This window comes from Rhizobium sp. 21-4511-3d (genome assembly GCF_053522545.1).
In genome coordinates this window covers 928,515-1,039,549 of sequence record NZ_JBNWCF010000001.1, presented here as the reverse complement: position 1 = coordinate 1,039,549, position 111,035 = coordinate 928,515, and the positions used below count along the sequence as shown (strand labels likewise).

The 111,035-nt window shown below is 61.3% G+C and carries 114 protein-coding genes and 2 tRNA genes (2 of these 116 cut by a window edge); 29 read left to right on the top strand and 87 right to left on the bottom strand.

Annotated elements, in window-relative coordinates; translation table 11 throughout:
* From yjfF to pcsA, 10 genes are all read right to left on the bottom strand, one after another.
* Positions 1-219, bottom strand: partial view of a galactofuranose ABC transporter, permease protein YjfF gene (gene yjfF / locus ACQZ5H_RS05660; RefSeq protein ID WP_449096972.1) — the start only. 750 nt of this gene lie to the left of the window's left edge; only the first 219 of its 969 coding nucleotides appear in the window; the start codon lies at positions 217-219; the stop codon falls past the left edge of the window.
* Positions 216-1,244, bottom strand: coding sequence for an ABC transporter permease (locus ACQZ5H_RS05655; protein ID WP_449096971.1), 1,029 nt, complete (start codon positions 1,242-1,244; stop codon positions 216-218). The genes yjfF and ACQZ5H_RS05655 overlap by 4 nt, the downstream gene beginning before the upstream one ends.
* Positions 1,241-2,764 carry a galactofuranose ABC transporter, ATP-binding protein YtfR gene (gene ytfR / locus ACQZ5H_RS05650; protein ID WP_449096970.1) on the bottom strand — a complete coding sequence of 508 codons (1,524 nt, stop codon included), beginning with the start codon at positions 2,762-2,764 and terminating at the stop codon, positions 1,241-1,243. Before ytfR ends, ACQZ5H_RS05655 begins: the two co-directional genes overlap by 4 nt.
* A gap of 120 nt (positions 2,765-2,884) precedes the next feature.
* Positions 2,885-3,847 (bottom strand): galactofuranose ABC transporter, galactofuranose-binding protein YtfQ, encoded by a 963-nt coding sequence (ytfQ, locus tag ACQZ5H_RS05645; protein WP_112711845.1) that lies wholly within the window; start codon positions 3,845-3,847, stop codon positions 2,885-2,887.
* 153 nt (positions 3,848-4,000) lie between these two features.
* Positions 4,001-5,071: a BMP family ABC transporter substrate-binding protein gene (locus ACQZ5H_RS05640; RefSeq protein ID WP_449096969.1), complete on the bottom strand. Its 1,071-nt coding sequence runs from the start codon at positions 5,069-5,071 to the stop codon at positions 4,001-4,003.
* A 55-nt stretch (positions 5,072-5,126) separates the two neighbouring features.
* A complete protein-coding gene (locus ACQZ5H_RS05635) occupies positions 5,127-6,047 on the bottom strand; it encodes an ABC transporter permease (RefSeq protein ID WP_112711841.1) in 921 nt (306 codons plus the stop codon).
* A complete protein-coding gene (locus tag ACQZ5H_RS05630; RefSeq protein WP_203428908.1) occupies positions 6,044-7,129 on the bottom strand; it encodes an ABC transporter permease in 1,086 nt (361 codons plus the stop codon). Before ACQZ5H_RS05630 ends, ACQZ5H_RS05635 begins: the two co-directional genes overlap by 4 nt.
* Positions 7,119-8,693: an ABC transporter ATP-binding protein gene (locus ACQZ5H_RS05625; protein WP_449096968.1), complete on the bottom strand. Its 1,575-nt coding sequence runs from the start codon at positions 8,691-8,693 to the stop codon at positions 7,119-7,121. The genes ACQZ5H_RS05630 and ACQZ5H_RS05625 overlap by 11 nt, the downstream gene beginning before the upstream one ends.
* 46 nt (positions 8,694-8,739) lie before the next feature.
* Positions 8,740-9,720, bottom strand: a complete 981-nt coding sequence (locus ACQZ5H_RS05620) for a quinone oxidoreductase family protein (RefSeq protein WP_449096967.1) — start codon at positions 9,718-9,720, stop codon at positions 8,740-8,742.
* A 10-nt stretch (positions 9,721-9,730) separates the two neighbouring features.
* Positions 9,731-10,459, bottom strand: coding sequence for a phosphatidylcholine synthase (gene pcsA, locus ACQZ5H_RS05615; RefSeq protein WP_112711833.1), 729 nt, complete (start codon positions 10,457-10,459; stop codon positions 9,731-9,733).
* 246 nt (positions 10,460-10,705) lie between these two features.
* Here pcsA and ACQZ5H_RS05610 point away from each other — a divergent pair, with 246 nt between their 5' ends.
* Entirely contained in the window at positions 10,706-11,518 is an 813-nt protein-coding gene (locus tag ACQZ5H_RS05610) for a ferredoxin--NADP reductase (RefSeq protein ID WP_203429983.1), read from the top strand.
* A gap of 48 nt (positions 11,519-11,566) precedes the next feature.
* Here ACQZ5H_RS05610 and ACQZ5H_RS05605 read toward each other — a convergent pair whose 3' ends face one another.
* From ACQZ5H_RS05605 to ACQZ5H_RS05580, 6 genes are all read right to left on the bottom strand, one after another.
* Positions 11,567-12,181 carry a GntR family transcriptional regulator gene (locus ACQZ5H_RS05605; protein WP_112711831.1) on the bottom strand — a complete coding sequence of 205 codons (615 nt, stop codon included), beginning with the start codon at positions 12,179-12,181 and terminating at the stop codon, positions 11,567-11,569.
* Positions 12,182-12,285: 104 nt separating this feature from the next.
* Positions 12,286-13,494: an ABC transporter permease gene (locus tag ACQZ5H_RS05600; protein ID WP_449096966.1), complete on the bottom strand. Its 1,209-nt coding sequence runs from the start codon at positions 13,492-13,494 to the stop codon at positions 12,286-12,288.
* Positions 13,484-14,200 (bottom strand): ABC transporter ATP-binding protein, encoded by a 717-nt coding sequence (locus ACQZ5H_RS05595; protein ID WP_449097021.1) that lies wholly within the window; start codon positions 14,198-14,200, stop codon positions 13,484-13,486. The genes ACQZ5H_RS05600 and ACQZ5H_RS05595 overlap by 11 nt, the downstream gene beginning before the upstream one ends.
* Before the next feature lie 11 nt (positions 14,201-14,211).
* Positions 14,212-15,519, bottom strand: coding sequence for an efflux RND transporter periplasmic adaptor subunit (locus ACQZ5H_RS05590; RefSeq protein WP_449096965.1), 1,308 nt, complete (start codon positions 15,517-15,519; stop codon positions 14,212-14,214).
* 147 nt (positions 15,520-15,666) lie between these two features.
* A complete protein-coding gene (locus ACQZ5H_RS05585; protein WP_449096964.1) occupies positions 15,667-16,044 on the bottom strand; it encodes a GFA family protein in 378 nt (125 codons plus the stop codon).
* Positions 16,041-16,253 carry a hypothetical protein gene (locus ACQZ5H_RS05580; protein WP_130278357.1) on the bottom strand — a complete coding sequence of 71 codons (213 nt, stop codon included), beginning with the start codon at positions 16,251-16,253 and terminating at the stop codon, positions 16,041-16,043. The genes ACQZ5H_RS05585 and ACQZ5H_RS05580 overlap by 4 nt, the downstream gene beginning before the upstream one ends.
* A 205-nt stretch (positions 16,254-16,458) precedes the next feature.
* Here ACQZ5H_RS05580 and ACQZ5H_RS05575 point away from each other — a divergent pair, with 205 nt between their 5' ends.
* A complete protein-coding gene (locus ACQZ5H_RS05575) occupies positions 16,459-16,896 on the top strand; it encodes a hypothetical protein (RefSeq protein ID WP_449096963.1) in 438 nt (145 codons plus the stop codon).
* A gap of 361 nt (positions 16,897-17,257) precedes the next feature.
* Here ACQZ5H_RS05575 and ACQZ5H_RS05570 read toward each other — a convergent pair whose 3' ends face one another.
* The 3 genes from ACQZ5H_RS05570 to ACQZ5H_RS05560 all read right to left on the bottom strand — a co-directional run bounded on the left by ACQZ5H_RS05570 (position 17,258) and on the right by ACQZ5H_RS05560 (position 18,283).
* Positions 17,258-17,569, bottom strand: a complete 312-nt coding sequence (locus tag ACQZ5H_RS05570) for a hypothetical protein (protein WP_449096962.1) — start codon at positions 17,567-17,569, stop codon at positions 17,258-17,260.
* A 151-nt stretch (positions 17,570-17,720) separates the two neighbouring features.
* Complete coding sequence (locus ACQZ5H_RS05565) at positions 17,721-17,990, bottom strand: hypothetical protein (RefSeq protein WP_449096961.1); 270 nt, start codon at positions 17,988-17,990, stop codon at positions 17,721-17,723.
* A 217-nt stretch (positions 17,991-18,207) separates the two neighbouring features.
* Positions 18,208-18,283, bottom strand: a tRNA-Lys gene (locus tag ACQZ5H_RS05560).
* A gap of 196 nt (positions 18,284-18,479) precedes the next feature.
* On the opposite strand from ACQZ5H_RS05560, the gene ACQZ5H_RS05555 reads away from it, so the two are divergent.
* Positions 18,480-19,229, top strand: a complete 750-nt coding sequence (locus ACQZ5H_RS05555; RefSeq protein ID WP_449096960.1) for a cytochrome c biogenesis CcdA family protein — start codon at positions 18,480-18,482, stop codon at positions 19,227-19,229.
* A gap of 44 nt (positions 19,230-19,273) precedes the next feature.
* Positions 19,274-20,224: an AEC family transporter gene (locus tag ACQZ5H_RS05550; protein ID WP_449096959.1), complete on the top strand. Its 951-nt coding sequence runs from the start codon at positions 19,274-19,276 to the stop codon at positions 20,222-20,224.
* On the opposite strand, the gene ACQZ5H_RS05545 is transcribed toward ACQZ5H_RS05550, so the two are convergent.
* The 5 genes from ACQZ5H_RS05545 to cysG are packed head-to-tail and all read right to left on the bottom strand — an operon-like array spanning position 20,204 to position 25,408.
* Positions 20,204-21,415 carry a UbiH/UbiF family hydroxylase gene (locus ACQZ5H_RS05545; RefSeq protein ID WP_449096958.1) on the bottom strand — a complete coding sequence of 404 codons (1,212 nt, stop codon included), beginning with the start codon at positions 21,413-21,415 and terminating at the stop codon, positions 20,204-20,206. The genes ACQZ5H_RS05550 and ACQZ5H_RS05545 overlap by 21 nt on opposite strands.
* 37 nt (positions 21,416-21,452) lie before the next feature.
* Positions 21,453-21,965, bottom strand: coding sequence for a DUF934 domain-containing protein (locus ACQZ5H_RS05540; RefSeq protein WP_449096957.1), 513 nt, complete (start codon positions 21,963-21,965; stop codon positions 21,453-21,455).
* Positions 21,966-21,975: 10 nt separating this feature from the next.
* A complete protein-coding gene (locus ACQZ5H_RS05535; protein WP_449096956.1) occupies positions 21,976-23,646 on the bottom strand; it encodes a nitrite/sulfite reductase in 1,671 nt (556 codons plus the stop codon).
* An 8-nt stretch (positions 23,647-23,654) separates the two neighbouring features.
* Positions 23,655-23,969 (bottom strand): DUF2849 domain-containing protein, encoded by a 315-nt coding sequence (locus tag ACQZ5H_RS05530; RefSeq protein WP_449096955.1) that lies wholly within the window; start codon positions 23,967-23,969, stop codon positions 23,655-23,657.
* A 2-nt stretch (positions 23,970-23,971) separates the two neighbouring features.
* The gene (cysG, locus tag ACQZ5H_RS05525; protein ID WP_449096954.1) at positions 23,972-25,408 is read right to left on the bottom strand and encodes a siroheme synthase CysG; all 1,437 of its coding nucleotides are present in this window, start codon (positions 25,406-25,408) and stop codon (positions 23,972-23,974) included.
* A gap of 249 nt (positions 25,409-25,657) precedes the next feature.
* On the opposite strand from cysG, the gene ACQZ5H_RS05520 reads away from it, so the two are divergent.
* From ACQZ5H_RS05520 to ACQZ5H_RS05510, 3 genes are read left to right on the top strand one after another with little or no spacing between them, the layout of a single operon-like run.
* Positions 25,658-26,245, top strand: coding sequence for a nucleoside deaminase (locus tag ACQZ5H_RS05520; RefSeq protein ID WP_449096953.1), 588 nt, complete (start codon positions 25,658-25,660; stop codon positions 26,243-26,245).
* 6 nt (positions 26,246-26,251) lie between these two features.
* A complete protein-coding gene (gene mazG / locus ACQZ5H_RS05515) occupies positions 26,252-27,085 on the top strand; it encodes a nucleoside triphosphate pyrophosphohydrolase (RefSeq protein ID WP_449096952.1) in 834 nt (277 codons plus the stop codon).
* A gap of 6 nt (positions 27,086-27,091) precedes the next feature.
* Complete coding sequence (locus ACQZ5H_RS05510; RefSeq protein ID WP_449096951.1) at positions 27,092-28,321, top strand: FAD-dependent oxidoreductase; 1,230 nt, start codon at positions 27,092-27,094, stop codon at positions 28,319-28,321.
* Here ACQZ5H_RS05510 and ACQZ5H_RS05505 read toward each other — a convergent pair.
* The 9 genes from ACQZ5H_RS05505 to dusB all read right to left on the bottom strand — a co-directional run bounded on the left by ACQZ5H_RS05505 (position 28,303) and on the right by dusB (position 38,802).
* The gene (locus tag ACQZ5H_RS05505) at positions 28,303-28,638 is read right to left on the bottom strand and encodes a hypothetical protein (RefSeq protein ID WP_130278369.1); all 336 of its coding nucleotides are present in this window, start codon (positions 28,636-28,638) and stop codon (positions 28,303-28,305) included. The two genes, ACQZ5H_RS05510 and ACQZ5H_RS05505, sit on opposite strands and share 19 nt — an antisense overlap.
* 44 nt (positions 28,639-28,682) lie before the next feature.
* Positions 28,683-30,014 carry a GTPase HflX gene (gene hflX, locus ACQZ5H_RS05500; protein ID WP_449096950.1) on the bottom strand — a complete coding sequence of 444 codons (1,332 nt, stop codon included), beginning with the start codon at positions 30,012-30,014 and terminating at the stop codon, positions 28,683-28,685.
* Between the two features lie 77 nt (positions 30,015-30,091).
* Positions 30,092-30,334 carry an RNA chaperone Hfq gene (hfq, locus tag ACQZ5H_RS05495; protein ID WP_003539403.1) on the bottom strand — a complete coding sequence of 81 codons (243 nt, stop codon included), beginning with the start codon at positions 30,332-30,334 and terminating at the stop codon, positions 30,092-30,094.
* 110 nt (positions 30,335-30,444) lie between these two features.
* Complete coding sequence (locus tag ACQZ5H_RS05490) at positions 30,445-31,308, bottom strand: D-amino-acid transaminase (protein ID WP_449096949.1); 864 nt, start codon at positions 31,306-31,308, stop codon at positions 30,445-30,447.
* A gap of 59 nt (positions 31,309-31,367) precedes the next feature.
* Positions 31,368-32,732: a nitrogen assimilation response regulator NtrX gene (gene ntrX, locus ACQZ5H_RS05485; protein WP_449096948.1), complete on the bottom strand. Its 1,365-nt coding sequence runs from the start codon at positions 32,730-32,732 to the stop codon at positions 31,368-31,370.
* The gene (locus ACQZ5H_RS05480) at positions 32,722-34,992 is read right to left on the bottom strand and encodes a sensor histidine kinase NtrY-like (RefSeq protein ID WP_112711791.1); all 2,271 of its coding nucleotides are present in this window, start codon (positions 34,990-34,992) and stop codon (positions 32,722-32,724) included. The genes ntrX and ACQZ5H_RS05480 overlap by 11 nt, the downstream gene beginning before the upstream one ends.
* Positions 34,993-35,189: 197 nt before the next feature.
* Positions 35,190-36,641, bottom strand: coding sequence for a nitrogen regulation protein NR(I) (gene ntrC, locus ACQZ5H_RS05475; protein ID WP_449096947.1), 1,452 nt, complete (start codon positions 36,639-36,641; stop codon positions 35,190-35,192).
* The gene (locus ACQZ5H_RS05470) at positions 36,638-37,783 is read right to left on the bottom strand and encodes a two-component system sensor histidine kinase NtrB (protein ID WP_449096946.1); all 1,146 of its coding nucleotides are present in this window, start codon (positions 37,781-37,783) and stop codon (positions 36,638-36,640) included. The genes ntrC and ACQZ5H_RS05470 overlap by 4 nt, the downstream gene beginning before the upstream one ends.
* Positions 37,780-38,802 carry a tRNA dihydrouridine synthase DusB gene (gene dusB / locus ACQZ5H_RS05465; protein WP_449096945.1) on the bottom strand — a complete coding sequence of 341 codons (1,023 nt, stop codon included), beginning with the start codon at positions 38,800-38,802 and terminating at the stop codon, positions 37,780-37,782. Before dusB ends, ACQZ5H_RS05470 begins: the two co-directional genes overlap by 4 nt.
* A gap of 144 nt (positions 38,803-38,946) precedes the next feature.
* Here dusB and ACQZ5H_RS05460 point away from each other — a divergent pair, with 144 nt between their 5' ends.
* The 3 genes from ACQZ5H_RS05460 to ACQZ5H_RS05450 all read left to right on the top strand — a co-directional run bounded on the left by ACQZ5H_RS05460 (position 38,947) and on the right by ACQZ5H_RS05450 (position 41,038).
* On the top strand, positions 38,947-40,167 hold the full coding sequence (locus ACQZ5H_RS05460; protein WP_449096944.1) for a bifunctional 2-C-methyl-D-erythritol 4-phosphate cytidylyltransferase/2-C-methyl-D-erythritol 2,4-cyclodiphosphate synthase: 1,221 nt from the start codon (positions 38,947-38,949) through the stop codon (positions 40,165-40,167).
* 2 nt (positions 40,168-40,169) lie between these two features.
* Entirely contained in the window at positions 40,170-40,658 is a 489-nt protein-coding gene (locus ACQZ5H_RS05455; protein ID WP_449096943.1) for a CinA family protein, read from the top strand.
* Between the two features lie 74 nt (positions 40,659-40,732).
* Positions 40,733-41,038, top strand: a complete 306-nt coding sequence (locus ACQZ5H_RS05450) for a hypothetical protein (protein ID WP_112711779.1) — start codon at positions 40,733-40,735, stop codon at positions 41,036-41,038.
* Positions 41,039-41,041: 3 nt separating this feature from the next.
* Here ACQZ5H_RS05450 and ACQZ5H_RS05445 read toward each other — a convergent pair whose 3' ends face one another.
* The 15 genes from ACQZ5H_RS05445 to ACQZ5H_RS05375 form a co-directional block, all read right to left on the bottom strand.
* Entirely contained in the window at positions 41,042-41,488 is a 447-nt protein-coding gene (locus tag ACQZ5H_RS05445) for a type II toxin-antitoxin system RatA family toxin (protein ID WP_449096942.1), read from the bottom strand.
* A gap of 9 nt (positions 41,489-41,497) precedes the next feature.
* Entirely contained in the window at positions 41,498-42,070 is a 573-nt protein-coding gene (locus ACQZ5H_RS05440; protein ID WP_449096941.1) for an AAA family ATPase, read from the bottom strand.
* Between the two features lie 77 nt (positions 42,071-42,147).
* Positions 42,148-43,119: a lipoyl synthase gene (gene lipA / locus ACQZ5H_RS05435; RefSeq protein WP_112711775.1), complete on the bottom strand. Its 972-nt coding sequence runs from the start codon at positions 43,117-43,119 to the stop codon at positions 42,148-42,150.
* Between the two features lie 91 nt (positions 43,120-43,210).
* Positions 43,211-43,459, bottom strand: coding sequence for a GlsB/YeaQ/YmgE family stress response membrane protein (locus tag ACQZ5H_RS05430; protein ID WP_449096940.1), 249 nt, complete (start codon positions 43,457-43,459; stop codon positions 43,211-43,213).
* A gap of 13 nt (positions 43,460-43,472) precedes the next feature.
* Positions 43,473-43,727 (bottom strand): GlsB/YeaQ/YmgE family stress response membrane protein, encoded by a 255-nt coding sequence (locus ACQZ5H_RS05425; RefSeq protein WP_112711771.1) that lies wholly within the window; start codon positions 43,725-43,727, stop codon positions 43,473-43,475.
* Positions 43,728-43,803: 76 nt separating this feature from the next.
* Positions 43,804-45,252 (bottom strand): dihydrolipoyl dehydrogenase, encoded by a 1,449-nt coding sequence (lpdA, locus tag ACQZ5H_RS05420; protein ID WP_413709450.1) that lies wholly within the window; start codon positions 45,250-45,252, stop codon positions 43,804-43,806.
* Between the two features lie 13 nt (positions 45,253-45,265).
* Positions 45,266-45,850 carry a GNAT family N-acetyltransferase gene (locus tag ACQZ5H_RS05415; protein ID WP_449096939.1) on the bottom strand — a complete coding sequence of 195 codons (585 nt, stop codon included), beginning with the start codon at positions 45,848-45,850 and terminating at the stop codon, positions 45,266-45,268.
* A 2-nt stretch (positions 45,851-45,852) separates the two neighbouring features.
* Positions 45,853-46,494, bottom strand: a complete 642-nt coding sequence (locus ACQZ5H_RS05410) for an SGNH/GDSL hydrolase family protein (RefSeq protein ID WP_112711765.1) — start codon at positions 46,492-46,494, stop codon at positions 45,853-45,855.
* Between the two features lie 19 nt (positions 46,495-46,513).
* Complete coding sequence (locus ACQZ5H_RS05405; RefSeq protein ID WP_449096938.1) at positions 46,514-47,857, bottom strand: pyruvate dehydrogenase complex dihydrolipoamide acetyltransferase; 1,344 nt, start codon at positions 47,855-47,857, stop codon at positions 46,514-46,516.
* Between the two features lie 15 nt (positions 47,858-47,872).
* Entirely contained in the window at positions 47,873-49,261 is a 1,389-nt protein-coding gene (locus ACQZ5H_RS05400; protein WP_130278383.1) for a pyruvate dehydrogenase complex E1 component subunit beta, read from the bottom strand.
* Between the two features lie 15 nt (positions 49,262-49,276).
* Positions 49,277-50,323: a pyruvate dehydrogenase (acetyl-transferring) E1 component subunit alpha gene (gene pdhA / locus ACQZ5H_RS05395; RefSeq protein WP_112711759.1), complete on the bottom strand. Its 1,047-nt coding sequence runs from the start codon at positions 50,321-50,323 to the stop codon at positions 49,277-49,279.
* Positions 50,324-50,469: 146 nt separating this feature from the next.
* Positions 50,470-50,790, bottom strand: a complete 321-nt coding sequence (locus ACQZ5H_RS05390) for an FtsB family cell division protein (protein ID WP_112518610.1) — start codon at positions 50,788-50,790, stop codon at positions 50,470-50,472.
* A 144-nt stretch (positions 50,791-50,934) separates the two neighbouring features.
* Positions 50,935-52,209: a phosphopyruvate hydratase gene (gene eno / locus ACQZ5H_RS05385; protein ID WP_112711757.1), complete on the bottom strand. Its 1,275-nt coding sequence runs from the start codon at positions 52,207-52,209 to the stop codon at positions 50,935-50,937.
* A 164-nt stretch (positions 52,210-52,373) separates the two neighbouring features.
* Complete coding sequence (gene kdsA / locus ACQZ5H_RS05380) at positions 52,374-53,219, bottom strand: 3-deoxy-8-phosphooctulonate synthase (RefSeq protein ID WP_112711755.1); 846 nt, start codon at positions 53,217-53,219, stop codon at positions 52,374-52,376.
* Positions 53,216-54,094 (bottom strand): VOC family protein, encoded by an 879-nt coding sequence (locus ACQZ5H_RS05375; RefSeq protein WP_449096937.1) that lies wholly within the window; start codon positions 54,092-54,094, stop codon positions 53,216-53,218. The genes kdsA and ACQZ5H_RS05375 overlap by 4 nt, the downstream gene beginning before the upstream one ends.
* A 204-nt stretch (positions 54,095-54,298) precedes the next feature.
* Here ACQZ5H_RS05375 and lexA point away from each other — a divergent pair, with 204 nt between their 5' ends.
* Positions 54,299-55,012: a transcriptional repressor LexA gene (lexA, locus tag ACQZ5H_RS05370; RefSeq protein ID WP_112711751.1), complete on the top strand. Its 714-nt coding sequence runs from the start codon at positions 54,299-54,301 to the stop codon at positions 55,010-55,012.
* Here lexA and ACQZ5H_RS05365 read toward each other — a convergent pair.
* Complete coding sequence (locus ACQZ5H_RS05365; RefSeq protein ID WP_449096936.1) at positions 54,993-57,452, bottom strand: ComEC/Rec2 family competence protein; 2,460 nt, start codon at positions 57,450-57,452, stop codon at positions 54,993-54,995. The two genes, lexA and ACQZ5H_RS05365, sit on opposite strands and share 20 nt — an antisense overlap.
* Positions 57,453-57,722: 270 nt before the next feature.
* Here ACQZ5H_RS05365 and gltA point away from each other — a divergent pair, with 270 nt between their 5' ends.
* Positions 57,723-59,012, top strand: coding sequence for a citrate synthase (gltA, locus tag ACQZ5H_RS05360; protein WP_112711747.1), 1,290 nt, complete (start codon positions 57,723-57,725; stop codon positions 59,010-59,012).
* A gap of 32 nt (positions 59,013-59,044) precedes the next feature.
* On the opposite strand, the gene lpxB is transcribed toward gltA, so the two are convergent.
* From lpxB to ACQZ5H_RS05285, 15 genes are all read right to left on the bottom strand, one after another.
* Entirely contained in the window at positions 59,045-60,220 is a 1,176-nt protein-coding gene (gene lpxB, locus ACQZ5H_RS05355) for a lipid-A-disaccharide synthase (RefSeq protein ID WP_449096935.1), read from the bottom strand.
* Positions 60,217-61,098 (bottom strand): LpxI family protein, encoded by an 882-nt coding sequence (locus tag ACQZ5H_RS05350; RefSeq protein ID WP_449096934.1) that lies wholly within the window; start codon positions 61,096-61,098, stop codon positions 60,217-60,219. Before ACQZ5H_RS05350 ends, lpxB begins: the two co-directional genes overlap by 4 nt.
* Before the next feature lie 2 nt (positions 61,099-61,100).
* A complete protein-coding gene (gene lpxA / locus ACQZ5H_RS05345) occupies positions 61,101-61,919 on the bottom strand; it encodes an acyl-ACP--UDP-N-acetylglucosamine O-acyltransferase (protein ID WP_112711741.1) in 819 nt (272 codons plus the stop codon).
* A complete protein-coding gene (gene fabZ, locus ACQZ5H_RS05340) occupies positions 61,916-62,383 on the bottom strand; it encodes a 3-hydroxyacyl-ACP dehydratase FabZ (RefSeq protein WP_112711739.1) in 468 nt (155 codons plus the stop codon). Before fabZ ends, lpxA begins: the two co-directional genes overlap by 4 nt.
* Positions 62,380-63,441: a UDP-3-O-(3-hydroxymyristoyl)glucosamine N-acyltransferase gene (gene lpxD / locus ACQZ5H_RS05335; protein ID WP_449096933.1), complete on the bottom strand. Its 1,062-nt coding sequence runs from the start codon at positions 63,439-63,441 to the stop codon at positions 62,380-62,382. Before lpxD ends, fabZ begins: the two co-directional genes overlap by 4 nt.
* 48 nt (positions 63,442-63,489) lie before the next feature.
* On the bottom strand, positions 63,490-65,832 hold the full coding sequence (gene bamA, locus ACQZ5H_RS05330; protein WP_203429986.1) for an outer membrane protein assembly factor BamA: 2,343 nt from the start codon (positions 65,830-65,832) through the stop codon (positions 63,490-63,492).
* A 197-nt stretch (positions 65,833-66,029) separates the two neighbouring features.
* Positions 66,030-67,163, bottom strand: coding sequence for an RIP metalloprotease RseP (gene rseP / locus ACQZ5H_RS05325; RefSeq protein WP_112711735.1), 1,134 nt, complete (start codon positions 67,161-67,163; stop codon positions 66,030-66,032).
* 28 nt (positions 67,164-67,191) lie between these two features.
* Positions 67,192-68,028, bottom strand: a complete 837-nt coding sequence (locus tag ACQZ5H_RS05320; RefSeq protein ID WP_112711733.1) for a phosphatidate cytidylyltransferase — start codon at positions 68,026-68,028, stop codon at positions 67,192-67,194.
* A complete protein-coding gene (locus tag ACQZ5H_RS05315) occupies positions 68,028-68,771 on the bottom strand; it encodes an isoprenyl transferase (RefSeq protein ID WP_449096932.1) in 744 nt (247 codons plus the stop codon). Before ACQZ5H_RS05315 ends, ACQZ5H_RS05320 begins: the two co-directional genes overlap by 1 nt.
* Positions 68,772-68,807: 36 nt before the next feature.
* Positions 68,808-69,368, bottom strand: coding sequence for a ribosome recycling factor (gene frr, locus ACQZ5H_RS05310; RefSeq protein WP_449096931.1), 561 nt, complete (start codon positions 69,366-69,368; stop codon positions 68,808-68,810).
* Positions 69,369-69,423: 55 nt separating this feature from the next.
* The gene (gene pyrH, locus ACQZ5H_RS05305) at positions 69,424-70,146 is read right to left on the bottom strand and encodes a UMP kinase (RefSeq protein ID WP_112711727.1); all 723 of its coding nucleotides are present in this window, start codon (positions 70,144-70,146) and stop codon (positions 69,424-69,426) included.
* A 95-nt stretch (positions 70,147-70,241) separates the two neighbouring features.
* Positions 70,242-71,168, bottom strand: a complete 927-nt coding sequence (gene tsf, locus ACQZ5H_RS05300) for a translation elongation factor Ts (RefSeq protein ID WP_112711725.1) — start codon at positions 71,166-71,168, stop codon at positions 70,242-70,244.
* A 243-nt stretch (positions 71,169-71,411) separates the two neighbouring features.
* Entirely contained in the window at positions 71,412-72,176 is a 765-nt protein-coding gene (rpsB, locus tag ACQZ5H_RS05295) for a 30S ribosomal protein S2 (RefSeq protein ID WP_112711723.1), read from the bottom strand.
* 205 nt (positions 72,177-72,381) lie between these two features.
* Positions 72,382-73,092, bottom strand: coding sequence for a pentapeptide repeat-containing protein (locus ACQZ5H_RS05290; protein ID WP_449096930.1), 711 nt, complete (start codon positions 73,090-73,092; stop codon positions 72,382-72,384).
* A gap of 48 nt (positions 73,093-73,140) precedes the next feature.
* Positions 73,141-73,980: a cell envelope integrity EipB family protein gene (locus ACQZ5H_RS05285; RefSeq protein ID WP_130278396.1), complete on the bottom strand. Its 840-nt coding sequence runs from the start codon at positions 73,978-73,980 to the stop codon at positions 73,141-73,143.
* 136 nt (positions 73,981-74,116) lie between these two features.
* Between ACQZ5H_RS05285 and ACQZ5H_RS05280 the strand changes: the two genes are divergently transcribed.
* The 5 genes from ACQZ5H_RS05280 to ACQZ5H_RS05260 all read left to right on the top strand — a co-directional run bounded on the left by ACQZ5H_RS05280 (position 74,117) and on the right by ACQZ5H_RS05260 (position 77,371).
* Entirely contained in the window at positions 74,117-74,584 is a 468-nt protein-coding gene (locus ACQZ5H_RS05280; RefSeq protein ID WP_112711719.1) for a RidA family protein, read from the top strand.
* A 1-nt stretch (position 74,585) separates the two neighbouring features.
* Positions 74,586-75,305 carry a glycerophosphodiester phosphodiesterase gene (locus ACQZ5H_RS05275; protein ID WP_449096929.1) on the top strand — a complete coding sequence of 240 codons (720 nt, stop codon included), beginning with the start codon at positions 74,586-74,588 and terminating at the stop codon, positions 75,303-75,305.
* Between the two features lie 78 nt (positions 75,306-75,383).
* Positions 75,384-76,574 (top strand): GNAT family N-acetyltransferase, encoded by a 1,191-nt coding sequence (locus tag ACQZ5H_RS05270; protein ID WP_449096928.1) that lies wholly within the window; start codon positions 75,384-75,386, stop codon positions 76,572-76,574.
* 51 nt (positions 76,575-76,625) lie between these two features.
* Entirely contained in the window at positions 76,626-77,054 is a 429-nt protein-coding gene (locus ACQZ5H_RS05265; protein ID WP_112711713.1) for an HIT family protein, read from the top strand.
* Positions 77,055-77,080: 26 nt separating this feature from the next.
* Positions 77,081-77,371, top strand: a complete 291-nt coding sequence (locus ACQZ5H_RS05260) for a Dabb family protein (protein WP_130278399.1) — start codon at positions 77,081-77,083, stop codon at positions 77,369-77,371.
* Between the two features lie 72 nt (positions 77,372-77,443).
* On the opposite strand, the gene clpA is transcribed toward ACQZ5H_RS05260, so the two are convergent.
* The 7 genes from clpA to ACQZ5H_RS05225 form a co-directional block, all read right to left on the bottom strand.
* On the bottom strand, positions 77,444-79,936 hold the full coding sequence (gene clpA, locus ACQZ5H_RS05255) for an ATP-dependent Clp protease ATP-binding subunit ClpA (protein ID WP_112711709.1): 2,493 nt from the start codon (positions 79,934-79,936) through the stop codon (positions 77,444-77,446).
* 10 nt (positions 79,937-79,946) lie between these two features.
* Complete coding sequence (gene clpS / locus ACQZ5H_RS05250; protein WP_112388172.1) at positions 79,947-80,300, bottom strand: ATP-dependent Clp protease adapter ClpS; 354 nt, start codon at positions 80,298-80,300, stop codon at positions 79,947-79,949.
* Between the two features lie 259 nt (positions 80,301-80,559).
* Complete coding sequence (locus tag ACQZ5H_RS05245; protein WP_449096927.1) at positions 80,560-80,931, bottom strand: phasin family protein; 372 nt, start codon at positions 80,929-80,931, stop codon at positions 80,560-80,562.
* A 229-nt stretch (positions 80,932-81,160) separates the two neighbouring features.
* Positions 81,161-81,604, bottom strand: coding sequence for a DUF3597 domain-containing protein (locus tag ACQZ5H_RS05240; RefSeq protein WP_449097020.1), 444 nt, complete (start codon positions 81,602-81,604; stop codon positions 81,161-81,163).
* A gap of 148 nt (positions 81,605-81,752) precedes the next feature.
* Positions 81,753-81,956, bottom strand: coding sequence for a DUF3126 family protein (locus ACQZ5H_RS05235; RefSeq protein ID WP_112388095.1), 204 nt, complete (start codon positions 81,954-81,956; stop codon positions 81,753-81,755).
* 138 nt (positions 81,957-82,094) lie between these two features.
* Positions 82,095-82,928 (bottom strand): serine O-acetyltransferase, encoded by an 834-nt coding sequence (gene cysE / locus ACQZ5H_RS05230; RefSeq protein ID WP_112711703.1) that lies wholly within the window; start codon positions 82,926-82,928, stop codon positions 82,095-82,097.
* Positions 82,929-83,060: 132 nt separating this feature from the next.
* Positions 83,061-83,840 (bottom strand): alpha/beta fold hydrolase, encoded by a 780-nt coding sequence (locus ACQZ5H_RS05225; protein ID WP_449096926.1) that lies wholly within the window; start codon positions 83,838-83,840, stop codon positions 83,061-83,063.
* Between the two features lie 158 nt (positions 83,841-83,998).
* Between ACQZ5H_RS05225 and ACQZ5H_RS05220 the strand changes: the two genes are divergently transcribed.
* Together ACQZ5H_RS05220 and ACQZ5H_RS05215 are read left to right on the top strand one after the other, a co-directional pair.
* Positions 83,999-84,244, top strand: a complete 246-nt coding sequence (locus ACQZ5H_RS05220; protein ID WP_112711699.1) for a zinc-finger domain-containing protein — start codon at positions 83,999-84,001, stop codon at positions 84,242-84,244.
* Between the two features lie 26 nt (positions 84,245-84,270).
* Positions 84,271-85,404 (top strand): FAD-dependent monooxygenase, encoded by a 1,134-nt coding sequence (locus ACQZ5H_RS05215; RefSeq protein ID WP_449096925.1) that lies wholly within the window; start codon positions 84,271-84,273, stop codon positions 85,402-85,404.
* Here the strand turns inward: ACQZ5H_RS05215 and ACQZ5H_RS05210 are convergent, their stop codons facing one another.
* A complete protein-coding gene (locus ACQZ5H_RS05210; protein WP_449096924.1) occupies positions 85,405-86,595 on the bottom strand; it encodes a cystathionine beta-lyase in 1,191 nt (396 codons plus the stop codon).
* A 369-nt stretch (positions 86,596-86,964) separates the two neighbouring features.
* On the opposite strand from ACQZ5H_RS05210, the gene ACQZ5H_RS05205 reads away from it, so the two are divergent.
* The 4 genes from ACQZ5H_RS05205 (at position 86,965) to ACQZ5H_RS05190 (ending at position 91,229) form a co-directional block, all read left to right on the top strand.
* A complete protein-coding gene (locus tag ACQZ5H_RS05205; RefSeq protein WP_112711693.1) occupies positions 86,965-87,990 on the top strand; it encodes an amino acid ABC transporter substrate-binding protein in 1,026 nt (341 codons plus the stop codon).
* A 94-nt stretch (positions 87,991-88,084) separates the two neighbouring features.
* A complete protein-coding gene (locus ACQZ5H_RS05200; protein ID WP_449096923.1) occupies positions 88,085-89,287 on the top strand; it encodes an amino acid ABC transporter permease in 1,203 nt (400 codons plus the stop codon).
* Between the two features lies 1 nt (position 89,288).
* A complete protein-coding gene (locus tag ACQZ5H_RS05195) occupies positions 89,289-90,443 on the top strand; it encodes an amino acid ABC transporter permease (RefSeq protein ID WP_112711689.1) in 1,155 nt (384 codons plus the stop codon).
* An 18-nt stretch (positions 90,444-90,461) separates the two neighbouring features.
* Complete coding sequence (locus tag ACQZ5H_RS05190; protein ID WP_112711687.1) at positions 90,462-91,229, top strand: amino acid ABC transporter ATP-binding protein; 768 nt, start codon at positions 90,462-90,464, stop codon at positions 91,227-91,229.
* A gap of 69 nt (positions 91,230-91,298) precedes the next feature.
* On the opposite strand, the gene ACQZ5H_RS05185 is transcribed toward ACQZ5H_RS05190, so the two are convergent.
* Positions 91,299-92,012 carry a hypothetical protein gene (locus ACQZ5H_RS05185; RefSeq protein ID WP_449096922.1) on the bottom strand — a complete coding sequence of 238 codons (714 nt, stop codon included), beginning with the start codon at positions 92,010-92,012 and terminating at the stop codon, positions 91,299-91,301.
* Between the two features lie 312 nt (positions 92,013-92,324).
* On the opposite strand from ACQZ5H_RS05185, the gene ACQZ5H_RS05180 reads away from it, so the two are divergent.
* The 4 genes from ACQZ5H_RS05180 (at position 92,325) to ACQZ5H_RS05165 (ending at position 93,824) form a co-directional block, all read left to right on the top strand.
* Positions 92,325-92,612, top strand: coding sequence for a hypothetical protein (locus tag ACQZ5H_RS05180; RefSeq protein WP_449096921.1), 288 nt, complete (start codon positions 92,325-92,327; stop codon positions 92,610-92,612).
* Positions 92,613-92,621: 9 nt separating this feature from the next.
* The gene (locus tag ACQZ5H_RS05175) at positions 92,622-93,242 is read left to right on the top strand and encodes a Pr6Pr family membrane protein (protein ID WP_449096920.1); all 621 of its coding nucleotides are present in this window, start codon (positions 92,622-92,624) and stop codon (positions 93,240-93,242) included.
* A gap of 44 nt (positions 93,243-93,286) precedes the next feature.
* On the top strand, positions 93,287-93,616 hold the full coding sequence (locus ACQZ5H_RS05170) for a hypothetical protein (protein WP_130278406.1): 330 nt from the start codon (positions 93,287-93,289) through the stop codon (positions 93,614-93,616).
* Positions 93,617-93,747: 131 nt separating this feature from the next.
* Positions 93,748-93,824, top strand: a tRNA-Thr gene (locus ACQZ5H_RS05165).
* Between the two features lie 617 nt (positions 93,825-94,441).
* On the opposite strand, the gene ACQZ5H_RS05160 is transcribed toward ACQZ5H_RS05165, so the two are convergent.
* The 5 genes from ACQZ5H_RS05160 to ACQZ5H_RS05140 are packed head-to-tail and all read right to left on the bottom strand — an operon-like array spanning position 94,442 to position 96,615.
* Positions 94,442-95,071, bottom strand: coding sequence for a hypothetical protein (locus ACQZ5H_RS05160; protein ID WP_449096919.1), 630 nt, complete (start codon positions 95,069-95,071; stop codon positions 94,442-94,444).
* A 48-nt stretch (positions 95,072-95,119) separates the two neighbouring features.
* Positions 95,120-95,428, bottom strand: coding sequence for a hypothetical protein (locus ACQZ5H_RS05155; RefSeq protein ID WP_449096918.1), 309 nt, complete (start codon positions 95,426-95,428; stop codon positions 95,120-95,122).
* Positions 95,410-95,805: a hypothetical protein gene (locus ACQZ5H_RS05150; protein ID WP_449096917.1), complete on the bottom strand. Its 396-nt coding sequence runs from the start codon at positions 95,803-95,805 to the stop codon at positions 95,410-95,412. Before ACQZ5H_RS05150 ends, ACQZ5H_RS05155 begins: the two co-directional genes overlap by 19 nt.
* Positions 95,805-96,395: a lysozyme gene (locus tag ACQZ5H_RS05145; protein WP_449096916.1), complete on the bottom strand. Its 591-nt coding sequence runs from the start codon at positions 96,393-96,395 to the stop codon at positions 95,805-95,807. The genes ACQZ5H_RS05150 and ACQZ5H_RS05145 overlap by 1 nt, the downstream gene beginning before the upstream one ends.
* On the bottom strand, positions 96,382-96,615 hold the full coding sequence (locus ACQZ5H_RS05140) for a DUF7940 domain-containing protein (protein ID WP_449096915.1): 234 nt from the start codon (positions 96,613-96,615) through the stop codon (positions 96,382-96,384). Before ACQZ5H_RS05140 ends, ACQZ5H_RS05145 begins: the two co-directional genes overlap by 14 nt.
* Positions 96,616-96,718: 103 nt before the next feature.
* Here ACQZ5H_RS05140 and ACQZ5H_RS05135 point away from each other — a divergent pair, with 103 nt between their 5' ends.
* Positions 96,719-97,447 (top strand): CatB-related O-acetyltransferase, encoded by a 729-nt coding sequence (locus ACQZ5H_RS05135; protein WP_449096914.1) that lies wholly within the window; start codon positions 96,719-96,721, stop codon positions 97,445-97,447.
* Positions 97,448-97,711: 264 nt separating this feature from the next.
* Here the strand turns inward: ACQZ5H_RS05135 and ACQZ5H_RS05130 are convergent, their stop codons facing one another.
* The 3 genes from ACQZ5H_RS05130 to ACQZ5H_RS05120 form a co-directional block, all read right to left on the bottom strand.
* Positions 97,712-100,273, bottom strand: coding sequence for a hypothetical protein (locus ACQZ5H_RS05130; RefSeq protein ID WP_449096913.1), 2,562 nt, complete (start codon positions 100,271-100,273; stop codon positions 97,712-97,714).
* Positions 100,274-100,701: 428 nt separating this feature from the next.
* Entirely contained in the window at positions 100,702-101,925 is a 1,224-nt protein-coding gene (locus ACQZ5H_RS05125; protein WP_449096912.1) for a hypothetical protein, read from the bottom strand.
* A 1-nt stretch (position 101,926) separates the two neighbouring features.
* Entirely contained in the window at positions 101,927-102,241 is a 315-nt protein-coding gene (locus ACQZ5H_RS05120) for a hypothetical protein (RefSeq protein ID WP_449096911.1), read from the bottom strand.
* Between the two features lie 308 nt (positions 102,242-102,549).
* On the opposite strand from ACQZ5H_RS05120, the gene ACQZ5H_RS05115 reads away from it, so the two are divergent.
* On the top strand, positions 102,550-102,822 hold the full coding sequence (locus ACQZ5H_RS05115; RefSeq protein ID WP_449096910.1) for a hypothetical protein: 273 nt from the start codon (positions 102,550-102,552) through the stop codon (positions 102,820-102,822).
* Here ACQZ5H_RS05115 and ACQZ5H_RS05110 read toward each other — a convergent pair.
* The 6 genes from ACQZ5H_RS05110 to ACQZ5H_RS05085 all read right to left on the bottom strand — a co-directional run.
* Entirely contained in the window at positions 102,773-105,337 is a 2,565-nt protein-coding gene (locus ACQZ5H_RS05110) for a hypothetical protein (protein WP_449096909.1), read from the bottom strand. The genes ACQZ5H_RS05115 and ACQZ5H_RS05110 overlap by 50 nt on opposite strands.
* A complete protein-coding gene (locus tag ACQZ5H_RS05105; RefSeq protein WP_449096908.1) occupies positions 105,337-106,992 on the bottom strand; it encodes a hypothetical protein in 1,656 nt (551 codons plus the stop codon). The genes ACQZ5H_RS05110 and ACQZ5H_RS05105 overlap by 1 nt, the downstream gene beginning before the upstream one ends.
* Positions 106,993-107,069: 77 nt before the next feature.
* Positions 107,070-110,018 carry a hypothetical protein gene (locus ACQZ5H_RS05100; protein ID WP_449096907.1) on the bottom strand — a complete coding sequence of 983 codons (2,949 nt, stop codon included), beginning with the start codon at positions 110,016-110,018 and terminating at the stop codon, positions 107,070-107,072.
* Positions 110,019-110,026: 8 nt separating this feature from the next.
* Positions 110,027-110,539, bottom strand: coding sequence for a hypothetical protein (locus tag ACQZ5H_RS05095; RefSeq protein ID WP_449096906.1), 513 nt, complete (start codon positions 110,537-110,539; stop codon positions 110,027-110,029).
* Positions 110,521-110,904 carry a hypothetical protein gene (locus ACQZ5H_RS05090; RefSeq protein WP_449096905.1) on the bottom strand — a complete coding sequence of 128 codons (384 nt, stop codon included), beginning with the start codon at positions 110,902-110,904 and terminating at the stop codon, positions 110,521-110,523. Before ACQZ5H_RS05090 ends, ACQZ5H_RS05095 begins: the two co-directional genes overlap by 19 nt.
* Positions 110,904-111,035: the 3' portion of a hypothetical protein gene (locus tag ACQZ5H_RS05085; RefSeq protein ID WP_449096904.1), read on the bottom strand. The gene runs 2,544 nt beyond the window's last position; only the last 132 of its 2,676 coding nucleotides appear in the window; the start codon falls outside the window, past its right edge — the gene reads right to left on this strand; its stop codon occupies positions 110,904-110,906. Before ACQZ5H_RS05085 ends, ACQZ5H_RS05090 begins: the two co-directional genes overlap by 1 nt.

The following is a 111,035-nucleotide window of genomic DNA, read 5'->3' as shown; positions in this document are numbered from 1 at the left end:
GCCGGTGAAGGCGATCACGGAGCCGATCGACAGATCGATGCCGCCCGAGATGATGACGAAGGTCATGCCGACGGCGGCGATTCCGAGGAAAGCGTTGTCGGTCAGAAGATTACCGGCGACGCGGGTCGACAGCATGTTCGGATATTGCAGCGCGCAGGCCGCATAGGACAGGATGAAGATGACGATCGTGGCGAGCAGAGGCAGGTAACGGGAATTCATTTCGGCTGCTCCACGCGCACGCCCGCGCTCTCCACCGGCTTGCGGCTGAAGAAGGCGGCTGCCGATTGCAGCGCCGGCGACTGGATGATGAGAATGACGAGGATGATGATCGCCTTGATGATCAGGTTGAACTCCGGCGGGAATCCGGAAAGCAGGATGCCTGTATTGACCGCCTGGATGATCATCGCGCCGATCAGCGACCCCAGGATGCTGAAGCGGCCGCCAAGCAGCGAGTTTCCGCCCACCACAACAGCCAGGATGGCATCGAGCTCCAGCCACAGTCCGGCGTTGTTGGCATCGGCGCCCTTGATGTCGGCGGCGACGATGATGCCGGCGATCGCCGCGCAGAGGGCGCTCAGCATATAGACGGCCATCAACAGCACCGGGGTACGAACGCCCGAGAGCGTGCTGGCACGTCTATTGATGCCGACCGCCTCGACCAGCATGCCAAGCGCGGTGCGGCGCACCAGCAGGATGACGATCGCGCCGACGAGCAGCCAGATGACGACCGGCATCGGCAGATAGGCGAAGGAGCCGCTGCCGAAGAAGATCAGGCCCGGATCGTTGAAGGTCATGATCACGCCTTCGGTGATCAGCTGCGCGATGCCGCGCCCGGCGACCATCAGCACGAGCGTGGCGATGATCGGCTGGATGTTGAGGATGGCGACGAGGAAGCCGTTCCAGACACCACAGAGCAAACCGACCGCAAGCGTGACGACAAGCGTGTAGGCCAGCGAATTGCCCGAAACGATCGACGAGGCCGCGACCGCGCCGCAGATGGCAATGACGGCGCCGACCGAGAGGTCGATGCCCTTCGTGGCGATGACGAGCGTCATGCCGATCGCCAGCAGCGCCACGGGCGCGCCGCGGTTCAGCACGTCGATGAGGCTGCCGTAGAGCCGGTCATTTTGAACAACGACGTTAAAAAATTGCGGGAACATGATGAAATTCGAGGAAAGAATGACAACAAGCGCAATCAATTGCGGCGCCAGGCGGATGGCGAGCGCCTTAAGTGAGGAACTCATGCATCCTCCGTCTTCTTCTCGGCCGCGGCGATGGCATCGACAATGCCCGACGCGGTAATGCTGTTGCCTGAAAGCTCGGCGATATGTTCGCGGTCACGAAGTACGATGACACGTGAACTATAGGCGACAAGCTCTTCTAATTCCGATGAAATCACCACCAGAGACATACCCTTGGCACAGAGCTCCTCGATCAGCCGGATGATCTCGGCATGCGCCCCGACATCGATGCCGCGCGTCGGTTCGTCGAGGATCAGGAAGTCTGGACTGGTGGCGAGCCAGCGGGCCAGGATGGCCTTCTGCTGATTGCCGCCCGACAAGAGCCGGATCGGCTTCTCGCGGTCGGTGGTGCGGATATCCAGCGTCTTGATGTACTGGTCGGCCAGGGCGTTCTGTTCGCTGCGGGAGAGCGGCCTTGCCCAGCCGCGACGGGCCTGCAGCGCCAGCGCGATATTCTCGCGGATCGACAGGTCGCCGATGATGCCATCCGTCTTGCGGTCCTCCGGGCAGAAGCCGAAGCCCTGCCGGATCGCCGCCCGCGGGCTGTTGAGCGCAACGGGCTTGCCGTCGATCTCCGCCTTGCCGCTATCGGCATTCTCGATGCCGAAGAGCAGCTCGGCCGTCTCCGTGCGCCCGGAACCCAGGAGGCCGGCGACACCGACGACTTCGCCGACGCGGACTTCAAGATCGAAGGGCTTCACCTTGCCGCGCTTGCCATAGCCTTCGAAGCGGTACTTCATCGCCCCGGCCTCGGTGCTACGTTCCTTGGCCGCTTCCTCCGCATGGGCGAGTTCGCGGCCCAGCATCATGGCAATAAGGCCCTGGCGCGGCAGCTCGGCGGTGTCGCGCGTGCCCACAAGGCGGCCGTTGCGCAACACCGTTATGCGGTCGCTGATCTCATAGACCTGCTCCAGGAAGTGCGTAATGAAAACAATGCCTAGCCCCCTCTCCTTCAAGTTTCTGATGATGCCGAAGAGCATCGCCACTTCCTGCGTATCGAGGCTGGCGGTGGGCTCGTCGAGGATCAGGACCTTGCCGGAGAGATCCACGGCCCGGGCGATGGCGATGACCTGCTGCACGGCGACCGAGAAGCGGTCGAGCTGTGCGGTCACGTCGATCGTCAGGCCGTATTGGGCGAGCAGCTCGCGCGCCTGCCGGTTCATGGTGCGGATATCGACCATGCCGAAGCGCCGCGGCTGGCGGCCGAGAAACAGGTTCTCGGCGACGCTGAGATTGGGAAGGAGGTTGACCTCCTGGTAGACGGTGCCGATGCCAAGCCGCTGGGCGGCGAGCGTATCGCCCGGATCGATGTCACCGCCATCGAGCGTCAGGCTGCCGCCGTCACGGCGATAGGCGCCCGTCATGCATTTGATGAGTGTCGATTTGCCTGCTCCGTTTTCGCCGAGCAGCGCATGCACTTCGCCCTTGCGCAGGGTGAAATCCACCTTGTCCAGCGCGACTGCGCCGGGGAAGAATTTCGATATGCCTGATGCGACGAGGACGTTCTCGAAATCGTGAATCATGGTCCGGCCGTTTCCTGATATGCACCCCGTCATGCCGTTGCAAATGCGGGACATGACGTCCCGCACGCAGAGGCAGTCCCGCACCGGTCCATGATGGGCCGGTGCGGTTCCAGCGTCAAATCAGTAGCCCTGACCCTTCTTCTCCTCGTAGACCTTCATCGGATCGTCGGCCTGCGTGTAGAGCTTGGATTCCGTCTGGATCCACTTCGGCGGTGCCTTCTTGTCCTTCAGGTAGGCATCGAGCGCATCGAAGGCGGGGCCGGCCATGTTCGGCGTCAGCTCGACGGTAGCGTTCGCCTCGCCGTCAGCCATCGCCTTGAAGAGATCCGGAACGGAGTCGATCGAGATCGTCAGGATGTCCTTGCCCGGCTTCAGGCCGGCTTCCTTGATCGCCTGGATGGCGCCGACGGCCATGTCGTCGTTATGGGCGTAGAGGGCGCAGATATCCTTGCCGCCGTTCTCCGCCTTCAGGAAGCTTTCCATGACTTCCTTGCCCTTGGCGCGGGTGAAGTCGCCGGTCTGGCTGCGGACGATCTTCAGGTTGTCATGGCCCTTGATGGCTTCTTCGAAGCCCTTCTTGCGGGCGATGGCCGGCGAAGAACCGGTCGTGCCCTGAAGCTCGACGATGTTGCACTTCTTGTCGCCGACGGTCTTGACCAGCCAGTCGCCGGCAACCTTGCCTTCATGGACCTGATCCGAGGTCACGGCGGTGAGATAAAGATCCTCCGGGGCCTTGATCGTGCGGTCGAGCAGGATGACCGGGATATCGGCTTCCTTGGCTTCCTTCAGGACGGCATCCCAGCCGGTTTCGACAACAGGTGCGAGCAGGATGGCGTTGACGCCCTGGGCGATGAAGGAGCGGATCGCCTTGATCTGGTTTTCCTGCTTCTGCTGAGCATCGGAGAACTTGAGATCGATGCCGCGCTTCTCGGCCTGCTGCTTGGTCACGGTCGTTTCGGCAGCGCGCCAGCCCGATTCCGAGCCGATCTGCGAAAAGCCGACAACGAGACCGGCAGCCTGGGCCGAACCGAACATGCAGGCAGCCAGAATCGTGGCACTCAAGAGTGCAGTTTTCAGTTTCATGATTGTCTCTCCCAAAAGGCCGCCTCCTCGCGGCACGAGAGTCAAAAAATCATATAGTATTACTTTTGTAAATCGTAATTCTAGCATGCAGTGCAGCAAAAAAGGCGCCCCTTTCGGAGCGCCTTTCGCAATCGCAAAAGTTGAGGCCTGATATTATTGCGGCAGCTTGTCGTCGACGCCTTCGACGTAGAAGTTCATGCCGAGCAGCGTGCCGTCATCAGCCTTCTCGCCGGCCTTCAGCCAAGGCGTACCGTCCTGCTTGTTGATCGGGCCGGTGAAGGGATGCAGCTCGCCGGACTTGATCTTGGCTTCGGTTTCCTCGGCCATCTTCTTCACGTCATCCGGCATGTTCGTGTAGGGCGCCATCTTGAGGATGTTGTCCTTCAGGCCATCCCAGCTCTGCTCGGACTTCCAGGTGCCGTCGAGCAGCGCGTGAACGCGCTTGGAGTAGTAGTTGCCCCAGGTATCGACAATCGCCGTCAGCTGCGCCTTCGGGCCGGCTGCGATCATGTCGGAGGCCTGACCGAAGGCGTGGATGCCGCGCTCTTCGGCAACCTGCATCGGCGCGGTCGTGTCGGTGTGCTGCGTCAGGACGTCGACGCCCTGGTCGATCATCGCCTTGGCGGCGTCGGCTTCCTTGCCCGGGTCGAACCAGGTGTTGACCCAGATGACCTTGAGCTTGAAGCTCGGGTCGATGGACTTGGCGCCCTGCTCGAAGGAGTTGATGCCCATCACGACTTCCGGGATCGGGAAGGAGGCGATGTAGGCAGCGCCGTGGTTCTTCGAGGTCTTGGCAGCGATCTGGCCGAGAATGTAGCGGCCTTCATAGAAGCGCGAGTTGTAGGTCGCGAGATTCGGGCCGGTCTTGTAGCCGGTGCCGTGCTCGAACTTCACGTCCGGGAACTTGGCGGCAACCTTGACGGTCGCGTCCATGAAGCCGAAGGAGGTCGTGAAGATCAGCTTGCAGCCGGAGCGGGCGAGACGCTCGATGGCGCGCTCGGCGTCCGGGCCTTCCGGCACGTTTTCGAGGTAAGGCGTTTCGATCTTGTCGCCGAATTCCTGCTGGATCTGCTGGCGGCCGAGATCATGCGCCTGCGAGTAGCCGCCGTCGGTGTGCGAACCGACATAGACGAAGCAGATCTTGGTCTTGTCCGCCGCCTGAGCGGAACCGACGCTGATCAGCGCGGCAGCCGATGCGGCAAGTGCGAGTGCTATTTTCTTCATGGTGACCCCTGTTGGTTTTGAAGAGATTTCCGGAAACCCGTCTGATTTTTTTCTTCTATCGCTCCGGTACGAAGGCTTTTCCAAGCGACGCGGGCGTATTGATCAACGTCGTGCGCCGATTATGAGAAATGATGATGAGAACCACAATAGTGGCCGCATAGGGCAGCATCGACAGGAACTGCGCGGGGATGCCGATGCCGAAGGCCTGCGCGTGCAGCTGCAGAATGGTGACGGCGCCGAACAGATAGCCACCGGCAAAGACGCGCAGCGGCCGCCAGGAAGCGAAGACGACCAGCGCCAGCGTGATCCAGCCGCGCCCGGATGACATGTTCTCCACCCATTGCGGCGTATAGACCAGCGACAGCTGAGCACCGGCAAGACCGGCGCAGGCGCCGCCGAAGATGACGGCCAGATAGCGGGTGCGGATGACGTTGATGCCGAGCGCGTGGGCCGAGGCGTGATTGTCGCCGATGGCGCGCAGCTTGAGCCCGGCGCGGCTGCGGAACAGGAACCAGCTGACGCCGACCAGGAGCGCGATCGACAGGTAGAAGGTCAGGTCCTGGCGGAACAGCACCGAGCCGATCACTGGGATATCCGACAGGAACGGGAAGACGATGGGACTCAGCCGGATGCCGGGAACGCTGACGAAGGATTCGCCGAGCATGCCTGACACGCCGAGACCAAGAATGGTAAGCGCCAGACCTGTCGCCACCTGGTTTGCCACCAGCGTCAGCGTCAGGAAGCCGAAGAGCAGCGAAAACAGCGCGCCCGCGGCGATACCGCAGATCAGGCCGATATAGGGCGAGCCACTCATCTGCGCACCGGCGAAGGCGGCGACGGCGCCCATGATCATCATACCCTCGACACCGAGGTTGAGGACGCCAGAACGCTCGGCCACGAGTTCGCCGAGCGCGGCGATGACGAGCGGCGTGGAGGCGGTGATGACCGTCAGCAGGATGGCTTCGAAGATGCTCATGCCGCGCCTCCCCGGACCCGCGACCAGATGATGCGGATCTTGTAGTAGATGAGCGTGTCGCACGAGAGCACGAAGAACAGCAGCAAGCCCTGGAACACGCGCGTAACCTTGTCGGAGACGCCGATCGACAGCTGCGCTGCCTCGCCGCCGAGATAGGTCAGCGCCAGCACCAGGCCGGAGAGAATGATGCCGAGCGGATTGAGGCGGCCGAGGAAGGCGACGATGATCGCGGTAAAGCCATAACCCGGCGAGATAGCCGGCTGCAGGTGGCCGATCGAGCCGGAGACTTCGGAAATGCCTGCGAGACCGGCCAGAGCGCCCGAAAACAGGAAGCCGAACCAGATCATCCGCTTCGAGGAAAAGCCTGCAAAACGCCCTGCCCGTTCCGACTGGCCGAGGACGACGATCTCGAAGCCCTTCAGCGTGTATTTCATCATGAACCAGACGAGGATCGCGGCAACGATCGCGAAGATGAAGGCCCAATGCGCGCGGCCGGACTCCTCCCAGATCGCGGGCAAGGTCGCTTCCGGCGGAAAGCCGACGCTTTCAGGGAAGTTGAAGCCCTGCGGATTGCGCCAGCGGCCACGGATCAGCCAGTCGAGGAAGAGCTGGGCGATATAGACCAGCATCAGCGAGGTCAGGATCTCGTTGGTGTTGAAATGCGCTTTCAGCAGCGCCGGGATTGCCGCAAACAGCGCCCCGCCGATCGCGCCCATGATCAGCATCAGCGGCAGCACCATCGGCGAATGCCATTCGGTGAAGACGATCGGCAGGATCGAGCCGGTAATGGCGCCGACCGTGAACTGGCCTTCGGCGCCGATGTTCCAGTTGTTGGAACGGTAACAAACCGAAAGACCGACGGCGATCAGGATCAGCGGTGCGGCCTTGATCGCCAGCTCGTGCAGCGACCAGACTTCGAGCAGCGGCTCGATGAAAAAGGCGTCGAGCGCCTCGATTGGGTCCTTGCCGAGAATGGCGAACATGATGGCGCCGGCAATCAACGTCAGGGCCAGTGCGAGCAGCGGCGAGACGAAGGCGTAGAGCTTCGAGACCTGCGGACGCTTTTCGAGTTCAATGCGCATGTCCGGCCTCCGCAGCGGGCTTGCTTTCATGCAGGCCGCCCATGAACAGGCCGATCTTTTCGCGGGTCAGTTCGCCCGACGGGAATGGCGGCGACAGCCGCCCTTCGGAGATGACGGCGATCTCGGTCGCGACTTCGAAGATCTCGTCGAGATCCTGGCTGATGACGACGACGGCAGAACCGGCACGGGCCAGATCGACCAGAGCCTGACGGATGCGGCTTGCAGCACCGGCATCAACGCCCCAGGTCGGCTGATTGACGACGAGGACGGCCGGCTGGCGGTCGAGCTCGCGGCCGACGATGAACTTCTGCAGGTTGCCGCCCGACAGCGACCCAGCCGCCGGATCGTCTCCGCTCTTGCGGACATCCATGGCTTCGGAAATGCGGCGCGCGGCGGTCTTGACTGCGCCGTGCTTGATGACACCGAGGAAGCCTCCGCCAAGGAAGGACTTGCGATCCGACTGGCTGCGCGCCAGCACCAGATTGTCAGAGAGCTTCATGGCCGAGACGGCGGCGTGGCCGTGGCGTTCCTCCGGGACGAAACCGGCGCCGAGAAGACGGCGGGCGGTAATGCCGAGCGTGCCGACCGGTTTTGCGCGAATCATCACCGCGTTCGGCTCGGCAACGGGATATTCGCCGGAGAGCGCATCGAAAAGTTCGCTCTGACCATTACCGGCCACACCGGCGATCGCCAGGATTTCGCCGGAGCGGACAGCCAAAGAGACGTCCTTGAGCGGCATGGCGAAGGGAGTACGCGCAGAGACAGAAAGGCCGGTCACCGCGAGCTGGACTTCGCCCTTGTTGCCGCGGTCGGGATGGGTGACGGCTGCGACATCGCTGCCGACCATCATGCGGGCCAACGATGCCGGCGTTTCCTGCTTCGGATCGCAGGCGCCGGTCACCTTGCCGTGGCGAAGAACGGTGGCGCGGTCGCAGATGCGCTGCACTTCCTCGAGACGGTGGCTGATATAGAGAACGGAGCGGCCCTCGGCCTTCAGCTTGAAGAGTGTCTCGAACAGCTTGTCGGCTTCCTGCGGCGTCAGCACCGAAGTCGGCTCGTCGAGGATGATCAGTTTCGGGTTCTGCAGCAGGGCGCGGACGATCTCGATGCGCTGGCGTTCGCCGACCGAAAGGTCGGCCACATGCGCATGCGGGTCGAGCGGCAGACCGTAGGCGCGCGACAGCGTGCGTGCCTCTTCGGCGATCTTGCCGATCGGAATGGTGTCAGCGAGCGAGAGAGCGATATTTTCGGCAACGGTCAGCGCTTCGAACAGCGAGAAGTGCTGGAAGACCATGCCGACGCCGAGATTGCGGGCCTCGCCGGGGGAGCCGATGGTGACGGGCTTGCCTTCCCAGAGGATGTGACCAGCCGTCGGCTCCAGCACGCCGAACAGCATTTTCACCAGGGTCGATTTTCCCGCACCGTTTTCTCCAAGCAGAGCATGGATTTCGCCGGGGGCTATATCGAGGTCGATTTCATTGCAGGCAGCAAAGCTGCCGAAATGCTTGGTCAGCTTCTGGACCGACAGTAACGCACCCGACGACGGCGCATTGGATGACGACACGTTCCCCTCATTTCTCTCTGCCGATCCGTCCTTTTTCACGGAATCTCTATGGGATCAGCAGCGTAGTTCCAGTCGTTTTTCTTGCTTCCAGATCCGTGTGAGCCCGTCCCACCTCACGTAGCGGATATGTTTGATTGATATTGATACGCACTTTGTTGCTCAGCACAACAGCAAATAGCGCGTTTGCACAATCCTTAAGCTCTTGCGGTGTCGCAATGTAGCTGAAGAGCGTCGGCCGGGTGGCAAAGAGCGAGCCGCGCTGGGCGAGTGCGGCAAGCGTGAAATTCTCAATGCCGCCAGAGGATTGACCGAAGGAGGCAAAGAGACCGCGCGGCTTCAGGCAGTCGAGCGAGTGCGGGAAGGTGTCGCGGCCGATGGAGTCGTAGACGACATCGACGCCCTTGCCGCCGGTGATTTCCTTCACCCTGTCGACGAAGTTTTCCGTCCTGTAGTTGATGACGTGATCGTAACCGTGCTCGAGCGCCAGCTTGACCTTGTCGTCCGATCCCGCCGTACCGATGACGGTAGCGCCGAGCGCCCTCGCCCACTGACCGGCGATCAGGCCGACGCCGCCGGCAGCGGCGTGGAACAGCAGAACCGTTTCCGGCCCGACCTTGAAGGTGCGGTTCAGCAGATACTCTGCCGTCATGCCCTTCAGCATCATCGCGGCGGCGGTTTCGAGACTGATGCCGTCAGGCACCTTGACCAGATGCTTGGTGTCGATGTTGCGCTCGACGCTATAGGCGCCATCGGCGCTCGCGTAGGCAACCCGGTCGCCGACGGCAAAGCCGGTCACGCCCGGGCCGACAACGGTGATGGTGCCGGAGGCTTCCTTGCCGGTGACGAAGGGCAGATGCGGCGCCTTGTAGGTGCCGTCGCGGAAATAGACGTCGATGAAGTTCAGGCCGATCGCAGCATGTTTCAGCTGCACCTCGCCGGCGCCGGGCGGCGGCAGATCGACATCCACATAGTCAAGAACCTCCGGGCCGCCATTGCGGCTGAATGCGACTGCCTGCGTCTTTGCCATTGCGCCTGTCCTATTCGCTCTTTCCAAGCGCCGGGAAGAACTGCAGCACGGCGCCGATGCAGTAGAGATAGATACCGCTGATGATGAAGAGGACAACCGCCCAATGCGGCATATCGAAATGCATCAGTAGCGAATAGATGCCGAGCGCCGACCAGAGAAAGAAGACGCCGAGATTGAGCGGCCGCAGGCGCTTGACGCGGACCGGATGCAGGAAATTGATCGGCAGGAACGTCAGGAATACCGAGACCGTGACGACGATCATCGCGGTCATGGCGCTCGCATCCATGACGAAGAGCGTGAAGACGATCATGTTCCAAACGACGGGGAAGCCCGAGAAGAAGTATTCCTCAGTCTTCATGCCCATATCGGCATAATAGATGGCGCTGGAGACGACGATCATGCCGGCCGCGGCAAAGGACCAGGGCTCGCCGATCATGCCACTCTGATAGAGCGCGAAGGCTGGTAGCAGCACGTAGGTGACATAGTCGATGATGTTGTCGAGCGTGTCGCCCGACCAGTTCGGCAGTACTTCCTTGACCCGCACCTTGCGGGCGATCGGGCCGTCGATGCCGTCGACGAGGAGCGCCAGGCCCAGCCACCAGAACATGTCGATGAAACGATGCTCGGCAGCGGCCACAACGCCGAGGAAGGCCAGAAAGGAGCCGGAAGCCGTCAGAATATGGACGGAAAAGGCGCGCATCTCCGCGTAGGGTACGCGCTTGTAATTGAAAATCTTCATGTTTCCCCGTAGCGCCTGCCGCCCCCTGATACTCCCGGGCGCGTTTTGGCCCTAATATGCATCCTTTGCCCCGCTCCGCCAGATCAAAAGCGAAAACAGCCCACAGAGCATTGAATCATGAGAATGACATGCATATTTCGCAGCTGGCACGCGGCAGAGAATGGATTGCCTTTAATTTGCGGTGGTTTTGTAATATCAGCCTCGCAATAGAACTTTCGTGCGATGAATACGGGATCCGATACCGAAATGAACGCCCCTGCAAAGACCGAAGATTTCGCCTCCTCCATTCCGGCAAACGTCTATGCCGAAACGGTGCTGAGTGTGACCCATTATACCGACCGGCTCTTCCGCTTCACGATGACCCGGCCGCAGGGCTTCCGTTTCCGCTCGGGCGAGTTCGCGATGATAGGCCTGATGGTCGAGGGCAAGCCGGTATTCCGCGCCTATTCGATCGCAAGCCCTGCCTGGGCCGAAGAGCTCGAATTCTTCTCGATCAAGGTTCCGGATGGCCCGCTGACCTCACATCTGCAGGGCATCAAGCCTGGCGACCAGGTGCTGATGCGCAAGAAGCCGACCGGCACGCTGGTCCTCGACGCGCTGACCCCCGGCAAGCGCCTCTACATGTTCTCGACCGGCACCGGCATAGCACCCTTCGCCAGCCTGATCCGCGATCCCGAGACCTATGAGAAGTTCGAGGAAGTCATCCTCACCCATACGACGCGTGACGTTGCCGAACTGAAATACGGCTTCGACCTCGTTGACGAAATCCGCAACGACGAGCTGCTCGCCGAAATCGTCGGCGACAAGCTGCGCCACTATGCGACCGTGACCCGCGAGGATTTCGAGCGCACCGGCCGCATTACCGACCTTATCGAGTCCGGTAAGCTGTTCACCGATCTCGGCATCCCGCCGATCGATCCGGCGATCGACCGCGGCATGATCTGCGGCTCGTCGGCCATGCTGAAGGACACCAAGGAACTGCTCGAAAAGGCAGGCCTGGAGGAAGGCGCCAACAGCAAGCCGGCCGAGTTCGTCATCGAACGCGCCTTCGTCGGCTGATCGCTCCAGACAATCTGATTGCAAACGGCTCCGGAAACGGGGCCGTTTTCATTTCTGGCTGAGATAGTCGATCAGTACGGTCATCGTGTCACGGGCGGCGTCGGTGCGGCCCTCGCGGATCGCCTCGATCGTTGCGACATGCAACGCGATCGAGCGCTCCATGCGGGACGGGTTGGCGGTCGAGTACCAGATGCGGCGCGAATGGGTCTGCACCGGGCCGAGCGCCGCGGTGATGAACTGGTTCGGACAAGCCTCTTCCAGCACTTCGTCGAACGCCTTGTCGGCGGCGAAGAAGGCGGCGAGATCGCCGCTGTCGGCGCAGGCCCGCATGGCGTTCTCGCAGCCGGCCAGCGCCTCGCGCTGATCCTCGTTCGCGTGCTCGGCAACGAGGGCCGCGGCAATCGGCTCCAGCTCGCGGCGCACCTGCATGACGCTGGCGTGGTCGTCAGGGCCGATCTCGGCAATCTGCAGGCCGACGCGTGGGCGCACGATGATCAGGCCCTGCCAGGCGAGCTTCTGGATCGCCTCGCGCACCGGCGTGCGGCCGTGCCCGGTCATATCGATCAGCTGGCGCTCCGTCACCATGGCACCGGGCTTCACAGCGAGCGTGACGATCGCGTGCTCAAGCGCCAGGTAGGATTGGTGACTTTGCGAGTTCTGCATTCGGTGATCCGCCGCAACTTACTGATATATCATCCCTTACACGCATCCTGCGCAATGGCAAGGTTGGGTGTGGGGATGACATATCAAAGAGCGGTGACTTCACGTCACTCGTGACGGAGTGCCTCGATCGGGTTCAGCTGGGCGGCGCGCCGGGCCGGAAAATAGCCGAAGATCATCCCGATCGCCGCCGAGAAGGCGAAGGCGACGCCGATCATCAGCGGGCTGACGACGAATGGCACCTTCAGCAGCGTCACCGAAACGAAGCCGATCCCCATGCCGAGCACGATACCGGTAATGCCGCCGAACAAGGACAGCGCCACCGCCTCGACGAGGAACTGCATGAGGACCTGCGTCTCCAGCGCGCCGATCGCGAGACGTATGCCGATCTCGCGGGTTCGCTCCGTCACCGATACCAGCATGATGTTCATGATGCCTATGCCGCCGACCAGCAGACTGATGGCGGCGACGGCGCCGAGCAGGCCGGTCAGCAGCGTCGTCGTTCCGGTCATCGCTTCGGCGATCTGTGTCATGTCGTTGACGTTGAAATCGTCCTCGCGGCCTGGAATGATCTTGCGGCGCTCGCGCAGCAGGTTTTCGGTCTCGTCCTGGATCTTGGAGGTCTCGACACCATCGCGCGCCGAGATGACGATCATCTGCACATTCGCATTGGCCTTGCCGCCGATACGGCGCTGGTAGACCTTCACCGGCATGATCACCACGTCGTCCTGGTCATTACCCATGCCCGACTGACCGCGCTTGGCGAGAACGCCGATGACGCTGCAGGAAACCTTGCCGACGCGGATCTGCTGGCCGGTGGGATCGGCTGCGCCGAAGAGCTGGGAGCGCACGGTCTCGCCGAGGATACAACGCGCCCTGCCCCGTTCCTCGGCGGCATCGAAGGTGCGGCCGAGCGCCATGTCCCAGTCCTGGGCGATGAAATAGTCGTTGGTCGTACCCATGACGCTCGTCGAATGGCTCTGGCCGCCATAGATGACCGTCGCAGTCGTCTGGTTGAGCGGCGCGACAGCGCGCAGGCCAGTCACCTGATCGCGGATCGCATCGACATCCTTGACCGTGAAACGCCGGGCCTCCGTACTGGCGCGTCCGGGGCCGAACTGGCCGGGCCGGGCAAAAAGCATGTTGGTGCCGAGCCGGGAGAGCTCGGCCGATACCTGCGCCGTCGTGCCATTGCCTATCGTCACCAGCGCGATGACGGCGGCAACGCCGATGACGACGCCGAGCACAGTCAGGAACGAGCGCAGCATGTTGCGGGTGATGGCGCGCAGCGCGAGCTTCAGCGTCTCAAGAAACATGGCTGGCCTCCTGCTGATGCGCCACTTCGGCTTCCAGCTTGCCATCGACGAAGCGCAGCAGGCGCTGGGCGTAGGCGGCGATATCGGGCTCGTGGGTGACCATGACGATGGTGATCCCCTGCTCGCGGTTCAGGCGCGTCATCAGATCCATGATCTCGATGCTGGTCTTGGTATCGAGATTGCCCGTCGGTTCGTCAGCGAGCAACAGTGCCGGTTCGGTGACGATGGCGCGGGCGATTGCGACGCGCTGCTGCTGGCCACCGGAGAGCTCCTGCGTCTTGTGATGTTCGCGGCCAGAGAGGCCGACGAGCTTCAGTGCCTCGCGGGCGCGCTTGTGACGCTCCGCGGCATGCATGCCGCGATAGATCAGCGGCAGCTCGACATTTTCGAGCGCCGAGGTGCGCGACAGAAGATTGAAGCCCTGGAAGACGAAGCCCAGCATGTGGCGGCGCAGCAGCGTCAGCTGGCTGCGATCGAACCCGGTCGTCGAGATGCCCTGGAAGACATAGTCGCCCGAAGTCGGCACATCGAGGCAGCCGAGAATGTTCATCGCCGTCGACTTGCCGGAACCCGAGGGGCCCATGATCGCGACGAATTCATGCGTGGCGATCGCCATATCGACGTGATCGAGGGCACGGATCGCCGCCTCGCCCTCGCCGTAGATCTTCGACACCTGCCGGAATTCCAGAAGCGGCGGAGTGCTCATCATCCGCCCGCCTATCGTGTCCTGGCGGTGGCGTCGGTCACGAGCGCATCGCCGTCCTTGATCTCACCCGAGGTCACCTGCGTGAACTGGCCATCCGACGAGCCCACCTGGATGACGAGTGGAACCTGGCGTTCGCCGCGCAGCACCCAGACACGGCGCTTGTTGCCGGTCAGTGCTTCGCCACCGGCGCCCGATCGCGGTCCCATGCGGGGTGGACGGAAGAGACCGAAAATGCCGCGGTTGCGGCCGGCGCCCGTTTCCGGCGGCGCATAGCGCAGCGCGGCATTCGGCACCATCAGCGTGTCCTTGACGGCCTCGACGGTGACGTCGGCTGTCGCCGTCATGCCCGGGCGCAGCAGCAGGTCGGCATTGTTGACAGAGAGCACAGCCTTGTAGGTGACGACGTTGTTGGTCGTCTCCGAGGCAAAGCGGATCTGCTCGATCTCGGCGGGGAACGTCCGGTCCGGATAGGCGTCGACGGTGAAGGTCGCCTTCTGGCCGACGGCGATCTGGCCGACATCGGCCTCATCGACATCCACCTGCAGCTCCATCTTCTTCAGGTCGCCGCCGATGACGAAGAGAACCGGTGCGGAGAGCGACGCGGCAACGGTTGCGCCCGGATCGACCGAACGCGTCAGGATGACGCCATCGATCGGCGAGACGATCTTCGCCTTGGCGAGATTGACTTCCGCCAGCTGCAGATCGGCTTCCGACGATAGCACGTCGGCTTCGTTGATCTCTTTGGTGGCGACGGCGGAATCGAACTTGTAGCTCGCGTCGTCGAGGCTCTGGCGCGTCGTGACGTTGCTCTGCACGAGGTTTTTGACGCGATCCAGCGAGGTGCGCGCCGATTCCAGATCGGCACCGGCCTTGGTGACATTGGCTTTCGCGGAAGCGAGCTTGGCGCGCGAGCTCTTGACGTCGGCTTCCAGCTTGTTGGTGTCGAGGACGGCGAGCACGTCGCCCGCCTTGACGGTGCTGTTATAGTCGACATTGACGTCGCGCACCGTGCCGGAAAGCTCGCTCGAAATATCGACCTGCTCCGTCGGCTGCACCGAACCGGTGGCTGTGACGAGAACCGTCAGGTCGCCGCGCTTCACCGGCTGGGTCGTGTAGCTGTATTCGTTGCCGCCGCGGCCGGAATAGTAATAGGCCGCACCGCCACCGATGATGACGATCGCGGCGGCTGCCAGCAGTCTCCCCCGCCAGCGGCCGGATTTGCGGCGCTTGCCGGATGCGGCGAGAACGGCCGCGAGATCGTTTTCGGCATGCTTGGCGGGCGATGTCTTCGGGCCGGTTCCAGTTTCGGAATCGCTCATAAAATCCTCAAACAGAGATATGGGAGCACCTGCTCCGTTCATCCCTAGATAGTCACAGGGTAGATGAACCGGAGATTAGCGATAGCGCCGCATTGGCACGGAAAGCGGGCATTGTGCAATTAAATCTTGGTAATAAAACTCCGCTTTTCAAACCGGATCGCCCGGAAACTGCGCCGCGCCGGCGACAGGATGCAGCCAGTGCTCGCGCCTGATGATCCAGACCTCCTGTGCCGGCTCGATTCCAACAGGAGGACCATCGAACGAGCCGAGCCGCAGCTCGGCTTTCTCATCCGTTAGGCAAAACAGGCGGCCGCCGCAATGCGGACAGAAACTGCGCCCGGCAAAGACGGATACATCGCCGGAATAGGTCAGGGCCGCGCGCGGCCATATCGCATAGGCGGAGAACAGCGAGCCGCTTTCCTTGCGGCAATCGGCACAATGGCAAAGACCGGATGTCAAAGGCTCGCCCCGGATCTCGTAGCGGACGGCGCCGCAGAGACAGCCGCCGCTGCGCAGCGCGCTCACATGCCGAGGCCGGGCGTCGGGTGCGGCGGCCTGCGCTTTGCCGCCATCAGCAGGTCGAGCTCCGTGGCTGAGGGACCGAACTTGTCGAACAGCCGCTTCGCCTCGTCATCATCGAGGCGGTATTTGCGCGCGAATTCGCTGATGCTGTAGGGCCGTCCACGGATCACCTTGTGGGATGAGGTCTTGCTGTCAGTTGTATGTCCGGTCATCGAAAGAGCCCTCCTGCGCGCTGCATTTACAATCTAGGGCGGCGGTCGATCATGGAAAGGCCAGCGGAAAAACGTGAAACAGAATGCAACCTGAAAGTAATCATGGAACTATACTTATAGTTGGTGAGATAAATTGCCGCGTTGACTGAGAATTTCATCCGGTCCGATAGTTTACGGGCACACGGTACAATCGGAGGATGGACCAATGCTCAATCGTGCACTTCTGCTTACCTCGCTTGCTTTTCTCGGCGCCACGGCCTTCATGGCAACACCGGCCTCGGCGCTGACAATGAAAGAATGCAGCGCCAAGTATAAGTCCGCGCAGGCGGACGGCTCGGCAAAAGGCGTGAAGTGGAACGACTTCCGCAAGGCTCAATGCGGCGCTGACGCAACCGCCGAGCCCGACGTTTCTCTCAACACCAATGAAGAGCCCGAAAAGCCGACAGTGGCTGCCCCCTCGGGCGTGAAATTCCCGACCGCAATCTCGACGAAATATGCCAGCGAAAAGCCCGGCAAGGCCCGCATGCATACCTGCGTCGATGCATACAACGAAGACAAGGCCAGCAATTCGCTTGGCGGCCTGAAGTGGATCCAGAAGGGCGGCGGCTATTACAGCCTCTGCAATGCCAAGCTCAAGGGTTGATGGCGGACTAGGAGCCGGTGCCTCGCCGAAGCTAGCGGCGGGGCATCCCCAAATCTCGCGATATGCGATAGCTTAGGCTTCGATCATATTAAGGCCATCCGCAAGTGCGATGGCGGTCGCACCCGGAACAAGACGGCAGCCGATGAACGGCCCGTCCAACGAGGGGTCAGGCCATGTGGGATATCATCACCATCGTCGCAATCTTCAGCGTATTGTTCCTTGGCCGCGAGGCCCAGACCGTTGTCGCCAAGGCACGGGCGTCCAACTGGAACGACTTTCCGCGGCGCTGAACCGCGATAATCGACGGCAAACAAAAAGCGCGCTCAACGGCGCGCTTTTTCATTTCCGGTTTCGTCCGGCCTTAGCGGCAGACGCGAACACTCTCCATATGCCAGCCGCCATCATAGGCGTTGGCCACCTGGCGGTCCTCGAACCAGCAACGCGGCGGCGGGGGCGGCGGCGGCTCGACATAACGCGGGCCGTTATTGACAATGGCTCCGCCGATCATGCCGCCGATGACGCCGGCCGCGAGGCCACCGGCAATGGCTGCGCCGGTATTGTCGTGATAGTGCCGCCTATGGCGCCAGTCGTCCGCGGCTGCGTTGTCCGTCACTGCAATCAGGCAGCTCGCACCAATCACCGCCGCCAAGATCGAACTCGTTATCTTCTTCATCGTCTCTCCAGTCGAGCTTCCGCGCTTCGCGCTGTGGCACTCAAACATCGAAACAATGGCATCATTGCGATTAATCCCGCATTAACGACGCCGTCCTACAGACATGACAAAGCCCCGGCGCGAACCGGGGCTTTGTCTCAGGCGCGGGCGATTACCAGCGTGAATAGCTGCAGACGCGCTTCTTGGCGAAGACCACACGGCCATGGCGATGGTAGCGCACCGTCCTCACACTGCAGTGGCGGCGCGCGTGATGGCGCGAGCGGTAGTGATGGCGGCGCCAATCGTTATGGTGACTGCGATTCCAGCGATCCCCATGATGGCTATCCCCGACCGTCACCGTGACACTGTCGGCCATGGAGGGCGTGGCACTCGCGGTGATAGAGGCGAGACCGATGAAACAGGCAACAAGAAGCTTCTTCACTATATTCTCCGCATATTGAGCCGGATACCGATCCGGGCATGGCATCATTCAGTCGATGCCAGCTAACGCGGGGGAAATGTGATTGTTCCGCAAAAGACGGAATGCGGCGAGCGCTAAGCCTTGGAAAAGGCGGGAGAATGCCGATTCGGGTTGGCAGAGAGAGGCAACGGGAACAGTCTTTGCCGGTTGCTCAAATCGGAAAATCACTGGGAGAAAGTGGTGAGAGCGTCGGGGTTCGAACCCGAGACCTACTGATTAAAAGTCAGTTGCTCTACCGGCTGAGCTACGCTCTCCCACGGTGCACTGGACAGCGATTTGCCGCCCCGGCTGGAAGTGCGCGGAACATATGCAGGCGACCCATTGCGGTCAACCGAAAAATCATGCCTTTCACAGGCGTTCGGCACATTTCTTGCCGGAGCGCAAAAAGGTGATTGGCAATCGCGTGGCCGCAGCGCTAGAGAACGGCCTGATTGCAGCCGGAGAAGATGCGTGTCGATTGCCGATATTTCCCTGTGGAGCGCCCTGATCGCCGGTGCTCTGTCCTTCCTCTCCCCCTGCGTTCTGCCGCTCGTTCCGCCCTATCTCTGCTATATGGCCGGGATCTCCGTCGATCAGTTCCGTGGCGGGACGGCTGTTGCCGTGGCTCCCGATGTGCGCCGCGGCGTGTTCTTCTCGGCGCTGTTCTTCACGCTCGGATTCGCGACCGTATTCGTGGCGCTGGGTGCCGGTGCCTCCAGCATCGGCATGGCTCTCCGCCAGCATCTCGACATCCTCTCGAAGATCGGCGGCCTGATCATCATCATCATGGGCCTCAACTTCCTCGGCGTGTTCCGAATCGGATTGCTGGCGCGCGAGGCCCGCTTTCAGAATGGCGGCAAGCCGGCGACGCTGACCGGCGCCTATGTCATGGGTCTTGCCTTCGCCTTCGGCTGGACGCCCTGCATCGGTCCCGTGCTCGGCGCGATCCTCGGCGTCGCCGCGTCGCGCGAGACGGTCGGTTCCGGCGCCGGGCTGCTTGCCATCTATTCGCTGGGTCTTGCCATTCCCTTCTGGATCGCAGCCGGTTTCTCGGGTGCCTTCATGCGGTTCCTGGTGCGCTTCCGCCGTCATCTCGGCACGGTCGAGAAGATTCTCGGCGGGCTTCTGGTGCTCACCGGCCTCGCCTTCATGTTCGGCTTTATCAGTCAAGCCGCGATCTGGTTCCAGCAGACCTTTCCAATCCTGATGCAGATCGGCTAAGCGGGAAGCATTCGCCCGCTCTGCAACTTGCCCCGGACGGTCCAGTGGCCGATATCATCAGCCTGCTCCTGCCCTTCTTCGGCCTGATCCTGATCGGCTATATCGCCGCGAAGGTGACGAAACAGCCGGCCGAGGCGCTCGGCTGGCTGAACACGTTCATCGTCTATGCCGCCCTGCCAGCGCTGTTCTTCAAGCTGGTATCGCGCACGCCGGTCGAGGACCTGGCGCGGATCGATTTCATCGTCACCGATCTGGCCGCCACCTATTCGATCTTCATCGCGATTTTCGTCATCGGCCGTTTCATCCGCAAGAGCCGGATGGACGAATCGACGATCCAGGCTTTTGCCGGCGCCTACGGCAACATCGGCTACATGGGTCCCGGGCTGGCGCTGATCGCCTTCGGCGACAGGGCTGCGGTTCCGGTCGCGCTGATCGTCTGCCTCGAGAACGCGTTGCATTTCATCGTGGCGCCGGCGATGATGGCGGCCGCGGGCGATGACAAGCGCTCACGGGGGCAGATTGCCGCCGATATCGTTCGCAAGGTCGCGCTGCATCCGTTCATCCTGTCGACGGCGGCCGGCTTTCTTGCGGCGGGGCTGGAGTTCGAGCAGCCATCGGCGCTCAGGCAGTTCATCGACTATCTTGCCCAGGCGGCCGCGCCCTGCGCGCTGTTTGCGATGGGCGTCACGCTAGCGCTGCGGCCGCTCAAGCGGGTGCCTGTTGAAATCAGCTACATCGTTCCGGCCAAGCTGATCGTCCATCCGCTCGTCGTCTATGCCGCGCTGACGCTGGTCGGTGGCTTCGAGCCGGTCTGGGTTTATGCCGCGGTGCTGCTCGCGGCACTACCGACCGCGACGAATGTCTTCGTCCTCGGGCAGCTCTATCACGTCTGGCAGGAGCGCGCGTCGGCAACGATCCTGATCACCACCGCGCTTTCGGTGGTGACCGTCTCCCTGTTCCTGATCGCGATCAAATCAGGCTTTCTTCCGGCTTAGCCTTTCCTTCAGGGCGTCCGGAATGCCGCGGAGACCGCGGCCGGGCTCGATGCCCTCGCGCATGACGATGTTGCGCAGCGGAGGGATGGCCGAGAGGATGTGCAGGCCGGCGGCGCGCAGCATCTGCACCGGCAGGAAATCCGAAAGCAGCGAGCGGTTCAGAAGATCGACGCTGGCGGTGCGCGTCATGATATCGGCGCGGCGCTTGCGGTCGAACTGCTCGCCTGCATCGGCTGCGACCGGCAGTTCGGCGCGGGTGCAGAGAATATCGGTCAGCGCCATGATGTCGCGCAGGCTGAGATTCAGCCCCTGAGCTCCGATCGGCGGGAAGACATGGGCAGCCTCGCCGATCAGCGCGATCCGGGCCTTACCGAAGCGATGCGCCATCATGCCGGACAGTGGCCAGACCTGGACGCCCTGCTCGACGGTGACTTTGCCGAGCATCGATTGCATGCGTTCCTCGACAAGACGGCTCAGATCCTCAAGGGAGAGCTCCGCATTCTGAGCGGCTTCCGCCGGGTTCTGGACCCAGACGAGGCTGGAGCGGCTTCCCGAGAGCGGGACCTGGGTGAAAGGGCCATGCTCAGTGTGGAATTCGGTGGAGATGTTCTGGTGCGGCACCGAATGGCTGAAATTCAGCACCATGGCCGATTGCGGGTAGGACCAGTTACGGACGTCTATGCCGGCAGTTTCGCGCAGCTTCGACTTGCGCCCGTCAGCGCCGACGGCGAAATCGGCCGTCAGCTGCTCGCCGCCGACAAGCGTCAGCGTCACGCTCTCGTCGCCGATTTCGATCGTCTCGGCGAAGGCGTCGAAGCGGGTGATGTTGCCCTCGCCCGCGATGGCCGTTTCCAGCACATCGGTCAGAGCCCTGTTCGGGAAATTGTAGCCGAAGGCATCGAGGCCGACTTCGGCGGCGCGGAAGGTCGTTGCCGGCGCCCGCAGCAGGCGATTCGTGCCGTCGATGATGCGCATGCTGGTGAGCGGCGCGGTCGACGGCTTCAGCTTGTCCCAGAGGGTCAGGCGATCAAGGAAGCGGATCGACTGATCCATCAGCGCCGTGGTGCGCCGGTCTTCCCTGGCTGCAGGCGGCGCGATCAGCGCCACGTCGCGGCCGCCGCGGGCAATCGCTACCGCGGCAACCATGCCGGCGAGACCGCCACCGATCACCGCCACTTCGAAATTCTTCATCGCATTGCTTCCGTCATCAGATGACGGCGAGCCGGCTCTATGCCGCCGGCTTCGCCTGACGACGCCAACTATAGCCCTTGCCGCTGTCCGCGTCACGCACAGCCGGCTGATAATGATGCTGAATTCCCGGCAGACGATTTTCCGAGAGACGCTTCAGCGCCGTCTCGTTGGTCACCGCGAAGCTGTCGATGCCGACGCGCAGCATCAACGGCACCTGGTCGATCAGCACGTCGCCGACGGCGCGCAGTTCGCTCTTGTAGTCGAGGCGATCGCGCAGCAGCGAGGCGTGGCTGAAGGCGCGGCCATCGTTGAATGCCGGGAAGGCAACGGCGATGATCGCCAGACGGTCGAGATAGGGCTCGAGCTTGCGGACATCGTCGGCCGGCTTAACCAGCACACCGAGACCGACATCGTTGCTCTCATCGGCCCTGGCGATCAGCTCGTCGAGGCCAAGCAACGGCTTCTGATTTTCGGTTGCCTTGACTTCCTCGGTCTCGATAACCCAGGGATCGTTCTCGACAAAACCGGTTTCTCTCCAGATCTTCGTCATCATCCCCTCCTTACGCAGCTTCGGCGGCAGAGCCGTAAAGCGCGTCCTTGAACGGCTGCGGCCCGACACGGCGATAGGCTTCGAGGAAGATTTCCGACTGATCCTTGCGGATCTTCAGATAGGTATCGACGATCGTCTCGATGGCGTCGGTCACCTTCTCGGGCTCGAAGCCTCGACCAATGATTTCGCCGATCGAGGTGTGCTCGTCGCCGGAGCCGCCGAGCGTGATCTGATAGAGCTCGGCACCTTTCTTCTCGACACCAAGCAGACCGATATGGCCGACATGGTGATGGCCGCAGGCGTTGATGCAGCCGGAGATCTTGATCTTCAGCTCGCCGATTTCGGCCTGGCGCTCGGGATTGCCGAAGCGGCGGGAGATTTCCTGGGCCACCGGGATCGAGCGCGCGTTGGCGAGAGCACAGTAGTCCAGGCCCGGACAGGCGATGATATCGGTGATCAGGCCGGCATTGGCTTCGGCGAGATCGATGGCGACGAGGCCGCGATAGACGGCTTCGAGATCGGCCAGCGCGACATGCGGCAGGATCAGGTTCTGTTCGTGGCTGACGCGGATTTCGTCGAAGGCATATTCTTCGGCGATATCGGCAATCGCATCCATCTGGCTGTCGGAGGCGTCACCCGGAATGCCGCCGATCGGCTTCAGCGAGATCGTCACCATGCCGTAGTCGGGGTTCTTGTGCGGCTGCACGTTCTGCTGGACCCAGCGGGCGAACGCCGGATCGGCCTTCTTCCAGCGGGCAAGGTTTTCCCAGCCTTCGGCGCGCTGCGGCAAAGCCGGCGGCGCGAAATAGGCGGTGATCGCATCGACGTCCTGTTCCGGCAGCTTCAGCTCGGTGTCCTTCAGCTGCGCGAACTCGACCTCGACCTGGCGGGCGAGCTCTTCGGCGCCGGTCTCATGGACGAGGATCTTGATGCGGGCCTTGTACTTGTTGTCGCGGCGGCCGTGCAGATTGTACACGCGCATGACGGCGGTCGTGTAGGACAAGAGGTCCTCTTCCGGCAGGAAGTCGCGGATCAGCTTGGCGACCATCGGCGTGCGGCCCTGGCCACCGCCGACGTAAACGGCAAAGCCGATCTCGCCCTTGTCGTTCTTCTTCAGATGCAGGCCGATATCATGGACCTGGATTGCGGCGCGGTCACGCTCGGCACCGGTGACGGCGATCTTGAACTTGCGCGGCAGGAAGGAGAATTCGGGGTGGACAGACGACCACTGACGCAGGATTTCCGCATAAGGCCGGGGATCAGCGACTTCATCGACGGCGGCGCCGGCGAAATGGTCTGCCGTGACGTTGCGGATGCAGTTGCCGGATGTCTGCAGCGCGTGCATTTCGACAGTTGCCAGTTCGGAGAGAACGGCCGGCATGTCCGAGAGCTTCGGCCAGTTGAACTGCAGGTTCTGGCGGGTGGTGAAGTGGCCATAGCCGCGGTCATAGGTGCGGGCGACATGGGCCAGCATGCGCATCTGCTTGGAGCTCAGCGTGCCATAGGGAATGGCAATGCGCAGCATGTAGGCATGCAGCTGCAGGTAAACGCCGTTCATCAGGCGCAGCGGCTTGAAGGCATCTTCGGAAAGCTCGCCGGCGAGACGGCGCTGGACCTGATCGCTGAACTGCGCAACGCGCTCGGCGACAAAGGCGTGGTCAAATTCGTCGTAACGGTACATCAGCTTCCTCAGACATCAATGAACTTGGGATCGGCAACCGCATATCCCGGAGCATATTCCATGGTCGGGCCTTGCGCGCGAATGCGCTCGCGCAGGCGCAGCGGCCACAATACGCCGTTGGTTTCCTGAACCTCGATGACATTGACGTCAACGACCTTGTTGTCGGCATAGGCTTTCTTGCCGATGTCCTCGAGCGCGGCGACCGCTTCCGCATGGCGGGCGACCAGCGCATCCTGCAACGAGGTGACCCACGCGCCATTGGCGTCGAGCCAGACGGCAATGCCGTCCGTCAACCGGTTGGCGGTCAGTACCTTGTCTACCATAATCAGCTCCTTGCAAGTTCCGGCACGCTCGCCTCCCGGCGAACCAGCGGCTCGGACAGTTCGAAATTGGCGCCTGCCACTGCATCGCCGATAATGACCATGACGGGTCCCGTCAATTCGTCACGATGCTGCAGGTCGGGAAGATCGCGCAGAATGCCATGCATGAGACGGCGCTCGGCGCGGCTGGCATTCTCGATGACGGCAACCGTCGTCTCGGCGGGAATGCCCGCAGCCATCAGACGCTCCGCGACGGAGGCGGCAACGGTGCGGCCCATATAGACGGCGATGGTGGCACCCGAGACGGCGAGGCTTGCCCAATCCGGCAGCACGTCGCCGGTCAGGTCGTGGCCCGTCGTGAAGACCAGCGACGAGGCGACGCCGCGCAGCGTCAGTGGCAGTTCGAAATCGGCAGCGGCGGCGAAGGCGGAGGTGATGCCAGGCACCACTTCATACGCGATACCGGCGGCGCGGAGAGCCGCCATCTCTTCCCCTGCCCGGCCATAGACCAGCGGATCGCCGGACTTCAGGCGCACGACGCGCTTGCCTTCGCGGCCAAGCTGGACGAGCAGATCGTTGATTTCTTCCTGAGACTTGGAATGGCAGCCCTTGCGCTTGCCGACAGAGATGCGCTCGGCGTCGCGGCGACCCATGTCGACGATCGCCTGCGGCACGAGCGCGTCGAAGACGAGCACATCGGCTTCCATCATGACACGCTGGGCACGCAGCGTCAGCAGGTCTTCGGCACCGGGACCGGCGCCGACAAGCCAGATACGGCCCTTCGCCTTGCCCGTTTCCTGCAGCAGCGCATGTGCGGCGCGTTCGGCTTCCGGCAGATTGCCATTGGCCACGGCATCGGCGACGGGACCGGAGAAGAAGCTGCGCCAGAAGACACGGCGGGAAACGCCGCGCGGAATGAGGTGCTCGACCGTCTTGCGGTAGCTGGTGGCCAAGGTCGCGAGGCGCCCAAGCGACGGCGAAAGCAGCTGGTCGATCTGCGCGCGGATCATCTGGGCCAGGACCGGACCGGCGCCTTCCGTGCCGATCGCGACAGCGACGGGCGCGCGATTGACAAGCGCCGGCGTGAAAAAATCGCAATAATCGGGCTGGTCGACGGCATTGGCCGGGATTTTTGCGGCGCGCGCTGCATCGACGATGGCGCGGTCGGCGGCCGCTTCTCCAGTAGCCGCGAAGACAAGGGCTGCGCCCTCGACTTGTTCGGCAGAGAATGCCGCCCGGACGGTCTCGATGCGATTGGCGATCAGGAAGGCGTGGTAGCTGGCTTCCGGATGATCGGTATAGGCAATGACGCGCGCTTGCGTATTCAGCAGCAGGCGCACCTTCGCATAGGCCTCGTCCCCGTTACCGAAGACGGCTGCGATCCGCCCTTCCACACGGAAGAAGGCGGGGAAAACCGATAGCTGTTCGCTCTTGGAAGGCATTATCATTCCACTTCGAAGTTGCGCCAATATGCCTTTAACCGGCAAGGCGTTGAAGAAACAGAAATTCGAAAGCCTACGCGGTCCGCGTAATCTTTTGCCTGCATGCCACTGATTTGAGAAAAGTCGCCCGAGCGACGCCGTTGTCGCTGCAGTGCAATGTAAAGCCTGTGATCAAAAACGTCCATCGGGCAATTCGGCATTTTTCTTCTTGCCCGGGCGGGATAGACTTGCTGCGACAAGGAGAAAGTCATGGCTTCAAAGACGATTGCTCCACGCCTGCTCGAGGTGATGGAGCGCGATATCCTGCCGATGACCGAGCGCGGCGTTTCTGCCGGCAACAAGGTGTTCGGCGCGGCAATCCTGCGCAAGTCCGATCTCTCGCTGGTGGTCGCAGAGACCAACAACGAGCTCGAAAATCCGCTCTGGCATGGCGAAGTGCACACGCTGAAACGCTTCTACGAACTCGGCGAGAAACCGGCGACCAAGGACCTGATCTTCCTGTCGACTCACGAACCCTGCACCATGTGCATGTCGGCAATCACCTGGGCGGGTTTCGATAACTTCTATTATTTCTTCAGCCACGAAGATTCCCGAGACAGCTTCGCCATTCCGCACGACCTGAAGATCCTCAACGAAGTCTTCGGCCTGGAGCCCGGCGGATACCGCCGCAGCAACGCCTTCTGGAACAGCTTCGCGATCGCCGATCTGGTCGAGACCGAGGCGGACGCGCTGAAGAGCGAGCTGAAAGCGCAGACTGCCCGCATCAAGTCCCGCTACGACGCTCTCTCCGGCGCCTATCAGGCCTCCAAGAGCGATAACGACATCCCCCTGAATTGAGCGATCATGGAAGCCTCCAAAGACATTTCGTGCCTCATCGAGATCATGGCAGCGCTGCGCAACCCGGAAACGGGATGCCCCTGGGACATCGTCCAGACCTTCGAGACCATCAAGCCCTATACGATCGAGGAAGCCTATGAGGTTTCCGATGCGATCGAGCGCAATGACATGGACGATCTCTGCGACGAGCTCGGCGATCTCTTGCTGCAGGTGGTCTTTCACGCGCGAATGGCGGAGGAAGCCGGCGAGTTCGCCTTCGGCGATGTCGTCGAGGCCATCACCCGCAAGATGATCCGCCGCCACCCGCATGTCTTCGCCCGCTCCGATGCCGATACGCCCGATCGCGTGAAGAAGCAGTGGGACGAGATCAAGCAGGCGGAGAAGCGCGAGCGGGCCGAGCGGCGCGTCAGGCGCGGGGTGACCGAGGATTCTAAGGCAGGGTTTCTCGGCTCCGTGCAGCGCAGCTTCCCGGCGCTGACGGAGGCGCTTAAGTTGCAGGAACGTGCCGCGAAGGTCGGCTTCGACTGGTCGGCACCCGAGCCGATCCTCGACAAAATCGAGGAAGAGATCGGCGAACTGCGCGAGGCTTTGGTGCATGGCGACCGGGCCAAGGTCAGCGACGAGCTCGGCGATCTCATCTTCGCCGTCGTCAATATCGGCCGCCATGTCGATGCCGATCCGGAGCAATCCCTGCGCGGAACGAACACGAAATTCAGGCGCCGTTTCAATCATATAGAAACCGTTCTTGAGAAAGAAGGCGAAACGTTGGAGGCCGCAAGCCTGGAGCGGATGGAAGAGATCTGGCAGGCGGCGAAAGCCATCGAACGGCAACTCGGCTGACCCGCCATGAAGCTCTCCGGCCTTGAGATCGCGATTGCAGGTGCCGGTATCGGTGGATTGTCACTGGCCGCGCTCCTGGCGCGCCACGGCGCAAACGTCACCATCTACGATCAGATGGCAGCGCCGCAGCCGGTCGGATCCGGCTTCGTGTTGCAGCCGACGGGATCCGCGGTTCTCGCGGCGATGGGGCTGCTCGACCAGGTGGAACAACGCGGCGCGCGGATCCGGCGGATGCATGGCAAGCTCTCGGCGACGGGCCGCACCGTGCTCGATGTCGGTTACCGCAATGGGGCGTCCGGCATCGCCATCCAGCGGGTGGCACTTTTCGATCTGCTGCTCGATGCCGCTGTCGCAGCCGGCGTCAGTTTCGAAACGGCTTCGCGGGTGACGGCGTTCGAACCGGGCGCGAGGCCGCGGTTGAAGCTCGGCAATGGCAAGGCGTCCGCCGCTTCCGATCTCGTCATCGATGCGATGGGGGCCAGCTCGCCGATCGGCTACAAGTCCTCGACCGAGCTCGATTACGGCGCGCTCTGGGCCACCGTTCCCTGGGATGCATCGGGCGTCTTCCGTTCCGACGAACTGGAACAGCGCTATCACCGGGCGAGCCAGATGGCGGGCGTCCTGCCTGTCGGTACGGCCAAGGATGGGGCGGCGCCGATGGCGACCTTCTTCTGGAGCATCCGCAACAAGGATGTGGCAGCCTGGCGCGATGCCGGACGTGAGGCGTGGATCGATGCCGTGCATCGCTTCTGGCCGGAGGCTGCCCATTTCGCCGCATCGGCCGAGCCCGTTCATGCACGCTACCGGCATCATACGCGGGTGCCGCTCGCAGGACAGAATGTCGTGAAGATCGGCGACGCCTGGCATGCGACGAGCCCACAGCTCGGCCAGGGGGCCAATATGGCACTGCTGGACGCTGCCTCGCTCTGTACGGCGATGATCCGCAAGGCAACGGTCGTCGATGCCATTTCACGGCATCTGCGCCAGCGTCAGATGCATATCCGCTTCTACCAGCTGCTGAGCCGCGTGCTGACGCCGTTCTATCAGTCGGATAGCAAGGTCCTGCCGATGAGCCGGGATCTGATGATCGGCCCGGCGACGAAACTACCGTTCCTGCGCAGCCTGATCACGACGCTGGTGACCGGTGAGCTTCTCGATCCTGTCGGGCGGATTGGTCTGGAGTGGCTTGCTTCCGATAGCGAACCGGCCGGAAGCGATCAGACGGCGCTGGTATAGCCGAGCGCCGAGAACTGCTGCTGGAACCACCAGTAGCCCGCCAACGTCAGCAATGCGACGATCGCGAAGAGCACCCAGCCGGTGACCGTCAGCTTCTTTTCGGCGGCATTGCGATAGTTCAGGCCTGCGCCGGCGAACAGAAAGCCCAGGCCGAAGACCAGGCAGGCGGGCACGGCGAGGAAGGCTCTCAGCTGATAGTGGACCTCGGGAACACCGGCCTGCGCTTCCTTCAGCGGCTGCAGCAGGAAAAACCAGGCAAGCGCGCATCCGATAGCGATCAGCAAAAGACCGCCTGCCCGAGCCTTGATACCAGCCATGCCGTGCCCTCCAATGATCTGATACAGTGCGAGATTGCGAGCGCTCAGCGCTCCCAATCTTCCTTCGCCGCCTTCTGCGTGCCGAGCCGTCCTTCGAGTGCCGACGCTTCAGCCTCGGCCATGCGCACGTCTAGCGTCACGGAGCCGTCCTCGTTGTCCTCGCGGGCATCGACGATGGCGTGCTCATAGATCCACGACAGCAGCGCCAGTTTCGAAACCGGCACGGTAATCGAGGTCTCCGTCATGACGCCGGAAAGGCGGCGGCTGATTTCGTCCATCAGCCGGTCGACGCCCTCGCCGCTGACGGCCGATACCGCGACGACATTCTCGGCGCCGGATGCCTTCTGGACGATGGCGTCGTGCGTTTCCGGCTCCAGCCGGTCGATCTTGTTCCAAACCTCGATGATGCGCTTCTGGCCCTCAGCTTCATCGATGCCGAGATCGTTCAGGATGCGCAGCACGTCGGCACTCTGGGCCGGATTATCGTCATCCGCCATGTCGCGGACATGCAGGATGAGATCGGCTTCCAGCACCTCTTCCAGCGTCGCGCGGAAAGCGGCCACCAGATGGGTCGGCAGGTCGGAGATGAAACCGACGGTATCGGAAAGGATGACGGTGCGGCCATGCGGCAGTTTCATGCGGCGCAGCGTCGGATCGAGCGTCGCGAACAGCATGTCTTCGGCGAGAACGCCGGCACCGGTGATGCGGTTGAACAGCGTCGATTTGCCGGCGTTGGTATAGCCGACCAGGGCGACGATCGGATGCGGCACCTTCTTGCGCTTGGCGCGGTGCAGCTGGCGGGTCCGCACGACCTGCTCAAGCTCGCGCTCCAGCTTGATGATGCGATCCTGCAGCATGCGCCGGTCGGCTTCGATCTGGGTTTCACCCGGACCACCCATGAAGCCACCACCGCCGCGCTGGCGCTCAAGGTGGGTCCAGCTGCGGACCAGGCGGCCCTTCTGGTAATTCAGGTGCGCGAGATCGACCTGCAGCGTGCCCTCCTTGGTGGAGGCGCGGCGGCCGAAGATTTCGAGGATAAGGCCCGTGCGGTCGATGACCTTGACGTTCCATGCCTTCTCGAGATTGCGCTGCTGAACCGGGGTCAGCGGGTGATCGACGATGACAAGCCCCGAATCATGCTCGTCGAGCTTGGCCTTGATCTCTTCGATCTTGCCGGTGCCGAGCAGCGTTGCAGGCCGGGGATCATTGATCGGGACGACGGCGCCATAGACGACATCGAGGTCGATCGCTTCGGCGAGACCGCTTGCTTCTTCAAGCCGGCTTCCCGGCGAACGTGTCGTGGAGATTGCACCATCGGATGCGGCGCCACGTCCCCGGCCCTGCTTGAGCACGGGCACGACGACGGTCGCGCGCATATCGTCCCGGAGCTTTTCGGCTTCCGGGATGATGGAATCGTTCTTCGTATCGCGTGTCGAAATGACTTCTGATCCTATCAGGAAGCGGCTTCTTCGCTCTCGAACATCTGCATGGGCTGGCCCGGCATGATCGTCGAGATCGCGTGCTTATACACGAGTTGCGAATGACCGTCACGGCGAAGAAGAACGCAGAAATTGTCGAAGGAAGTGACAACGCCCGTGAGCTTAACGCCGTTAATCAGAAAAATTGTAAGGGAAATCTTTTGCTTGCGAACAGTATTGAGAAATAAGTCCTGCAGATTCTGAGAACGTTCCGCCATCGCGCCGCTTCTTTCTTTATTGCCGGCGTGTTTCAGCCGGTAGAATACTAATCAACCTCTCCAGGCCGTCGGCAGGTAACCCTCACCCCTGCGTCCAGCAAATCTTGGTATCAAATCGCAATCTTTTCCGCAACGTCGAAAAAGGCTTCCCGAATATTCTGCGACACGCTTCCGGGATGGCCATTGGCGATCGTCTGTCCATCGATGGAAACCACGGGAAAACAAATGCTTGTCGCCGCCGTGATGAAAACCTCGCGTGCAGCCAGCATTTCGGCAACGGTGAACTTACGTTCCGCGACCTTGAGGCCCAGTTTGGCGCCGACATCCAGCAAGGTGGTGCGGGTAATCCCTTTGAGGATGCCATGCTCTGCCGGACGGGTGATGAGCGTACCGTCGGCATCGACGAACCAGACGTTGGTTGCGGCGCCCTCGGTAACGAAGCCGTCACGGTCGACATAGATCGCTTCCTGGGCGCCGGCCTCCTTCGCCTGCTGGCGGGCCATGACGTTCGGCAGCAGACCGACGGTCTTGATATCGACGCGGTCCCAGCGGTTGTCGGACACGGTCACCGCCTTGATGCCATTGGCATTCTTCTTGGCGATGACCGACGGGTCCGTGCTCTTGGCGGTGATGACGATCGACGGCTTGGTGCCTTCGGCCGGGAACACATGGTCACGGCGCGCGACGCCGCGGGTGACCTGCATGTAGAACAGGCCGTTCTTCACCTTGTTGCGGCGAACGGTCTCGCGAATCACATGCACCATGGCTGCCCGGCCCATCGGCGCAGCGATGCGCAGCTCGCTCAGCGAGCGGTGCAGGCGGTCCAGATGGCGGGTGATATCGACGATATAGCCGTGGCGGATCTCGCAGACCTCATAGACGCCATCGGCGAACTGATAGCCGCGGTCCTCGATATGAACGGCTGCTTCAGAGTGCGTGACGTACTGGCCGTTGACGTAGGAAATTCTGGGCATGGGAAACCTGATGCTGGGGCAATGACATGAACCGGCGCATGGCCTGCGCCGGCAGAAGCTTAGACGCCGAGCGACTTCAGCTTGCGGTGAAGCGCCGAGCGCTCCATGCCGACGAATTCGGCGGTGCGCGAGATATTGCCGCCGAAACGGTTGATCTGGGCGATGAGATAGTCCTTCTCGAACATCTCGCGCGCCTCGCGCAGCGGCAGCGTCATGATGTGATAGTCGTTCTTGGCCGAGACTTTCGGCAGCATGTCGCCGAGGTCCGTCGGCAGCATGTCGGCGGTGATCGGCGCGTCCGGGCCGTCGGAACGGGCCAGGATCATCAGCCGCTCGATATTGTTGCGCAGCTGGCGGATATTGCCCGGCCAGTCATGGGCCTGCAGAACGGCCATCGCGTCATCACCGATGCGGCGCTGGCGAATGCCGGCCTGTTCGGAAATCTGGCGCATCAGCTGGTCAACGAGGAACGGAATGTCCTCGCGGCGCTCGGCCAGTGCCGGAACCCGGACCGGCACGACGGCCAGACGATGATAAAGGTCTTCGCGGAACCAGCCTTCTGCAATGCGGCTTTCGAGATTGTAGGCGGTCGAGGAGATGATGCGGACATCGACCTTGACGCGCTTGGAGCCGCCGACGCGCTCGAACTGCTGGTCGACGAGCACACGCAAGATCTTGTTCTGCGTTTCACGCGGCATCTCGCCGACTTCGTCGAGATAGAGGATGCCGCGGTGCGCTTCCTCGAGCGCGCCGGTCTTGCGGGCCTGGCCTGGCGAACCCTCGGTGCCGAAGAGCGCGATTTCCATCCGGTCGGGAGTGATGTTGGCGGCGTTGAGCGCCACGAACGGGCCGTTGGCGCGCGTCGACTTCTTGTGGATCATGCGCGCCACCAGTTCCTTGCCGGAACCGGATGCACCGAAGATCATGATGCGGCTGTTGGTCGGCGAGACCTTCTCGATCGTCTGGCGCAGCTGCGAGACGGCAACCGACGTGCCGATCAGCTCGACGGCATCGCCTGCCCGCTTCTTGAGCTCGGAGACTTCGCGCTTCAGCTTGGAGTTTTCCAGCGCGCGCTCGGCGATCAGGATCAGGCGGTCAGCCTTGAAGGGCTTCTCGATGAAATCGAAAGCGCCGCGCTTGATGGCGGAAACGGCCGTTTCGATGTTGCCGTGGCCCGAGATCATCACGACCGGAATATCGGGATGGCGCGTCTTGATCTCGTCGAGCAGCGACAGCCCGTCGAGCTTGCTGCCCTGCATCCAGATATCGAGGAAGATCAGCCGCGGGGCGCGATCGGAAATCGCTGCCAGTGCGCTATCGCTATCGTGAGCGGTGCGGGTTTCGTGGCCCTCGTCGGACAGGATCCCGGACACGATCTCGCGAATGTCATGCTCATCGTCAACGACGAGAATATCAGAGGCCATAAACGCTTTCCTTGTCGCTTTCAGCAGGGGCCGAAGATGCCGGCTCGAGACGCGGTAGATGCACGCGGATCATGGCTCCTCTTCCCTGGTCAAATTCTGCGGGCGCATCATGCAGCTCAAGCTGCCCGCCATGCTCTTCAATGATCTTCTTGACGATGGCGAGGCCCAGGCCCGTGCCCTTCTCCCGCATCGTCATATAAGGCTCTAGAATGCTGTGCCGGTTTTCCACCGGCAGACCGCGACCGTTATCGATGACATCGACGGTGAAGCGGTCACGGCCTTCGTCCATCGCAGCCCGTACCAGCACCTTGCGCTCGTCGCGCTCTTCGCTCGGTACGGCCTCGATCGCCTCAACGGCGTTCTTGATCAGGTTGCCGAAGGCCTGACCCAGCATGCGGCTGTCGAACATGCCTTCGAGCGGCCGTTCGCCGAGCTCCTGCAAGAAGCTGACATGGGTGTTGCCCATCTCGCGCAGGAACATCGCATCGCGCAGGATGTCGCGCAGATCGCTCGGTTCCTTGGTCGGCTTCGGCATGCGGGCGAAAGCCGAGAATTCATCGACCATGCGGCCGATATCGCCGACCTGGCGGATGATCGTATCCGTGCACTGGTCGAAGACGGTCTTGTCGTCCTGATTGATCTGCTTGCCGTAGCGGCGCTGGATGCGTTCGGCCGACAGCTGGATCGGCGTCAGCGGGTTCTTGATCTCGTGGGCGATGCGGCGGGCAACGTCGCCCCAGGCGGTCGAACGCTGAGCGATGACGAGATCGGTGATGTCGTCGAGGGTGATGACGTAGGATTCGCCACTCTCCCTCACCTCTTCGCGCGTAACCTGGACGCTGAGCGTACGGACCGTGCCGCCGCGCACCAGAGCGATCTGCTTGCGGAAATCGCCGCGGTAGCGCTGTGCGGCCTCTGTGAGGACCTGATCGACCTCGGGAGCGATATCGGAAAGCTGCTTGCCGAGCATATCAGGCGCTTCGAGCGCCATCAGCGTCTCGGCCGAACTGTTGACGATGGTGATGCGGCGGTCGCTCTCGACGCCGATGACGGCAGCGGTAACGCCCGACAGCACGGCCTCGATGAAGCGGCGGCGGTCGTCCACTTCGTCCTTCGCCTCGAGGATTTCGTCACGCTGGGTGCGGATTTCCGAAATCATCTTGTTGAAGGTGCGCGACAGGTTGGCGACGTCGCCATCGACGGCGTGAACCGGGACGACGATATCCATGTTGCCGGATGCAACGCTGTCGGCCGCGGTAATCAGCAGCCGGATCGGGCGGACGATACGGTCGGCGACGGCAATTGCCGTCCAGATGGCGGCAAGCAGAACGATGAGCGCGAAACCGATATAGAGAACCGCGAAGGCGATCTGCAGCGAGACCCGCCCAGCTTCCATCGACTGATATTCGCTGGCGTTTTCCTGCATCAGGCGCATGGCGCCCATGACCTTCGGATCGACGGCACGCACCGTGTAGAGGAAGGCATCAGGAATGGATTCGAGCTTGATGATGGCGCCGACGAGGTTGGTGACACCCGGCGGAATCAGAGTCGGCTGGCCGGCGGCGGCCTTGGTCAGCGCATCCTGCGGAATGGCCGGCAGCGGCTTCTCGGTCTTGATGTCTGCCTGCGTGATCACCGCGCCGTTGCTTTCGACCAGGAAGGCGCCGAGCAGGCCGCGTCCGCGCGCCTGGCGGGTCATCAGGTCGGCGAAGCCGGTACGGTCGAGATTGTAGAGCGTGCGGTTGCGCTCCAGGTCGTTCGCCATCGAGACCGTCTGGCCCTGGAGATAGCTGGCATTCTCCATCATGTAGGCCTGGCCGACATTGCGCGACGAGCTGACGATCGACTGGGTGCGCAGCGAGAACCACCGGTCGAGACCAGCGTTCAGCGTGATACTGGCAAAGAGGGCGACAAGAATCGCCGGGGTGATCGCCACCAGTGAGAAAAGCACGACGATGCGGATGTGAAGCCGCGCTGCGGCCCTTCCGCGGGTTCGCGCCTTCATCAGCCGCGCAACCTCACGGCCGATCAGCGCCATCAGGCCAAGGACGAAGAAGGAATTGACGACGACGGAGGTAATGACGACGCGCGAGGTCGGCTCGATCGGCGTGAAGCCGAGCAGCACGAAGAGCGTTGCAGTGGCGCAGAGCAGCGCACCGCCCGCCAGCATGAGGCCCGGCAATGCGAAAAGCGCGCGGCGATCGGTAACGATCGCAACTCCCTCTTCACCCGCCGCAGGCGATGCCGCATCCTGCTTCATCAGGTCATTCTCCTGGCAGCAAATCGCCGCCACGCCACATCTGCAACCAACGGACCGGAAATCGAAAGCGTTCGCTCAATCCCTGAATGAAGAGATCAGCGGCACAGACCATCTGTTATGGTTACGATTGTCCAAACCCCATGCGTGACCTTTAAGCAACGCATTGTGGCGAAAATGCAACGCATCCCGCCACATTGTCAAGCTGTGCGGGAGCTCCGGTAGACCGAAACGCCGAGCTCACGGATCTTCTTGCGCAGCGTATTGCGGTTCAGACCGAGAAGATCGGCCGCCTTGATCTGGTTGCCCCGGGTCGCTGTTAGCGCTGCCAGGATCAGCGGATACTCCAATTCCGTGAGAACACGGTCATAGAGGCCGGGCGGCGGCAGATTCTCGCCGAAGCTGGCGAAATAGGCGCGCATATTCTCTTCGACGGCCTGGGCGATGGTCATCGAACCCGAGCGGATCGGCCCCTTGTCGATCGGGCTATCAGGCACGTCGGAGCGCAGCTCGCTCTCGATGATTTCGCGGGTGATCACATCCTGTGGATAAAGTGCCATCAGGCGGCGGATCAGGTTCTCGAGCTCGCGAACGTTACCCGGCCAAGCGTAGGCTTTCATGAGCTCCAGCGCTTCCTGGTCGAATCGCTTGGTGCCGAGACCCTCCTTTTCCGCCTGCTGGATGAAGTGGCGGACGAGATCCGGGATATCTTCAGCGCGGTCGCGCAGCGGCGGCAGGCGCAGCGGCACGACGTTGAGGCGGTAGTAGAGGTCTTCGCGGAAGAGACCCTGATTGATCGCCTGCTTAAGGTCCTTGTTGGTGGCGGCGACGATGCGCACGTCGGTGCGGATCGGTGTGCGGCCGCCGACGGTGGTGTATTCGCCCTGCTGCAGGACGCGGAGAAGACGCGTCTGCGCGTCCATCGGCATGTCGCCGATTTCGTCGAGGAAGAGCGTGCCGCCTTCGGCCTGCTCGAAACGGCCGGTCGAGCGGTTCTGCGCGCCGGTGAAGGCGCCCTTCTCGTGGCCGAAGAGTTCGGACTCGATCAGATCGCGCGGGATGGCGGCCATGTTGATGGCGACGAAGGGGCCGTTGCGGCGCTTGCCGTAATCGTGCAGGGCGCGGGCGACGAGCTCCTTGCCGGTACCGGACTCACCGGTGATCATCAGTGTCAGGTCGGTCTGCATCAGGCGCGCCAGGACGCGGTAGATTTCCTGCATCGCGGCGGAGCGACCGACCAGCGGCATACCGTCCTGCATGTCCTCGTCGAGCTTGGCGGGCTTCTTTTTCGGCTCGGCCAAGGCCCGGCCGATGATGCCGATCAGCTCCGTCAGGTCGAAGGGCTTCGGCAGGTAATCGTAGGCGCCCTTCTCGGAAGCCTTGATCGCCGTCATGAAGGTGTTCTGGGCGCTCATGACCAGCACCGGCAGATCCGGCCGCGCCTTCTTGATGCGCGGCAGCAGATCGAAGGCGTTCTCGTCGGGCATGATGACGTCGGTCACCACAAGATCGCCCTCGCCCGCCGAAACCCAGCGCCAGAGCGTGGCGGCGTTCGAGGTGATGCGGACATCGTAGCCTGCGCGGCTGAGCGCCTGATTGAGCACCGTACGAATTGCCGCATCGTCATCTGCGACGAGAATCGTTGCTGTCATCGAGAAGTTCCTGTGGGGTTTGCAATTGCCGCGTCATCGGAAGAGGCATCCTTGGATGCCGGCATCAGGACACGGAAGGTGGTCTTGTTGTTCTGGCTGTCGCATTCGATGATGCCGCCATGGTCGCCGATGATCTTGGCGACCAGAGCAAGGCCAAGGCCGCTGCCATTGGTCTTGGTGGTGATGAAGGGATCGAAGAGATGCGGCAGCAGGTCGGAGGGCACGCCCGGACCATTGTCCTGCACGCAGAACTCCAGCGGCAGCGAGATTTTTTCGCGGGTGCCGGCGACGGAGAGGCGGATGCCGGGACGATAGGCGGTCGTCAGCAGAATCTCGCCGTCTTGCCGTTCGCCGACGGCTTCGGCGGCATTCTTCACCAGATTGAGGAAGACCTGCACCAGCTGGTCGCGATTGGCATAGACGGCCGGCAGCGACGGATCGTAATTCTCGGTGATGCGGATCTGGCGGGCAAATCCTGCCTTGGCCACGGCCTTCACATGATCGAGGACCGAATGGATGTTGACCGGAACGCGATCGACGGGGCGCTCGTCGGAGAAGACTTCCATGCGGTCGACCAGCGAAACGATGCGGTCGGTCTCGTCGCAGATCAGCCGGGTCAGCGCCCGGTCCTCATCGACAGCCGACTGTTCGAGAAGCTGAGCAGCGCCACGGATGCCGGAGAGCGGGTTCTTGATTTCATGCGCCAGCATCGAAGCCAGCCCGGTGACGGAGCGCGCCGCGGCGCGATGGGTCAGCTGACGGTCGATCTTGTCGGCCATCGAACGTTCCTGGAAGACCACTACGACGGAGCCCGGCGCGCTGATGACGGGCGCGACGTACAGGTCGACCAGCTTGTCCTGGCCAAGGCGGGGCGAGCTCAGATCGACGCGATACTCGTTGACCGGAGCGCGGCGCTCGCGGACCTGATCGATCAGCGCCAGCAGCGGGCTGCCGAAAGGAATGAAGGTCGAGATCCTGTAGCGCGCCAGATGCGAGGCACTGGCGCCGAAGAAGGCTTCCGCCTCCCAATTGGCGAATGCCACGAGACCGGCCTCGTCCACCATGATCACAGGGTTCTGGATGGCATTCAGCACTGCCATCGCCACACCACTCGTCTGATCGGCCTGCGTCTTGTCCGTCATGCCGCCTCCCGGCTTTGAACTGCCTCTGCACCTGCAGAGAGCGCATCGTGAAGCCGCCGCTCCACCTCCAGCGGCTGGTTCGAAGTCATGATCGCCGCCCTTTCTTCCCCGGTAAGGCCGGGGGCGTATCGTTCGAGATACCAGCCGAGATGCTTGCGGGAATGGCGTATGGCGACATGCTCACCGTAGAATTCCAGCATCATCCGGTAGTGCTCGACGGCAATATCGGCGATCTCCGCGCTTTCAGGACCGGCGGCACCGGCAAGAACGCCGGCATGCCACGGACGGCCCTGGCAGCCGCGGCCGATCATCACCGCATCGGCGCCCGAGCGGCGGAGAATTTCTTGGGCATCTTCGGGCGTGTTGACATCGCCGTTGGCGATCAGTGGCACCGAGACGACATCGCGGACGGCGCGGATCGCATCCCAATCCGCCTTGCCCTCGTAGAACTGCATGCGGGTGCGGCCATGGATGGTGATCAGCTGGACGCCTGCCTCCTCGGCACGCTTGGCAATATCAGGGGCGTTCAGCGAGTTGTCGTCCCAGCCGAGGCGCATCTTCAATGTGACTGGAACATCGACCGCCTTCACGGTCGCCTCGATCAGCGTCAAAGCGTGATCGGGATCGCGCATCAGCGCCGAACCGGAATAGCCGCCGATAACCTTCTTGGCCGGGCAGCCCATGTTGATGTCGATAATATCGGCGCCGGCATCCGCGGCGACCTTGGCCGCCTCGCCCATCCAATAGGCTTCGCGCCCGGCAAGCTGCACCATATGCGGCTTGAAGCCGGCAGCCTTCAGGCGCGACCAGGATTCGGCGGTGTTATTGACCAGCTCGCGGCTCGCCACCATCTCGGTGACGACGAGGCCGGCGCCATAGCGCCAGGCCAGCTGCCGGAACGGCATATCCGTGACGCCGGACATGGGCGCCAGCGCGACGCGGTTGCGCACGGAGACGTTTCCGATCTGCAATGGCGCTGCTAGGTTCACTGGATGCAATTGATTATCTTTCAGGCACACAATATTGCTGCACTATTTTTAGCCATAGACGAATGGCTTGCCAAGAGGCTTTGGTTGGAATTGATATTTTTTGGGCAGATGCTGGAAAGCCGATGACCAAGGCTATAGAGCACTTACGTCGCTTTCTGCATATTTTAGGGATTTATGCCGCAAATGCATTCGAAGCAACCACTATCGGCCGGGATCGTCGTCGTCGCCGCGGGGCGCGGCGAGCGTGCTGGTGCCTCCGTCGAAGGGCCGAAGCAGTATCGCATGGTCGGCGGCAAGCCGGTTATTGCCCATACGCTTGAAAACTTCATGACATGGGAGCACGCCGCCCATATCGTCGTGGTCATCCACCCCGACGACGAGGCGCTGTTCGACAAGGCGCTGCGCCATATCCTTTCGGCGACGCCGATCGAGGCGGTACATGGCGGCGCGACGCGCCAGCAATCGGTGCTGGCCGGCCTGCGTCATCTCAAGGACAAGGGCATCAGCCACGTTCTCATTCACGATGCGGTGCGGCCGTTCTTCGACCATGTGCTGCTCGACCGTGTCGCCGATGCGCTGATTGCCGGAGCGCCTGCAGTCCTTCCGGCCACGCCGGTCGCCGACACGCTGAAACGCGCCGACAAGACGGGAACCGTGCTGGAGACCGTGTCGCGCGAACATCTCTTTGCGGCGCAGACGCCGCAATCCTTCGCTTTCGACACCATTCTGGCCGCGCATGAAGATGCGCATAAATCCGGCCGGAGCGATTTCACCGACGATGCCTCGATTGCCGAATGGGCGGGCATTCCCGTGACCATCGTTGAAGGAGCTGCCGACAACATGAAGCTGACCGTGAAGCGCGATATCGCCCTTGCCGACAACCGCCTGTCGTCATCGGCCCTGCCCGACGTGCGTACCGGCAACGGCTATGACGTCCACCAGTTGGAGCCCGGCGACGGCGTGACGCTCTGCGGCCTGTTCATTCCGCACGATCAGAAGCTGAAGGGACATTCGGATGCCGACGTGGCCCTGCACGCCCTGACCGATGCGCTGCTTGCCACCTGCGGCGCCGGCGATATCGGCGACCATTTTCCGCCATCCGATCCGCAATGGAAGGGCGCGGCATCCCGCATCTTCCTCGAGCATGCCGCCAAGATCGTGCGCGATTGCGGCGGGACGATCATGAATGCCGACGTCTCGCTGATTGCTGAAGCGCCGAAGGTCGGGCCGCATCGCGACGAAATGCGCGCCAATCTTGCCGAGTTCCTCGGCATTTCGATCGGCCGCTGCTCGGTGAAGGCGACGACCAACGAGACGATCGGCTTCGTCGGCCGCCGCGAGGGCATTGCTGCCATCGCCACCGCGACCGTCGTCTTCCGCGGCGCGAGGGATTGACGATGTTCACGGCCGAGATCCTGGCGCTTGCTGAAAAGATCATCCGAGATTTCTCGGCTGAAGGGCTGATGGTCTCGACGGCGGAGAGCTGCACGGGCGGATTGATCGCCGGTGCCTTGACGGAGATCTCGGGATCCTCCGCCGTCGTGGACCGCGGTTTCGTCACCTATACGAACATGGCGAAGATGGAGATGCTCGGCGTCCAGGAGCATACGCTTGCACGCTTCGGCGCCGTATCCGAGGAAACCGCGCGGCAGATGGTGCATGGCGCCCTCTTCCGCTCGCGCGCTGCTTTTGCCGTCGCGGTGACCGGCATCGCCGGGCCTGGCGGCGGATCCCCGGAAAAGCCTGTCGGGCTCGTTCATCTCGCGGCAAAATCACGACAGGGCGCGCTCATGCATCACAAGATGCTCTATGGCGATATCGGCCGCGACAAGGTGCGGCTTGCGACCGTCAAGACGGCGCTGGAAATGCTGCTGGCGCTGAAGTAGCATCCGGGAACAAAAGTCTTCTGCCACCGTTTCTGCCGCGTTGCCGGCCGCTGCCGGTTTTGAAGGATGTTCCCATGCGATATTTGGCTGCCATCGGCGTTGCGTTGAGCCTCGGCTGTATTTCTGCCGCGGAAGCACCGTCCAACTATCAGACCTATTCCGGCATCCGTGTCGATTCCGACCCGGTGCTGCTCGCCCGCTACGATCGAGCGCTGTCCTATTGCCAGCCGGAAGCGATGTCTCATCGCGGCTCGCCGGATACGCACAGCATGATCTACAACGTGGCTCTGCGGAACTGCCTCTACCGGCGCAGTTTCGTGGATCGGGGCTACTACGCCTATCCGGCAAACCAGGTCTTCGACCATTTCCTGGACAGGTAGGCGTCAGCTGCCGTAGATCGCCGATGCGCGCTTTTCGAAGGCTTCCGTGAACATGCGGAAAGCCCTGTCGAACATCGTGCCCATGAGCGCGCCCAGAATGCGGCTCTTGAACTCGTAATCGATGAAGAAATTGACCATCGAGCCCGGCGTGGCTTCGGCGAAGCTCCAGCGATTGTCGAGATACTTGAACGGGCCGTCGATGTATTTCACGTCGATGATACGCTCTGCCTTGTTGAGCAGCACCTGCGTCGTGAATGTCTCGCGGATCGCCTTGTAGCCAACCGTCATATCGGCGACCAGCAGGATCTTGCCGTCGCGTTCCTTGCGGCTGCGTATCGTCAGCGCCTCGCAGAGCGGCAGGAATTCCGGATAGCGTTCGACATCGGCGACGAGGTCGAACATCTGCTCGGCTGTATGGGGAACGGGACGATGCGTTTCGAATTGCGGCATGAAGCGCAGTTAAGCGGGCGCGCCGAGAAGATCAAGAAGGCGGCCCACGTCTCGCCGGCTTTTCAGCTGCAAAACCGGGATATCAGGGCCGTAACGGTCGATACCAGCAATCACGAGCGGCGCGAACCGCTGTTCGAAAGTCCAGATATAGGTGAGGAACTCGCGGTCCGGCAACTGCTCCCGGCAACCGGGCGCCATGTCCGGCCGCGTCTTGCCGAGGTGGAAGAACGCGCGCTTGCAGATGCCCCACAGGCAGATCCAGCGCGGCATGCGCACCCAGATGATGAACTGCGTGCGCGGCACGCGGATATCGAAGGTCGAGGGGCCGGTGCCGTCCATCAGCCAGCCTTCGCCGTTGACGACCTCAGTGATCAGCGCCCGCTCCTCGGCCTTCGCCCGCTTGACCCAGCCGGGCAGCCAGAAGAACTCCCTGTCCATCGAGACATGCCGCAAGCTGAGAAGGCCGGCAAGTTTTCGCGACAGCGTGCTCTTGCCGCCGCCCGAGCAGCCGACGACCATGATGCGCCCTGAGCCGCGGATAAGGCTGGCCGCTTGAGCGAGGTCGTCGATATAGGCAGGCATCGCATCGCTCCGCATGTCGGCAAACAAAAAGCCGCGGCGAAAATCACCACGGCTTCTCGAAAATGCAAGCAGGGATTTTATTCCGCGGCGATCAGCAGCTTCTTTTCGCGCGCCGCTTTCAAACGGGCGAAGTCATCGCCGGCGTGATGCGAAGAGCGCGTCAGCGGGCTGGAAGCGACCATCAGGAAGCCCTTGGTGTAGGCGACCGTCTCGTAGGACTTGAATTCCTCCGGGGTCACGAAGCTTTCGACCTTGTGGTGCTTGCGGGTCGGCTGCAGGTACTGGCCGATCGTCAGGAAGTCGACGTCGGCGGTGCGCAGGTCGTCCATCAGCTGCAGCACTTCGTTGCGCTCTTCGCCGAGGCCGACCATGATGCCCGACTTGGTGAACATCGTCGGATCCAGTTCCTTCACGCGCTGCAGCAGGCGGATGGAGTGGAAATAGCGGGCACCGGGGCGAACCGTCAGGTAATTGCCGGCGACGGTTTCCATGTTGTGGTTGAAGACGTCTGGCTTGGCTGCGACGACGCGCTCCAGGGCACCCGGCTTCTTCAGGAAGTCAGGGGTCAGGATTTCGATCGTCGTCATCGGCGACGCTTCACGGATCGCCCAGATGACCTTCTCGAAATGCTCGGCGCCACCATCTTCCAGATCGTCGCGGTCAACCGAGGTAATGACGACGTGGCTGAGGCCCATCTGCTTGACGGCCTTGGCGACGTTCTCGGGCTCGGCCATGTCCAGCGCATTCGGCTTGCCGGTCGAGACGTTGCAGAAGGCGCAGGCGCGGGTACAGATCTCGCCCATGATCATGAAGGTGGCGTGCTTCTTGTCCCAGCACTCGCCGATATTCGGGCAGCCGGCTTCCTCGCAGACGGTGACGAGCTTGTGCTCCTTCACGATCGAGCGTGTCTCGGCATAGCCCTTGGAGGTCGGCGCCTTTACACGGATCCATTCCGGCTTGCGCAGAACTTCCTGGTCCGGCCGGTGGGCCTTTTCCGGATGGCGCACCCGCTTGGCGTCGGGATTGATCGTGTCGAGAATGGTTACCATTACCGTGTCAACTTTCCGCCGCCCCAATGCGGCTTCATCAGTCTGCACATAAGTCTTTTAGCCGTCTGTTACAATCGGCCGCTCATGTGCATCATCGCCGGACGAGCCGGGCGAAGAATATCAGCAGGCAGGCGCCCAGGAATCCGGTGACGAAGTAGCCGAGCCGCCCGCCGGCCACTTCGATATGGAACTGCGCCAGGATGACGGTCGCGACGACCGAGCCGACGATGCCGAGCACGATGTTCAGCAGAATGCCGTATCGCGCATCCATCAGCTTGCCCGCGAGCCAGCCCGCAAAACCGCCGATGATGATTGCCGCCAGCCAGCCTACGCCTTCCATGTGAGCCCTTTTCCTACGCTATCGCCCTGGCGATCAGCACCACGATGATGGCGCCGACCGTGGCGTGAATGATCTGCACAACCAATGCATTTTCAATGCCGAGCGAGATGCCCAGCGCATTGAACAGAAAGCCGCCGACGAAGGCGCCGATGATGCCGCTCAGCAAGCACCGGATCAAACCGCCGCCGCCGACCACGAGGCTTGCCAGAAACCCGGCGACGAGCCCGATCAGCAGGAAGATGAGCAGTGCCTGCGTACCCATTGACATGATGATTTCCTTTCGTTTTTCCGCCCCGTCAGGACAGTTCACACCATCCTGATAGAGAGGGCGGAAACGGAAATTATCAAGCGTTCAGCACGCGGCCGTATGCGTCGAGCACGGCTTCCTTCATCGATTCCGAAACGGTCGGATGCGGGAAGATCGTGTGCATCAGTTCTTCTTCCGTCGTTTCCAGGTTCATGGCGACGACGAAGCCCTGGATGAGCTCGGTGACTTCGGCGCCGACCATGTGGGCGCCGAGCAGTTCGCCGGTCTTCTTGTCGAAGATGACCTTCACCATGCCCTGGTCTTCACCTAGCGCGATCGCCTTGCCGTTGGCGACGAAGGAGAAGCGGCCGACGCGGATATCGCGGCCGGCTTCCTTGGCCTTGGCTTCGGTCAGACCGACCGATGCGACCTGCGGGTTGCAGTAGGTGCAGCCCGGAACCTTGCTCTTGTCGGTCGGGTGGACGTTCGGCAGGCCGGCGATCTTCTCGATGCAGACGACGCCTTCATGCTCGGCCTTGTGGGCGAGCATCGGCGGGCCGGCGACGTCGCCGATGGCGTAGATGCCGGGGACGTTCGTCTTGCCGTAGCCGTCGATGACGACGCAGCCGCGGTCGGTTTTCACGCCGAGCGCCTCGAGGCCGAGGTTCTCGATATTGCCCTGGACGCCGACGGCCGAGATCATCCGGTCAGCGGTGATCTGCTGCGACTTGCCATCGGCTGTCTCGACGGTCGCGGTGACGCTGTCAGCGCCCTTTTCGACCTTGGTGATCTTAGCGCTGGTGAAGATCTTCAGCCCACGCTTTTCGAGCTGCTTGCGGGCGATCGCGGTGATCTCAGCGTCCTCGACCGGCATGATCGTCGGCATGACTTCGACGACGGTGACGTCGACGCCCATCGAGCGGTAGAAGCTCGCGAATTCGATGCCGATGGCACCCGAGCCCATGACGATCAGCGACTTCGGCAGGACATCCGGCTTCAGCGCTTCGAAATAGGTCCAGATCAGCTTGCCATCCGGCTCGATGCCCGGCAAAGCGCGCGGACGGGCGCCGGTGGCGATGATGATGTGCTTGGCCGTATAGGTACCGGCTTCGCTCTTGATGTTCTTCGGCAGCGGATGCTGCGGCTCGACGACAGGCTTCGAGGACTTGGAGACGGTGATCTCGCCGGGCTTGGTGATCTTCGCCTCGCCCCAGATGACATCGACCTTGTTCTTCTTCATCAGGAAGCCGACGCCGGCATTCAGGCGGCCGGAGACGGCGCGCGAGCGGGCGACGACGGCCTTGGTATCGGCCTTGACCGAACCTTCGAGAACGAGGCCGTAATCCTTCAGGTGGTTCGAATGATCGAGAATTTCGGCGGAGCGCAGCAGCGCCTTGGTCGGGATGCAGCCCCAGTTGAGGCAGATGCCGCCCAGGTGCTCGCGCTCGACGATCGCGACCTTCAGGCCGAGTTGGCCGGCACGCACTGCCGCGACATAGCCGCCAGGTCCAGAACCGATGATGATGACGTCGTAATTCTCAGCCATGTTTCCTGCCTTTTTATCCGGCGAGGCGGGTCAAAAGCACCCACTCGTGTTTCTTGCTGCCTTCGAAAAGCGGTACGGCGTCAGCGCGCGCCGCTTCCGAAAATCCATTCTTCTTGTACAGCGCGAGCGCTGCGTCATTGTCGCTTGCGGTGATCAGGCTGACCGGCAATCCGTTTGCCCTGTCGATCTGGTCACCGAGCAGCTTCATTCCAATGCCGATACCGCGCAGATGACGGTAGACTGCCAGCGTGCCGATGAACCAGCCACCGGCGACCGTCTTCTGCATGGCGATGACGGGCGCCAGTGCGGGACGGTCCGTCTTGAGGGCGTGGATCCCCTCGCCCAACTCGTATCCGACTGCAGCGCCGGCGACCTCGCCGTAAGCTTCGGCAACGACTGCGTTCTGCCAGCTGCCCCATTCGCCGTCCCGGCTCATCTTCAGCCGGCCATGCTCCAGAGGCGTATCGGTCTTGCCGTTGGCAACCTCCGAAAACCACAGCCAGGAGGCAAAGCCATGCGAGCCGATATCGACGAGGATCGCGAGCTCGGCCGCATCCTTCCGTTCCGCCGCTCTAAGCGCTGCGAAAGCGCCGCCCATGGTCACAGCCCCAGCATCATCCGGACGATCGATTCCATGCCGCGCCCTAGAGCGCGGGTATTTTCGGCATCGAGATGGATGCCATCGAGCGGCGTGGTCTTGGCGACGGAATTGCCGTCGAAGAAGCCGCAGCCGAGTTCGTCGGCGAGATCGCGGTAGAGCGTTGCGAGCTTCGCGGACTCTTCGATGCCGCCAGGGAACGATGCGGCGAAGGGCACGTTGCCCGTCGCGCAGATCGCCGGCGGCGCCACGATCAGGATGTCCGGACCGTCGAACTCGAAGGGCCAGGCGTGATTGCGGATCAGCCGCACCAGCCGGGCGATGCCCTGGCAGGCAGCAAAAGCCGAACCCGCCACGACAGGCTTCATGTCGTTGGTGCCGAGCAGGATGATGATGAGATCGAGCGGCGCATGCGTCTGCAGAATGGTCGGCAGAATGCGTGCGCCGTTGCGGTCGCAATCGGCAAGATGGTCGTCGAAGGCGGTGGTCCGGCCGTTCAGACCTTCGGCGATGACGCGGACATCGCTGCCGAGAGCAGCTTGCAGCGCGCTCGGCCAGCGATCTTCATAGGCATGGCGGCCGATCGTCTCGGCGCTGTAGCCCCAAGTCAGCGAGTCACCATAGCAAAGAACGGTCTTCGTCATTTCCGCCTCCGCCCTTTGATCAGACCAGCATGCCCATCGGGTTTTCGATGTAGCCCTTGAACGCCTGCAGCACCTCGGCTCCGAGCGCGCCGTCTACGCAGCGGTGGTCGGTCGAGAGCGTGACGCTCATGACGGTGGCAATCGCCATTTCGCCCTTCTTGACGATGACGCGCTGCTCGCCTGCGCCGACCGCGAGGATCGTTGCATGCGGCGGGTTGATGACGGCGGCAAACTGCTTGACGCCCATCATGCCCATGTTCGACACCGACGTGGTACCGCCCTGGTATTCCTCAGGCTTCAGCTTGCGGTCCTTGGCGCGCTTGCCGAGGTCCTTCATCTCGTTGGAGATGGCCGAGAGCGTCTTCAGCTCCGCCTTGCGGACGATCGGGGTGATCAAGCCACCCGGGATGGAGACAGCAACGCCGACATCGGCGTTCTTGTGCTTGACCATCGCATTCTCGGTCCAGGAAACGTTTGCATCCGGAACGTCGCGGAGAGCAAGCGCCATCGCCTTGATGACCATGTCGTTGACCGACAACTTGTAGGCGGGAACGCCGTCCTTGGACTTCGGTGCGGCATCGTTGAGCTGGGCACGGAGCGCCAGAAGCGCATCGAGCTCGCAATCGACGGTGACGTAGAAGTGCGGAACGGTCTGCTTGGATTCGACCAGGCGCTTGGCAATGACCTTGCGCATGCCGTCATGCGGCACGAGTTCGTAGGAACCCGCTTCGAACAGCTTGAGGACGGCTTCGTCGGAAGCGCCCTTCGGGGCTGCGGCAGGTGCCGGTGCGGCGGCCTGCGGCGCGGCTGCGGCCGGAGCCTTGGCACCACCGCCAGCGACGGCAGCTTCGATGTCGCTCTTGACGACGCGGCCGTGCGGACCGGAACCGGAGATCGCCGAAAGGTCGATACCGGCTTCCTTGGCAAGACGGCGGGCGAGCGGCGACGAGAAGGTGCGGTTGCCGGACGATGCAGCTGCAGCAGGTGCTGCGGCTGGAGCCGGAGCAGCGGCGGCCGGAGCCGGCTGGGCAGCAGCGGGTGCTGCTTCCGCCTTCGGTGCCGGTGCAGCTTCGGCCTTCGGTGCAGAGCCTGCACCGCTTGCGGCAGCCTTCACGTCTTCGCCTTCGGCAGCCAGAACCGCGATCAGCGCGTTGACCTTGACGCCTTCGGTACCGGCGGGAACGACGATCTTGGCAACAGTGCCTTCATCGACGGCTTCGACTTCCATCGTCGCCTTGTCGGTCTCGATCTCGGCGATGACGTCACCCGACTTGACGGTGTCGCCTTCCTTGACGAGCCACTTGGCCAGGTTGCCCTCTTCCATGGTCGGAGACAGGGCAGGCATCGTGATGTTGATAGGCATCGGAACAGCCTCCCCTTACTTGTAGCAGACGGTTTTCACTGCCTGGACGACTTCGTCGACATTCGGCAGCGCCAGCTTTTCGAGGTTTGCGGCGTAGGGCATCGGAACGTCCTTGCCGGCGATCGTCAGGACCGGTGCATCGAGGTAATCGAAGGCCTGCTGCATGACGCGGGTGGCGATTTCCGTGCCGACCGAGTTCTGCGGGTAGCCTTCCTCGACGGTGACGAGGCGGCCGGTCTTCTTGACGGATTCGATGACCGTCGGGAGGTCCATCGGGCGCAGCGTGCGCAGGTCGATCAGTTCGGCGTCGATGCCGATCTTCTCGAGCTCGGCAACAGCCTTGACCGCATAGGTCATGCCGATGCCGAAGGAGACGATGGTGACGTCCTTGCCCTGGCGGTGGATGCGCGCCTTGCCGATCGGCAGAACGAAATTGTCGAGCTTCGGCACGTCGAAGTGCTGACCGTAGAGAATTTCGTTTTCGAGGAAGACGACCGGGTTCGGATCGCGGATCGCAGCCTTGAGCAGGCCCTTGGCGTCAGCTGCCGTGTAGGGCATGACGACCTTGAGGCCAGGGATCTGGCTGTACCAGGATGCATAATCCTGGCTGTGCTGTGCGCCGACGCGGGCAGCTGCGCCGTTGGGGCCGCGGAAGACGATCGGAGCGCCCATCTGGCCGCCCGACATGTAAAGCGTCTTAGCAGCGGAGTTAATGATCTGGTCGATCGCCTGCATGGCGAAGTTGAAGGTCATGAACTCGACGATCGGCTTCAGGCCGGCCATGGCAGCGCCGACGCCGACGCCGGCAAAGCCGTGTTCGGTGATCGGGGTGTCGATGACGCGGCGTGCGCCGAACTCCTGCAGGAGACCCTGGGTGACCTTGTAGGCGCCCTGATATTCGGCAACCTCTTCGCCCATGACGAAGACGCTGTCGTCAGCGCGCATTTCTTCGGCCATCGCGTCACGCAGTGCTTCGCGAACGGTCATGGAGACCATTTCAGTGCCGGCCGGGATTTCCGGATCGTTCGGCACGGATGCCTTCGGCTCGGCCGGGACCGGAGCGGCAGACGACTTCTGTTCGGTTGCGGCAGGCGCCGGAGCAGCAGCGGCCGGAGCCGGCTCAGCAGCGGGGGCAGCCGACGAAATATCGGCAGCCGATTCGCCGTCCTGCAAGAGGATCGCGATCTTGGCGTTGACCTTGACGTTTTCGGTGCCGGCCGGGACCAGCAGCTTGCCGATCACGCCTTCATCGACGGCTTCGACTTCCATCGTCGCCTTGTCGGTTTCGATTTCGGCAATCACGTCACCCGAGGTGACCTTGTCGCCTTCATTCTTGAGCCACTTGGACAGCGTGCCTTCTTCCATCGTCGGAGAGAGGGCGGGCATGAGGATATCGATAGGCATTGGTTCCCTCCCCGATTAGAGCAGAATGTCGGTGTAGAGCTCGGATGCATCCGGCTCCGGATCGTTCTGGGCGAAATCGGCGCTATCGGCGACGATGTCGCGGACATCCTTGTCGATCGTCTTCAGATCGTCTTCGGAAGCCCAGCCCTTTTCGACGAGGCGAGCCTTGACCTGCTCGATCGGATCCTGCTCGGAGCGCATCTTCTGCACTTCTTCCTTGGTGCGATACTTCGCCGGGTCGGACATCGAGTGGCCGCGATAGCGATAGGTCAGCATTTCCAGGATGATTGGACCCTTGCCGGAGCGGCAGTGCTCGAGCGCCTCGTCTGCGGCAGCCTTGACGGCGCGCACATCCATGCCGTCCACCTGGACGCCCGGAATGCCGAAGCCCGAACCGCGCAGCGAGTAGTTCGACTGCGCCGTTGCGCGGGCCGTCGAAGTGCCCATGGCGTAACGGTTGTTTTCGACGATATAGATGATCGGCAGCTTCCAGAGCGCCGCCATGTTGAAGCTTTCGTAGACCTGGCCCTGGTTGGCAGCGCCGTCACCGAAATAGGCGACGCTGACCGAGTCGTTGCCGCGGTAGCGGTTGGCGAAAGCGAGGCCGGTGCCGAGCGACACCTGGGCGCCGACGATGCCGTGGCCGCCGTAAAAGTGCTTTTCCTTGGAGAACATGTGCATGGAGCCGCCCTTCCCGTGGGAATAGCCGCCCTTGCGTCCGGTCAGTTCCGCCATGACGCCGCGCGCACTCATGCCGGTTGCCAGCATGTGACCGTGGTCGCGGTAAGCCGTGATGACCTGGTCGCCTTCCTTCTGCGCCATCTGCATGCCGACGACGACAGCTTCCTGGCCGATATAAAGGTGACAGAAACCACCGATGAAGCCCATGCCGTAAAGCTGACCGGCCTTCTCTTCGAAGCGGCGGATCAGAAGCATCTCGCGATAGGCCTTGAGCTCCTCATCGCGCGTAAAATCGGCAACCGGACCACCGTTGGAGGCCTTGGCTGCGGATTTCGTGCTGGTTTTGCGGCTGGAAACGGTCGCGTTCTTGCGAGGCGCCATACAACCCTCCCTATGGGTTTGTCGTTCTTCGAGTGGCGCGTACCATAGGGAAGAAAGATGGCCACAGCAATGCCATAAATGCATGGCACGTATTCAGGATTAAGCCACTGATAATTCTATCGAATTATCGATTAACCAGTATTCGGTTAATTGGAATATGAATTGAATATGACGACCTCGTCGGCGCGTGACATATTCAGCTGGTAACGGGCTTTCTCGTCCAGCATATCCTTGTCGAGAGAGCCATCACTCAGCAGCGCGACCTGCTGCTCGATATGCTCGCGCTTAGCCTTCAGCGTCGCCAACTCCTTCTCGCGTGCAATGCGCCGCTGCTCGAAGACTTCCGTGGCACGCAGGCCGTAATCGCCATGGATGCAATGATAGCCGAAATAGGAGAGAAAGGCGACCGTCATGGCCGGAACCACGAACCGGCCGATCTTCTTTTTCTTATGATGCTTTGTCCACATACGCACACATGCTCTAAAACGCATTACCTATGCGAAGAGAGTAGCGCTCAGAGATTAACCGTCCGTTGACTATGAATTCTTGCGGGCAAGAAAAAACCCGCGCCGGTGAAGCGCGGGTTTCAAGGCATTGAGCTTTAAGGGCTATCAGCCGCGGATGATCGAGCGGCCGGCATAGCGGGCCTGCGGGCCGAGGCCCTCTTCGATACGGATCAGTTGGTTGTATTTTGCAAGACGATCAGAGCGCGACAGCGAGCCGGTCTTGATCTGACCGCAGTTGGTGGCAACTGCGAGATCGGCGATCGTGGAATCTTCGGTTTCGCCCGAACGGTGCGACATGACAGCGGTGTAGGCTGCCTTGTGCGCGGTGTTGACGGCGTCGAGCGTCTCGGTCAGCGAGCCGATCTGGTTGACCTTGACGAGGATCGAGTTGGCAACGCCCATCTTGATGCCATCGCGCAGGCGGGCCGAGTTGGTGACGAACAGATCGTCGCCGACCAGCTGAACCTTCTTTCCAGCGAGATCGGTCAGGGCCTTCCAGCCATCCCAATCGTCTTCAGCCATGCCGTCTTCGATCGAGATGATCGGGTACTGGGCGGCGAGCTGTGCGAGGTATTCGGCCATGGCACCCGATTCCAGCGTGCGTCCCTCGCCTTCGAGAACGTACTTGCCGTCCTTGAAGAATTCGGTCGCTGCGCAGTCGAGGCCGAGATAGATGTCTTCGCCCGGCTTGTAGCCAGCCTTTTCGATCGACTTCATGATGAAGTCGAGGGCCTCAGGGGCGCTCTTCAGGCCCGGTGCGAAACCGCCTTCGTCACCGACGTTGGTGTTGTGGCCCTGAGCCGACAGTTCCTTCTTGAGGACGTGGAAGACTTCCGAGCCCATGCGGACGGCTTCGCGGATCGAGTCGGCGCCAACCGGCAGGATCATGAATTCCTGGAAGTCGATCGGGTTGTCTGCATGTGCGCCGCCGTTGATGATGTTCATCATCGGAACCGGCAGCAGGTGAGCGGAAGCGCCACCGACGTAGCGGTAAAGCGGCAGGCCGGCGGCCTGAGCGGCAGCCTTGGCGACAGCGAGCGAAACGCCGAGGATGGCGTTGGCGCCGAGACGCGACTTGTTCGGCGTGCCATCCAGCTCGATCATGATGTTGTCGATCTGGATCTGGTTTTCGGCATCGATGCCGCCGATGGCATCGAAGATCTCGGTGTTGGCGGCTTCGACAGCCTTTTCGACACCCTTGCCGAGATAGCGCTTGCCGCCATCGCGAACTTCAACGGCTTCATGCGCGCCGGTCGAAGCGCCCGACGGAACAGCCGCACGGCCCATGCTGCCATCTTCGAGATAGACGTCGACTTCGACGGTGGGGTTGCCACGGCTATCGAGGATCTCGCGGGCGATGATATCGGTAATTGCAGTCATGGGTTTCTTCCTGCTCGGTGGGTGGATAAATCGTTTGAAATCGTCTTAATCGAAGGCACGCAGATTGCAATGGCGTTTTCACAGCCGTTTTTGAGCCGCCTAACATGCCTTCGTTTCAGGCCACCTGCGTGGCCTATTACAAGATCATGTCAGCCTTTTGAACGTCAGGCCGACTTTGCGATCGCATCGAAGGCCAGAAGCTTTTCGAGAAGCCGCGGCATGTCCTTCAGATAGACCATATTCGGGCCATCCGACGGCGCATTGTCAGGATCCTCATGCGTCTCGACGAAGACGCCGGCAACGCCGACGGCGACGGCCGCACGCGCCAAGGTCTCGACGAATTCGCGCTGGCCGCCACTCGATCCGCCCTGCCCGCCCGGCTGCTGCACCGAATGCGTGGCATCGAAGATCACAGGCGCGCCCATGGCCGCCATGATCGGCAGCGAGCGCATGTCGGAGACCAGCGTGTTGTAGCCGAAGGAAGCACCGCGCTCGCAGAGCAGGATGTTCGGGTTGCCCGTCTCATTGAGCTTGGCGAGAACGTTCTTCATGTCCCACGGAGCCAGGAACTGGCCCTTCTTGACGTTGACGGCGCGGCCGGTCTTGGCCGCAGCAACGAGAAGGTCGGTCTGGCGAGAGAGGAAGGCCGGGATCTGCAGGATGTCGACGACGGTTGCGACCTCTGCACACTGCTCCTCGGTATGAATGTCCGTCAGAACCGGGAAGCCGAATTCCTTCTTCAGATCAGAGAAGACTTCGAGCGACTTGTCGAGGCCGATGCCGCGCTGCGCCGAGAGCGAGGTGCGGTTGGCCTTGTCGAAGGAAGACTTGTAGACGAGGCCGATGCCGAGCTTCTTGCAGAGTTCGCTCAGAACACCGGCGATCATGAAGGCATGTTCGCGGCTTTCCATCTGACAGGGGCCAGCGATGATCGACAGCTTGCCGGCATTGGAAAAGGTAACGCGGCCAGCGCCTTCGCCGACGGCGACTTCTGCATTGGTGTTGCTCATTGGGTCTCCTCGAAGGCGAAGATCGCGCCTTGTCCCGGCGCCGGCTTCACCAATAGACGATTGTTCATATTCACGTAGGTGATCCCGTTAGCAGCCAAATGCGCCGCTGTCACGGCCAGATCAGCGACCGCAAAGACGATTGCCCGCGCCCGCAGGCCGTTATCGGTGCCAAGCGGCTCGACATCGAAATAGGCCTCCATCCCTTCTTCGGAATAGATGACGATCCGGACATTGCTGAGAGCGAAGGAAAGGCCGAAGGCGGCCTCACCGGGCGCCACGCCGCCGGTTGCCGTCTGCAACAGCGACGCGAAGGCATCGGGCTCCTCTGCGCTGAGCGCGATCTCGACGATGCCGAGAACGCCGTTGGCATGAGTCTCCAGCGCCTTGCGATCGGCCGGAAAGGCGTTGATCCGCTGGCAGGCGAAGAAGAAGACATCGGGCGCCCTCAGATCGGCGGCAAAGGCGAGCTTGAAGGCGCCGGTCGCCTGCGTTCCATCGGGCATGACGATCGGGCGCGAGAACTCCACCATGTCACCGCCGCTCAGCTGCGCGCCATCATAGGCGGCCCTGTCCGCATCGGCATCGTCAGTACCGAAGACGACCGCCGAGAATCCATCATCGCCGCAGCGGAAGCGGAAGGCCTGGTCGCGGGCGATAAAGCTGTTGCCCTTGGCGGCGGCGGCATCGCACTCCGTCTGGCTCGCGATGCCGAGCGGCTCAAGATAGGTCTTGTCGGCGAGGAAGACGCAGGCATTCTCCGTTCCGAATGGATGGCGGCCACTGGCAGCGACGGTGAAACCGAGACGGCCGAGTCGCTCGCGGGCGACATCGATATGGGTGACGGGCAGTACCAGATGATCGAGCGGATGCGTCATGGCGGTTCCCTCCGGTGAAGCCGGCAGAGATTTGCACGCCGCGCCGGGCAAAGCGCAAGCGCGGATAACCAATCCGGCAAAGAAACTTTCAAAAATGACGAAAAATGATGGGAAGTTTTACCAATATTTAGGCACTTGCGGAACACATATGGAACATATAGTGTCCGTTCTGGCTTTGTTTCACGAATCTGGGGAAAGACTTCGATGCTGACGCGCAAACAACAGGAGCTTCTCCTCTTCATTCACGAGCGGATGAAGGAGTCCGGCGTACCGCCGTCCTTCGACGAAATGAAGGATGCGCTCGACCTCGCCTCTAAGTCGGGCATTCATCGCCTGATCACAGCGCTCGAAGAGCGCGGCTTCATTCGCCGCCTACCGAACCGCGCCCGCGCACTGGAAGTCATCAAGCTGCCCGAGGCCTACAGCCCCAGCATCCAGCCGCGCCGCGGCTTCTCGCCAAGCGTCATCGAAGGCAGCCTCGGCAAGCCGCAGCCCGTCGCGCCGCCGAAGCCGGCGAACGAAGACAATAGCAGCTCGATCTCGGTTCCTGTCATGGGCCGCATCGCCGCCGGTGTGCCGATTTCCGCGATCCAGCAGAACACCCATGACATCACCGTTCCCGCCGACATGCTCGGAAACGGCGAGCACTACGCTCTTGAAGTCAAGGGCGACTCGATGATCGAGGCCGGCATTTTCGACGGCGACACGGTGATCATCCGCAATACCAATACCGCCAATGCCGGTGATATCGTCGTCGCCCTCGTCGACGATGAAGAAGCAACGCTGAAGCGCTTCCGCCGCAAGGGCGCATCGATCGCACTCGAAGCTGCCAACCCGGCTTACGAAACGCGTATCTTCGGGCCTGACCGCGTCAAGGTTCAGGGCAAGCTTGTCGGCCTTATCCGCCGCTATCACTGACGGCGATTTCATCACCGTCAAAAGTGCCGCTGCGCCAATCATAGGCGCGGTGGCGGGTCCAGGGGCGATCGAGATCCTCGAAGGATGCGGTGACTGCTGCAGCGCCTCCATCGAAGCGCAACTCGACAGAGCCTGTCTTTCTTAAAGTAGCGCCGGTAAAAAGCAGTGCGCCAGAGCGGCAGCTTTCGAGCCGCAGGCGCACCGGTGTGACGACGATATCGGATGCATCGCAGGCGGGGCCGAGGTAAGCGGCATTGTCGATGACCGTCAGCACCGAGCCGTTCTCCAGCTTTGCCGTGCACCAGGCTTTCTTTACGCAGGAAAACCGCTCTTCCCTGGCATTGGCCGCAATGGCGCTCTGCGCTTCCTGCTGTTGCGCTGATGTCAGCCTCAATCTTTCACCCGGCGGCGCGGTCGGGACCGATGTCGATGCCGATGCCGATGTGATAAAGATCGGCTCGCGATGGCTGTCCAGCACCAGAGCCCGTTTCCACTGATCGAAGATGAAACCCGGCGGGCGCTCGCGATTGGTAGCGATTGTGCTGGAACCGACGATCCCCGCCATGCTGCCGTCCTCAGCAATGACGATCTTCGGCGGCGGCTTCTCGGGAAGCATGACGACCACAAGCGTCGACAGGGCCATGATTGCCGTGCCGATATGCCTCAGCCGGGTGCGCAGCAGGGTCAGTAACAGGAAGCCCGCGACCGCGGCCGGGAAATACCAGGCAGGCAATCGGCCGACGCCGATATCACCTCCCCAGGACGAGACGGTCTTGGCGATCGCGATCACCAGATCGAGACCGAAGCCGACCACCTGCCAGGCCCAGGCATCCAGCCCGAACGGCATCAACAGCATTGCAAACAGCCCGGCCGGCATGATGACGAAGGAGATGACGGGCATGGCGGCGAGATTGGCAGGCAGGCCATAGGCCGTCAGCCGGTGAAAATGCTCGATCGAAAACAGCGCCGTCGAGAAACCGCCGATGACGGAGGTGAGCAGGATGCCGCCGAAGAAGCCGGCCGCCGATGACATGAGCCTGACGAGGCGCAATTTCGCAAAGGGCTTGTCGCGGGCCGGCCGCTCCTTCCAGAGCGCATAGCCGGCGACCAGCGCCAGCGTCGCGGCAAAGGACATCTGAAAGCTCGGCCCCATGATTTCTGAGGGCGAGATGGCGATGATGATCAGCGCCGAGAGCGCCACGTTGCGCAAACTGATCGACGGCCGGTCGAAGAACACCGCCGTCAGCATGATCGCCATCATGATGAAGGCGCGTTCGGCGGAAACCGCGAAGCCGGAAATCAGGAAATAGGCGGTGACGGCCGCAAGCGCTCCGGCAGCCGCGATCTTCTTGACCGGGTAGGCCTGGGCGACGGACGGAAACAGGCTGAGCAGCGTGCGGAACCCGACGAAGAAGATGCCGGCAGACAGCGCCATGTTGAGGCCCGATATGGCGATGATATGCGCGAGGCCTGATTGCCGGAGTGCCTCCGTAGTTTCTGCCGAAATCGCCCGCCGCTCGTCGGTCACGAGCGCGGCAGCGAAAGCGCCAGTATCGCCGGGCAAAATGCCCCTGATGCGATCGCCGATGCCGCTTCTCAACCGGTAGAGCCACTCGAAGGCGCTGTCGGTCAGCGAATGCTCGTCTGCGGCCCCCGGCCTCACCGCCGCCGGCGCCCCATAGAAAAACCCATTGGCGCCAACGCGATCGAAATAGGATGAGAACGAGAAGTCGTTGAGACCGGGGAGTGCCGGACCGGAGGGTGGCGTCAGCCGCGCCCTGCCCTTCACCCAGGTTCCCGTCTCGAACTCGGACTTGGCGCCGCGGGCGATGACAGTCACCCGGGCGGGCGGGCGTTTCACCACCGGGTTTTCGGTTGCGCGCAATGACAGCACGTAGCGCCAGCCGCCGCGGCCGTCGCTTTCCCGGCGCTCGACCCGTCCTGTGAGCGTCGTCGTCACGGCGGAATCAAGCAGGATGGTCTCGGCTCTCCACGTTTCGAATTGCGCAGTCGCGACGCCTGCCGCGACCAACGTCAATGCGGCGATCACGACGCGCATCCCCTCCCGCGCCCGATCGGTCACGATCATGAGAGTGAACAGCACCGCGATGAAGAAGAGCGGTATAATTGGCGAAACGCCATTGCCGGCCGCAAACCACGCCACGGCACCAAAGCCGAGCGCAACCGGCGCGAAGAGCATTCGGCCACCGTAGGCGAGCTCTTCGTCGGCGCATTTCGGGATGGCGCCTATCGCGCGCCTGAAGGATGATCGGAGTCGATAAGCGCTGAGCGTGGCCGGTGAGTGCCGCATCGGCACGGGCGAGAGGCCAGAATAGGCGCGCGCTGGCTCAAGATGCGGCAATTTGGCCGCATCCTCCGAAAGTTCCAGGCTGATCTCGCTGCTTTTCAACCCCGGCATGTAAAGAGCCTTGCGACCCATTAAAATACAACCAAGATGCAACCCTGCGCGCGTTTCAGCAACAATAATCGATTGAAAAAACGCAAAAAATCGTGAGTGCAAAAAGCCTAAATAAATCATCGGCTTCCGCTATGCGTTTACAGCATCGCAGGAGTGCCTAAAAGTTGATACTGCGATGCACAAAATGGCGTCACGGTAACTTGGCATTAGGCGCGCTATCATATAGCAATCTGAGCGGACGCTTAACCCTATGGCGCTTTTATGGCGCCGCCGCCAATTTGGAGGATCAGAATGACGGATCAAAGCGCAACAATCAAAATCGGCGACAAGTCCGCCAATCTTTCCGTAAAGAGCGGAACGATTGGGCCAGATGTCATCGATATCGGCGCACTCTACAAAAACACCGGCTCCTTCACGTACGATCCTGGTTTCACCTCGACCGCATCCTGTGAATCGAAGATCACCTACATCGATGGCGATGAGGGCGTTCTCTTGCACCGCGGCTATCCGATCGAGCAGCTGGCCGAGCACGGCGACTTCCTGGAAGTCTGCTATCTCCTGCTTTACGGCGAACTGCCGACGGCAGCTCAGAAGAAGGACTTCGACCACCGCGTGACGCACCACACGATGGTGCACGAACAGATGAGCCGCTTCTTCACCGGCTTCCGCCGTGATGCGCATCCGATGGCCGTCATGTGCGGCTGTGTCGGCGCCCTGTCGGCCTTCTACCACGACTCGACCGACATCACCGATCCGCACCAGCGCATGGTCGCTTCGCTGCGCATGATCGCCAAGATGCCGACGCTGGCCGCAATGGCCTACAAGTACCACATCGGCCAGCCCTTCGTTTACCCGAAGAACGACCTCGATTACGCGTCGAACTTCCTGCGCATGTGCTTTGCCGTTCCCTGCGAAGAGTACACGGTCAATCCGGTTCTCTCCCGCGCCATGGACCGTATCTTCATCCTGCATGCGGACCACGAGCAGAACGCTTCGACCTCGACCGTTCGTCTCGCCGGCTCTTCGGGTGCAAACCCGTTCGCCTGCATCGCGGCCGGCATTGCCTGCCTCTGGGGCCCTGCTCACGGCGGCGCCAACGAAGCAGCGCTCAACATGCTGTCGGAGATCGGCTCCGTCGATCGTATCCCCGAATATGTCGCACGCGCCAAGGACAAGAACGATCCGTTCCGCCTGATGGGCTTTGGTCACCGCGTCTACAAGAACTACGATCCGCGCGCCAAGATCATGCAGAAGACGACGCATGAAGTTCTCGGCGAACTCGGCATCAAGGACGATCCGCTTCTCGAAGTGGCGATGGAACTTGAGCGCATCGCGCTCACCGACGAGTATTTCATCGAGAAGAAGCTCTACCCGAACATCGACTTCTACTCGGGTATCACGCTGAAGGCGCTCGGCTTCCCCACGACCATGTTCACCGTTCTGTTCGCTCTCGCCCGCACCGTCGGCTGGATCGCTCAGTGGAACGAAATGATCGAGGATCCGCAGCAGCGCATCGGCCGCCCGCGCCAACTCTATATCGGTGAAGCACAGCGCGATTACGTTCCGGTTTCCAAGCGCTAAGCGCCCGGACAATCCGAAAACAAAAAACCCGGTCAGCGATGACCGGGTTTTTTCTTGTCCAGAACGTCGAGAACGATCTCCGCCGCCTTCTCTCCGGGTGGCTTTTCCGTCTGCATGCGTTGCCAGACGAGATCGTAGCCTTCCAGCATGGTGCGCCGCTGCGCGGTATCGCCGGACAGCCGCTCCATCCAGCGGGCAAGCGCTCCGCCACGGACGCTGTCGTTGAAATATTCGGGTACCACGGCGTAATCGGCAATCAGGTTCGGGATCGCCGCCGTCCAGGTCTTGATGCGCGAGGTCATCAGCGAGATGATCCAGTCGGTCTTGTAGGTCGAGACCGTCGGCACGCCTGCGAGCGCGAGCTCGAGGATCACCGTTCCGGAGGCGGCCAGCGCCGCATCCGCCTCGCCAAAAGCGCGCCACTTGGCATCGCTGCCGATCAGGATCTCGGGCTGCACTTTCCACTGCGATACCAGCTCGCGCACCAGCGCCTCGCGGCGGCTCACCGTGGGCATGACGAAGCGGATGTCGCCATTGCGCGCCAGGAGATCGTCTGCCGCATCCTCGAAGAAGGGCATCAGCTTGGATATCTCGGTCGAGCGCGAGCCCGGCAGCAGCATGATCGTCTTGCGCTGATCCGGCGAGATGGCTCGGGCCGCGCGGCTGCTTCGGGCAGCCAGCAGATTTGCGTCCGCAGTCAGCCTGTGTCCGACATAGGTCGTCGGCGGGCCACCGAGGCGCTGCATGACTTCGGGCTCGAAAGGCAGAACGGCGAGCACATGATCGACGTAGCCGAGCATGCGCTGGGCGCGGTATTCCTTCCAGGCCCAGACGCTCGGACAGACGTAGTTGACGACCGGCAGATCAGGCAGCGCCGTGCGCACGCGCTTGGCAACGCGATGAGTGAAATCGGGGCTGTCTATGATGATCAGGATGTCGGGCTTGGCGGCAATCAGCGCCGCCGTCGTCTGGCGGATCAGCCTGTAGAGCGTCGGAAGCTTGGCGAGCACCTGACTGATGCCCATGATCGACAGTTCGGAATAGTCGAACAGCGATTTGAGGCCCTGCGCTTCGAGCGCCTCTCCGCCGACGCCGACGAGCTCGACGGGGCCGTCATGGATGCGCTTCAGGGCAGCAATCAGATCGCCGCCCAGCAGATCGCCGGATACTTCGCCGGCAATGATGCCGATCTTCAAATTGCGGCTCATGCGAGCCCCCAGGACGGCAGGCCGCGATCCAGTCCAGTGACAAACAGGCCGGATGCATTGGCAGCAGCGATCAGCGCTTCGCGTTCCAGCACCAGTGCCCTGCCCGCCTCGACGGCGATCCCCGCCAAACCGGCCTTTCTGGCATTTTCAACAGTCGACGGCCCGATCGAGGGCAGATCGGCGCGCAGGTCCTGCTGCGGCTTGCAGAGCTTGACGAGGACGCCCTTGCGGCGGGCGGAAATGCGACCTGCTGTGCGCAACGAGGCGACACGCTCCAGCATGCCGTCGGTGCCTTCGGGGCCTTCGAGCGCAACAACGCGGCCGCCGACGGAAACGGCGCCCTGTCCGACATCGAGCAGCCCCAAGGCATTTGCTGCCTCGGCCGCCTTCAGGATATCGGTGATATCGTCCTTGTCTGGTGCGACCACACCGACCGGCCCCACCGAGGCCAGCAGATCAGGTGCGATCTCCTGGGCGCCGATGACGCGGCGGCCATCAGTTTCGATAAGCTTGATGACCATTTGCAGCACGGTGTCATCGCCGCCAGAGAGCAGCGTCCGTATGACCGAGGGTACCTTGCCGACGGTCTTCCAGCTGGGTCGTATCTCACGCCATTCCGGGCGGCGGCGCACCCCTCCGGACATGACGACGCGGCGGATGTCATTCTTGCTGAAAATGCCTTCGAGCGCTGCGAAATCGGCGACGCCGATGACGGCGTGGTCGTAGTCCTGCCAGGAGCGGTCGAGCTCGCCCTTCAGGGAGATGATGAAAGGTTCATCGCCGGCGGCGCGGGCGGCCTCGGCGACATAAGCCGGCAAAAGGCCGTTCCCGGCGATGATCGCCAGACGGCCCTTTGCAGTGTCACCAGCCAGAGACACGCTCAGCCTTTCTGTCCCCGCGTCGGCGAAGACAGCGCCCGGTCGCTTTCAGCAGCGATGAAATCGAGGATCTCGACCACCTGCGGGCAATCGGCATATTCGGCGCGGATTGCGGCAGCATTGTCGCGTACCGAATTGGCACCTTCGAAGATTGCCTTGTAGGCACGGCGAACGATGTGGATGACGGCGCGGTCGATGCCTGCACGGGTCATGCCGACAACGTTGAGGCCACCGAGAAGGCCCGGATTGCCGTTCAGCATGCCGTAGGGAATGACGTCGTAGCTGACGGCGGACAGACCGCCGACGAAAGCCTGGCGGCCGACGCGGGTGAACTGATGGACCGCACAGCCGCCGCCGAGAATGACGCGATCCTCGATCGTGACGTGGCCGGCCAGCATGACGTTGTTCGACATGATGACGTTGTTGCCGACGCGGCAATCATGCGCCACATGCGAATTGGCGAGGAAGAGATTGTTGTTGCCGACGATCGTCTTGCCGCCGAAATCCGACGTGCCGGTGTTGATCGTCACGCCTTCGCGCATCGTGCAGTTTTCGCCGATGGTCAAGGTCGTCTCTTCGCCGGCGTGATGGACGCTCTGCGGATCGCCGCCGATCACGGCCATCGGGAAGACCTTCGAGCCCTTGCCGAGCTCGGTGCGGCCGGTCACGATCGAATGCGGATGCAGATGCACGTCATCATGAAGCGTCACCTTCGGCCCAACATAGGCGAAGGGGCCGATCGTCACGTTCTCGCCGATGACGGCGCCGTCTTCGACGACGGCCATCGGGTGAATACGTGCGCTGGCAGCAACCGTGCTCATGCCTGGTCCTTACGCAGGATCATCGCGCCGATATCGGCTTCCGCCGCAAGGTTGCCATCAACCTTGGCGTCGCAATGGAACTTCCAGATATTGCCGCGCTGCTTCAGCTTCTTGACGTGGAATTCGACGCGGTCGCCCGGGATAACCGGCTTGCGGAAACGGGCATTGTCGATCGTCATGAAGTAGACGAGGTTGCCGTTCGAGCCGTCCTTGCGGGCGCAGATAGCACCAGCCGTCTGCGCCATGCCCTCGATCAGGAGCACGCCAGGCATGATCGGCGATTCCGGAAAATGGCCGGTGAACTGCGGCTCGTTGGCGGTGACGTTCTTGATACCGATCGCAGAATCGTCGCCGTCGATCTCGATGATCTTGTCGACCATCAGGAACGGATAGCGATGCGGCAGGAGCTTCATGATCTCGATGATGTCAGCCGACGAAAGAGAAGCCTTTGCTTCTTCAGTCATTCCTTGTCTCCCGTTTTACTCGCCCGCGCACCGGAGCGTATCATTATTTCCGCGGACTCGCGCAGGAAATCCTTGATCGGACGCGCCGGGATGCCGCCATAGCGCTCGCCTGCAGGAATGCTCTGCACGACGCCACTCTTGGCGGCGATCTGCACGCCGCTGCCAATGGTGATATGGCCGTTGAGGCCCGCCTGACCACCGATCTGCACGCCGTCGCCGATCACCGTACTGCCGGCAATGCCGACCTGAGAGACGATGGCGCAATGGCGGCCGATCTTCACGTTATGGCCGATCTGCACCTGGTTATCGATCTTGGTGCCTTCGCCGATCACCGTATCGTCCATGGTGCCGCGATCGATCGTCGCGTTGGCGCCGATCTCGACATTGTCCTGGATGATGACGCGGCCGATCTGAACGATCTTGATCATGCCGCGCGGTCCCGGCGCATAGCCGAAGCCATCCTGGCCGATACGGGCACCATTATGGATGATCACGTGATTGCCGAGGAAGGCACAGAGAACGCTGGCGCCGCTCGCGATCGAGCAGTTCCGGCCGATCTTGACGCCCTGCCCGATGATCGCGCCTGCGCCGATGCGCGTGCCAGTGCCGATCTCGACATTGGCACCGATGATCGCGAGAGGCTCAACGACGACTCCGGCTTCCAGCTTGGCAGTCGGATCGATGACGGCGCCGGTACCAACAGTCGCGTCGTCCGACATGGCCGGAAGCGGCTGCAGGGCCGACGGATGAAGGTAGCCGCCCGCCATGGCGAAAGCCGCATGCGGGTTTTTCGATATGAGAGCCGGGATATGCGGCGGGATCGCCGACAGCAGCGCGGGATCGCACAGCACGGCGGATGCCTCGCAGGTCTCAAGCTCAGCTTTGCTCTTCCGCGAGATCACATAGCAAAGGTCACCCGCCTGGGCCCGGTTGACCGGAGCCACAGAGCGAATGATCACATCTGCCTTTGATGAATCGGGAAGTTCTGCCCCGAGATATTGGGCGAGCTCAGAGAGCGTCACCCCATCCCGAGGCTTGAAGAACGAATTTTGCTCCATCGGCAATGCTCCAGAACGGAATTCCAGTATGGTTCCGGACTGCCGATATCAGAATTGGTTGTTGATGCCAAACTTGAAGTACTGCGTCTTGTCGTAGTCCTTCTTGAGTACCGGCATCGCGTAGTCGACGCGGAGAGCGCCGAACGGAGACTGCCAGATCAAGCCAAGACCGACGGATGCGCGAAGCGCTGCATCTTCACCATTGACCGTTTCAGGGCTGGTGACCTTCACGTCGTTGCCGAACAGCGTGCCCGCATCGGCGAAGACGGCACCACGCAGACCGAAGTCACGCGGGAAGCCAGGCATCGGGAACGATGCTTCAGCCGAAACCGTGAAGTAGGTCGTGCCACCGAGCGGATCATCCGGACCATTGCCGACGCGCGGGCCGATACCCTTGTTTTCGAAGCCACGGATATCGCTGTTACCCAGCGTGAACTGGTCGAAGATGTTCAGGTCCTTGCCGAGGCCGACGACATAACCAGCACCAGCAGAGAGCGAGCCGATGATGTCGGCGTCGTCAGCGAGCAGGTGATAGTAGCGGGCCTTACCGTAGACCTTGTAGAATTGCGAGTCGCCGCCGAGGCCTGCGATTTCGTTGGTCAGGGTGGCGTAGATACCTTCACGCGGCAACGTCATGTCGTCGAGCGTGTTGTATGTGAAGGTCTGCGAGACCGACGACTTGATCCACGGACCGTTGTTGACGAGATCCTGATACGGCGTCGACAGATCGCTCAGATCACTACCGCTGGAGTCATAGTCCATACGCTTGAAGTTATAACGGAAGGTCGAAGCCAGATCTTCGGTGATCGGCGCAGTTGCGCGCAGAACCAGGCTGTCTTCCGTGTAGTCGTAGTTGTCGTTGCTCGAGGTTTCGCTGTGGTTCAGGTCGAAACCGGTCGCCAGGCGATAGCCGAGGAAGTAGGGCTCGGTAAAGCTCAGGCCGTAGCTCTGCGAACCTTCGAGACCACCACCGGCCGAAACCTTGATGTACTGGCCGCGGCCGAGGAAGTTCTTTTCTTCGATCGAGGCTTCGAGGATGAGGCCGTCGCCACCAGCAGCGTAGCCGGCGCCGATACCGAACGAACCGGTCGACTGATCCTGGACATCAACGACAACGACGACGCGGTCCGGAGCGCTGCCCGGCTGCGTGCTGATGTTGACCGACGAGAAGAAGCCGAGAGCTTCGAGGCGGCGCTTCGCCTTGGTGATCATCTGCTGATTGAATGCGTCGCCTTCGGAGACGTCGAATTCGCGGCGGATGACGTAGTCACGCGTGCGGCTGTTGCCGCGGATTTCGATGCGCTCGATGTAAGCGCGCTCGCCCTGGTCGACGAGGTATTCGACGCCGATCGTGTTGTTGCCGAGGTCGCGGTTGCCGCGCGGCGTGACACGGGCGAACGGATAGCCTGCCGAAGCAACCTGATCGGAGATCGCTTCCATGGACTGCTGAACGCTCTTGGCGCTGTAGACTTCGCCTTCATGCGTCTTGACGAGGCCCTGCAGCTGCTCGCCGCTGACGCCATCGACGGTCGACTGAACGGTGACCGCGCCGAAGTTGTAGCGCGGGCCTTCCTCGATATTGAAGGTCAGCGTGTACTTGTTCGTGGTTTCGTCGAACTGGGCGTCGGACGAGACGATCTTGAAGTCGGCATAGCCGCGGTTGAAGTAGAACTGGCGCAGCGCTTCTTCGTCGGCGCGCAGCTTGTCTTCGTTGTAAACGTCCTTGCGCGTCAGGAACGACAGGAAGTTCGAGCGCTTCGTCTGAATGACGGCAGCGAGGCGGCCGGCGCTGTAGGCATTGTTGCCTACGAAATTGATGGCGGCGATCTTGGTGCGATCGCCTTCGTCGATCACGAAGGCAAGGTTCACGCGGCCTTCGCCGAGCGGAACGACCTGCGTCGTGACATTGACTTCGCTACGGCCGGTGGCGGCGTAGGCTTCCTTGATGGCGGCGATGTCGGCCTGGATCTGCGCATCGTTGTACGGGCCAGAGGCGTGCGTACCAACGACGGACGCCAGCTTGTCGTCCTTGACCTTGCGGTTGCCGTTGAAGACGACCTGGTTGACCAGCTGCGCTTCCTGGACCTGCACGACGAGCGTACCGCCGGAGACGGAGATCTTCACGTCGGAGAAGTAACCGGTGCCGTAGAGCTGCTTCACCGAGTCATCGATATCGGTGTTCGAGAAGCTCTTGCCCGGCTGAATGGTGAGGTTGGAACGCACAGCCTCCGCACCGACGCGGCTTGCCCCGCGTACATCGATGCGCTGAATGACTGCGGCTTCAGCCGCACTCGCAGAGACGATTGTAATGACACCTGCGCCCGAAGCCACAACACTTGCAGACAGCGCAACCGCCGATACTGCGTTCAAAAATCTTGAACCAGCCTTCATTTCACCCATTACCTTTTTTCTCGTCCCCGTCGCCGGGATAACCCCGATTCCGGCCACGTGTGTCGTTTTACCCGCTTTTGACATACAAGCAAGGTAGCAAGTTAATTTCTGTTTACTTCATTTCGAAGCGTGACCCATTCGCCACTACAGCTTTGAAACATCGTAAATAAACGGTAATTTTCCCTCGCCAGACGCCCTTATCCAATGAGCGCGCTTATGTCATTCCAAGTAGCAAAAACCATTAGCGAGAGCACCATAGCCAGACCAATGCGAAATGCAATTTCCTGAGCCGATGAACCCAAAGGTTTTCCCCTCACGGCTTCAATCGCATAGAACATCAGATGCCCGCCATCAAGTACCGGGACGGGCATGAGGTTAAGCAATCCAATAGAGACCGACAATACCGCTGCCAGTTGCAGCACCGCGGCAACACCAAGCGTCGCCATCTGACCGGATGCCTGCGCAACGCGGATCGGTCCGCCGAGCTGGTCCGGCTTCATGTATCCGGCAAAGAGATTGCCGATATATTTGAAGGTGCCAGTGACGATATGCCAGGTCTGGACCGTGCCTTCCTGGAGCGCCTGGACCGGCGTGTAGGTCTGGATCCGGAAATGGCCGACTTCCTGGTTGGTGACGATGCCGATCAGGCCGATCTCGATCTTGTTGCCGAACTGGTCGGTCATATCGGTGCGCTTCGGCACCATCGGCAGATCCATCTTCTCGCCGTTGCGTTCGATGCTGACGACGATCTTCTGCTCGGGACGAATGCTGACATAGCGGCGGACATCGTCGAAGGTCTCGACCTTGCCGCCATCGATCGCGATCAGCAGGTCGCCCGGAAGAATGCCGGCCTCCGCCGCAGCGCTCTCGGGCTTAACCTCAGCGACGACAGGATCAGCGACAGAGCGGCCGTAGATCGAAAACAAAACAGTGAAGATGGCGATTGCCAGAATGAAATTGGCAATCGGACCGGCCGCTACCGTCGCCGCCCGCTTCCAGAGCTTGGCGCCGGCAAACGAGCGAGCCCGGTCCTCGTCGGACATTGCGTCGAGAACGCTGGTATCCGGCTTGCTCGATGCATCCTCGTCCCCGAAGAATCGCACATAGCCGCCGAGCGGGATGGCGGAAATCTTCCAGCGCGTGCCGTGGCGGTCGCTGAATCCGATGATTTCGGGGCCGAAGCCGACGGAAAAGGCCAGAATGCGGATGCCGCTCCAGCGGCCAACGAGATAGTGGCCCATCTCATGCACGAAAACGAGCAGTGAGAGCACCAATACAAAGGGGATAATATATCCCGTCAGGAAGCCGAATATACCGGTCAAGCCTTCCATAAGTTTCTTCCGCCGCCTTTCGCCGCTTTCAAAGTCCGAACAGTGCCGCACCGAGCGGCGCTGCTGCTCCGCCCTTTATCAAGGAAAAACCTGTCGCAAGCAAGAAAGCCGCAAAGCAGGCAAAAATCAGACCGTCGACGCGGTCCATGACCCCGCCATGTCCGGGAATCAGATGGCTCGAATCCTTCACGCCGAAACGGCGCTTGATGAAGGATTCGAAGAGATCGCCCGCCTGGCTGCAGACCGACAGGATGAAGGCAACCGCCGCGGCGACGACCCAATCGGCGCCCGGCACGAAGATGTAGGCGATCAGGCTACCGGCAATCACCGCCGAGACGGCACCGCCCATGGCGCCCGATTGTGTCTTTCCGGGAGAGATCTTCGGCGCCAGCTTCGGGCCACCGATGGCGCGGCCGACGAAATAGGCGAGAATATCGGTCGCCCAGACGACGGCAAAGACGAAGAGCATGGCATGCAGGCCGGAAAGGTCGGCGCCGCGGATTTCGGCGAGCGCGATCCCCGTCAGCCCGGCATAGACGACGCCTGCCGGAAACCAGCGGCTGACGCCGCGCAGGACGACGAAGCCGATCGCGACCAGAAAGAGTGCCAGGAGAGCCCCGAGCGCCCAGTCGAAACGCTCCAGCAGGATTGCAAGGGCAATGGCGCCCTGCCCGGCCCAACCGACGACATTGGCCGCCGGCTGCTCGCGCTGCAGGCCTGTGATCGCCGACCATTCATAATAGATCAGCAGCCCGATCAGCGACGACAGCGCGCGGAACGCCAGACCTCCGTACCAAGTCGCCGCGAGAACGATCGCGGCCAGAATGATTCCTGAGATGATACGGAGCTTCAGTTCCTGCTGCATCAAGTACCCACTGCTGCGGCCTGCGACGACAAGCCACCGAAACGGCGGTCGCGGGCGGCGAATTTTTCGAGGGCGGAATAGAAGAGTTCGCGCCCGAAGTCCGGCCAGTATTCCGGCACGAAGATGAATTCGGAATAGGCGGCCTGCCAGAGCAGGAAGTTCGACAGCCGCTCCTCGCCGCTGGTGCGGATGATGAGGTCGGGGTCGGGAATACCAGCCGTATCCAGCCGGGCATTGATCAGCGCCGCTGTCACGTCCTGCGCCCGCAGCACGCCGGCCTCGACGTCCTTGGCCAGGCTCACCATGGCCCGGGCGATCTCGTCGCGCGAGCCATAGTTGAAGGCGATCACGAGCGTCAGCGCAGTGTTGTTGCGCGTCGTCTCCTCAGCTTCCAGCAGCAGATCGAGAATATCGCTGCGCAGCGTGTAGCGATCACCGATGATCCGGATGCGGACATTTTCGGAATGCAGTTCGGCAAGATCGCGGCGGATGAACGCCTTGAGCAGGCCCATCAGATCCGACACTTCGGCTTCGGGCCGGCGCCAGTTCTCCGAAGAGAATGCGAACAGCGTCAGATACTTGACGCCAGCGTCGCCGGCAGCACGCACGGTCTCGCGTACGGCTTCGACACCCTTGCGGTGGCCCATGGCGCGCGGCAGGCCACGCTGCTTGGCCCAACGGCCGTTGCCATCCATGATGATGGCAACGTGTTCTGGCATGCTTGCGAATGCTGGTTTCGACATTTCCCGTCCGGTTTCTTGGGGGCGCAGGCGAAAGCCTTAGACCTGCATGATTTCCTTTTCCTTATCCGCAAGCAAGCGATCGATTTCGGAAATCGTCTCATCCGTCATCTTCTGCACACGATCGGACTGGGCGCGGCTTTCATCCTGGCCAATGACACCGTCCTTTTCGGCTTTCTTAAGGCCGTCCATGCCGTCACGGCGAACATGGCGAATCGCCACCTTGCTCTTTTCGGCGTAATCGTGGGCAACCTTGACCAGCGACTTGCGGCGCTCTTCGTTGAGCTCCGGCAGCGGAATGCGCAGATTCTGGCCATCGACGATCGGGTTCAGGCCGAGGCTCGATTCGCGGATCGCGCGCTCGGTGGCGGAAACCATCGACTTGTCCCAGACCGAGACCGACAGCATGCGAGGCTCCGGCACGGTGATGTTGGCGACCTGGTTGAGCGGCACGCGCGAACCGTAGGCTTCGACCATCACCGGATCCAGAATGTTGGCCGAGGCACGGCCGGTGCGCAGCGATGCGATATCGCTCTTGAATGCGGAAACCGCGCCATCCATGCGGCGCTTGATTTCCTTGATGTCGATGCCTTCACTCATAGCAATGCTCCCGTCTCAGTCGCAATCGCGCCGTCTCACGCGGCGCAGTCTATCGTCAGTTGTCGGATACGATGGTCTTGAGGCCACCGCCCGTCAAGATTTCAGCAAAACCACCCTTCTCGTGGATCGAGAAGACGATGATCGGAATGGAGTTTTCGCGGGCAAGCGCGACGGCTGCGACGTCCATGACGGCGAGGCCCTTGTCGAGCACTTCCTTGTGCGTCAGCCGGTCGAAGCGCGTCGCGTCCGGAACCTTCTTCGGATCGGCCGAGTAGATGCCATCGACCTGCGTGCCCTTGAAGATCGCTTCGGCGCCCATTTCGGCGGCGCGCAGCGCTGCTGCAGAGTCGGTCGTGAAGAAGGGATTGCCGGTACCGCCGGCGAAGATCACCACGCGGCCGAGCGACAGGTGGTAGAGCGTCGCGCGCTGGGAGAAGCTCTCACAGATCTCCGGCATGGCGATGGCCGACAGGACGACCGTATCGATATTCAGCTTGCGCAGCGAGGTTGCGAGCGCCAGCGCGTTGATGACGGTCGCGAGCATCCCCATGTGGTCGCCGGTCACCCGATCGCCGCCCTTGGAAGCGACTGCAACGCCGCGGAAAATGTTGCCGCCGCCGACGACGACGCCGACTTCGACGCCCATCTGGCGGGCTTCAGCGATATCAGACGCGATGCGGTCCGCCACCGCTACGTCGATACCGAAGCCCTGGCTGCCCATGAGGGCTTCGCCGGAAGCCTTGAGTAGAACACGTTTGTAGACAGGCTCTCGCGACATCTTGGCTCCTCGTTAATCACCGCTGACTGCCGGATACACGAAGGGCACCGCGTTGTCACGCGATGCCCTTGCGTTTTCACATGTATGAGGCGCTATCAGCCCTTGGCGACAGCAGCAACTTCAGCAGCGAAGTCGCTCTCTTCCTTCTCGACGCCTTCGCCGAGGAGGAGACGTGCCATGCCGACGACTTCGATCTTCGCGCCGGCTTCCTTTTCAGCTTCCTTGACAGCAGCTCCGACCGTCAGGTCGGGGTTGATGACGAAAGCCTGCGAGAGCAGAGCGACTTCTTCGAAGAACTTGCGCATACGGCCTTCGACCATCTTTTCGATGATGGCTTCCGGCTTGCCGGATTCGCGGGCCTGCTCGATGAAGACGTTGCGTTCGCGCTCGGCAACTGCAGCGTCGACTTCTTCGGCGCGGATCGCGAGCGGGTTGGTCGCAGCGATGTGCATGGCAACCTGGCGGCCGATCGAGGTCAGGACAGCCTTGTCGCCTTCCGACTTCAGAGCGACGAGAACGCCGAGCTTGCCGATGCCGTCGCCGGCAGCGTTGTGGATGTAGGTCGCAACGACGCCGTGCTCGACTTCGAGCTTGGCAGCGCGACGGAGCGTCATGTTTTCGCCGATGGTTGCGATCGCGTCCTTGATGGTGTCGGCGACCGGCTTGCCGGATGCCGGGTAGGTCGCAGCAGCGATGGCTTCAACCGAACCGTCGGTGCCGAGAGCAACGTTGGCGATGCCGCGGACGAGGTCCTGGAAGGCGTCGTTACGGGCAACGAAGTCGGTTTCGGAGTTCAGCTCGACGACAACAGCCTTGTGGCCGGCGCCAGCGATGGCAACCAGACCTTCGGCAGCAGCGCGGCCGGCCTTCTTGTCGGCCTTCGAGATGCCCTTGGCACGGAGCCAGTCGATCGCTGCTTCGATGTCGCCGTTGGTTTCCAGCAGCGCCTTCTTGCAGTCCATCATGCCTGCGCCGGACTTCTCGCGCAGTTCCTTTACCAGTGCAGCCGTAATCTCGGTCATAAGCTTCCTCTTTGTCGGTTCAAACGGTGGCCCGCGAAACGCGGTGCTGCACCGGATTGAGGCACGAAATGTACCTGTATGTATGACAGCGTGATGAATGACGCGTCATATCGAAACTGTGGCGGCAAGGGGCAGATCGCCCTCGCCTGAAATGGTCAAGGCCGCCGAACTTCTGAGAGTCGCGAGCGGCCTTTCCCAATCTCTGGAAAGCATGACGGGCGATACTGCCCGCCTGCTTCTTTATCAGGCGCCGGTTTCGTCGAGCGCCGGCTCAACCGGTGCATCGATCGCTGCGCCGAGATCGCGGCCCGATGCGCCCTGCTGACGAGCGATGCCGTCGATGGCAGCGCGTGCGATCAGGTCGCAGTAGAGAGCGATGGCGCGCGAAGCGTCGTCGTTGCCCGGGATCGGGTAGTCGATCAGGTCCGGATCGCAGTTCGAGTCGATGATGGCAACGACCGGGATGCCGAGGCGCTTGGCTTCGTCGATCGCGATCTTTTCCTTGTTGGTGTCGATGATGAACATCAGGTCCGGCGTGCCGCCCATGTCCTTGATACCACCGAGAGCCTTGTCGAGCTTTTCGCGCTCGCGCTCGAGGTTCAGGCGTTCCTTCTTGGAGTAGCCGGAGCCTTCCGAGCTCAGGATCTCGTCGAGCTTGCGCAGGCGCTGGATCGAGTTGGAGATCGTCTTCCAGTTGGTCATCATGCCGCCGAGCCAACGCGAGTTGACGTAGTACTGAGCGGAACGCTTGGCCGAGTCAGCGATGAGCTCGGAAGCCTGACGCTTGGTGCCAACGAACAGAACGCGGCCGCCACGGGCAACGGTGTCGGACACGACCTGGAGGGCGCGCGACAGCATCGGAACCGTCTGAGCGAGGTCGATGATGTGAATGTTGTTACGATCGCCGAAAATGTACGGCTTCATCTTCGGGTTCCAGCGGTGCGTCTGGTGGCCGAAGTGGACGCCTGCTTCAAGAAGCTGGCGCATAGAAAAATCGGGCAATGCCATGCCTAGTCATCCTTTTCCGGTTGAACCCCCGCAAGACGAACAGCATCCTTTCGGGATGCCACCGGGCGGAACAATCCGGATTTCTCCCGGACCATCCCATGCCTTGCGTGTGGAATGCGGGTGCCCTTACAGTCGATTCACTGCAAATGCAAGGCTCGCGCGGAAAAAACTGCCTGATTGCAGGGATCCGCGGGCGCTGCCAGCGTCAATTGTCGGTTTCAGCCGGGCATGGCCAACCGGCCGGCGCCTTGAGGCCCGACGGCAGCTTCGTCGAGGCGTCGCCGCAGGCAAGCTCGATCTGCGTCTGCTCCAGCCCCTGCGCCGAAGACAGATCGACGCCTTCGATGCGCGTCAGATACATGAAGGCACGGTCGAAGCTGACCTGACCACCGAAAGTCGCGCCGACCATGTTGGCGCGCGACAGGTTCGCGAGCGAAAACTTGGATTCGCTGAGCGTCGCCTTGCTGAAATTGGTACGGCCGAGCTCGGCCTTCTCGAAGCTTGAGCCCGAAAGCTGCGCGCCGGTGAAGTCGGCGCGCTGCAGCTCAGCAGCAACGAAGGAGGCCTTCTGCGCCGAGGCATTCTGGAAAACCGAGCGGTAGGCCTCGATCTTGTCGAACTTGGCGCCGTCAGCCTTGGCACCCTCGAGCCAGGCACGCACCAGCGTCGCCTTCTCGAAATTCGCCGAAGTGAGATTGGCGCCCTTCAGGCTGGTCTGCGACAGATCGGCGTCCGAGAGATTGGCGCCCTCGAAGTCGCTCGACTCCAGCATCAGGTTCTTCTTGTTGCAATTGCTCCAGTCGACGCCGGAATAAGGCGTATCGCTGCAATCGGCCGCCATCGCGGGCAGCGCGGCGCAGACGGCGCCGAGCGCGATCAAGGATGTCGCAAGCAATTTTACCGGCATGTGTGCCATGCCAACCTCCCGGAAGAAGACCTGCCGATTCGATGCGGCTTCAAGAGGTTACTTGCAGGTCTCGGGCTTCTTGTCGAGCATTTCAAGTTTGGCGAGCTTTCCCGTCAGAACGAAGTCGCCGTAGTCCATCGTCAAGTCACGGGTGATGCCGTTCTCATAGAGCTTGAACGACATGCGGTAGACTGGCAAGGCGTCGGTCTTGCTATTCTCGTTGAAGTAGGAAATCGTCACCGGCCAGAAAGCGGTCTTGGCGAATGCGCCGGCATTACCGGCATCAGCCTCGTCGCCGGCCTTGGGGCTGACGAGCTTGCCGACAACGGTCGTGGTCGCCAGGGCCTTGTCGCCATCGTCGGAACCGTCGAAGACGCGGGCTTCGAAGAAGCGCTTGCCCGACTTGGCGTTCTCGATCACGTCGAGCATGTGCTCGGTCGGGAAACGGCTCTCGGCGAGCTGCAGCTCCTTTGCCTGCGGGCTCGTCAGATCGACGGTGACGCCATCGGCCTTGTCGCTCGCTTCGCCGTTCACTTCCTTGTCGAGTTGGTCGTCCGTGAAGGACTTCGTCTCGAAGGTGAACTTGCGGTCCTTGATATTCTCGAAGGTCTTGGTCTGCTGGTCGCTGACGCGGGTGTTGTCGCCGGTATCGATCTGCGTCACGAAGCGGAAATTGGTGGTGAAGCCTTCGCAGTAATTGCCGTTGAATTCGTAGACCATGCGGCCCGACATGCCGGCAATGCCCGAGCGTTCCGAGGCGTCCTTGAGCTCCAGATCGTAAATTGCCCGATGCGCGACAAGGCCCGAAGCGATCGCCGCTCCGGCAGCGGGCGCCGCAGCCCATGCATTTGCGGAAACGCTTGCAAGCAGCAGAGCGGCAAGACTCGATCGGAACATCCATTATCTCCTGTTGGACTCGGCCGCGATGTTATAAGAACGCTTTCGGCCAAATCGAGGCTGGAAGCTGTCATACGCAATATTCTAGTCTTGATGCATAATTTTTGAAGCATTGACAATGAAAGTGGAGGCGAAAATGTCCGACCAGATTGCCGCAAAACTCAAGGAAATGGGGATAACTCTGCCGGAAGCGGCTGCTCCTGCGGCGAACTATGTTCCCTATGTGATCAGCGGCGGACTTCTCTACATCTCCGGCCAGCTGCCGCTCGAAGGCGGCAAGGTCGCCGTCAGCGGCCATCTCGGCAAGAATGTCGACGTTGCCGCCGGCCAGCGCGCCGCCGAACTCTGCGCCATCAACATTCTGGCGCAGGCCAATGCCGCACTCGGCGGCAATCTCGGCCGCATCAAGCGCGTCATCAAGCTGAACGGCTTCGTCGCTTCCGCGCCTGAATTCGTCGAGCAGCACCTCGTCATCAACGGCGCGTCCAACCTGATCGCCAACGTTCTCGGCGAAGCCGGCAAGCATGCGCGCGCCGCCGTCGGCATGGCAGCCCTGCCGTTCAACGCCGCCGTCGAAATCGATGCCATCATGGAAATCGCATAACATGACCTCCGCAGCCTGGATCAAGGAAGTTCCGGTCGCCCATCGCGGCTATCACGACACCAACAAGCTCGTGTGGGAAAACACGCTGAGCGCGTTTTCGCGCGCTGTCGAAGCCGGTTTTGCGATCGAATGCGACCTGCACTACGCCTCCGATGGCGTGCCGATCATCTTCCACGACGAGAACCTCGAGCGCCTCTGCAACATGCCGGGCGATATCCGCGCCCGGACCTCGCAGGAACTGGGCCTGCTCTCGGTCGGCGGCACTGCCGACAAGATCCCGACGCTGAAGCAGCTGCTCGATCTCGTCCAGGGCAAGGTGCCGCTGGTGCTCGAACTCAAGGGCCGCGAGGCCGATGACGAAGGCTTTGCCGAAACAGTGCTCGAAGTGCTCGAGGGATACCAGGGCAAGGTGGCGCTGATGAGCTTCGACCATTGGCTGCTGCGCGACCTGAAGGCGCTGAACGCGCCCTACCCGGTCGGCCTGACTGCAAGCGGCAACAAGCCGGAGGAATTCGAGGTGCATGAGAAGGCGATGGCGCTCGGCCTCGACTTCATCTCCTATTTCTTCGCCGACCTGCCGAACCCGTTCATCTCGGGCCAGCGCGCCAAGGGCATTCCGGTGATCACCTGGACGGTCCGCGACGAGAAGGCCCGCAAGCATACTTTCGAAAACGCCGATCAGATGACCTTCGAGGGATTTGATCCGCGCGTTTCGGTTTGATGCTCGCTTTTTGGACAAGATCGTGCGCAGACTGAAAGGGAGCCACACTCCTCCCCCGAAGGCTTCGTCTTTTGCTCCATGACTGATGAAATCTCGATCCGCGTCGAACGGTCTTTTACCGCCATTTCCCCGGAGAGCTGGTCACGGCTCTCCGGCACCTCGAAAGCGGCGGACACCGTTCCCTACAATCCATTCCTCTCCCATGCCTTCCTGTCCTCGCTTGAAGAATCAGGCTCGGCGACGGCCGATACAGGCTGGCTCGGGCATCACCTGCTGCTGGAGACAGACAAGGGTGAGCTGATCGGCGCCCTGCCCGGCTATCTCAAGAACCACAGCCAGGGCGAATATGTCTTCGATCACGGCTGGGCCGACGCCTTCGAGCGCGCCGGCGGACGCTATTATCCGAAGCTGCAATGCTCGATCCCCTTTACGCCAGCGACGGGGCCGCGCCTGCTCGTCGCCGAAGGTTTCGAGCGGCGGCCGATCCAGAGTGCGATTGCCGAAAGCCTCAAGGAAGTGGTGCGCCGCCTCGGCGTCTCCTCGGCGCATGTGACCTTCGTTCCTGAAGACGAGATCTCGGTCTTCGAGACGGACGGCTATCTGCATCGCACCGACCAGCAGTTCCATTTCATCAATGATGGCTATGCCAATCACGACGCCTTCCTGGAGACGCTGGCATCGCGCAAGCGCAAGGCGTTGAAGAAGGAGCGGCGGGCGGCGCTTGAGAACGGCATCAGCATCGACTGGCTGACCGGCGCCGATCTGACCGAGCGGATATGGGACCAGTTCTTTTCTTTCTACATGGACACCGGCAGCCGCAAATGGGGCCGGCCCTATCTCACGCGAGACTTCTATTCGCTGATCGGCCAACGCATGCCCGACGATATCCTGCTGGTGATGGCCAAGCGCGACGGGCGCTATGTGGCGGGCGCCATCAATTTCATCGGCGGCGATACGCTTTACGGCCGCCACTGGGGCTGTATCGAGGATCACCCCTACCTGCATTTCGAGGTCTGCTATCACCAGGCGATCGATTTTGCGCTCGCCAAGGGTTTGAAGCGGGTCGAGGCGGGAGCGCAGGGAGAGCACAAGCTCGCCAGAGGTTATCTGCCGGTGACAACGCATTCGGCGCATTACGTCGCTCATGCCGGGCTTCGCCGTGCGATCTCGGATTATCTCGAGCGCGAGCGCGAGGATGTCGAGCATATGAACGAGATCCTCACCGACCACAGCCCCTTCCGCAAAGGCGAACGGCAGCAGGAGGATTGACGCCCTCGGCTCCGCCGCGCTACCCGAACAGCACACATGAGGAGATTTTCGATGACCAGCGCCGCCTATGACGACAACAACATCTTCGCCAAGATCCTGCGCGGCGAAATCCCCTCGCATCGCGTCTACGAAGACGAGCAGACCGTTGCTTTCATGGACGTGATGCCGCAGGCGCCGGGCCATGTGCTCGTCGTTCCCAAGGCGCCTTCGCGTAACCTCCTCGATGCCGATCCGGCAGCGCTTTCGCATTCGATCACCGTCGTCCAGAAGATCGCCAATGCCGTGCAGGACGCCTTTGACGCCGACGGCGTCTTCGTCTGCCAGTTCAACGAACCGGCGGCCGGCCAGACGGTGTTCCACCTGCACTTCCACGTCATCCCGCGCCACGAGGGCGTGGCGCTGAAGCCGCATTCCGGCAAGATGGAGGACGGTGCCGTGCTTGCCGCCAATGCCGAGAAGATCAAGGCCGAGCTCGGCTGAGCCAGCAATCGTCGGGAGAACTATCGATGATCCGTCATACCGTGGCGTTCCGCCTCAAGCATTCCGCCGGTTCGCCTGAAGAGAAGGCGTTTCTCAGCGCCGCACTCGATCTGGCGCAGATTCCGAGCGTACGCAACTTCGAGCAACTCCGTCAGACCAGCCCGAAGAACGCCTTCGCGTTCGGCTTTTCCATGGAGTTCGAAAACCAGGCCGGCTACGACGCCTATAATGTGCATCCCGCCCATGTCGCCTTCGTGCGGGACCGGTGGGTGCCCGAGGTCGAGGATTTCCTCGAAATCGACTACCAGCCTCTCTGAGGCCGGCGACCACTTGAAAGCAAAAAAGGCCGCATTGCTGCGGCCTTTTCGTTATTCACCTGCCGGTGACATTCAGTTCTTGCGCGGCACTTTCGGTACGGCGCTGCCCTTCTTGGGCGCGGACTTGACTTCGGGCTCGGCCGAGGCTTTGGCCTTCTTCGCCGTGACCTTCTTCGCCTTGGTCTTCAGCTCGCCATCGTCGTCATGATCGGCTTCCGGATGTATGGCCTCGGCTTCGGGCTTCGGCTTGATCGGCGCCAGTTCCGAAACGGAATTGAGCACGATGCCGGGTTTGCCGTCTTCCTTCGGACCGACGCTGACAGTAACGACGCCACCCTTCTTCAGCTTGCCGAAGAGGATTTCGTTGGCCAGCGGCTTCTTGATGACATCCTGGATGACGCGAGCGAGCGGGCGGGCGCCCATCTTCTCGTCGTAACCCTTTTCGGCCAGCCAGGCGATCGCATCCTCGTGCAGGTCGAAGGTCACGTTGCGTTCGGAAAGCTGTGCTTCCAGCTGCATGATGAACTTCTGGACGACCTTGTGGATGACGGCGGTCGGCAGCGAGGCGAACGGAATGATCGCATCGAGACGGTTGCGGAACTCCGGCGTGAACAGGCGGTTCAACGCCTCTTCATCCTCGCCGCTGCGCTTCGACGAACCGAAGCCGAAGGCGGCCTTGGCCATTTCGGACGCGCCCGCATTGGTCGTCATGATCAGGATGACGTTGCGGAAGTCGATCTTCTTGCCGTTATGGTCGGTCAGCGTGCCGTGGTCCATCACCTGCAACAGGATGTTGTAGATATCAGGATGCGCCTTCTCGATTTCGTCGAGAAGAACGACGCAATGCGGATGCTGATCGACGCCATCGGTCAGGAGACCGCCCTGGTCGAAGCCGACATAGCCGGGAGGTGCGCCGAGCAGACGGGAAACCGTGTGACGCTCCATGTACTCAGACATGTCGAAGCGCAGCATCTCGACGCCGAGCGAGGAAGCAAGCTGCTTGGCGACTTCCGTCTTGCCGACGCCCGTCGGGCCGGAAAAGACGTAGGAGCCGATCGGCTTGTTCGGTTCACGCAGACCGGCACGGGCCAGCTTGATCGCCGTCGACAGGGCTTCGATCGCCGTATCCTGGCCGTAGACCACCGAGCGCAGTTCCTGCTCGAGATTGGCAAGAACGGCTTCGTCATCCTTCGACACGGTCTTCGGCGGAATGCGGGCCATGGTCGCGATCGTCGCCTCGATCTCCTTTTCGGTGATCAGCTTGCGGCGGCGCGACGGCGGCAGCAGCATCTGCGCTGCACCGGTTTCGTCGATGACATCGATCGCCTTGTCCGGCAGCTTGCGGTCCGAGATATAGCGGGCCGACAGCTCGACAGCCGACTTGATGGCGTCATTCGAATAACGCAGGTGGTGGTACTCTTCGAAATAAGGCTTCAGGCCCTTCATGATTTCGATCGCATCGTCGATCGACGGCTCGTTGACGTCGATCTTCTGGAAGCGGCGAACCAGAGCCCGGTCCTTTTCGAAGAACTGGCGGTATTCCTTGTAGGTGGTCGAACCGATGCAGCGGATCGCACCCGAAGACAAAGCAGGCTTCAGGAGGTTCGATGCATCCATCGCGCCGCCCGAGGTGGCGCCGGCGCCGATCACCGTATGGATTTCGTCGATGAACAGAACGGCGCCCGGATACTCTTCGAGCTCCTTGACGACCTGCTTCAGGCGCTCTTCGAAGTCACCGCGGTAACGGGTGCCGGCGAGCAGCGTGCCCATGTCGAGCGAGAAGATGGTGGCGTCAGCGAGCGCTTCCGGAACCTTGCCTTCGACGATGCGCTTGGCGAGGCCTTCGGCGATCGCCGTCTTGCCGACGCCGGGATCACCGACATAGAGCGGATTGTTCTTCGAGCGGCGGCACAGGACCTGGATCGTGCGGCTGACTTCGGCGTGGCGGCCGATCAGCGGGTCGATCTTGCCGGTCTTGGCCTTTTCGTTGAGATTGACGCAGTAAGCCTTCAGCGCATCCTGCTGCTTCTTGCCGGCTGCATCGTCCTCGCCGCCGCGCGATGCGCTCGGCTTGCTTTCGGATTCGTCCTCGGCACCACGCGGGGTGCGGCTTTCCGACGAGCCCGGCCGCTTGCCGATCCCGTGCGAGATGTAGTTGACCGCGTCGTAGCGGGTCATTTCCTGTTCCTGCAGGAAGTATGCGGCATGGCTTTCGCGCTCGGCGAAGATGGCGACGAGCACGTTGGCGCCGGTCACTTCTTCGCGGCCGGAAGACTGGACATGGATGACGGCACGCTGGATGACGCGCTGGAAGCCGGAGGTCGGCTTGGAGTCCTCGTCATATCCGGTGACTAGGTTGGAGAGTTCGTTGTCGATGTATTCGATCAGTGTCTTGCGGAGCGCGTCGAGATCGACGTTGCAGGCACCCATGACCGCGGCCGCATCGGAGTCGTCTACAAGGGCGAGCAGCAGATGCTCGAGCGTCGCATATTCGTGATGCCGCTCGTTGGCAAAGGTCAGTGCCTGATGGAGCGCCTTTTCTAAGCTAGGCGAAAATGTTGGCACGTTGTGATCCTCACTTCTTTTCCATGACGCATTGCAGCGGATGCTGATGCTGCCGGGCAAAGTCCATCACCTGGCTCACCTTGGTCTCCGCTACCTCGTATGTGAATATCCCGCATTCACCGACGCCGTGGTTATGGACATGCAGCATGATGCGGGTGGCACTTTCGCGATCTTTCTGGAAAAACCGCTCCAGGATGTGGATGACGAATTCCATGGGAGTGTAGTCGTCATTCAGGATGAGCACGCGGTAGAGATTAGGCTTCTTGGTCTTCGGCTTGGTACGTGTAATGACCGAGGTTCCGCGATTTCCGTTGTCCCCGTTCCTTTCGCCATCGTTTTGCATCCGGATCGGCTTTGCGATCATTTTCATTCATTCCTCGATCAGTCCGATGGTGCATGGGAGGATGCTTTACCCACCGAATATCTGAAACACTAACTTAGTTCATAATGCTGCGATTTTAAGCCCCTTGTTCCCGACTGCAATCACAATTCCGCAGGACTTGACGCAAACGCGAAAAAAGTCCCGGACTATTTCTTGAACGCGGCAGAAAACAAAAAAGACCGGCCGCAAGTGCGTAGCCGGTCTTCGTTTTTCAAGGGGTGCGCCCATCAGGCGCATGAAATCAGGCCGCGGCGGGCGTCGCCTGCGCTGCGGCCTTCGCGGCTTTCACGATCGGTGCTGGAACCTGCGCTTCGTAGGGCTTGTAAGCGCCCTTGGCGAGGTCGGAATACATTTCGCCCATCTTGCTGGCTTCGGCGACGAAGCCTTCGTAGGACGATTTCACATAGCTGCTCTGAAGGTCGAAAGCAGCTTCGATGCTGCGAACGCCCGTCAGCGCCTCGAAATGCTTGACTGCGTCTTCAAAGGATTTCTTGGAATATTCCACCGCTTCGGTGGCGATCGCCTGGAAGCCCTTGGCGCTATCCGAATAGCTTTTGAGCATCGTGTCCATGGCTTCCTTGCCCTTGCGGTTCGTCTCGTCAAAGTTGAACATGCACAACCTCCTCTTCGGCTCTGCAGCAAAAAGGTAGCTGCAAAGCTTCAGGAGTCAAGCGGTTTTGTGCGATGCAAAACGACTCATGCGTGCATTTGCAACCGCGAATTCTCAAGCAAAAAAGAAGGACGTACATCCATCGTTGATTTTGCAGACATATATCAGCAAGTCGCAACCTGAGGCTTCGCCATTAGCCAGCGAAGCCTCGAAACACATTTGCGTTTGCCTCCTAGTCGAGCAGATCGGCCGGCACCTTGCCGCCATTCTCCGACAGCCGCTTCATCAGCGCCTTGTGGAGGAACATGTTCATCTTGGCGGAGTCGCCGGTATCACCGGAATAACCAAGCTCGGCTGCCAGCTCCTTGCGCTCGGCAAGGCTGGCGTCCATGCCGACCGCCTTCATCAAATCGACGATCGAGCGGCGCCAGTCGAGCTTCTGGCCGCTCTTCTTCACGGCAGCATCGAGGATGGGTACGATATCGACGGGAGCTGCGGTGCTCGGCGCGGGTGCGGAAGGCGCCGGAGATGCTGCGGGCGCTGCAGCCGCAGGGGCGGCCGACGGCGAAGCGGGAGCCGCCGCAGCGGGCTCGGCCTTCGGCGGCGCAGCGGCCGTTACCGGTGCCGCCTTGGCCTCACCGAAGATCGCATGCTTGATCTTGTCGAAAATACCCATGTCCTCAGCCTCCATTTTGGTTGATCGCATTCGCAATCCCTAAAATGGAGCAGAGGGCGGGTTCATCCAGCGATTCCGCCCGGATTGTTTCGGCAAAAACAAACGGGCCGCAGAGCGGCCCGTGATATTCAGCGAATGGCGGCGCTGATCAGAGATCGACGTCGAGGATCGCCATCGAGAAGTTATAGGAGCGGTCGCCGTCTTCGTCATCGATATAGACGACACCCAGGAACTCCTCGCCGAGGTAAACTTCAGCCGAGTCGTTCTTGCGCGGACGCGCCTTCACGACGATTTCCGGATTGAGCGTTTTCTTGAAATAGGCGTCGAGCTTCTTGAGTTCTTCAGGCTTCACACTTGATCTCCTAGCGGTCTCAGTTGGCCGCTTCTTGCACAGGAAAAGCGGCGCTGTAAAGGCTGCCGGCACGCAAGTGCACCGGCTTTCCCCTTGCGTTTGCGGCCCGCTTTTTCAGCCGTTTCTGATATGAGCGGCTCAGATATCGGCGCCGATCACCTGGTCCATTATCCGCGACGGCTCCGAACACCCGGCTTCTCCGACCACCTTCGCCGGCACGCCGGCAACGGTCGTCTTCGGGGGAACGGCCTTCAGCACCACCGAGCCTGCGGCGACGCGCGAGCAATAGCCGATCTCGATATTGCCGAGGATCTTGGCCCCCGCACCGATCAGCACGCCGCTACCGATCTTCGGATGGCGGTCTGCGCCTTCCTTGCCGGTACCGCCGAGCGTCACGCCATGCAGGATCGAGACGTTGTCACCGATCACAGCCGTTTCGCCGACGACCAGACCGGTTGCGTGATCGAGGAAGATGCCCTTCCCGATCCGCGCCGCCGGATTGATATCCGTCTGAAATACACTGGACGAACGGCTCTGCAGATAGAGCGCCAGATCGCGGCGTCCACGGTTGAGCAGCCAATGAGCCAGGCGATGGGTCTGCAGCGCGTGAAAACCCTTGAAATAGAGCACGGCTTCCATGAAGCGCAGGCATGCGGGATCGCGGTCGTAGATCGCCTGGATGTCGACACGCAGGATGTCGCTCCATTCCGGCCAGTCGGACAGCATCTCGTCAAAAGCCTGACGCAGCAGCGTCGCCTGCATATCGGGATGGTCGAGGCGTTCGCAGATACGGTGGATGACGCATTCTTCCAGCGAGCGGTGATTGATCACCGTCGAATAAAGGAAAGCCGCCAGGACCGGATCCTTCTCGGCAGCAACGCGCGCTTCTTCGCGCAGGCTGTCCCAGATCGGATCCATCACCTTGAGCGAGCTTGCAGCTTCAAGAGGACGAATGTCTGTCTTCGCGACCATTACCGGTCTCCTCATTTCCCTTGGGAAGGTCATTGTATAAAGCAAAACGGCTGTAACATAAATGGGTGCAGCCGCCAGACCTTTTTAGGATGATTTTTCCGTGAATATCCGCTCAAAAGCGGCATGTCACCGTCAGGCGACCTTCTCGTAAAACTCCAGAACGGCCTTCTTGAACACCCTGTCGCCGACCGCCAGCATGTGGTCGCGGCCCGGGATATCCAACGCTTCGGCATTCGGCATCAGGGCGGCAAGCTTCTGGGGCGAACCCGCGATGTCGTCCTTTGTTCCGACGCCGATCAGCGTCGGCGCCTCGATCTTGCCCATGTCGGCCCGTGCGACGAGATCGCGCGATCCGCGGATGCACATGGCAAGCGCCTGGCGGTCGCTCCTGGTCTGCTCGGCAAACATGCGGAACATTCGGCCGCGATCATGCGTGACGGTATCGACCGAGGGCGCCAGCAGTGCATCGGCGATCGGGTCCCAGTCGCCGACGCCATCGGTCATGCCGATGCCGAGACCACCGAGCACCAGCGAGCGGACGCGGTGCGGATTGGCAAGTGCGGCGAAAACGGAGATGCGGGCACCCATCGAATAGCCCATGACATTGGCTTCCGGAATGCCGAGATGGTCGAGAAGGGCCATCGAGTCAGCCGCCATGACCCAGGGGCGGTAGGCCTCGGCATCATGCGGCTTGTCGCTTGCGCCATGGCCGCGGTTGTCCATGGCGATGACGCGGTAGCCGGCATCGCCCAGCGTTTTCAGCCAGCCCGGATGCACCCAGTTCACATTGGCGGTCGAGGCAAATCCGTGGATCAGCAGGACCGGCGCACCATTCGGATCGCCTTCATCGAAATAGGCGAGGTTGAGGCCATCATGCGTGAAGCTGGAGAATGCTGGCGTATTCAAGTTCATAAAGGCTGGTTCCTGTTTGCGGCGGACCATATTTTATCGCTGCCGCGAGGTGAACCCCGGCGGGCAAAAAACCATGCCGCTTGCGGCGCTTTGGCTCTACACATTTGCGGCGAAGAAAGATAATGTCCGGCCAAATTTCAAAGCATTCGGAGACAGACATGGCCGGCCACAGCATTCCCCACTTCCAGAACGACGGCGGACACCGCGTGATCGAAGTCGGCGTGAAGGAATTCATGTGCACCGGCGCATCCGTGCCGTTCGACCATCCGCATATCTTCATCGACATGGGCGACGACAACGAAAAGGTCTGCTCCTACTGCTCGACGCTCTACCGCTTCAACGGCGCGCTGAAGTCCAACCAGACGAACCCGGCCGGCTGCGTTTTCCACGTCAAGGCCGCCTGATCATTTCTTCCGGGATCGGATAACAGATGCCGGTCGAACATGCCGCCATTGCGGGCGCTGGAATTGCGGGGCTGACGGCCGCGCTGGCGCTTGCCAGGCACGGTATCGGCTCCGACATATTCGAGCAGGCAAGCGAGCTTGCCGAAGTCGGCGCCGGACTGCAGCTCTCTCCCAATGCATCGCGAATCCTGCGTCAACTCGGCGTTCTCTCCGAGATCGAAAAGCACTGGCTTGAGCCCGAGATGATCCGGCTCGTCGCCGGCGATACGCTGCGGCCTCTCGCCGCCGTTCCGGCCGGACGTTTTGCGCGCGACCGGTGGGACGCGCCCTATGGCGTGCTGCATCGCGCCACCTTGCAACGGGTTCTACTCGAAGCCGTGCGCAGCAATCCGCTCTGCCGCCTGCATCTTGGAATACCGTTCGAATCCGCCAGCCTGCCTGCCGGGTTGGTGATCGGCGCCGATGGCGTCTGGTCGAAGATGCGCCAGCACATTCCCGGCGCGCCCTCGCCGCGCTTTTCTGGCAATATCGCCTATCGCTTCACGATTTCTCAGGCGTCGGCGCCTGATTTCCTCGATCGCGACAATGTCGCGGCCTATCTCGGTCCTTCCGCACATCTCGTCTGCTATCCGCTGAAGGAAACCGCGAGCTTCAATCTGGTGGCGATCACCGGTGGCACGGATGACCGGCATCTATGGGACGGCGGAGCGGAACGTCACCAGCTGCAGATATTGCGATCGCGCTTCAAGGGCTGGCACCCGGGCATCACGTCACTCTTCGGAGACATCGCGCCCACCTTCTGGCCGCTCTACGAGGCGACCGAGGGGCGCTGGCAGAACGGGCGTGACCGCGTGCTGATCGGCGATGCCGCACATGCGATGATGCCCTTTGCCGCACAGGGCGCGGCGATGGCGATCGAGGATGCTTTCGAGCTTGGTGAGATGTTGTCTCGGGAAGGTGCCGAACAGGCCCTGCCCCGCTTCGAAGCGCTGAGGACGGCGCGGATCGCCAGGATACGCAAGCGCGGTGCGTTCAACCGCTTTGCCTATCACGCCCGCGGTCCCATCAGGATCGGGCGTGATATCGTCTTGTCGCTGAAGCCGCCGCAAAGCCTCGCGGCGGATCTCGACTGGATCTACGGCTACCGGCCGCAGGTCTGATCAGACAGCGTTCGATGCGGCAAAGCCGCGCTCGATGTCGGCCTTGATGTCGGCAACATCTTCGAGACCGATCTGCAGGCGGATCAGCGGGCCGCCTTCCGGCGCCTTGGCGATACGGCGGTCGTTCAGGTTGACGTGAACCGCGAGGCACTCGAAACCACCCCAGGACCAGCCGAGGCCGAAGATGCTGAGCGCATCGAGGAAGGCATGCGCCTTTGCCTTGTACTGCTCGGCGGAATCGGCCTTGAGCACGAAGGAGAAAATGCCGCTGGCGCCCTTGAAGTCACGCTTCCAGATGTCGTGCCCCTTGAAGCTCGGCAGGGCCGGATGCAGCACCTTGGCCACTTCCTCTCGGCCCTCAAGCCATTTTGCAACGGCCAGCGCGCTTTCGTTGTGGCGCTCCAGGCGGATGCCCATGGTGCGCAACCCGCGCAGCACCTGGTAAGCGTCGTCGGGCGCGCCGCAGATACCGAGCGTGATGTTGGCTTCCTTCAGCTGCTCCCAGTGCTTGGCATTTGCCGAAACGGTGCCCATCAGGATATCGGAATGGCCGGCCGGATACTTGGTCGCGGCGTGGATCGAGATATCGACGCCGAAATCGAGCGGGCGGAAATAGACCGGGGTCGCCCAGGTGTTGTCCATGGCAACGACGGCGCCGTGCTTGTGGGCAATTGCGGCGATGGCCGGGATGTCCTGCATTTCGAAGGTATTCGAGCCCGGGGCCTCGGTGTGCACCAGCTTGGTATTCGGCTTGAACAGCTGCTCGATTCCTGCGCCGATCGCCGGGTCGTAGTACTCCACCTCAACGCCGAGGCGCGTCAGCATCGTATCGCAGAAATGGCGGGTCGGCGTGTAGACGGAATCGACGATCAGCGCATGATCGCCGGAAGACAGAAAGGCCAGGAAAGGCACAGTGACGGCGGCAAGGCCCGACGGCACCAGGATCGTTCCAGCAGACCCCTCCAGTGCGTCGATCGCCTCGCAAAGCGCATCCGTCGTCGGCGTGCCGCGGGTACCATAGGTGTATTTCTGCGCCCGCGTTTCCATCGCCTTGGCATTCGGGAACAGCACGGTCGATGCATGCACGACGGGCGGATTGACGAAGCCGTGATATTCCGAGGGATCGTTGCCGAGATGCGAGAGGCGGGTGTTGATGCCTGCATTTTGCAGGAGACCGTCTTTGTCTTTCATAGTCTGAAATAGCCTTTGGCGAGGGATGCAATGGGCGAGTTTTGGACCTCGGGAAAAGGCGGGTCAACCCCGTAGCCGGAACTGCCCGAAAATTACCCGCATCGTTACTTTCGCAGATATATCAGTGAATTGCGCGGTATTTTTCCGCAAAACACTGCCCAAATACTATCCAACTGCCTATGAGAACGGCGCATTTTGCCAAAATGCCGAATTTTGCCGCATTTATTGTCTGCGACACTTGACCGTCTTGGCATTTGCGACTGTGATAGAACCACTCGCGCCGGGAGGGTGTCGAGAATTGGGGGGAAGGTTTTCTTCGGCCGTCTCCTCCACAAAGAACATAAGACAACAGATAAAAGGTTGGGAAAAATGAAGATTAAGCTCCTGTCCGCCGCCGTCGGCGCAGCAGTTTTCGCTCTTGGCGCCCATGCGGCCTCGGCAACCACTCTTGAAGACGTAAAGGCAAAGGGTTTCGTTCAGTGCGGCGTCAACTCGGGCCTGCTCGGCTTCGCGCAGCCTGACGCTTCCGGCAACTGGGCCGGCTTCGACGTTGATTTCTGCAAGGCCGTCGCTTCCGCCGTCTTCGGCGACCCGACCAAGGTCAAGTACACGCCCCTCTCTGCAAAGGACCGCTTCCCGGCCCTGCAGTCGGGCGAAGTCGACGTTCTCTCGCGTAACACCACCTGGACGATCAACCGCGACACCGCTCTCGGCTTCAACTTCCGTCCGGTCACCTACTACGACGGTCAGGGCTTCATGGTTCGCAAGAGCCTGAACGTGAAGTCGGCTCTCGAACTCTCCGGCGCTGCTGTCTGCGTACAGTCCGGCACCACCACCGAGCTGAACCTCGCCGACTACTTCAAGGCCAACAACCTTCAGTACAACCCGGTCGTTTTCGAAAAGCTCGAAGAAGTCAACGCTGCTTACGACTCCGGCCGTTGCGACGTCTACACGACCGACCAGTCCGGCCTCTACTCGCTGCGTCTGACGCTGAAGAATCCCGACGAGCACATGATCCTTCCGGAGATCATCTCCAAGGAGCCGCTCGGCCCGGCCGTTCGCCAGGGTGACGACCAGTGGTTCGACATCGTGTCCTGGACGGCTTACGCGCTCGTGAATGCTGAAGAGTTCGGCATCACCCAGGCCAACGTCGACGAGATGAAGAACTCGCCGAACCCGGATATCAAGCGCTTCCTCGGCACCGAAGCCGATACCAAGATCGGTACCGACCTCGGCCTGACCAACGAGTGGGCCTATAACGTCATCAAGGGCGTCGGCAATTACAGCGAAGTCTTCGAGCGCAACGTCGGTCAGGGCAGCCCGCTGAAGATCGCACGCGGCCTCAACGCTCTCTGGAACAAGGGCGGCATCCAGTACGCACCGCCGGTTCGCTAAGCTTTTGACATGAATGCCGGAAAGGCGGGAAACCGCCTTTCCATCTTACAAGAAAAAAAGCCCAAAAACGGGCACATAGGGGATTAGGCTCGGCATGACGCAAGAGGCTGTGCACACGACACCTTTGCCGGAGAGCCGCTGGACGCTCCAGTCGGCACTTTACGACCCCAGGTTAAGGGGCATCTTTTTCCAGGTTCTGACCGTAGTTCTGCTCGTTGGTTTCATAGCGTGGGTCGCTCACAATACGGCGATCAACCTGCAACGCAGCAACACGGCATCTGGCTTCGCATTTCTCAATGGGCGAGCAGGCTTCGAAATCGGCCAGTCGCTGATCTCCTATTCGAGCGATTCGACCTACGGCCGGGCGCTCGTCGTCGGCATCCTGAACACCATTCTCGTTGCCATCACCGGCATCATCACCGCGACGATCATCGGCTTCATCGTCGGCATTGGACGCCTGTCGCATAACTGGCTGATCGCCAAGCTTTGCACCGTCTATGTCGAGGTGTTCCGCAACATCCCGCCGCTGCTCGTCATCTTCTTCTGGTACTCCGGCGTTCTCGCCGTGCTGCCGCAGCCGCGCGAATCCCTGCACCTGCCCTTCAGCATGTTCCTGAACAACCGCGGCCTCGCCTTCCCGAAGCCGATGTTCGAGGCGGGCATGTGGGTGGTGCTGGCCGCCCTCGTCATCGGCATCATCGCGACCGTGATCACGGCGCGCTGGGCGCACAAGCGTCAGGCCGCGACCGGCAAGCAGTTTCACACGATCTGGGTATCAATCGCGCTGATCGCCGGCCTGCCGATCCTCGCCTTTCTGGTGACCGGCCTGCCGATCTCCTTCGACGTGCCGGTGGCCGGCAAGTTCAACCTGACCGGCGGTTCCGTCGTCGGCCCGGAATTCATGTCGCTGTTTTTGGCATTGTCCTTCTACACCGCAGCCTTCATCGCCGAGATCGTGCGTGCCGGTATCCGCGGTGTGCCGAAGGGCCAGTCGGAGGCAGCCGGTGCACTCGGCCTGCATCCGTCCTCGGTCACCCGCCTCGTCGTCGTGCCGCAGGCCTTCCGCATCATCATTCCGCCGCTCACCAGCCAGTATCTGAACCTGACCAAGAATTCGTCGCTGGCAATCGCCGTCGGCTTCTCGGATCTCGTTGCCGTCGGAGGGACGACGCTCAACCAGACCGGCCAGTCGATCGAGGTCGTCGTCGTCTGGATCGTCGTCTATCTCGGGCTCAGCGTGCTCACCTCGCTGTTCATGAACTGGTTCAACGCCAAGATGGCACTGGTGGAGAGATAAGATGTCCGGCTCGAACATTTCTTTCGTCCGCAATGCCATGCTGGAGCCAGAACCGGCTCCCGCAAGCCAGCGCGGCGCAATCGCCTGGATCAGGCGCAACCTGCTCGCGACACCGAAGGACATCGTGCTGACGGTGATTGCGATCGCAGCACTCGCCTGGGTGCTGCCACACATGATCAACTGGCTGTTCATCCAGGCCGTCTGGACCGGCACCGACCGCACCTTCTGCGCCACGACCGTCCAGGGCGGCACGCAGCCTGATGGATGGAGCGGCGCCTGCTGGGCCTTCGTCAACGCCAAGCTCGATCAGTTCGTCTATGGCCGCTATACGCTCGACGAACGCTGGCGCCCGACGCTGGTGTTCATCATGTTCGCAGCGCTGCTGACGCCGATGCTGATCCCGTCGATGCCGCGCAAAGGTCTGAACGCGCTGCTGCTGTTCGTTGCCTTGCCGCTCGTGTCGATCTGGCTGCTTTACGGCGGCTTCGGTCTCGAGATCGTCGAGACGCCGCTCTGGGGTGGCCTGCTGGTGACACTCGTGGTCTCCTTCGTCGGTATCGCCGTGTCGCTGCCCTTCGGCATCATCCTGGCGCTCGGACGTCGCTCGCAGATGCCGGTCGTCAAGATGGTCTGCGTCATCTTCATCGAGGTCATCCGTGGCATTCCGCTGATCACCGTCCTGTTCATGGCGAGCGTCATGCTACCGCTGTTCCTGCCGCAGGGCTGGAATGTCGACAAGCTGATCCGCGCCGTCATCGGCGTATCGATCTTCGCGTCCGCCTATATGGCCGAAGTCATCCGCGGCGGCCTGCAGGCCATTCCGAAGGGTCAATATGAGGGCGCCGCTTCGCTCGGCCTCGGCTATTGGCAGAAGATGCGGCTGATCATTTTGCCGCAGGCGATCAAGCTCGTCATCCCTGGCATCGTCAACACGTTCATTGGTATGTTCAAGGATACGTCGCTGGTGTCGATCATCAGCATGTTCGACCTGCTCGGCATCGTTCGCCTGAACTTCTCGGACGGCAACTGGGCCTCTGCAGTCACACCATTGACAGGATTGATCTTTGCTGGCTTCGTCTTCTGGATTTTCTGCTTCGGCATGTCGCGCTATTCGGTGTTCATGGAACGCCATCTCGACACCGGCCACAAACGATAAGAATTGAGGGTAACAACTATGGCTGAAGCTAAAAAGCTCACCGTCTCCGCGACCGAGGTCGCCGTCGAAATCACCAACATGAACAAGTGGTATGGCGACTTCCACGTTCTGCGCGACATCAACCTGAAGGTCATGAAGGGCGAGCGCATCGTCATCGCCGGCCCGTCGGGCTCCGGCAAGTCGACGATGATCCGCTGCATCAACCGTCTGGAAGAGCACCAGAAGGGCCAGATCGTCGTCGATGGCACCGAGCTGACCAACGACCTGAAGAAGATCGACGAAGTGCGCCGCGAAGTCGGCATGGTGTTCCAGCACTTCAACCTCTTCCCGCATTTGACGATCCTGGAAAACTGCACGCTGGCACCGATCTGGGTGCGCAAGATGCCGAAGAAGCAGGCCGAGGAAGTCGCCATGCACTTCCTCAAGCGCGTCAAGATCCCGGAACAGGCCAACAAGTATCCGGGCCAGCTCTCCGGCGGTCAGCAGCAGCGCGTGGCAATTGCCCGCTCGCTGTGCATGAACCCCAAGATCATGCTGTTCGATGAGCCGACCTCGGCTCTCGACCCTGAAATGATCAAGGAAGTGCTCGACACCATGGTCGGTCTCGCCGAAGAAGGCATGACCATGCTCTGCGTCACCCACGAAATGGGCTTCGCCCGCCAGGTCGCCAACCGCGTCATCTTCATGGACCAGGGCCAGATCGTCGAACAGAATTCGCCCGCCGAATTCTTCGACAATCCCCAGCACGAGCGCACCAAGCTCTTCCTCAGCCAGATCCTGCACTGAGGCTCAGCCAATTCCAGGAAAAGCCGCCGGATCGATCCGGCGGCTTTTTTTGTTTGAGCGGGATATCCGTCAGCGGGATGCCAGCGTGCGCAGCATCTTGCAGAGACCGGCGAGACCCGAGTCATAGCCGCCCGCTGCCACGTCGCGGCAGCGCACCAGCATCTTCTTCTGGTCGCTCGGATCCATCCTGCTGAACTCGCGGGCCACGGCACCGGGCGTGATATTGGCACCATTGCCGTTGCTGCCGGTCGCGCTGCTGCCGATCCCGAGACCGAGGGTGGCGCCGACGCTGTTGCCGACGTCTGCACCGACATTGGCGTTGATGCCGCTGCGGCCACCGACGGAAGCAGTGACATCGGCATCGAGCAGCTGGCTGCCGCCTGCCGTTGCACCCACCTTGGCATTGACGCCGTTGCTGCCGCCGGCAGAGACATCTGCATTGATGTCGGCGAGCTTGCTGCTGCTCAGCGCATTGGCGCCGACCTTGGCCTTGACGCCGTCGCTGCCGCCGACCGTTGCGTCGACATCGGCATCGACGAGGCCTTTCGAGCCGCCGACCGTGGCATTCGTATTGGCGTTGATGCCCTTCGAACCGCCGACGGATGCTCCGACATTGGCGCCGAGGCCGCCGGAGCTGCCTGACGACACGCCGACGCTGGCATTCACACCATTGCTGCCGCCGATCGAGATATCAAGCGCGTGAGCAGCGCCGAGCGGCATGACAAAAATCGAGCAGGCGGTTGCGAGAACGGCAAGCCGGGTCCTGGAATAAGCGTAAGTCATTGTACTCCTCCGTTTTCCAAATGCCGGATTTGACCGGCAGCCGAAAATCGAGGGAACGCGCGAACCATCGATCGAGTGGACCCGGCCATTGCAGCCAAGCCCATGGACAGCGAACGTAAGAATATTAGAATTGTTTCACGCAACCAAACCTCTAGGTTAGCGCGAAGAAAAGATCGAAGCCGGCCGCTCCGAAACGGGACACTTTCTCGTCATCAGCGGCCTGTTTGCGAATCGGCGCGCTTCCGGGCCATAGAAAAAAGACTGCGAAATCCTAGTTCTAAGATGCAGCCTTGCCGTTGATGGAGCACTCCGATGAAACTTGCCCTTGCCTCAGTTCTGATCGCTGCAGCGCTGCTCTCCGGATGCAATACCGCGGGCGGCGATATCTCCGGCCCCGGCCTGGCGCCGATCCCGGGAAGCATCACCTACAACGGCCAGCCGCGCACGAAGCTGACGAAGTCGCCGATCGGCTCCTACTTCCCGCATACATTCGTTGATGCCCGCGGCCGCGAGGTCGAGGAAACCTATATCATCCGCCCGGATCGCAGCCTAATGATCGCCAACCGCGTCTACCGGCCGATCTTCCGCTGGAACGATTGATCCGCCCACATGGAGCGGCTTGCAGCTGCCATCATTGCTCTGACCGCCTGGACTGGCCTTGCCATCCAGCTCGATGCCAGTATCGCGGTGTCCGGTTCGGCAACTGAAGCCATATGGGTGATGGTGCGTTACTTCACGATCCTCACCAATCTCGCCGTCGCGCTTGTCATGACGGCCGCAGCCTTCGATCTCAAACGGATCGCCACGCCGCTCGCTCTCGGCGGTGTCACGACGAGCATCATCCTTGTCGGCGTGGTGTTTGCGCTGCTGCTGCGCGGCATGGTGGAGCTCAGCGGCGGGGCGGCCGTGGCCGATGCCCTCAATCACCGCGTCACGCCGCTGCTGATGACCGTCTATTGGCTGATTGCGGTGCGCAAGCGCGCCCTGCCCTCCGCCGCCCCGCTGCTTTGGACACTGCCGCCGCTCGTCTATTTTCCCTATGCGATGATCCGCGGGCGGATCGAGGGGATCTATGCCTACCCCTTCCTCGATATCCACAGCATCGGCTGGGGCGGCGTGCTCCTCCACGCGCTGGCGATGGGTGCCGGCCTGCTGCTGCTCGGCTACGCCATGTTGGCGGTCAACCGGCAGGCGCACCGCGCGCTCAAGATCCCCTGCTGGAACAAATAAGCGTGAAAGCCATTCTCCTTTCCACGAGAAGAGGAGTAGAGACAATGACATACGATCCGAACAACCTGAATGATCCGAATCGCCCGCTCAACCCGACGAATGGTCCGGACTTCCGCACCACGCCCGTCGGCGCCCGCAAATCCAGCTCCTGGGTCGGCTGGGTCGCAGCCATCGCGGTGATCGCCGTTGCCGCCTTCGCCTATATGGAATGGAACGGCACGCCCGATACAGACCCGCAGACGACGGCTTCGACCAAGAGCGAACCGGCAGCTCCGGCTCCCGCACCGGTAACGCCGATGGCCCCGGCCGACAACAATGCCGCCCCTGCCCCGGCAACCCCGCCGGCACCGGGTGGTGGCGCCACGCAGCAGTAATCTGACCGAAGGCCCGGTGTTCGCGCCGGGCCTTTCTCCTTCATGCGCGGCAGCCCGTTAAGCTTACCCGCTAACCCTGATGAAAAGAACGCATTGCCCGCCCGCCCGGCCGGGTCTATCGAATGCCTCACGCCCCTTGTAGCTCAACCGCCAGAGCAGCTGCGTTGTCAGCAGCCGATCCAGGTTCAACTCCTCGGCAGGGGCACCATTCTTCCGCAAGATGCTATCAACGACTGGCGAGCTGCCAGCTCTGCTACCCTGGTCTCATAGCTACAGACTGGCTAGGCACTGGCTTTGCGAAGAACTGATATGTTTGAAGCGCTGTATGGGGCCTGGAGTGGCACCTGAAATCAAATGGCGACCCCTGCAGAACCGCGATAAAACGGAAATTTCCAAGCGAAAACAATAAAACTATTGGCTGGTGTGGGGAAATTTGGTGCAATTGATTCCATTGTGGAATTTTAGCCCGCCCCCTCACCTGCTAAGCTATTCTCATGCCCTACCAACCCCTCTACCACTGGCGCCGGACGAAGCTCGACGAGAGAGACATACCCACCGATAACGACTGGTCAGGGTATGACGGAGAGGTGTGTATCGGGAGGATACAGCGGCAGACCAACGGGCCGATGAAAGACCAGTGGCTTTGGACTGGGGGAACGATTCGCCGAGCACCGAAGAGGCTACTGCCCCATAGCGCATATGTCGGGGAAGGCCGGGAGGCTATGCGGGCGGTTGAGGAATGGTACCACCGGCAGCTTGAGCTGAATGGCATCGAACGTCCGAGCGATTGACTGACCGACCACTGCACCGATATTCCGGCAACCCTTATGACCCGCCTGCCCTGCTCTTCATGTCCGACAACTCGCGCTCGAGTCGTTGCTGGTTCGTCTTCAAATCCATGATGACATCGCGGGCGCCATAGACGCTGCCAGAGGCTTCCTTGCTCTCGTTGATCTGCCGCTGCTGATCGGCGAAGCGCTGGTCGTAGGCCGCGAATACCCGATCCAGTTCGGCCCGCGGGACCTGGGCGTCTCTTAAGTCCTTGACGCTCGCTTCGGTGCGGGCGCGGTCTTCAGCGCTCCGCTGCGTGCGCCAGACGAGCTCGTCCTGCGTAACCATCTTGTCCGCGATGATCGCGATCGAGGACTTCAGGTCGCTCGTGGCGTCTCGGATCGGCCAATAGACCAGACCGCCAACGATGGTGCAGAACGACAGGGCGACGGCAATGGCTTGCCACTGGGGCTTATTCCGCTCGGCTATGTTCGTGGCGAGGGCGGCTACAGAAGTTCGCATCTCGCTGGAAAGAGATGCGACAGCCGATTCCATCTGCTTGAAGCCAGACCGCATCTCCGATTCCAGATCGGACTGCCGGCGGCCGAGATTGGTTACCCGCTCGCCGAGCTGGGCAGTCATCGCATCCTGGTAATGCCGATTTGCGTCACCGTTGTTGTTCATATCATCCGCCATCTACCCGCTGCCCTGCCTTTCAAATGCATTCGATGCTTAGCGGTTTCCCGCATATTTCTGCTTTGCCTGCTTGCCCCAGGCATCGCAGTCGGCCGCGAGCTGGTCTCGATTGTCGGCGGTGATCTCCCACCGGCTCTGCGTCCAGCGCACCTTCTCGCCGACCTTCGGGATTACCCGCTCGACCTTCGCCGTGCAGGCGTCCGGCAGATCGGGGAAATCGAAGTGTGCCTGCGTCTGGCCGGTGGTGACGGCAGCCTCGTTGAGCTGAGCGTCGAGCGTCTGGCACCCCTTGGCGCTGGCGAGCAGCAGGACGATGGGAATGAGGATCAGTGTCTTGACTGCCATTGGATGTCCTCCTCAGTCCACACCGCGCCGTCAGGGCTCGTGTCCGCCTTGATGCGGGCTTCGAGGTCAGCCTTTGCTTTATCGCGAGCCGTTGCGGCTGCCAGCGCTCGCTTGTCGGCATCGGCTCGGAGTTGGTCCGCTGTCTCGCGATCCTTGCGCTCCTTGTCGAGCTGCGCCAGCGCGGCAGTCAGGCGAAAGCTGGCGACCATGTCTTTCGTCGCGGCGGCTACTTCGCTCTGAACTCGGCCGTTGATGACCTGGCCGAACAGCGGCAGACGCAGGCCCTCGTAGGTGAAGAACATGACCACAGTCGCCAGGATCATGCCGATGATGATGGCGGCCGGGATCTTGATGACGTCCGAGAGGTTGCCGAACATCACTTCAGCCCCGAGACGCAGATTTCAGCCTCGCCTATGCGCTGGGCGTCACCCATTTCCCGGCGCTTGACGAGACCACCGACAACCAGGCCGCCTGCCCTGTTCCATGCCGTCTGAGCTTCGCACGCTTCCTTGTACCGGCCTTGAACGGCAAGCCGCGCCGCGGTTGAGTTGACCATGCCGTTGACGCCGAAGTTATAGGCGCCGGATACCTGTGACGCCTGCACCGAAACCGGGAAGGACTTGAAGCCCTTGATGCGCCTCGTCAGCGGCAGGTAATAGTCAGCATAGACGCGTTTCTCGAGAATGGCTTCGCACTCTTCCTTGGTGAAGCTCATAGCGGCGGTGACGGGCTTGCCGTTGATCTGTGTCTCGCCGTAGCAGATATCGTAGATCTTGGCGAACGGGTCCCAGTGCGCCTTCAGGACGAGGCCTTCCCATGGCTTGATGAGGCTGTCGGTCGCGAGAATGACTGCGGGAGGCGTGCCATCCTCAGAGAAAAGCGCGCCGCCGATCAGGGTGGCGGCCAGCATCGCCCCGGCGATTGCAGCCTTGCCACGCTTCGTCGCGACGATTTTATTCATCGGCATTGCTTTGACCTTTCGAGAGAGATGACTGGGCGACGAACCGGGCAATGAAGGCTGCAGCAACCGTCAGGCCCGAGAGGACGGCGAAGAGCCGCGGCGGAATATCGACGTACCCGTCCATCAGCGGCAGGGCGACTTCCAAGCCAGAGAGCAGGCCTGCAATAAGCATCAGCCGGACACTCCACGCGCGCAAAAACACCCGGCGCCAGTCGGGGATGAACATTGGATTTCTCCGTTGTTTGGGGGTGTGGTTAGTGCTCTCTATTGCGATGCGACCGGCTTGGGCCTAGAAAGCAAGAAGCTACGGGCTTCTAGGGATTAAATGAATGGACGACGCCGCCCCAAAAGTCAGCGATAGCTCGACATCCACAATTCCCAAATCTGTGAACATCCCGCCGACGACTATCATCGAACACCCTATCCACGTCGCTCCAGGTTGTATTGTTATGGCCGAGAGCATTGGTAAATATTGCTTCATTAACGGCAATACTTGCATTTTCGATGGCGTGACCATCGGCAAGTTCGTCACCTTCGCCCGCAACTGCCAGATTGGCGGAGTGGAGCACCCAATACACTACGTTTCTACGAGCTTCTTTCGGATTTCGAAAAAGTGGTTTCCTGACGATCCTGTTGCTCAAGGAGCAAATGTTGTCCCAAACACGAGGCCAAAAGGCAGGAAACGATCAAACAAGATCGTTATCGGCAATGACGTGTGGTTCGGGGCATCGAGTCTGGTTTTAAAGGGTGTCACGATAGGTGACGGGGCGGTTATCGGTGCTGGCGCCGTGGTAACCAAGGACGTGCCGCCGTACGCGATCGTAGCGGGAAACCCCGCGAAGTTGATCCGCTATAGGTTTGAACCCGGCGTCATAGCCGACCTCCTGCGCCTAAGGTGGTGGGATAGAGATATGGGCACAATCTTGAATCTCCCGTTGAATGACGTTGGAAAGACCATCGATATGCTCTACGCCCAAGGCAGAATCACCCCTGCACAGCAGCAGGATCGCGATAACTTAGTTTCTCGCCTCTTGCGTGCAACTGGCGTCAAGCGATAGAGTCTCGAAGACGCCAGATACCGTTTCGTCCGCCAAGGGTGGGCCTCATCGGGCGGCAAAGATACGGAGAGACGACATTGACTGAAAAACTAGCGGAAACCCGCAAGCGCCTTTACCAAGCCCTTACGGACTTTGAGCATTCTATAAAGTTTGGCGACGAGCATATGCGGGAACACCGCGGATCCGCCGAGCCGAGAGACGCGGCAGCCGATTTGGCAGACATCATTATCGAGTTAATAAAGCCCGAACGATAAGCCTGAAAAATCAAACGATGTACCCCTCAAAATAAGTTCGAGTGGCGTCGCCTGATATTGTCTTGTCGCCTGTACCGGCTAGGTTTACCCAGATCTCGAAAGCGTCTGATCCGTTTGACTCCAGTATCGTGTCTACAGAAAGCGAATGGCCAGCCGTGCCGCTCGGTCTCATCGTGAACTCTGCAGCCGTCGATCCATTCTTCGCAACTCGGATAATAAATTGGGCGGCATCCACGGCACCGGCAGAAACATAAGCTTGTCCGTGCAATCGATACCGCCCGGCCGGCGGAACCCAGCGACCGTTGACGAGATCAAATCCGTCGATTGTGTCGAAAACTTTTGCGGCCCATGTCAACTTGGTGCTGACGGCTGACGTCACGACTTGATCCGCAGCGTTCTTGTTCGCCTTGAAGCTGGGGCGCGCACCAAAGACCGCCGGATCGACAGCGAGACCCGATGCCCGTCCAGTCCAGACTTCCGAAGGCGTGGCAAACCTTGAAAACAGGGGCACGCTCGACGGAAGGAACGAGCTTGCCCGAATAACACCGCTCCGTTCTCCCCACTCATATCCAGCGAGTGTCTGGTGGGTGCCATCGACAGTCAAAGCAACGCCGCCAGGAGCCTTCCATTTTCCTGAGTTGCGGGAACTTTCGAAGACATCAGCGATGTCGAAATACCCCGTGACACCAGCGATGCCAGCCCTGATTGCGTCGTTAAATGCGGTTCTCGCAGCGTTGGTCGCATCCACCGTCTGATTTTCTACCGTGACCCATCCATCAGACGAAGTGCTGACTGGTTCAACGGTCGCTAGCCAGATTTCCTTTCCTGCAAAGTAGCCAATGATGGTATTCAGTGTTGCGAGCGCGGTCGCGGCACTGACCCCCGCCGTCAGGCTGTTGATGCCTAAGTGAATCACGACGACATCGCAGTATTGCGCGAGCGCCAAGGTCTGTGTGTGAGAAGCTACAAACTCTGACAGATTTATCCCACCCCTAGAGACGTCGATGTAGCCGCAAACAGGCGCGACCGCGCGAGCAATGTGTCCCATCGCTGACAGATAATTTGGAGTATCGAACCCAGACGCGCTCTCGCGGCTGTCCCCGCAAATATAAACAGCGGGCTTGTCCGACATGGCAACTACCGCGCACGGGCCGTAGACTGCGTTGTTGCCGTTGTTAACTCCACCACCAGTCATCGTCTTGTCGGTGATCCCAGATGGTCCAAACTCAGCGCCTTCACCACGAGCCGCGTCTTCTGTAACTGAGAATACAATACCGACCGCGCTAGTCGCGTAAGCGTGAACGAAGAATTCTGCGCCTGCTGGAATATCAACCGTGATCGTGTCCGAAAGGCTTGAAGTGGCAAGATCCGCGATGACTGTAGACGCTGACCCGCTCCACTTCACCTGACTGAAGACTCCGCGAGGATACTCGATCGAAGCCGTCACGGTAAGATTCCCCCCTGATCCAGCGACGGAGTTGCCGTCGTGATACCAGTTGGGGAACTGAACGCGCGGGCCATTTAGACGTGCCTTCGCAAAATACCGCGTCCACGAGTAAATCTGCTTGTTGGTAGTATTGTTGAAGTTCGGAATTACGCAACGAGTTGCCGCTTGGCGCAAACGCGCCCCATGAAGCCTCTCGCCAAGCTCCGCTCCAAATGAATCGACGCCGTTAACGACAACCTTACCTGGCCCAAAGAAATCACCGACCGGAGCAGACGTGGTAACAAAAGACATCCCATTAGCCAAAAAGCAGGGGCGCCCGAAAGCATCGACCGCAGTCAATGCTGTGGTGTCGTTGGCCACCCCATTGCCCACGGCGCCAAACATCTGAGGCGTGACAACATCTACGCTCAGTGCCCACCAGGCGCCATCTGCGCTCTGCTTGTGCCAGGCCTTCACAGGAGACGGGGTTGCGATACGCACCTTGCGGTGCGCGCCGCCATCGCCGGGAGCGTAATATCCCGCAGTCTGGATCTGATTGACCGCGGCAGGAATAGAGGCCGCAACGAACAGCGCTTCAGTGTCGTAATCGACGATACCGGTGGAAAGCTTATCGAGTGAAACGGCCCCTGGAGCGAGCTTCGGATTGGTGACCGTACCATCTTGAAGCTTGGCCGTAGACACCGAATTGTCAGCGATGCCGGGAACGAACAAGTCCCAATATGCATCTTCAGCAGGCGGGTGGTTCTGGCTCGGGAGAATGGCGATCCAGATTGCGCCATTGTAGCTGACAACATCGCCCCGCCGATAGATCGGCTCGTCGTCCCATGGCCCGCGCCAAGGAACGCGACCAAAGAGCGTCTGGCTGGTGACCTGTTCCCACGCCGCGCCGACAGGATTGTATTCCTTCAGGATGGCCGGATCGCTGTTCTTGTCGAGCCACAGCATGGACGTATCGACAGGCGGGACGGTGCCATCCACCATATTGTCGAGGAACCCGATAGAGCGGAGCGCCGCCACAGTCTGCTCCGACCAGCGGGTCGCGAAGCCATTGCCGTTCGTCAGGGTCTTGCTCGGGCCACGGATGAAGAACGTCCAATCCTGGCTGTCATCGTATTCGGTTGCCAATGGCTTGCTCCATAGAAAAAGCCGTCCTTCTCAGGGCGGCTCGGTTATTCAGGTTTTCTGTCTTCAGGTGCCCATCACACGATGATGGGGCGGTGGGGTGTTTAAAGCTGCCGAATCTTTTGACGAAGATCAGCTAGGCTGATAAATTCTCCACATCGAAACGCCGCCACGCTGGCCATCCGGGCTTCGATCATTTCCTTGGGTCTCAAGCTGAGACTTCAGCGGAATTACCTTTGATCGAACATAGGAGAATGCCATGAGCATCCGTAAACACCGTGGCGCTATCGCTTTCGAAATTTTCCTGCTGAAGCACAACCCAATGCTTGGCGAACACGTTCGCGACGCCAGGGTAATTCGATCGAGCAACGATTGGCTGGAAGTCGAGAGGGCGCGAGAGCGCTGCACTGCTCGGGTTGCGATATGGGTCGTTAGCCGTTCGTAAGCGCCTGAATAACAGGGCCATCGTTGATCACAAACAGACCGTTGAGATGTATCTCTCCAGCGCCGTCACCAAGACCACCGAGCACGGTAACGCCCCCGGCATCCGAACCTGAGTGGGTCAGGTCCACAATGTTTCGGCCAAGGGTTAGCTGGACATAGTTTGACAGCAGGCCGCCCGGCCTTTCGGGCGGCGGCACTACGGCGGTGATCCAATTGCCCGTCATTGTCTTCACGTCCACACAGAGCTTGGTGTGCTTGCCGTTCACCACTGCGCCGCTGCGCACACAGACGCCAGAACCCATAGCCGCAGCAGAAGTGATTTTGTAATCTCCGGCACCCACGTATGTATGGGTTCCGCCTGCAAAGGGGCTGTCGATAATGGCCAATCCGGGGTCGGATGCGAAGTAGGTCCGTATGGCCGGGTTGAACCCGGAAGGAACCTGAATGGTCTGAGCTACCTTGGTCCACACCACGTCATAGAACATGGTAGTGTTGAACAACTCCCAGAATCCATAGCCTCCGGTCACTGTAGGCAGCATCAGGTCATTGCACTGAGCTGTGGCGAGGAGGTTTCCTGATGCGTGGTCCCGAAGCTCCATGATCACCCAGCCGCTAGGTGGGTCAAGGAAGACATCGAAGTCATATAGGTTGCCGGGTGTCGGGGTGCTAAAGGTCTGCTGCACCCCTCTCCACTGAAACGGATGGTTCGCTGCCGTGTCCCCGAAGAAGGCCATGTTGCCAAGCTGGGGGTCCATCCCGTTGGTGGACAGGTACATGTGGAGGAGCTTCAGGTCGCTAAAATCGATGGTGCCCGGCGAGCTATCCGGCAGACATCCCATGACGGGTGGCTGCGATCCTGCGCTTCCCGCGATGAACGTGCAGTGGAACTGAGAAGGCACCGCCCCGAGAGGAAGCATGCCGTACGCCGGATTGCCGTCCCCAGCGGACGACATCTTCATGACGCCGCCGGAGGCTACCGGCAGTGCCGCTTGGCCAGAGTGAAGAGGGTCTGCGTAAGTTTGCCAGTTGCCGGGACCCTTATCTGGCGTGCGGCCCGCTATGTTTCCGTTGCTGGTGAACGCATCATACGTCTGGTAAGGCAGTAGTGGATCAGGAGCTACCCCACCGCCCTGTTTCCGGGCGGCATCAATACCGCGCAACGAAATCGGCAGGGATGTCCGACCCAGGAGAGAAGTCTTGAGGCCCGGCATCTTATGCAGCCACCCACTGGATCTTATCGCCCGGCTTCACCCCGATATCGTAGGTGCCCTGCGATGCCAGCAGCAGATGCCGCGGGCTAGATCCCGAGTTCGGGCTAGGGCCGATCGAGACGTAGGAATCCGCTGAGACGTTGATCCGAAAGATCGGCGCTCCATCAGGGCCGACCTGAGGTGCCGCGTTGGTGCTGGTAACACCACTTGCCGGGCTCTCAGACCATGCCGCGTTCTTGATGATCGCAGGGATTGTCGTTTCGTAGCCGTCGATACCGGCGAAGCCGCAGACGACGTGGATGCCAGAGAATGCCATTGCCGTTCCTTTCCACTGTTGGAAAAGGCCCGCAACGCGCGAGCCCATTGTAATTTTCTCAATTCTCAGATTTCATCGGATGGTTGCCGGAGCACCCATGTTCAAATTCTCACCCACGTTGACGCGCTACTTCATCGCTGGAGCCATACTTTGGGCTGCCGCCGTTTGGATGTGGGTGTTCGTCTTCAACCCATTCGGGCCATATTGGGCGCCGACCGAAATAGCTTTTGCATGGAAGCTCACACTCGCGCCCATCGCGTTCGCGGCTCTATGTGTCATCGTGCTTGGCGTAGCAAAAAGGGGCCAAAATGGCTGAGACCAAAAAGCAGTTCTTGCAGTTTGTCGCCCTACTTGCCCTGCTCGGCGCGCTTGCAGCGGCTGTTGCGGGCGCTGGCCTGCCATCGGCCTATGCCTTGCCGTTCTTTGCCATCTGGGCGATCGCCTTCCTGTCTGGCGTCGGGTTCATAATCGATGGCGGTCGTGGTGCGAAGGCTCTTGTCTCTCGAACCGCGCTAACCTGGACGCTCCTCGTCAGCGTAGCAGCTCTGATAGCGTGGCTGGTAGCGGCGAGGTTTGGTTGAAATCCCGCTGCCTGTTGCGGCGCTGCCTGTTGATGTAGCCGGGGCTCGCCCAGTTCTTCAGAGCATTGATGAAGAGAACGTCCAGCGCCGGCCGGGTGTAGGCAAGATTGATGAACGGCGTGTTGTTCAGGGCAAGGTTCAACAGATCGCCCGCCATCTTCGGCCGCTCGCCCTGCTCGATCGCCGTCCTTGCTTTCAACGGCACATTCACGATGTCACTGATGGTGCCGATGAATGGGCCTGAGAAGGTCTCCAGAGCGCCAGACCCGAAGCGGTTCGCCTCGCCGAAGAGGAAGTCTCCGTAGATGCCGAGCGCGCCGCCCTGCGTCAGAGCCGCAGTCATCACCTTCGGGTCGAGCGGGTCGCGTGGCGGCCAGTAGCCCTTGGCAGCGTCCTTCATCGTCATTGCCATGTAGCCAGCCACTGTGAGGCCAGCAATGAGTGCGCCGAGATGCGGGGTGTTGTTCATCACCCGCTCCCACTTGGAAGCGCCACGGCCACCGAAGAGAGCGCGGCCTAGAATGCGCTGAGAGAATGCGATCGGGAAGCCCTTAAACTGCATGACGAAGCGCGCTACCTCGCCTGCAAACGTCCCAGGCCGGGTTCCCCACGTCGATACGCGGCGGCTGGCGGCATCTGTCTCGACGATGGCGTAGTTCGTTTCATCCGCCACGAATCGCAGCAAGGTCATTTCCATCTCGCGGCGGGCATCGTCCGCCGACTTGATCCCTTTTCCGATCATGCCAGATACGGCTTCGTCAGAAAGCTCGCGCACCGCATCAGGCGTGACATAGCGCTTGCCATCGATCTCACGCGAAGCCTGGCGAACGACGTTCCACTGCGCTTCATCGATGCCGTGCAGGCCAAGGACGTGCCGATAGTTCGCCGGCAGGTCGGCAAAAGCCTTCTCAGCACGCATACCCATCTCGGCGGCGACAGAGCGGCCCACCACGGAGCGGCCGACATCAGTCCACCAGTTCAGCCCGTTCCACTTGAAGAACGTCTCCTGCATGCGGCTGAGCTTGCCGACAGGCCCATCGGCTGCCATGCCGCGGGACATCACCTCACCGATAAGGCTGTCGAAGCCCTCGCCCAGCATGAAGGCGAGCTCGGCCTGCTCTTCCTTTGGGCGTCCCTTGAAGATGCCGCCGATCTGCTCGACCATTCCGTTCCAGAAACCGCCGCCGCGGAACATTGCTGCCTGCGCAGCGCCGACTACGTCAGTCGGCATGGCGGTCAGGACAGCGCCACCGAGCTTTGCCATAGACTGGACGGCGCGAATGTCGCCCGCGATCTTTGCGACCTTGATATTCCCCGGGCGAGAAATGGCACCGGACATGACCTCGAATGCCGATCGAAGTGGGCCGGCGTCAGCATTGAGTTTGCCGATGTCCTTGATCTTCTGCTCGGGCGATATGCTCTCGTCGTTGCGGATGCGGCGGCGCTCCGCCTCAACCAGGCTGTTGAACATGTTCTCCGGGTTCGGCCCGAATGTTTCCATCTGAGCCGCCATCTGCGCGGCGCGGCGCTGGTGGGCCATGACGCCATAGATCGAGTTGCCGTAGCCGAAGGCGTCCCGATAGGCCAGCGCGCTTTCAGCGTTCCGGAAATGCAGGACTCGAGACTTGCCAAGGCTCTTTGCCAGATTGGCCGGATTCACCCGCTGCCCCTTCTCACGAGCGGAGACCTTGTTCGATACACCGGTGATCAGCGTGTCGTAGACGTCATTGAGAGCGTCCCGGATTTCATTCGCCGACGCAGCGTCCGGAAAGGTGCGCTCGACATCCAGGAGAGGCGCGATCGTATCGACCCACGCTTCCTTGCCTGCCGACATCATCTTGAGATCGTCATGGACCTGCGCGCCTGCCCAGCCATCGAGCTTGCCAATAGCTGCGCCGAGCCTATTGAGTTCGGTCCGGCTCATCTCGGCATACTTTGAGAAGACGCCGGCCAGATACTTGGCATCCTCATTGCCAGTGACGCCAGGCTGGCCGCCCTCGCGAAGCTCGCCCATCTCACGAAAGACGTCATCAGAGAGGCGCTTGTCGGCCAAGGTGTTGACCAGATGCGGGGCGTTCTTCTGGATTTCGGCCATCATGCCGCCGACATATCGGGCCTCATAGCCGAGTTGGCGGGCATAGACCGAATTGCGGGCACCCTCGATCCCCTGCTGTGATCCTTCCATAACGGCGAGAAGCGCGTCACGCGGCGAGAGCCCGGCCTTGCGAAAGGCGTCCAACGTCTGGTCAAGCCGATCGCGGGCGAGGATGTTCAGCGCAGCATGGCGCTTCTGCAGGGCAGCGGCAATCCTGGTACGCTCTGCATGCCGCTCGGCGGCGGCAAGAACCTTCTCATCGACGCCATCGGCCACGCCAGCATCCCGCAGCCTCTGCCGCTCTTGCTGAGCCGCGCGGTAGGCGGCGGCCATGTCGCGGTCAGACAACTCCTCGCCAGCGGCTTTCGCTGCCTTGGCGGCGGCGGCATAGCAGGATGAACCTTTAAAGTCTTCAGCCATCAGATCACGCAGCTTGCGAAAGCTTTCACGGCTTCACCGTAAGCGTTCGCGGATTTCAGGGTTGCGTCTGCCTCTTCAAGCAAAGCGCGGTCTTCATCGGATACACGGCCATCAGCGATGAGTTGGTCGACGTCAGCCAACTCCGGGAACTCTCCGGTTTCAGGGTTGACCCGGAACTGTTCCGCCGTCTCCCGTGTGGCCTCTGGGCGTGCAACACGCTTCTCCGCCTCCACAACGGCGCGTTCCGGCGCCGCAGGGGCAAGCTGATCAGCCACATTGACGGGTTGCTGAATGATCGTACGCGCCGGGGGCTCGGCCCAATATCGCGTCCTCGCCTCTTCGCGCATCTGCTGAGCGCGGGTCGTGAGCTGATCTCGCTCCCGGATCACAGGCTCCTGAGCCGCCCGTCGGGCAGAAAGAGCCTCATCAAGCTGCTCGATCTTCTGCACCTTCGCGTCGTCGATGGTCGCGAGGTGATCACGAAGAGCCTGCCGCGCATCTTCTGCCCGCTTTGCATCGATGGCGCGCTGCTTCTCGCTGGTGGCTTTTGCGGCGGCTTCGTCAGCAGCCTTGACCCTTTCCGCGAGTTGATCCGCCTGGATCATGGCCGCGCGGACAGGGCCATATTCCTCGTTGTTCATTGTCTCCGACTGCAAGCGCCGGATTTCGGCGTCATTGATATCGAAGGTTCGGTTCAACACGTCGAGCCGGTCAAAGCTCACTGGATCCGCCTCGCGGGCCATGCGCTCGATCGCCACCTTTGGCAGCTCAGTATCGGCAACCCGGGCGATGACGTCAGCCGTCGCAGGAGAAACCGAGACCTCGCTCTGGTGGATCATACCGTCGAGCGCATCATTCAGCGCGACACGGGCCTCCTGCACGTTCTGCAGGGTCGCTAGCTTCGCCTCAGCATCAACCCGCAACTCTGCCGGCGTATCGCGACCGAAGCGTCCAGCGACAGCGCCGAAGGCTCCGCCGATGACTGCGGCCATGGCTATCTGCGAGATGGTCGAATGGAACGACACATCGTCGCCGAGCTCGGCGCGCGCGGGCGCAGTCAACAGCGCAGCACCTGCCGTATTGCCTGCGGCATCGAGCGCTCCGGTGATCGCCCTTCCCGCTATGCGGCCGAACCGCGCCACGTTCGCAGTGGCAACGGCCTCCCCCGCCACCGGGATATAGTTGATCGGGTCGAGCGCCTGGCCGCCGAGATTGCCGAAGAATGCGGTAATCGGCCGCTTCGCAGCGTAGAACTCACGCACCTTCCGCAGATCATCCTGCTGGGCCAGGGCTGCGGCCCGGTCCTCAGTCATGCCGTTCTGCCAAGGGATATTCGGACGGAACGATGGCGAGGCCTTGTATGCATCCTCGCTGAGCGCTCCTGCTTCCTGCTGGCGCTGCTGAAACTCCTGCGGCGTCTCGGGTCGCACCTGAAGCGATTGGCCGTTGACAGCCTCATAGGCGGTCATGCGGCGGCGCATCTGTGGCGTATCGGGCACTCGCACCGGGCCATCACCTTCCAGAGGCGTGATGACCATCCCCGGTGTGGTTGGGGCCTCGCTCGGAAGCGACATTTCGCGGATCGCTGTGCCAAGGCCGAAGCTTTCGAGAACACCGCCCTTCGCCTGATCCAGGAACGTCGAGCCGATCGACATAGGTTGCTCGAGCGCTGAGGCGATATAGTCCTGATCGCTAAGCGCCGCGCCGGTCGGGTTGCTGATAAAGGAAAAGGTCATTGGCCGCCCGTCGGCTTCGGTGCGTCGAACAGTACCGGCCCATTGTACATCTCATCCTGCGTGAACGGACGCCCAGACGCATCGGGGGATTTAACCCCAAGCTCCAAGAGATCATCCATCTGCACCGTCAGAGGCTTCCCCTGCGCATCCGACACGAACTGCCCGGTGTAAGGGTCGCGCAGCCCGATACCATTGCCGGTCTGAACGAACACCCCGTTGGACAGGATGTCATTGATGCGGTTCTCTGTCGCTGTGCCAAGGATGGCGCGCTGGCCCGGAGCGGTGACATATTCCGCGTCCTGTTGATTATGCAGCGCTTCCGCATAGGCATCTGCCTCACCAGGGGATTTGAACTTCCCGAGAAATTTGCCCGTCTGGTGATAGAGATCGATTGCTTCCTGATCGGATAGGATTCGTCCGTCGTCCGAAACCGTCGGCACAAGGATTTCCGTATCATCTTCGTTGAAGGACATGGACCGAACGGTGCTGACTGAACCGTCCTCGTTCTTGACCTGTGGACGAGCCGTGAGGTCGATATTGCCGCGCTCAAGCAGGCCGGCCGGATTGGGCTGAGCCATGAACTTATCCGACGGCACCCCAAGAACGCGATCCCGCTGTGCTGTCAGTGCCTGCCGGAACGATTCCTTCGAGGCCGCGAGGCCGTTTGACAGCGCGGTCTGATCGACGTCGGAATTGACGGCCAGGTCAGCATGCACCGTGCCGCTGCCCGAGAACACGACCTTATCGCCGAACAGATCCTTCTTGGCCCCGTCGATAGCCGTCTGCATGTCCTCGCCGCGCGACATACGCAGCCGGACAGCCTTGTTCATCAGGTCCGTGCCACGCTGGGCACGTTCAAGGCTGGTCGCATCGCCATAGGAGAGACCATAGGCCGTGTAGCCGATCTCGCCCGGGGCCCAAACATCGCCATAGATGGCTTCGGTGATCGCGGCCGGCGTCGTCTCACGGCTGCTAGGGAGCTTGGCGGGATCGGTGACCACTGCCTCCATGAGCCGGTTGGCCGCGCCCCGGTCGCCGCGGGCCATAGCTTCGAAGACGCCATCCATCGACTGAGGAAGGCCGGCATCCGTCAATTGCTTGTAGACGGTTTGGCGCTGCGCCGGGTCACGGGTGGAGAATACGAGGCCCGCCACCGCATTCAACCGATCCTGCGCCCCTGTCTCGCTATCCTTGAATTTTGCCACGGCGCCATCAGCGATCTGCTTCGGGAGCAGTTGCATGTTCCGAATGCCGAGCTGCTGCTGGGTCGCGGCAGTTATCGACAGAGCCTGGGAGTAATCGCCGCTGGTCTGCGCGTCCGTCCATGCCTTCGCAACAGCAGGGAAAGCCCTCTGCGTATAGGTGGACGGGTCCGCCTCGCGTGCCTTCAGGGTTTCCGCCGCGGCGCGCGACAGGGCGTCGTAGCGCTTCGTTTCGAGCTCTGCATTGTCTCCCGACGACTTCGGCTCGGCCAGTTTCACCGCAGAGGCGATGTCGCTCTCCGGCATGGTCTGGAACTTGTAGGCTTCCTGGCTGGTCTCCACAGCGGCGCGGAACGCATTGTAGCGCTGAGCGCCATCCTGCGGGCCATAGGCCATATTGAACTGGTCAGGCGTCGGCATGGCGTTCTGGTAGCTGCCGGTGTTCTGGATCGCCACCGGGGCATTGGCAACTGCCGTCTCTATAAAGCCGCGCGCTTCCTGCTTCTGCTGGTTGACCTGCTTTGTGTATTCGCCCTCGCCCCAGTTGATCAGGGTCTGTCGGCGATCGTACGGAATGGCAGCGTAGTCGCTCGCCACGCCAGCGCCGCCCATCTTCTTGTCGGACCAAGCCCGCAGATCGGCGATGCTCTTGCCCTTCAGGAAGGGGTTAGAGCCTACCACATCAGCCCCGAGCACGCTTTCGACAGATGCATTGGGATCGGCCTTCAGCGCCTGAGCGGCACCGCGCGGACCAAGGAAGTGGGCGAGATAGACATTTCCATCCGTCGTCTGGATGCCTTGGTTCTGGAGGAAGTCGGCGTTTTCCTGAGCATACCGGCCCGTCATCTCGCGAGAGAGAGCGCCGTCGGTCTTCAAGGCGATAAGCTGCTGGGCAGTCTTTCCTTCAGCAATATCTGGCCGATACTTCTTGACCATGGCAAGCCATGTGCCATCGATGAATTGTCCTGCACCGCCGGCCGATGAACTGGGGTTCTGGGCGTTGTTGTTGCCGCCACTCTCCGCTCCGACGATCTTGTCGACGATCGAGCCCTGGCCGCCCTTTATCTCGGTGATGGCTTCCTGCGGGTTACTATCGAACTTCCAACGCCACTTGCTCTCCGCCGCGTCGGCATCCCACTGCTGGCGCCGCTCGGCCTTCCACGCTTCCGGCATGGTGGTGGAGTTGATGGCGGCGAGGCCCTGCTCCTTCAACTGGCCATAGTCGGCCGAGTTGGCGCGGATCTGGGTTCGGATGGTATCAAGGCTGCTGTTCGTGGTCCGGTCGTAGTAGCTGCCCTTCTGCTTGTTCTCGAAGGCGTCTGCCTTGGCATAAAGATCGTTGCCGCGGCTCAGCAGGGTGTTGGTGTAGCGGGTCTGCTCGTCCTCAGACAGGCCTTCGAAATTGGCCTTGGCGAAGTCGTTGGAGCGCTTCTGCCATCCTTCAAGGTACGAGCGAGTGAAGCCGATACCGGACTCGCTGCTTTCATCCTGCGCTTTCAGATATCGCTGTTCCTCGTCGCCAAGGAAGCGCGTCAGGGCAGTCGAGACGGAATTGCTCTTGTCCGCCAGGACATCCTTCTGCTCGCGCTCAGCAAGCGTCTGGAGGTTGAAGGCCGATCGCACAAGCGTCTGCCCGGCTTCCGCAACCGCAGCCCCGACACTGACGGACGGGCCACTCGGCGCGATGCGGCCGGAACGCACGCCGCTGTAAGCGACATCGCGCGAAGTCGGGATTTGCACCATGTATTATCTCAACCGTAAGGAAGTTTGACGGACGTGGACGGGGCGGTCTGCCGAGACGGCTTGCCGAAGCGCGTATACATGTCGGTGATGCCGCCGAAGAGTTGTGCCCCGGCGCTGAGCCAAGCCGCATCCATAGCATTGTCGGCATTGATTCCGGCGACGGTCGCGGCGTCATTATAGCCCTTGGCCTGCTGCTTGCCCTTGTATATCTCGCTGTCGGCCGCGTAGTTGACCTGATCCTGCGTGTCGTTCATCAGATCGATCACGGAGGGGTCTGTTACGTCTCCGCCTGATCCGGCGATGGCGGCCCGCTGCTGCGACAGGAGCAGTTGTCCCTGACGGTAGCGCTCCGCGGCGTCACGTTGGCTCGATGCTTCAGCCTCATCTGCCTGCTGCGATGCCTGCTTCTGCTCATACTGATAGCGCGCTTTGGCTTCCCGGCCCTGCTGCAGCGTGCCCATGACCTGAAGCGCGGAACCGGCGGCCCCGGCAATGCCAGCGATTAGTTCGAAACCCGACATGCCCAGACTACCTTGCCATTGATCATTTCGTCTGTGGGCTCGAAGCCAAGACGTTCCATCAGTTCTTTTGCCCGCGGTATGGCGCTGTTGCAGTGAGCCTTCACTATGCGAGCCCCCTTCGCCTTGGCTTCATTGAATGCCGAGACGATATGGCGATAGACAGACGGCTTGCGCAGGTGCGCCGGCACCTCGAAGAACGCAAACCATGTCCCGTCCTCGATCTCGATTAGGCCGCCAAACCCGGCAACGAACGAGCCCTTGCGCAGCACGCGCGCTGCCCACTGTGACTGAAACTCAATCGCCCCATAGAAACGGGCGATGTCGTCTTCCGTAGCTGTGACGATTTCACCGCGAGGATTCAGCATCAGCCGTTCGTTTTTACGTCTAGGACGAGGGACGCAGCCGTGAACGGATAGGGCGACGGCGCGCGAATGCAGACGCGGCTGTCCGTGTCCCAGTCGCTCGAAATCGGCAACAGGTTAGCATCGTATGCCGG

What these genes read in the sequence shown, in the direction of transcription:
- ACQZ5H_RS05375 (WP_449096937.1), bottom strand. Translation starts at nt 54,094, where the DNA reads ATGACGCATCCGCTCGATCATCTGGTACTGCCCGTCACCCATATCGAT.
- ACQZ5H_RS05635 (WP_112711841.1), bottom strand. Translation starts at nt 6,047, where the DNA reads ATGAGCATCTTCGAAGCCATCCTGCTGACGGTCATCACCGCCTCCACG.
- ACQZ5H_RS05090 (WP_449096905.1), bottom strand. Translation starts at nt 110,904, where the DNA reads ATGCTGAATCCTCGCGGTGAAATCGTCACAGCTACGGAAGACGACATC.
- ACQZ5H_RS05175 (WP_449096920.1), top strand. Translation starts at nt 92,622, where the DNA reads ATGGAGCGGCTTGCAGCTGCCATCATTGCTCTGACCGCCTGGACTGGC.
- ACQZ5H_RS05470 (WP_449096946.1), bottom strand. Translation starts at nt 37,783, where the DNA reads ATGACGGACAAGACGCAGGCCGATCAGACGAGTGGTGTGGCGATGGCA.
- ACQZ5H_RS05510 (WP_449096951.1), top strand. Translation starts at nt 27,092, where the DNA reads ATGAAGCTCTCCGGCCTTGAGATCGCGATTGCAGGTGCCGGTATCGGT.
- cysE (WP_112711703.1), bottom strand. Translation starts at nt 82,928, where the DNA reads ATGGTCGCGAAGACAGACATTCGTCCTCTTGAAGCTGCAAGCTCGCTC.
- ACQZ5H_RS05425 (WP_112711771.1), bottom strand. Translation starts at nt 43,727, where the DNA reads ATGTCAATGGGTACGCAGGCACTGCTCATCTTCCTGCTGATCGGGCTC.
- ACQZ5H_RS05390 (WP_112518610.1), bottom strand. Translation starts at nt 50,790, where the DNA reads ATGTGGACAAAGCATCATAAGAAAAAGAAGATCGGCCGGTTCGTGGTT.
- pyrH (WP_112711727.1), bottom strand. Translation starts at nt 70,146, where the DNA reads ATGTCGCGAGAGCCTGTCTACAAACGTGTTCTACTCAAGGCTTCCGGC.
- ACQZ5H_RS05505 (WP_130278369.1), bottom strand. Translation starts at nt 28,638, where the DNA reads ATGGCTGGTATCAAGGCTCGGGCAGGCGGTCTTTTGCTGATCGCTATC.
- ACQZ5H_RS05265 (WP_112711713.1), top strand. Translation starts at nt 76,626, where the DNA reads ATGACCAGCGCCGCCTATGACGACAACAACATCTTCGCCAAGATCCTG.
- ACQZ5H_RS05180 (WP_449096921.1), top strand. Translation starts at nt 92,325, where the DNA reads ATGAAACTTGCCCTTGCCTCAGTTCTGATCGCTGCAGCGCTGCTCTCC.
- ACQZ5H_RS05210 (WP_449096924.1), bottom strand. Translation starts at nt 86,595, where the DNA reads ATGAAAGACAAAGACGGTCTCCTGCAAAATGCAGGCATCAACACCCGC.
- tsf (WP_112711725.1), bottom strand. Translation starts at nt 71,168, where the DNA reads ATGACCGAGATTACGGCTGCACTGGTAAAGGAACTGCGCGAGAAGTCC.
- ACQZ5H_RS05120 (WP_449096911.1), bottom strand. Translation starts at nt 102,241, where the DNA reads ATGGCATTCTCTGGCATCCACGTCGTCTGCGGCTTCGCCGGTATCGAC.
- ACQZ5H_RS05540 (WP_449096957.1), bottom strand. Translation starts at nt 21,965, where the DNA reads ATGACGAAGATCTGGAGAGAAACCGGTTTTGTCGAGAACGATCCCTGG.
- ACQZ5H_RS05545 (WP_449096958.1), bottom strand. Translation starts at nt 21,415, where the DNA reads ATGAAGAATTTCGAAGTGGCGGTGATCGGTGGCGGTCTCGCCGGCATG.
- ACQZ5H_RS05490 (WP_449096949.1), bottom strand. Translation starts at nt 31,308, where the DNA reads ATGCCCAGAATTTCCTACGTCAACGGCCAGTACGTCACGCACTCTGAA.
- pdhA (WP_112711759.1), bottom strand. Translation starts at nt 50,323, where the DNA reads ATGGCGCCTCGCAAGAACGCGACCGTTTCCAGCCGCAAAACCAGCACG.
- ACQZ5H_RS05190 (WP_112711687.1), top strand. Translation starts at nt 90,462, where the DNA reads ATGGCTGAAGCTAAAAAGCTCACCGTCTCCGCGACCGAGGTCGCCGTC.
- ACQZ5H_RS05240 (WP_449097020.1), bottom strand. Translation starts at nt 81,604, where the DNA reads ATGGGTATTTTCGACAAGATCAAGCATGCGATCTTCGGTGAGGCCAAG.
- ACQZ5H_RS05105 (WP_449096908.1), bottom strand. Translation starts at nt 106,992, where the DNA reads ATGTCGATCGGCTCGACGTTCCTGGATCAGGCGAAGGGCGGTGTTCTC.
- lpdA (WP_413709450.1), bottom strand. Translation starts at nt 45,252, where the DNA reads ATGGCTGAGAATTACGACGTCATCATCATCGGTTCTGGACCTGGCGGC.
- ACQZ5H_RS05095 (WP_449096906.1), bottom strand. Translation starts at nt 110,539, where the DNA reads ATGTCGGGTTTCGAACTAATCGCTGGCATTGCCGGGGCCGCCGGTTCC.
- eno (WP_112711757.1), bottom strand. Translation starts at nt 52,209, where the DNA reads ATGACTGCAATTACCGATATCATCGCCCGCGAGATCCTCGATAGCCGT.
- ACQZ5H_RS05290 (WP_449096930.1), bottom strand. Translation starts at nt 73,092, where the DNA reads ATGGCACACATGCCGGTAAAATTGCTTGCGACATCCTTGATCGCGCTC.
- frr (WP_449096931.1), bottom strand. Translation starts at nt 69,368, where the DNA reads ATGAGTGAAGGCATCGACATCAAGGAAATCAAGCGCCGCATGGATGGC.
- ACQZ5H_RS05640 (WP_449096969.1), bottom strand. Translation starts at nt 5,071, where the DNA reads ATGAAGAAAATAGCACTCGCACTTGCCGCATCGGCTGCCGCGCTGATC.
- ACQZ5H_RS05205 (WP_112711693.1), top strand. Translation starts at nt 86,965, where the DNA reads ATGAAGATTAAGCTCCTGTCCGCCGCCGTCGGCGCAGCAGTTTTCGCT.
- ACQZ5H_RS05580 (WP_130278357.1), bottom strand. Translation starts at nt 16,253, where the DNA reads ATGACCGGACATACAACTGACAGCAAGACCTCATCCCACAAGGTGATC.
- ntrC (WP_449096947.1), bottom strand. Translation starts at nt 36,641, where the DNA reads ATGACAGCAACGATTCTCGTCGCAGATGACGATGCGGCAATTCGTACG.
- ACQZ5H_RS05575 (WP_449096963.1), top strand. Translation starts at nt 16,459, where the DNA reads ATGCTCAATCGTGCACTTCTGCTTACCTCGCTTGCTTTTCTCGGCGCC.
- lexA (WP_112711751.1), top strand. Translation starts at nt 54,299, where the DNA reads ATGCTGACGCGCAAACAACAGGAGCTTCTCCTCTTCATTCACGAGCGG.
- ACQZ5H_RS05405 (WP_449096938.1), bottom strand. Translation starts at nt 47,857, where the DNA reads ATGCCTATCAACATCACGATGCCTGCCCTGTCTCCGACCATGGAAGAG.
- ACQZ5H_RS05225 (WP_449096926.1), bottom strand. Translation starts at nt 83,840, where the DNA reads ATGAACTTGAATACGCCAGCATTCTCCAGCTTCACGCATGATGGCCTC.
- ACQZ5H_RS05365 (WP_449096936.1), bottom strand. Translation starts at nt 57,452, where the DNA reads ATGGGTCGCAAGGCTCTTTACATGCCGGGGTTGAAAAGCAGCGAGATC.
- ACQZ5H_RS05620 (WP_449096967.1), bottom strand. Translation starts at nt 9,720, where the DNA reads ATGGCAAAGACGCAGGCAGTCGCATTCAGCCGCAATGGCGGCCCGGAG.
- ACQZ5H_RS05135 (WP_449096914.1), top strand. Translation starts at nt 96,719, where the DNA reads ATGGACGACGCCGCCCCAAAAGTCAGCGATAGCTCGACATCCACAATT.
- rpsB (WP_112711723.1), bottom strand. Translation starts at nt 72,176, where the DNA reads ATGGCATTGCCCGATTTTTCTATGCGCCAGCTTCTTGAAGCAGGCGTC.
- ACQZ5H_RS05610 (WP_203429983.1), top strand. Translation starts at nt 10,706, where the DNA reads ATGAACGCCCCTGCAAAGACCGAAGATTTCGCCTCCTCCATTCCGGCA.
- ACQZ5H_RS05285 (WP_130278396.1), bottom strand. Translation starts at nt 73,980, where the DNA reads ATGTTCCGATCGAGTCTTGCCGCTCTGCTGCTTGCAAGCGTTTCCGCA.
- ACQZ5H_RS05445 (WP_449096942.1), bottom strand. Translation starts at nt 41,488, where the DNA reads ATGCCGCAATTCGAAACGCATCGTCCCGTTCCCCATACAGCCGAGCAG.
- ACQZ5H_RS05170 (WP_130278406.1), top strand. Translation starts at nt 93,287, where the DNA reads ATGACATACGATCCGAACAACCTGAATGATCCGAATCGCCCGCTCAAC.
- ACQZ5H_RS05315 (WP_449096932.1), bottom strand. Translation starts at nt 68,771, where the DNA reads ATGTCGAAACCAGCATTCGCAAGCATGCCAGAACACGTTGCCATCATC.
- ACQZ5H_RS05140 (WP_449096915.1), bottom strand. Translation starts at nt 96,615, where the DNA reads ATGTTCATCCCCGACTGGCGCCGGGTGTTTTTGCGCGCGTGGAGTGTC.
- ACQZ5H_RS05200 (WP_449096923.1), top strand. Translation starts at nt 88,085, where the DNA reads ATGACGCAAGAGGCTGTGCACACGACACCTTTGCCGGAGAGCCGCTGG.
- ACQZ5H_RS05270 (WP_449096928.1), top strand. Translation starts at nt 75,384, where the DNA reads ATGACTGATGAAATCTCGATCCGCGTCGAACGGTCTTTTACCGCCATT.
- hfq (WP_003539403.1), bottom strand. Translation starts at nt 30,334, where the DNA reads ATGGCGGAACGTTCTCAGAATCTGCAGGACTTATTTCTCAATACTGTT.
- hflX (WP_449096950.1), bottom strand. Translation starts at nt 30,014, where the DNA reads ATGCGCGCGACCGTCGTCGTGCCCGTGCTCAAGCAGGGCCGGGGACGT.
- ACQZ5H_RS05440 (WP_449096941.1), bottom strand. Translation starts at nt 42,070, where the DNA reads ATGCCTGCCTATATCGACGACCTCGCTCAAGCGGCCAGCCTTATCCGC.
- ACQZ5H_RS05410 (WP_112711765.1), bottom strand. Translation starts at nt 46,494, where the DNA reads ATGACGAAGACCGTTCTTTGCTATGGTGACTCGCTGACTTGGGGCTAC.
- mazG (WP_449096952.1), top strand. Translation starts at nt 26,252, where the DNA reads ATGGAAGCCTCCAAAGACATTTCGTGCCTCATCGAGATCATGGCAGCG.
- ACQZ5H_RS05430 (WP_449096940.1), bottom strand. Translation starts at nt 43,459, where the DNA reads ATGGAAGGCGTAGGCTGGCTGGCGGCAATCATCATCGGCGGTTTTGCG.
- fabZ (WP_112711739.1), bottom strand. Translation starts at nt 62,383, where the DNA reads ATGACTGAAGAAGCAAAGGCTTCTCTTTCGTCGGCTGACATCATCGAG.
- ACQZ5H_RS05655 (WP_449096971.1), bottom strand. Translation starts at nt 1,244, where the DNA reads ATGAGTTCCTCACTTAAGGCGCTCGCCATCCGCCTGGCGCCGCAATTG.
- ACQZ5H_RS05520 (WP_449096953.1), top strand. Translation starts at nt 25,658, where the DNA reads ATGGCTTCAAAGACGATTGCTCCACGCCTGCTCGAGGTGATGGAGCGC.
- ACQZ5H_RS05275 (WP_449096929.1), top strand. Translation starts at nt 74,586, where the DNA reads ATGACCTCCGCAGCCTGGATCAAGGAAGTTCCGGTCGCCCATCGCGGC.
- ACQZ5H_RS05100 (WP_449096907.1), bottom strand. Translation starts at nt 110,018, where the DNA reads ATGGTGCAAATCCCGACTTCGCGCGATGTCGCTTACAGCGGCGTGCGT.
- ACQZ5H_RS05220 (WP_112711699.1), top strand. Translation starts at nt 83,999, where the DNA reads ATGGCCGGCCACAGCATTCCCCACTTCCAGAACGACGGCGGACACCGC.
- ACQZ5H_RS05115 (WP_449096910.1), top strand. Translation starts at nt 102,550, where the DNA reads ATGGCTGAGACCAAAAAGCAGTTCTTGCAGTTTGTCGCCCTACTTGCC.
- ACQZ5H_RS05125 (WP_449096912.1), bottom strand. Translation starts at nt 101,925, where the DNA reads ATGCCGGGCCTCAAGACTTCTCTCCTGGGTCGGACATCCCTGCCGATT.
- lipA (WP_112711775.1), bottom strand. Translation starts at nt 43,119, where the DNA reads ATGGTAACCATTCTCGACACGATCAATCCCGACGCCAAGCGGGTGCGC.
- ACQZ5H_RS05245 (WP_449096927.1), bottom strand. Translation starts at nt 80,931, where the DNA reads ATGTTCAACTTTGACGAGACGAACCGCAAGGGCAAGGAAGCCATGGAC.
- ACQZ5H_RS05570 (WP_449096962.1), bottom strand. Translation starts at nt 17,569, where the DNA reads ATGAAGAAGATAACGAGTTCGATCTTGGCGGCGGTGATTGGTGCGAGC.
- rseP (WP_112711735.1), bottom strand. Translation starts at nt 67,163, where the DNA reads ATGGAAGGCTTGACCGGTATATTCGGCTTCCTGACGGGATATATTATC.
- kdsA (WP_112711755.1), bottom strand. Translation starts at nt 53,219, where the DNA reads ATGAGCAACACCAATGCAGAAGTCGCCGTCGGCGAAGGCGCTGGCCGC.
- ACQZ5H_RS05195 (WP_112711689.1), top strand. Translation starts at nt 89,289, where the DNA reads ATGTCCGGCTCGAACATTTCTTTCGTCCGCAATGCCATGCTGGAGCCA.
- lpxA (WP_112711741.1), bottom strand. Translation starts at nt 61,919, where the DNA reads ATGAGCACGGTTGCTGCCAGCGCACGTATTCACCCGATGGCCGTCGTC.
- ACQZ5H_RS05185 (WP_449096922.1), bottom strand. Translation starts at nt 92,012, where the DNA reads ATGACTTACGCTTATTCCAGGACCCGGCTTGCCGTTCTCGCAACCGCC.
- ytfQ (WP_112711845.1), bottom strand. Translation starts at nt 3,847, where the DNA reads ATGAAACTGAAAACTGCACTCTTGAGTGCCACGATTCTGGCTGCCTGC.
- lpxB (WP_449096935.1), bottom strand. Translation starts at nt 60,220, where the DNA reads ATGAGCCGCAATTTGAAGATCGGCATCATTGCCGGCGAAGTATCCGGC.
- ACQZ5H_RS05530 (WP_449096955.1), bottom strand. Translation starts at nt 23,969, where the DNA reads ATGGTAGACAAGGTACTGACCGCCAACCGGTTGACGGACGGCATTGCC.
- ACQZ5H_RS05260 (WP_130278399.1), top strand. Translation starts at nt 77,081, where the DNA reads ATGATCCGTCATACCGTGGCGTTCCGCCTCAAGCATTCCGCCGGTTCG.
- ntrX (WP_449096948.1), bottom strand. Translation starts at nt 32,732, where the DNA reads ATGGCCTCTGATATTCTCGTCGTTGACGATGAGCATGACATTCGCGAG.
- ACQZ5H_RS05320 (WP_112711733.1), bottom strand. Translation starts at nt 68,028, where the DNA reads ATGCAGCAGGAACTGAAGCTCCGTATCATCTCAGGAATCATTCTGGCC.
- ACQZ5H_RS05595 (WP_449097021.1), bottom strand. Translation starts at nt 14,200, where the DNA reads ATGAGCACTCCGCCGCTTCTGGAATTCCGGCAGGTGTCGAAGATCTAC.
- ACQZ5H_RS05535 (WP_449096956.1), bottom strand. Translation starts at nt 23,646, where the DNA reads ATGTACCGTTACGACGAATTTGACCACGCCTTTGTCGCCGAGCGCGTT.
- ACQZ5H_RS05455 (WP_449096943.1), top strand. Translation starts at nt 40,170, where the DNA reads ATGTTCACGGCCGAGATCCTGGCGCTTGCTGAAAAGATCATCCGAGAT.
- pcsA (WP_112711833.1), bottom strand. Translation starts at nt 10,459, where the DNA reads ATGAAGATTTTCAATTACAAGCGCGTACCCTACGCGGAGATGCGCGCC.
- ACQZ5H_RS05155 (WP_449096918.1), bottom strand. Translation starts at nt 95,428, where the DNA reads ATGGCAGTCAAGACACTGATCCTCATTCCCATCGTCCTGCTGCTCGCC.
- bamA (WP_203429986.1), bottom strand. Translation starts at nt 65,832, where the DNA reads ATGAAGGCTGGTTCAAGATTTTTGAACGCAGTATCGGCGGTTGCGCTG.
- ACQZ5H_RS05215 (WP_449096925.1), top strand. Translation starts at nt 84,271, where the DNA reads ATGCCGGTCGAACATGCCGCCATTGCGGGCGCTGGAATTGCGGGGCTG.
- ACQZ5H_RS05150 (WP_449096917.1), bottom strand. Translation starts at nt 95,805, where the DNA reads ATGTTCGGCAACCTCTCGGACGTCATCAAGATCCCGGCCGCCATCATC.
- ACQZ5H_RS05450 (WP_112711779.1), top strand. Translation starts at nt 40,733, where the DNA reads ATGCGATATTTGGCTGCCATCGGCGTTGCGTTGAGCCTCGGCTGTATT.
- clpS (WP_112388172.1), bottom strand. Translation starts at nt 80,300, where the DNA reads ATGATCGCAAAGCCGATCCGGATGCAAAACGATGGCGAAAGGAACGGG.
- ACQZ5H_RS05145 (WP_449096916.1), bottom strand. Translation starts at nt 96,395, where the DNA reads ATGCCGATGAATAAAATCGTCGCGACGAAGCGTGGCAAGGCTGCAATC.
- ACQZ5H_RS05605 (WP_112711831.1), bottom strand. Translation starts at nt 12,181, where the DNA reads ATGCAGAACTCGCAAAGTCACCAATCCTACCTGGCGCTTGAGCACGCG.
- ACQZ5H_RS05600 (WP_449096966.1), bottom strand. Translation starts at nt 13,494, where the DNA reads ATGTTTCTTGAGACGCTGAAGCTCGCGCTGCGCGCCATCACCCGCAAC.
- ACQZ5H_RS05280 (WP_112711719.1), top strand. Translation starts at nt 74,117, where the DNA reads ATGTCCGACCAGATTGCCGCAAAACTCAAGGAAATGGGGATAACTCTG.
- lpxD (WP_449096933.1), bottom strand. Translation starts at nt 63,441, where the DNA reads ATGGAGCAAAATTCGTTCTTCAAGCCTCGGGATGGGGTGACGCTCTCT.
- ACQZ5H_RS05110 (WP_449096909.1), bottom strand. Translation starts at nt 105,337, where the DNA reads ATGGCTGAAGACTTTAAAGGTTCATCCTGCTATGCCGCCGCCGCCAAG.
- gltA (WP_112711747.1), top strand. Translation starts at nt 57,723, where the DNA reads ATGACGGATCAAAGCGCAACAATCAAAATCGGCGACAAGTCCGCCAAT.
- ACQZ5H_RS05160 (WP_449096919.1), bottom strand. Translation starts at nt 95,071, where the DNA reads ATGAACAACAACGGTGACGCAAATCGGCATTACCAGGATGCGATGACT.
- ACQZ5H_RS05415 (WP_449096939.1), bottom strand. Translation starts at nt 45,850, where the DNA reads ATGGGCGGCGCTTTCGCAGCGCTTAGAGCGGCGGAACGGAAGGATGCG.
- ACQZ5H_RS05590 (WP_449096965.1), bottom strand. Translation starts at nt 15,519, where the DNA reads ATGAGCGATTCCGAAACTGGAACCGGCCCGAAGACATCGCCCGCCAAG.
- ACQZ5H_RS05460 (WP_449096944.1), top strand. Translation starts at nt 38,947, where the DNA reads ATGCCGCAAATGCATTCGAAGCAACCACTATCGGCCGGGATCGTCGTC.
- cysG (WP_449096954.1), bottom strand. Translation starts at nt 25,408, where the DNA reads ATGCCTTCCAAGAGCGAACAGCTATCGGTTTTCCCCGCCTTCTTCCGT.
- ytfR (WP_449096970.1), bottom strand. Translation starts at nt 2,764, where the DNA reads ATGATTCACGATTTCGAGAACGTCCTCGTCGCATCAGGCATATCGAAA.
- ACQZ5H_RS05630 (WP_203428908.1), bottom strand. Translation starts at nt 7,129, where the DNA reads ATGCGCATTGAACTCGAAAAGCGTCCGCAGGTCTCGAAGCTCTACGCC.
- ACQZ5H_RS05480 (WP_112711791.1), bottom strand. Translation starts at nt 34,992, where the DNA reads ATGAAGCAGGATGCGGCATCGCCTGCGGCGGGTGAAGAGGGAGTTGCG.
- ACQZ5H_RS05400 (WP_130278383.1), bottom strand. Translation starts at nt 49,261, where the DNA reads ATGCCTATCGATATCCTCATGCCCGCCCTCTCTCCGACGATGGAAGAA.